Origin of the sequence: Bacillus sp. JCM 19034, from assembly GCF_001310635.1 — a bacterium.
Lineage (GTDB): Bacteria > Bacillota > Bacilli > Bacillales > Bacillaceae_D > Halalkalibacter.
The window spans coordinates 171,722-287,064 of sequence record NZ_BAXR01000001.1 but is presented as its reverse complement, the minus strand read 5'-3'; the positions used below and the strand labels follow the sequence as shown (position 1 = coordinate 287,064).

Below are 115,343 nucleotides of genomic sequence, written 5' to 3'. Positions count from 1 at the left end.
CAGGATTGAATAAATCGTTCTGCTGGTGGATTCGCTAAAACAACTTTTCCGTATTTATTTAGCGTAATGACGCCATCGGCCATACTTCCTAAAATACGGGCAAGCTGTTCTTTTTCTTGGTTAAGTGCATGGATGTTCGTATTTAATTCTCTTCCCATACGGTTAAAGGCCATTGCTAATTGACCGATTTCATCATGGGTTAAAATCGGGATTTTCGTTTCAAAATTGCCCTTCGCAATTCCTAAGGCCATTTCCCTCATCTCTCGTAACGGAGCCGTTACCCTTGAGGAGAGAAAAAAAGCAAATACAGTCGTCATAACAATTGCTATAGCCGCAGACAAATAAATTATGCGTCTCGTTTCAGCAGTTGCCTCATTAATTACTTCTAACGATTGATACAAAAACACTGCCGATTCCTCAAGCTCATCCGATTTTATTGGAACACCGACGATCATAATTTCCGAATTCAAGTTCTCATCGTTGCTTTCAAAAGGAAAATCTCCTTCAGTCTGAACGACATGGTCACCAGAGAAGACATCGTTTAAGATTTGATTATTGTATAATGAATGTAAAGCCAAATAATGTGATCCGCTCGTTTCCGTGCTTAATACTTTTTCTCCCTCTATTATTAATATTAGCTTCGTATCAAACGTTTCAGCATACTCTTCAATAAGATATAACGCCTCTTCACCCTCGTAACGTTCGTACATGGAGGCAATCATCTCTGCATGATTCATTAATTGCGATTCAGCAGTGTTAAGATGTAGACGTTCAAATGACTGTAAAAGAAGGATCATTAAAATCGTCAACACAACAGATACAAGTAAAATAATTGTAAGCCATAGCTTACCAACAACACTACGCCAAAGCATTAGTCTTTCTGTGCCTCAAATTTATAACCAATTCCCCATACTGTTGCAATCATCGCAGCAGCTTCTGGTGAAACTTTATTTAATTTTTCGCGTAATCGTTTGATATGTGTATCGACAGTTCTTAAATCACCAAAGAAATCATAGTTCCAAACGTCTTTTAATAACTGTTCTCTAGAGAATACTTTATCTGGTGATTGAGCTAAATAATGAAGTAATTCATACTCTTTCGGAGTAAGTGCAATTTCTTTTTCCGAAACCATTACACGATGTGCATCGTGATCAATCATTAAGTCTTGAAAAACTAAAACATTTTTTGCGAGCGTATCCGTTTGCATAAATTTCGTTGCAGATGCACGACGGAGCAGTGCTTTTACACGTAGCACGACTTCTCTAGGACTAAACGGCTTAACAATATAATCATCCGTTCCAACTTCAAAGCCTTGTACCCGGTTTGCTTCTTCCCCTTTTGCTGTTAACATAATAACAGGGGTAGCTTTTGATTTTCTTAACTCTTGACATACTTCTATTCCATCTATTCCTGGCATCATTATATCTAATAAAATAACATCAAAATCTTTTTCAAGTGCAAGCTTTAGAGCCTCTTCACCATTTTCAGCCTCTTCAACAATGTAATCTTCTCGTTCTAAATACATTTTTAACAATCGACGAATACGCTCTTCATCATCTACAACCAAAATGTGAGCATGTTGCTCCATATGTCTTCTACCTCCTCAATCTAAAAAGCCGCTCTACTATAACCTTTTGTTAAAAGGGGTGCCCCATTATAAAGGAACACCCCTTTTTTATTATAGGGCATATGAATGTAACCCCGATATGACTAAATTTACAAATACGAGATTAAACATAATAATACCAAATCCAATGACACATAGCCAAGCAGAACGCTCACCATGCCAGCCTTTTGAAAGTCTTAAATGTAAATATGCGGCATAGAATAAAAACGTAATCAATGCCCATACTTCCTTTGGATCCCAACCCCAAAAACGGGACCAAGCAATTTCTGCCCAGATCATAGCAAAGATCAAACCACCAAGTGTAAAAACTGGGAATCCAATCGCAATAGCACGGTAACTAATTTCATCAATAAATTGCGGACTAACTCCTTTTAAAAGTGGCTGGATTGCCGCACTGATTCGCTTTCGTAAAATAAGTCGAAGCAGTATATATAAAATGAGCCCTGTTAAAATTGACCAAATAACCGTATTCAGATCATCAGCACGGATGTTTCCAGGAACATTAAAGAAAGGAGAGAAAGCCCCCTCTGTAATAAGCTCACCTTGATTTGGTCCTATTAGAGCAGGTTTTTTATAGATGATCGTAGCTTCCGTTTCAAACTCGTTAATATATTTAAACTCAGCTTCATAATGTACAGCGTTAAACAGTGAACCAGCAACAATAAAGCCAATTAAGCTTAGCACACAAAAAATAATAAACTCCATTGAACGAGAACGTAAATTCGATTTCGTGAAATCAATCGTTCGTAATAAGTATATTAATCCAGCTGCCATCCCAATTGTTAAAATCCCTTGTCCAAGGGCGACTGTAATAACATGAATCATTAGCCAATGACTTTGTAACGATGGAATTAATGGCGAAATTTCACCTGGAAACATTGATGCATAGGCAATTAATAACATCACAACTGGCATTGTAAATAGACCTAAATAATTTGAACGATAAATCGCATATAGAATGATAAATGCTAGACCAATGGCAATGGAAAAAAAGGTCATATATTCATACATGTTACTAACAGGAGCATGTCCGGCAACATACCAGCGTGTAATAAAATAACCAATAGAAAATATGGAAGCAAAAATAGAAGCAAGGAAACCTAAAATTGCCCAGCGATTTCCGCGCATCTCCCCCTCTTTATTACGCCACTTTCTTCCAGTAACCGAAACAGCAAAAAGAATCGTTGCTGCCAAATAAAGGAAGAATGCGATGTATAGAAGGTAACCACTTAATTGAACCATTTTCTAACCTCCTTAATGCTGTTACTAGTTAATGATTTAATGATTAATTTCTTGGTCTTGTTCTTCCTTCTCAAGTTGGTCTACAGGTGAAGGAATTTCGGTACCATCCAATATTTCATCAATATCCTTTCGTAACGATAAATAGTTTTTATTTGTATGACCTGCAATAACAAACTCCCCGTCGATTTGTTGAAACCAAATACGTCGATGTGCCAATATGAACCTTGAATTAAACCGATCATAAAGATAACCCCACCGATTATTAATAATGGAAACGTATAGTCTTTTCTAATGACTAATGCTGTTACATGATGTGTCTCAACGTCGACGAAAGTCATTTTATACTCATTTTCTCCAAGAGGCTCATGGTTTGTCTGAATTCCGACAATGCTTACTTCTCCTTCAGGTGTTTCTGGTGTAAACATTTCGAAAATAAATACTGGATTATTCGGTACATTTGAACGTGTTGAAGGCACATTATTATTCATATAAAAGTCTTGAAAATATTCGCGAATTCCAACTCGATAACCGTCACCTAGATCATACTCAGCTTGTGGACTTGAAAGATCAATCGTAAATTGTCCAAAATGCTCTCCGGTTTCCTTATGCTCTAATGTAAAACTCATTGATCCTAATTCATGTAGACGATAATCCATTTGATAAAGGGAATATCCACTAAATTTTAAAGGATCGTTAACACGGATCGGAAAGCGCTCTATTTCTACCAATTCTGCATCATCACCGATTACGCCTGTATCTTGTCGCTCATATAATACGGCATTTGTTTGATAATTACTAGCAATTGCTCCTTCAGCTCGATTTAACGCTTCTCTGTACAGTTCATGCTCTTCATCATAAACTTCAATAATAAATTGCTCATTTTCAACATAAAACTGACCATCTGTATGGGGAATTTCAGCAGTTTCCCCCTCACGAATCCACATATGATCATCCACATACATTCCTGGAAAATATCGAAGCATACAACCAATTAAAAAAATAATTAAGCCTATATGATTTACGTAAGGTCCCCATCTAGCAAAACGATTTTTTTCAGCCAAAATGTTGCCATTTTCATACTGAACACGATATTTCTTTTGTTTTAATTTTTGATTAATATCTTTCAACTTACGATCAAGATCTGCAACTTCCGAATAACCGTATATTCTCTGCCTTTTTAAGAAATTTCGGTGTTTTCGTCACTCGTTGATTTTTCAATGCACGGTATAATGGGAAGAATCGATCAATACTAGCAATTAATATAGAAACACCTAATGAAGCTACAAGGAGCATATACCACCAAGAGCCATATAAATTATGAAACCCAAGTTCATAATATATCTTACCAAAGACTCCATATTCTGTTTCATAATGTTCAGCTGGACTTACTCCACCTGGTATGTACATGACCTGCGGAAAAATCGTTCCGATAGATGATGCTAATAATGTAATTACAATGATCCAAATTCCGACTTTAACAGAAGAAAAGAACATCCAAATCTTATCTATGAACGTAGTTGTATAAGTTTGTGAGCGACGAGCAACGCCTTCATACTTCATATCAAGCAGCTTCGTTGATTCTTTCTGCTCTCCTAATGGGTTTCCGCAAGCTTCACATACTAGCGTTCCTACTGGATTCGTATGCCCACACTCACACTTGATTTGTTTCATTCCCCACACCCCAATTTACTGTCCTTCAGGTATTATCCGTTCCATAAAATCTCTTACCATACTTTCTGTCATTCCACCTTCAAAGACCTGTTCGACAAATCCATGCTCGTTAATTAATATTGTTGTCGGTAATGGGTGAACACCATAAGCATTCGTTACCGATCTCCCTTTATCAATTACGATTGGAAACGTCAAATTATACCGACTAGCAAATCGTTCAACCGTTAATTTTGGTTCATTGACATTAACGGCAATGATTTCAACACCTTTTTCTTTATACTCATCGTATAGTTCTTCCATTATCGGCATTTCTTTTTCGCAAGGCGGACAAAATGTTCCCCAAAAGTTAAGAAATACACCTTTTCCTTCAAAATCACTTAATTCGACTCTTTCACCATTTAGGTCCGTTAAAGCAAAATTAATCGACTCATCGCCGACTTTTGCTATGCTTTTATCCATGAAAAATTGAGAATAAAACGTATAAGCAAGAGCAGCCCCTATTATAACGAGTACTATTGTTCGCATAACTAAACGCTTCTGCTTCATTTATTCATCCTCCTCCCATTAATAGAGATAACTCTATGTTATTATAACGTCTCAATATAGGGGGTGATTAGATGTTTTATGACGGTTTCGTGACAGCTAATTCTCTTAAATGCTTTACTTCTATTGGTTTTAATGGACGTACATCACCTGGATTCATTCCTTTTAAATTTAGAAAACTATATTCTTCTCTCTTTAATTTCATGACTGGATGTCCTATTGCTTCAAACATTCTCCGAACTTGACGATTACGGCCTTCATGTATCGTTAACCGTACAATCGCTGTCTGCTTTTTCTTATCAATTGACATCATTTTCACTTTTGCTGGAGCGGTTTTCCCATCTTCTAACATGACACCATATTGCAATTGATTTAACTGATCCCTTGTCGGTATTCCTTTCACCTTCGCAACATAAACCTTATTAATCTTAAACTTAGGGTGCATTAATTGATTAGCAAATTCCCCATCATTTGTCAGTAATAATAAACCCGATGTTTCATAATCAAGACGACCGATTGGGTATACTCGCTCTTTTGTCTCGATAAAATCAGTCACTACTTGCCGACCCTTATCATCACTTACACTTGAGATTACACCACTCGGTTTATACAATAAATAATAAACAGGCTGCTCCCGATCAATTGGCACACCATTCACTTCAATTTTATCTTTATTTGGTGTGACTTTTACACCTAGTTCGCGCACAACCTTCCCATTAACCGTAACTTTCCCTTCGACAATTAACGTTTCAGCTTTTCTTCTAGACGTTACTCCTGCTTGTGCAATGATTTTTTGTAGACGTTCCATATGTTCACCTCATATAACATCATACTCGTACAGCTTTCATTTCACAAGTAAATCAACCGTTGCAATATTGTGAACTAAGAAATACGAACAGCACTTTTCTTAAATAATACTTGAAAAACAAAAAACTGATTACCTTAGTTTCATCATAACCAAAAAGGTAACCAGTTAACATTTTTTATTTTAACTTCCAAATACATAGCTAACAACAATGATTGCAGCAACAATTCCGACTAAATCAGCTAAAAGACCTACTTTGAGGGCATCACCCATTTTCCGTATACCAACTGCACCAAAGTAAACAGTTAATACATAAAACGTTGTATCGGTACTACCTTGCATCGTTGACGCTAATCGCCCAATAAATGAATCAGGGCCATAAGTAGCAATTAAATCTGAGGTCATTCCTAATGCTCCCGTCCCAGAAATTGGTCTAATTAAAGCGAGTGGGACTATTTCAGATGGAACTCCTAACGTTTGCAGTATCGGTTTTATGAGATCGATGATAAAATCCATAGCTCCAGATGCACGAAAAACAGAAATGGCTACTAACATACCGACTAAATACGGAATAATCGAAATAGCCATTCCAAAGCCTTCTTTAGCGCCTTCTACAAATGTTTCATAAGTCGGTACACGTTTATACGTTCCGTAAACGAGTACTAAGGCAATTAAAAAAGGGATTAGCCAAATTGAAATGACTGTCACCCATTCCATTATGAATGCTCCTTTCTAAGACGCCGATAATAAAAGAAGCGATCAATAAGTAGAGCTCCGACTGTTGAACAAAAAGTTGCAATGAGTGTGGTTCCAACAATTTCAGTCGGTGACACAGATTCATAACTCATTCTAATTGAAATAACAGTTGTTGGTATTAACGTAATACTTGCCGTGTTAATTGCTAATAATGTAATCATAGAACGACTTGCTGTATCTTTGTTTCCATTTAGCTCTTTTAACTGTTGCATTGCTTTTATTCCCATAGGAGTGGCAGCATTCCCTAACCCAAAAAGATTAGCAGACATATTGGATAGTATATAGCCCATCGCGGGATGACCTTTTGGAACTTCAGGAAATATTCTTCGAACAATCGGTTCTAATAATCGTGCTAATCCTCTTAACATACCAGCAACCTCAGCGATCCTCATCAACCCTAACCAGAAAACGAGTACACTTATTAGGCCAATACAGATCGTAACAGCATCTTTAGCACCAGCAAAAATGGCTTCGTTAACCTCTGACATCCTACCGTTAATAGCAGCAAAAATGACTCCTATGACGAGCATCGACATCCAGATTTTATTAATCATATTGATTCAACCCCAATAAATAATGAAAACACATTGCGAAAAATCGACCAAAAGCTCTTTTTTTCTTCAACTTCTGCTTCATAATAAATTGGTACGCTACCAATCTCCTCGTTATAAAGAAGAATCGTATATTTACCGACAACTTGCTTATTTAGATGTTGTCCATTTCTATTGTCATCGTTTGGTTTTTCTAGTGAAATCGTTAAATCTACTTCTTTCTTTTCCGCTTCAGTTAGCGGATAGAAAAAAGACCGTTCCACAAATAGCCTTCCATTCTCAAAAGAGTGATCAATATTTTTAACGATACCTTCTTCAATGATTAACTCTGTATCATAATTTTCAAAAGCCCATTCAAATAAATTCATATGATCATGCCAATCGCTAGGGGCATTTAATGTGACAACAACATATTGATCTCCATCTTTCTGTGCAGTTGATACAAGTGTCCGTTTAGCACGTTTCGTAAATCCTGTTTTACCACCAGTTGAATTCGAATAAAGCTCTGTTAGTAAACGATTTTTATTTCTCCAAACTCGCACTTGCTCACCATCAACTCTATGACTTTTCGTTGAGGCAATCGTTTGATACTTCTCACTTTTCATCGCATACTGTGTTAATAACGCCATATCATATGCACTTGAAAAATGATCTTCATGATCATCAAGCCCATGAGGGTTTTGGAACATGGTATTATACATTCCGATTTCTTTTTGCTTTTTCGTTCATTAAAAAAACAAACCCCTCTAGACTACCTCCAACATGCTCAGCTATTGCAACTGCTGCATCATTCCCACTTCTAAGCATTAGGCCATAAACTAGGTCTTCTAGCTTCATTTCTTCCCCAGCTCGTAAGTAAATAGATGACCCTTCCGTTCCTTCAGCACGACTACTTATTGTTACCATTTCATCCATTTTCCCTGATTCAATCGCCAAAATAGCTGTCATAATCTTCGTAATACTTGCTATTCGCATTGGTTTATGAGCATTTTTTTCAAATAAGATTCTTCCTGACTCTATTTCCATTAAAATAGCCGCTTCGGCAGAAACGTGACGATAATCCGCATAGACAGTCGGTACATTAGCCGAAACAATCATAATCATGGTGAGTGCAAGAAATACTATACGTTTTTTCATTCCTTATCCCCGTCCTTGACTTGACTTGTCCTTTCATACTCTTATTAGCCCATTGTATGCAAAAAGGACAAAGTTATGATCATTTACCCGCAAACTCTCATAATTTACTACCTTATTGGAAAAATAAAATTAAGGGAGTGGTAATAATGGAAGAACTTCTACAAATATTTGGCAGAGTTATGACAATTATGCCTTTACTCTTATTTATGACGCTTTACATGGGTCGACGTTCAATTGGACAAATGCCCGTTTTTGATTTTCTCATTATGATGACATTAGCATCTGTTACGGGGGCAGACATTGCAGATCCTAGCATTAAACATACATATACGGCCTTTGCCATTGTCATCATTGCCCTTTTTCAAAAAGCTGTTTCTACTCTGCTCATTAAGAAACGTTTTTTTGCTAAATGGATAACGTTTCAACCAATTGAAGTGATTAGAGATGGGAAATTGTTAATGAAGAACTTAAAGAAAGTAAAATATTCAATCGATAACATTTTGCAACTTCTACGTGAAAAGAATATATTTAATCTTGATGTCGTTCAATCCGCAATCGTTGAAGCTAACGGTTCACTCAGTGTTCAAAAAAAAGACGATCATCTAACTCCAACTAGAGAAGAATTAAATCTCACTGCGAACGTAAATACAATTGCCTATCCACTGATCGTTGACGGTCGCATTGTCTATCAAGTACTTAGACATCTGAACATAACAGAAACATCCCTTCGTCAACATTTAGTTGAAAAAGGGATTCATCGAATTGAAGATATCTTTTTTTGTACAATCACACAAAATGGAGACATTCAATTATCGTATACGAATGATGAACATCCAACCCCATATATTTAATTTCCTTTCGTATATGGGGATACGATTTCATAGACAAGTTCCATTTGCTCTGCACACCAACGATATTGTTTCTTCGTTTGTTGCTTTTCCGTATCTAAAGCAAATAATTCTAAGTTAGCTTGTACTTGTTTAATACTTGCTTCTAGTAAGGGAAGTTCGGTCGGTTGTGGTACAGTTAGTTGATCATCAAATAAATCAATCGTTAGTTGCCCATATTCATCGATTTGCGCTAAGACAACATTCTCTACAAGGGCATTTTGCTTTTTCAATTCAGTTTGAAGCCATTCACGACTAAATCCTCTTGTAGACAATGGCTCATCTAATATTTTCCCATCCATTATAACCGTCTCCGGTTCTTTAATAGCCGGAACCGTTTTATTCAAAACTTTCGCTGTAACTGGTTGCTTATCTTTTTTTAATAAAACGTTTAATTCACCATTTCCTTCTAATAGAGCAAATTCTACATCTGCAAATTGAAAGACATTTTTTGAACGTAGCTTACGTAATAGCTCATCTGTATTTAAATGTTGCTTTTTCATATTATCTTCTAAAATTTTTCCATCTTTGACAATAGGGATTCCTTTTCCATAAAATAGTTTGCGTATTGACTTACTAAAAGTACTTAAATACGTCATACTCATAATGCCTAACACCCAAACAATGATCGAAATCAAAATAAAACCAACTGGAATAGCTAATTGAATAGAACCAACGGCAACAATAATCGAGACAATTGAAATTAGACTAAATTCAAGAGCCGATGATTCTCCAATTGGTTTACGAATAAAGAGTCTTCCAATTGAACATATCAACACAAAGCCAACTACGCTTCGTATGACAACTTCTAGCCATCCTGGCATTTCAAAGACCTCCTACCACTTATTGAAGCTCATATTGCGGCTCTTCAAACTCTATTTCCTGTTTTCTTTTTTGAACTTCCTCCACAACTGTTCTCGTTTTCAGTGCCGCTTGCCTAAATGCTTCACTTGCTTGCTTTTCATTTGTTTTAACTGAAAGAGATAACAAGCTTGCTTCAATCGCTTTTAACGATACGAGTGCACTTTCTATTTTTGTACCTACTGTCATGTATATCACCTATCCTTTTGATCTAAAGACGAGTGACGCTAAAAAGCCGAAAATAATAGCTGCAGATATCCCGGCACTAGTCACTTCAAAGATTCCTGTTAATACCCCGATAATACCATTTCGTTCTGCTTCAGCCATTGCCCCATGAACGAGTGAATTACCAAAGCTTGTAATTGGTACTGTTGCCCCAGCACCTGCAAAATCAATTAGCGGTTCATACAATCCAAGGCCATCTAGAACGGCACCAGTTACTACTAAAATACTCATCGTATGAGCAGGTGTAAATCTTCCTACATCCATTAACAATTGACCGATAACACAAATAAGCCCACCAACGATAAACGCAAATAAAAAGATCATAAATGTCCCCCTCCTGCCTCAATGGAAACAGCATGTGCGATACACGGTATTGTTTCTTTTTGTTGGTAGGATAACGGAGATAATAACGCACCTGTTGCAACGACCAATAGCCGTTTAATGTCTCCTTCTTTTATTCTCTTTAGTAAGTGTCCATATACAACAGCAGCCGAACAGCCTGGTCCACTTGCACCTGCTAGAACCGGTTGATCTTCGCGATAAATCATTAAGCCACAATCTTGAAAAATGTCATCTTTTATATCTAATTGCTTTTCACTTATCAATTCTTTTGCAATAGGCAAACCGATTTTCCCTAAATCACCTGATACAATTAAATCATAATGATCCTCGGGTAAATTAAGATCACGAAAATGGGCAACAATTGTATCCGCAGCTGCTGGTGCCATAGCAGCACCCATATTGAATGGGTCAGATACCCCCATGTCGACTACTTTTCCAATTGTCGCTGATGTTACTACTGGTCCTTCACCTGTTTGTGCAAGTACTGCAGCACCAGAAGCTGTAGCCGTCCATTGAGCCGTTGGTGGCTTCTGCCCACCATACTCTGTCGGATAGCGAAATTGCTTTTCTGTTGCTGCGTTATGACTAGAAGCAGCTGTTACGACATGATTAGCACTTTGCGAATTAATTAATAGTGACCCTAAGGCCAAACCTTCCATTGACGTCGAACAAGCTCCAAATAAGCCTAAATACGGTATCGTTAACGTCCTACTTGCAAAGCTTGACGGTGTCATTTGATTGATTAAATCTCCAGCTATCATAAATTGAATATCTTCTTTTTGTAATGAAGCCTTCTCCAAAGAACGAATGACGGACTCTTCTAACAAGACTTTCTGTGCTTTCTCATATGAATCTTGTCCAATCCAAAGATCATTATGAAGTAGATCAAAATCGTCAGCTAATTTCCCATTTGCCTCAAATGGACCACCTACAGCAGACGTTGATATGATAACTGGCTGTCGTTCAAACACCCATGATTGATGCCCTTTAAGCATTTACATTCCTCCCAACTGCAATAAAATGGTTTTTATTAAGGCAATAACAAAAGCTGCGACTGTCCCAAATACAATAACAGAGCCCGCTAGCTTAAATATATTCCCCCAACACCCAACACATAGCCTTCTGTGCGATGTTCAATCGCAGCAGATGCTACCGAATTAGCAAAACCAGTTACAGGGACTGCAGTACCTGCTCCGGCAAATTGAGCGAATTTATCATACACACCAAAACCAGTTAATAGCACTGAAATGAAAATAAGTGTCGCAATCGTTGGGTCACCCGCAGAACGTTGAGTAAAATCAAAAAACGTATAATAAAAAATGGTAATAAATTGCCCAATCACACAAATGAAGCCGCCAATTAAAAAGGCACGTAGACAATTTTTAAATACAGGCCTTTTTCACTTCATGCTTTTTTGCCAATTTGTTGATAGTGGTCTTTCTTCGGAGTCGTATTTTTCTTTTTACTTTGCGACATATCATAGCTCCTCCTAACCTTTCATCATCTCATCTAATTCTTTTAACCGCTTTGATAATCTTTCCTCACTAATCGCTTGTTTCTTTAATTGCTGTTCTATTTTCTCTAATTCAATAAATATTTTTTCATCTGTTGTCACGTGAACGGTAGCCTCTGGATATCTCTTCTTAACGTTATCATGTGCTTTTTTTCGAATTTCGTTTAAAAAAAAGCGGTCAAAAGGTTTAACATGGGTAGCAATATATATTGAATTATCATAGGAGACGCCTCTTACTTCTGTTACCTCTTCCATTGATAAGACAATTTCCTTCGCTTTATTTGCTTGCGTTTGTTCAACAATCGCATCGTCTAGTTGTAAAACCTTCACATCGTGCTGTGCATTCATTTGGCAACCGACTAAGCCGATCATAATAATTATGATGATGAAGATCTTCTTCATACTTTTCTCTCCTTAGATATGTTTATGTAATGAAAAGAGCAAATTCGATATAATAAAAGAAGGTCTCATTGCGAGAACCAACTTTATTTACTAATTTTTGTATTGAGGCTCCTCTTGTTCAATTTGCTGCATTCTCGGTGTTAAACCATCAATAACGTTTTGTGTATCTATAGCCATTTGTTGATATAATTGCTTTGCTTGCTGATTTTCTGTCTCAAGTGCAAACGTTTCTAAGCTTGCTTGAGCACTTTTTAAACCTGCAATTGTTTGTTTCAATTTTGAACTAACTGTCATTTTTACAACCTCCTTACATATTTAATTTCGTTATTATTTTGTTGAAATCAATAAAGAACTATTAGAGGAAAAATTTAACAAAGGGAGCTAGCTGATGATTTCAATAGAAGTAATCATTATCATTATCTGTACGTTCGTGATAATTTCAGTTTTTTCTACACCTTTTTTTTCATTCATAAAAGAATGAAGAATATTGAACAATTATTGGAAGAATTCAAAACTCCATTGGCAACGATCGATAACCAATTGCAATCAAATTTAGCAGAAGAAAAACGAACGCATATTCTATTGATGGTTTATCGAATGAGAGAAGCAGTAGCCAAACAACAAGAAGAGCTCCGACCTCACTATATTAAAGAGCTACCAACAACCCACGGACTTTCTGCAGATGAGCTAAGTCATTTATTCCCAAAAGAAGCAGCATTGCTAATAGACCAATGTTGGTCTAAATATCAAGATTATATTGATAAGCATTGGCTCACGAAACAAAATCGAATGAAAACGGTATTTCAAGGTACACAGGACAATCCCACAAGCGAGCGTGGACAACTTCATTTCGAATCAAAAAAGCTTGTTTCATACTTTGATCAAATAATTTCAAAGCTAAATTCGCTCACATAAATCTTTCTTTATCGCTCAAACTAGCATTAGTGATGAGAGTTAAAGGAGGGGCATATGGATACAAACTTTCTTGCTCTTACTGTTGAATTGTTTGTTGGATTTTTTGCCTTACTCGTTCTAACAAAATTTCTTGGTAAAAATCAAATTACACAATTGACACCTTTTGATTTTATATCTGCCTTAGTACTTGGAGAATTAGTAGGTAATGCCATTTATGATAAAGAAATTGGGCTACATTACGTTCTTTATGCTGTTTTTTATGGGGTGCGTTAATCTATACAGTCGAAATGATTACTCAAAAGTTCCGTGGCTCTAGACCTTTTCTTGAAGGAAAGCCGTCCTTTATCATTGCAAATGGAAAAATCCAATTTAAAGAATTAAAAAAGAATAAGCTCGACTTTGATCAACTCCTTCACTTATTAAGATCACAAGGAGTTTTTTCAATTAGAGAAGTCGAATATGGTGTATTAGAGACGAACGGATCTGTTAGTGTATTAAAAAAATCACCATACCATTACCCGACTAAAAAGGATTTACATTATCCGGAAAGACCCGTTACATTTCCTATCCTCCTAATACTTGATGGAGAGGTCATCGAAGAAGGCTCAATATGTTAAATAAAGATACTTATTGGCTAAAGGAGGAGTTATTTAAACGCGGAATAGCTGGGCCTAAACAAGTTGTTTATGCAGAATGGTTGGAAAGTGAGGGGTTTGAAATTCAAACTTATTAACTAGAGGTGGGAAGACATCATGAAGAAAATATTGGTCATTTTAGTAATTCTATTATTGGTCAGTTGTCAAAAAGAGCAGCAAGGACAAACCTCCTTTTCAATTCAACAAACCGCTAACAATGAAAAGAAAGTGATCGTGATTATGATTGATTCCATGACAGAAAAAATCCTCGAAAAGGGCTTTCGTGAGGGGCGTCTGCCTGCATTAAGCTATTTAGCGGAACAAGGTACTATCTATCATGATGTAGTTGCACCTTTTCCTTCTATGTCGGTTACAATTGAAAGCTCATTGCTTACCGGGGATTCTCCTCATGAACATCAAATACCTGGACTAACGTGGTATGACGCTCACTCAGACACACTTATCAGTTATGGTGACTCTATACCTTCTGTATGGAAGTTAGGTAGAAAAACGACTCTTATGAATGCTTTAATCAATTTAAATAATGAACATTTAAATAAACAGTCTGAAACAATTTATGAAAGCATTAAACGAAATGAATTATCATCTGGTTCCGTTAATATGCTCGTTTATCGTGGAAATAAAGAACATAAACTAGTCGTCCCAACATTTGTGAAAACGTTGTTTCATCTAGATTCATCTGAATATCAAACAAAAGGGCCAGATGTTTTAACATTTGGAAAAGCGATCCAACCAAAAACGAATAGCTCATTACCTGACAGTGCTTTAGAAAACCTTGGTTTGAACGACCATTACTCATCTGAAGTGATTGCTCATTTAATAAAAGAGAATCAGCAGCCTCATTTTCTTATGGCCTATTTTCCTGACTTCGATAAGCTAGCACACCATCATGGTCCCTACGCAATTGACTATTTTGCTAGCGTGGATCAACATATTCAACGAATACTAAACGCATACGATAGCTGGGAAAAGGCTTTAGAAGATACCACTTTTGTTATCTTAGGAGACCACGGCCAAAGTGCTCTAGTAGATGATAGGGAACGTGCTGGAATTGACGTTGAGACGATTGTAAACCCTTATACAATTGCCCCATTATATGACTCACCAAGCTTGGGTGATGTAGTTGTTGCTAACAACCATCGTATGGCTTATATATATGCAATTAATGAGAGACTGACGTTTTATGAGCTTGGTGAAATGTTTTTAAGTGACGAACGAATTGATCACGTTGCGTGGTTAGACGGTGATGATCTTGTAATACAACAACAAGGCAAAGAGGGATATTTACGAGTAAGCAACGGAGGACCATGGATTGATAAATATGACCAAAAATGGTCTTTTGAAGGAAACCTTGATATTGCTCATATTACTATAGACGATAATGGCGTTATTAAATATGAGGATTATCCAGACATTTTTCATCAGCTTGAATCTGCTTTAAACAGCCATACTGAATCCTTAATTGTTACTGCAAAACCTGGCTACACCCTGCAAAGTGAAGGGGCTCCAGTTCATGCTGGTGGTGGTGAGCACGGTGGGCTTCATAAAGACGATACCATTACATCTATGATTATATCGAACCGTAATAAACTTCCTGAAAAACGTAGAATGAGCGATTTATACGAGTACTTTCACACATTATTTGACTAAAGTTATTTCACTTTCCATAAAAGGGAACGCTTTTATGGAAAGTGAAACATCATTTAATAAGGCTCCCATTTCAACTTAGAGGCATCATGAAATCGCATTTCTACTTCTGGCCAATTGACGACTTTCCACCAGTTATTTATATATTTTTCCCTTTCATTTTGATAACGTAAATAATAGGCATGTTCCCAAACATCGAGAACTAATAGTGGGATAACATCCTGTTGCGTCAAATTTTGATGCTTTTCAGCTTGTAAAATCTCCAATCGATGAGAACGTGGTGACCAAACTAAGAGTGCCATCCCCCTCCTTCTACTTGTTCAGCTGCTTTTGAAAACTGCTCCTTCATCTTATTAAAACTTCCAAAGTCTTCTACTATTTGTCTTCGCAAAGCACCTGAAGGTTGCCCCCCTCCGTTTGGGTTCATTACCTTCCAAAATATCGTGTGCAAATAGTGACCTGCACCGTGAAAGGCTAACTCTCTACTCCAATGCTTCAACAGGTCATAGTTACCACTCTTCCTCGCTTTTGAATTTCTTTCTCTGCTCGGTTTAATCCATCAACATAACTTTGGTGGTGCTTTAAATGATGTAGTTCCATCGTCTTGCGATCGATAGCAGGTTCTAATTCGTCATAACGATAAGATAGAGGCGGTAATTGATGCTTCCCGATTGGTACACGGTTATTCACCGAATCTGACCTCTCTTGATGACGTAGCTGTTGCCATTGTTCATAACATTCCATTGCCAATAAATGTATTTGTTCTTCATTTATCTTTCGTATTCCCTGATTTTCCTCCACTTCTTTTAATAAAGAATTCAATGTGTTTGTAAAAATAGCCAGCTTCTCTTCACTATGTGCAACAAGATCATACTTGGCAATGTCACATGCCTGACTCAAGCTTCTGCCCACTGTTTAACGTGTTTGACATAATTGGTTTGTTCATTAATCGATGACATGGGATCCCCCTTATGATGTAATCTATTCATTTTATGAGTAGGATAGGTTGCCTCATGCTTTCAATCTTCTATATGTTAACAAAATAAAAAGGTACCGAAAAAGGTGAATCGCCTCCCTCAGTACCTATATTGTTTTTTCTATTGTATTTCCTCAAATTGTTGTAAGAACAAATCAGCTTCTTCCTCTAAATTACCTTCATCAATTTCGTCCGGTAATGGAGGTAATTCTCCTAATGACTTAAGACCGAAATGATCAAGAAAAAAAGAGGTCGTTCCGTATAAATCGGTCTACCTGTTCCCTGAGCACGTCCAACTTCTTTTACTAAAAGCTTTGTCATTAATGTATGTAGAGCTTTCTCTGATTTTACTCCCCGTACCTCATCAATTTCAATTCGTGTAATCGGCTGCTTATAAGCAATGATAGCCAATGTCTCTAATGCAGCCTGTGAAAGCTGCGAATGTATAGGCGAAGTAGCTAACTTTTTAAAATATGGAGCATGCTTACTTCGTGTTGTCATTCGAAAGGCTCCTGCAAGTTCAACAATTTGGATTCCCTTTTCATCCTCATCATACCTTATTTGTAGGCTACGAACCGCTTCATGAGCAACTGTCGTATCGACTTCTAACACATCAGCCAATTGTTTTGTTGTAATTCCTTCGTCACCAACAACAAATAATAGTCCTTCAATAGCGGCTTGGAGTTCCCGAAAAATCAATGTAGATTTCCACCTCCTACACGGTAAATCACGATGTCTGTAAAATTGTCGTTTTGAACACAACGTATCGTTTTCGTTTTCATTAGCTCCAAAATTGCCAAAAATGTCATGACAACTTCTCCTTTTTCTCGTTCAACAAACAGCTCTTCAAATTGGCATGGACGATTAAGGTCACTTATTTGTTTTAGCACATATTCGATTTTATCTTCGATCGAATAATCCTGACTTTTCACTGTTTTTGTTCTCGGTGCTAACAAAGCCTTTCGTCTCATTAACTTTTGATACGCACCTAGCATATCAAATAAAGTAATATCACTTATTGCTAGTTTTCTTCTCTCCTCCTCTGTAACATACTGTTCTAAATCATGAGGAGCACGTGTATAAATTAAACTTCTTTCTTTTTCTTTTTCCTTTAAATCAAGAGCTGCTTCCTTATACTTACGATATTCTATTAAACGCTGCATTAGTTCTTCTCGCGGATCCTCTTCTTCATTTAATGTCCATTCTTCCTCAAACAACTCTTCTTGTTTTGGTAGTAGCATTTGACTTTTTATTGCTAGTAAAGTTGCTGCCATCACTAAATATTCACTGGCAATATCTAATTCTAATTCCTGCATCGTTTCAATATACGTAACATATTGATCGGTAATTTGGGTGACAGGAATATCATAAATATCAACCTCTGCTTGATTAATTAAATGAAGCAGCAAATCAAGAGGCCCCTCAAAAGCATCTATTTTTACACTATATGTATTCACAATAACCACCACTAGTTTCTCTAAATCATCCTCGAAATTATACCATATAATTTAATAAAGAAAATGAGTATTCTCGATCTTTTTCTTGTATAACATCTCATATGTTACAATACAATAGAAAAACCGTCTATAATTTAGTCAATTGTTAATGGAGGAACAAAACATCATGTATCCTAATCAATATTTAGACTATTTAATCCACTACCATATTCAACGCGATTATTTTGAATGTCACGAAATTTTAGAAGAATATTGGAAGAAAGTTACACGTCCGCTTGAACATAATCAATGGGTTGCTCTAATTCAATTAGCTGTTGGTAACTATCATCACCGTCGTGGAAACGTTACAGGTGCGAACCGAATGTATCATAAGTCGATTACGTTAATCTCTAAATACAAGGATGAAATAAATGAATTAGGACTTGAAGTTGATCAGCTACTAATTAAAGTGGAGAAATTGCTCAAATCCAATCCTTTTACTGATATACATTTACCGATGTCAGATTCGTTACTTAAGGCATGCCAAAATAGATGCCACGAATTAGGGATTAAGTGGTTATTACCAGACAATACAGCTCCTGTGCCCGATTACATTTTAAATAAACATTGCTTACGTGATCGTAGTGAAGTGATAGTTGAAAGAGAAAAACAGTTAAAAAAGAAACAAACATGAAGAAAAGAGGAGAATCTTAGTTCTCCTCTTCTTGGCAAGCAGCCATAAACGACTCTGTTGATTTTGTTGGAATTAAATCACACGGTAGATTTGTTTTTAGCTGCTCGAGCATTTTCTTTCCGATTCCTTCTTTTCGATGAGAAGGATTTACACATATATGCTGTAAATAGGCACTTCCATTGTCAATGACTACACCGATAACACCGATTATATCCGATTCTTTCCAAACATACAGCTTCCAATCGGGGTTCTTTTCATACATTTCCATCGTTTGTCGCAATTTCACTAAATCCTTTTCAGCTGGCATAAAAGAAAGTAACCCCATTGCAATTTTTTGATGGTTCTTTTTATATGGTATAAGCATTATAAACCTCTCAACGTTATATATTTCGCCTCACCTTGTAATATTTTATCATATTTTACTAGTTTTCACATGTGATTTCTGATAAATATAACGTCTATTCTATAGGCTATGCATTAATGTAATAAAAAGGTACTACCATAAATTACTCAAAGGACTTACCTAAATTCGCCATTTCAATTGCTGCTGTTGCCGCATCCCAGCCCTTATTTCCAGCCTTTGTTCCTGCACGTTCAACAGCTTGCTCAATCGTATCAGTCGTTAAAACACCAAAGATAACCGGCTTTCCTGAAGATAATGTTAATGATGAGACTCCTTTTGCCACCTCACTACATACATAATCAAAGTGTGGTGTTGCTCCTCTAATCACTGTACCTAGCGTAATAACAGCATCATAACGACCACTATCAAGCATTTTTTTTGCCGCAAATGGAATTTCAAACGCACCAGGTACCCATGCAACATCTACATCCTCTTCTTGTACGCCATGTCTTTTTAGAGCATCTTCAGCCCCACCTAATAGTTTACTCGTAATAAACTCATTAAATCTCCCTACAACAATCCCTACTTTTAACCCAGTTCCTACTAAATGTCCTTCAAATGTTTGTCCCATATTCGTTTCCTCCTTAGATTTACTTCTTAAAATGAAGCATATGTCCCAATTTTTCAGATTTCGTCTTTAAATAACGTTCATTGTCTTTATTATGTGGTAATTGTAATGGTACTCGCTCAACCACTTCTAGATCATACCCTTTTAAACCAGTTATTTTACGAGGATTGTTCGTTAAAAGCCGCATTTGCCTTACACCTAAATCTCGCAAAATTTGTGCACCTATACCATAATCTCGCAGATCGGGGGCAAATCCAAGTTTCTCATTTGCCTCAACTGTATCATAACCTTCCTCTTGCAGTTTATAGGCTTTTAATTTATTTATTAGGCCAATTCCTCTTCCTTCTTGACGCATGTAGAGAAGAATTCCTTTTCCTTCTTGTTCAATCTGAGCGAGAGCTGCATGTAGTTGCGGACCACAATCACAACGATGGGAGCCAAACACATCGCCCGTTAAACATTCAGAGTGAACACGAACTAATGATGGCTCACTGTCTGTAATCTCTCCTTTTACAATTGCCACGCTTTCTTTCCCTTCTAAAATATCCGTATAGCCGATTGCTTTAAAATCGCCAAAATCTGTCGGTAATTGAATTTCAATTTCTCGTTTTACAAGTTTATCCTTATTACGACGGTAACGAATCAAATCTTTTATCGTAATCAGCTTTAAATGATGTTCATCCGCCAGCTTACGTAATTCAGGAACACGTGCCATCGTTCCATCCTCATTCATAATTTCACAAATGACTCCGGCTGGTTTTGCACCTGATAAGCGGGCTAAATCAATAGCTGCTTCTGTATGCCCTGCTCTTCTTAACACCCCGCCCTTCTTTCCAACTAAAGGAAATGTATGTCCAGGTCGCTTAAAGTGATGCTTCTCTGCACGTTCATCAACTAATGCTCTGACAGTATCTGCACGTTCTTGAGCAGAAATACCTGTTGTTGATGTATAATGATCAACACTGACGGTGAACGCTGTACCGTGAGGATCTGTATTATGATCAACCATTGATACGAGATCAAGCTCCCTAGCTCGTTCTTCTGTAATCGGTGCACATACTAATCCACGACCATATGTGACCATGAAATTAATTACTTCGTCAGTTGTTTTTTCTGCTATCGCAACAAAATCTCCTTCATTTTCACGATCCTCGTCATCACAGACGATAATAACTTTTCCTTGTTTTAAATCTTCAATTGCGGACTCTATCGTATCAAATCTCAATTGTTCGTCATTTTGATTCATATAATCCTCAACTCCTTGTCTTTATTTATACCCATGCTCTGCTAAAAAGCTTTCAGTCAATGAGGATGTTGTGCCAGTTGAAAAGCGTTGGACAATAAATTGTTCAATATATTTTCCAACCATGTCACATTCAATATTGACAATGCTCCCGACATCTTTCAATCCAATAATTGTTTCATCTAACGTGTGTGGAATAATTGAAATCGTAAAGCTTTCTTTATCAATTGCAAAAATCGTTAAGCTCGTTCCATCAACAGCAACAGAACCTTTTTGAATCATGTATTTTCTTAATGAATCGTCTATACCAATACGGTAGTAAACGGCATTATGCTCTCTTTTTTCGATAGAATCGTTCCAATCCCATCAACATGACCCGATACGAAATGACCACCGAAGCGTCCATTGGCACTCATCGCTCTCTCAAGGTTCACTTTATTTCCTTTTGTTAATCCTCGCAAGCTTGTTGCTCTAACTGTTTCCGGCATAATATCAACAGAAAATGAGTCATCAGTAAATCTCGTTACCGTTAAGCAAACTCCATTCACCGAGATACTATCCCCCAATTGTACATCAGTAATAACCCGCTTTGATGCTACAATCATCTCCATTGCTTCACCACTTTGCCTAACATCACAAATTGTACCAACTTCTTCAATAATCCCTGTAAACATTTAACTTCCCTCCTTTAAGCGTGATATGATTTTAATATCTTCTCCTATTTTCGTTACGTCGACCATTTCGAGTTCTAGTGCTTCCTCGACCTCTAGAAAGCCTTCTCCTCCAATAGACGTTGGTGCAAGTTTCCCTCCAAATAACTTCGGAGCAACATATGTAATCACTTGATTAACCATGCGTTCTTTAAGAAAGCTACCGTTTATCTCAGCACCGCCTTCAACAAAGACTGATAATATCCCGCATTGGCCCAATTCACGCAAAATAGATGTAATCGTAAATTCTTTTAAAGTAATCACTTTTACGTTTAATTGCTGTAGCAAAATTCGTTTATCAGACGGGGCTTGCTCTGTTGTAATCACCCAAGTTGGAGCTGCTTCATCTTGAACGAGCTTTGCGTTAGGAGGAATTCGTAATTGGCGATCTAGAACAATTCGTATTGGATTTATCCCTCCATTTGGAAGCCGGGTTGTTAATGATGGGTCATCTGCTAATACCGTTCCAATTCCAACAAGGATTGCATCATGAGAATGGCGATACGTATGAACATCCAATCGTGCTTCCTCGCTTGTGATCCACTTGCTTTTTCCTGCTACGGTTGCTGTTTTTCCATCTAATGTTATCGCCGATTTTAATGTGACAAAAGGGGTCGCAAACTTCATAAAATGAAAAAATACTTCGTTTAACTCGTTCGCTTCTCTCTGACATACTCCAGTTACAACCTCAATGCCAGCATCTTTTATTCTTTTAATCCCTCTTCCTGAGACTGCAGGATTTGGGTCTACTGTAGCAACGACAACTCTCCTGAGTTTTTTTCAATAATTAAATCGGCACATGGTGGTGTTTTTCCATAATGACTACACGGTTCTAACGTAACATAAATCGTTGCTCCTTCAGCTTTATCACCAGCCATCGCCAAAGCCTGAACTTCCGCATGACCTTCACCAGCTTTTAAATGAGCTCCCATCCCAACGATCGCACCATCATTTACAACGACTGCCCCGACCATTGGATTAGGTGATGTCTGCCCTTTTGTACTTTCTGCTAGTTGTAGAGCTAACTTCATATACTGTTCATCATTCAATTACACAACCTCCTTTCTTATATATGAATTTCAGTGCTTATGGATGGGCACGTATCAGAGAGTTTTGGAAATCAAAGCCAACTATAATCTATCAAGTATTAAAAAAAGCCCAAAGCAATTTGCTCGGGGCTTTTTGAGATTACGAAATAAACGTCAAAGTGATTATTTTTTGACGCGAACAGATTAAAAAAGGGCACACTCCTCCCTGAAATAAAAAAGGGTGTTAAAAAAACAAAAACCTTTTTTACACTGTTTAACTCCTTCTCCCATCCAGACTTTCACTGTCGGTCCCGGATTTTCACCAGGTCCACCGGCTCCATAAATATGAAGACGGGTCACGGACTAAGTAGTTTCAACTACATCACCGCCGGTAGGGATTTTCACCCTGCCCCGAAGGAATACGATATTAGATTTTGAATACTCGAATGTTACCACTTAATTCTAAATAAATCAAGAGATATACTTTGCTCAGTTATAATTTGATTCTAACTGGAGAATTTGCTGAACAATTTGATTAGCTGCATCTGGTTTTTTCAATTTACGGGCTTTACGTTTCATACTTATAACAAGTTCTTTTTCAAATAAGACCTTTCTTAAAATGGAGGCTATTTCATTTCTATGATTAACCTTTAACGCCGCACCTACTTCCATTAACAACTCAGCATTTTGTTCCTCATGACCTGGTACTGGTTTAAAAATGATAATTGGCGTTTCACATGCTAAAGATTCAGCCAATGTTAATCCACCAGCTTTCGTAAAAATAGCATCACTAGCCTTCAAATACAGCATAAAATCATTTGTAAACTCCAATATGTGAATGTGGTGTCGACACGGAATCGCTTTTATTTTTTTTCTCATCCTGTGATTATTTCCAACCATACATATCACTTGAATCGTTTCTTGAAATTGATTGATCGAATGAATAATATCCATGTATTTCGTTAAACCCATTCCTCCACCAGCAATTAATATCATTTTCATCCTTTCACGAAGACCTAATTTTTTGCGTAGCTCTAATTTAGAAAGGTTCAAAGCCAAATCAGTTCTAATTGGAATACCAGTAGAAAAAAAAGTTCTTCAGAAACATTATGATGCTTTGCAAAATCAAAAACATTGTTATCAACTGTAAAGTAACCATCTATTTCAGGACGGACATATGCAGGGTGTAAAATAAAATCAGTAATTACCGTATAAAAAGGTAAATTTAATTGTTTTTTCTTTTTTAAACTTGATAAAACGCTGTTACAAAAGGGTGAGTTGAAATGATAAAAGGACACGAATGATTTTGAATAAGCTGATATAACTGATTTGTAAAAAGCATACCGAATCGATCTAAATTTAAAAAACAGGTGATTTCTCAGCATGAAAATAAATGGCTCTCCATAATTTCGGATAGAACTTCAGCAAATGTAAATAACTTTTCAACATTAATTTATGAAGTAAAGGGTTCAACGTATAAAACGTATCAATAATTTCGGGCTCGTAACCTCGCTTTTGAAACTCAATTTGCAGAGCAGTAGCTGCTTGATTATGGCCATGTCCGATTGATGCAGAAAAAATCAGCGGTTTAGGCTTCATTTAATACCCCTCCTTCAATACTTCTAAGATGTCTAATTATTATGTTTTGAATGTTAGAGAGAATCATTCATCCATTTGTTGTATATTTCCTCTTTTTTTAAAGTACTAACGATACAATAAGGATTGATCTATAGAGCAATGAGGTAATGGTTCTTTTGAGTAATTGGAATTAATACAAAAGAGAATTTATTAATCATAGTTTAAAAAAGGATTATGTTTTAAGCTCCGAAGTTTCTTTTCATAGTAGCATTCCCTAAACAAATAAATAATGTCGGCTATCTTTAAGTATTCATACTTACACAACTTTAAGAGCCCCTTTTTTAATTTCTAGATGGACAGGTCTATCCAAAATAGTTTCTCCATCGCTATGAACTGATACAGGCTCGCTCGTTTGAATAAACACTTCCTTTCCTTTGGCTAAATGGACACTTCTATGGTTTATATGTGTCCCTCTATAAGCACGGACAAATAACAGAAGTAACCTCCATTTGCTAAGGCCATGAACGATACAAATATTTAATTCACCATCATCTTGTACTGCTTGAGGGCAAATTCGCACTCCCCCTGCGTAATTGGGGGAATTTGCAACAGCTACTAGCCAAACATCTGAGAAGGATAATTCCTCTTTATCTACTCTTAGTTTAATACTTGTCGGACGGTAGCTTCGTAATACGTTCAACATGCTGAACACATACGATAAACTTCCTAAGCCAAACTGATTTAACCACCGTTTATAATTGGCCTTATTTGTAGCTTGGGCGACTTCCCCATCAAAACCGAACCCGGTAACCGTTAAGCAATATCTTTTTTCTAATTGAAGAAGGTCTACTCTTTTATACCGCTGATCAAAGATTCGTAACAATGCTTTTTTGTAGTGAAGAGGAATACCTAAACTCCGAGCAAAATCATTACCAGAACCAGCTGGAATCACCTAATGGGATATCACTATCGACGAGACCATTTGCTACTTCGTTAATAGTCCCATCTCCACCTATAACTACAATTGCTTGCATTTGATCATTTACTAGTTCTTGAGCTACTGTGGTGGCGTGCTGGGGACCATTTGTAAAACGAACAATATAATCTTTTTCTTCTTTCTTTAAGAGTTCTTCAACCTTTCTCCAAACTTTATTACCTTTGCCCGAAACACGGTTAACGATAAAACCATACATCAATCAACCCTCCATTATCTCTTCGTATAAAGCACTAGATTTCCTATACTTCATTTTACATTTGTATATTTTTTTCTTTTATTGCAAATATTATCCATAGGATACAAAAACATTATGTTTTTTTACATTTATTTATTGCTGTTCTTTTAGAAAACAACATGGAGGTTATAATTTGAATACGTTTACATTTTTTAATTTACAAGATAACTCAATTTCAAAATGGCTTTACGAAGGAATCAAGCAATCTTTTTCCTCAAAAGGCTATCAATATTACTCTTCAACTGAGAATCCAAAGCTTGTTTTCAACTTTGTCGATGAGAATAAACCGATACCTTATCGAAGAAATTCTCAAGGAACCTTTGTTGTATCGATTGTTACTACAAATCATTTTCCAAAAAATATCCATAAAGAAGCTTATCCTTATTTAATTCGTACATTATCTAATCATTTAATGTATGTTGTTTTCACTACGAACAAATTAACTATTTACTTTTTGACTCCTGAACAAGGCCTTTATACGTTAACCTATCATTCTGGCCAACAAGATAGTACGTTTTTCGAAAAACTATTTGAACGACTAGAACCGTTGGCATCATCTCAATTAATCATTAATAACGATTTTTATGATAATCTTCCAAAGGATTTGTGGCGTGGAGATGAAATTACGAATTCTTTAAGTCAGGCAGGAAAACGTTTGGCTAAGATGAATCTCTTACCCGCTCCCTTCCCGTTAGAAGAGGTCTTATCTGCACGGGATATTCGCCATTTAAAAAAGTTATATGGAATTGGCGGTCTAAGCTACGGAAATTTAAGTGCCAGGAAGGACAACGCAAGCTTTTGGATGAGTGCAAGTGGTATCGATAAATCGAATATGAATGATGTTGGAGTAGACCTTCTCTATATCGCTGGATATGATTCCGAGAAAAAAGCGATGAAAGTGAGCGTACCTCCGAATGTTACTCCTAAAAGAGCATCAGTAGACGCGATTGAACATTGGATGATTTATAAGGAGCATGCAGAAGTCAATGCGATCGTACATATTCATGCATGGATGGACGGTATTAAGGCTACAACGTTTAATTATCCTTGTGGAACACTTGAGCTTGCACAAACAGTGGCTGAATTGATAAGAAACGCACCAGACCCTTCACAAGCAGTTATCGGGCTCAAAAACCATGGGTTAACGATTACAGGTAGGAGCATTGAAGAAATATTTGATCGGATTGAAGGAAAAATCCTCCCTCAAGTACCGATGATCTCAGAATGACTTAAGTAGGTGTAAAAAATGAAGGCATTGCAATTTGACGTAACGATACCGAAATACCTTTTTACAAAAGCGATTGGTACAATGAATCGGTCGCTTTATTACTCATCTCCTTTTTCTTGTTTACAATTAAAAGAAGTCGAAAAGCCTGCCTTACCTAACGAAGAATGGGTTGAAGTTCAAGTGAAATATGGTGGAATTTGCGGCAGTGACCTTAATTTAATATATCTAAAAGATAGTCCTTCAACTTCACCATTCGTTTCGTTCCCTTTTACTGTCGGTCACGAGCTTGTCGGTATGATTTCAAAAGTAGGGAAAAAAGTTGACGATTTAAAGATCGGTCAACGAGTTATCATTGACCCCCTTCTCGCTTGTGAAGCAAGGGGTATTACTCCAAAGTGTAACGAATGCCAAGCTGGACGTTATAACCTTTGTCAACATATGAATAATGGTATTCTTTCACCTGGTCTTCTAACAGGTACATGTACCGATACTGGCGGGAGCTGGAGTCGCTATGTTGTTGCTCATAAAAGTCAAATTATAAGCCTTCCCGATTGTATTGACGATCAAAATGGAGTATTAATTGAACCTTTTAGCTGTGCTTTACATGCCGTACTGCAAAATAAACCGACTCAAAATGATACGGTGCTTGTCATTGGGGCTGGTGTCATTGGATTATGTGTTGTAGCTGCTATTCGTGCTTTAAATATTGACTGCAAAATTATTACCCTAGTTAAACATTCATTTCAAGGTGATTTAGCTACCTATTTTGGCTCAAATGAGGTTATTTTTCTTTCTCGACAAAACGGTTATATACATGAAGCGGCTAAATTGTTTAACGGAGAAGTTTTACATCCGATTATTGGTCAACCAATTGTAAGTGGCGGAGCTGATATCATCTTTGAATGTGTAGGAAATAAACGAAGCCTATATGATTCGCTTCGTTTTGCTCGAAAGGGAGGAAAAGTCGTTTTAATCGGCTTAGCTAGTTTTGTCGATAAATTAGATATGACAATGATATGGCTCAATGAACTTGAGATAAAAGGAAGTTTTGCATATGGCACGAATTATTTTGAAAGCCATATGCAAAAGACGCTACAAATCGCTGTAGAGCTTCTTAAACAAAGCAAAATTGACTTATCTCCACTCATCACGCATCAATTTTCCTTGGATGAATATCGCGAAGCATTGAGTACAGCCGGAAATAAAACGAAACAGCAAGCTTTGAAAGTTGTATTTGAACCATAAAAAGGGCTAAGAAGTGCACGGAACTCTTGGATTTGTGTAACCCGCACTTCTTAGAATATTATTCAACTTCAATATCAACACCAATACTATTTAGTTTCCCCACTTCATTTATGTATGCTGCAACTGCTTTATGTTCAAGGTTTTCACTATATGCAGTTAATGCCGCTTCATCCTTAAAACGAACAGAAAGAATCACTTGATATTCTTGATTTCTAGGTGAAATGTTTCGTCCCGCCTGCAGATCAACAATTCCATCAAGATTTCCTTTTAATGACTTAAAACGTTTAATAACTTCCTCCAATTGTTCCTCTGTCGTATCCTTTGAAAATTGTAATAAAACTGTTCGATCAATCATTTTTGTTTACCCCTTTTCTTTAACATACACCTTAGTTTACACAAACAGAGTTAAAAAAACTAGAAAAATGTGCTGAACTCTGTTCAACACATTCTAAATTACTATCTACCGAGAATAGTAGATCCAACTTGATAATACAACCAAGGCCAATATCCTGGCCCTCCTGGATATGGGTAAGGTGGACGAGTTGGTCGTGGTGGAATTGGTCCGTAATATGGACTTATTCCAATTAGGTCGCTATGGTGTACTTGAATATATTGAGACACATAGCGAGGTGGTGCATACATAAACAGAGAAACCATACCTGTTCGATTGTTATAATTGATTACATAAGCTACTACTTGACCATAAGTTGGAATAGATGTTGTAATCCAGCGATTAATATATCGTGAAATGACCGTCGGTGGAAGATATTGAACGGACGGTTGTTGATAAATTTCGTTCATCAAATTGCCTCCTTTATTAACTTAATCACGTTAGTATATGGAGGCATTGTGACTTAGGTGATTGTCCCATAAAATATTCACGTAAGCAATTTATTTTAAAAGACAATATATTATTGATAAAATAGACAAAATAATAAAGACCTTTAAGAAAGAAGTGATTACATTTGTCAAAACAAGAATCAATCCGTTACTCTGTGCTTGATTTAGCACCTATTGTAGAAGGGAAAAATGCAAGTGATTCATTTAAATATTCAGTTGATTTAGCACAACATACAGAAAAATGGGGATATCACCGCTTTTGGTTAGCTGAACATCATAATATGCCTGGAATCGCCAGTGCAGCAACATCTATATTGATCGCTCACATTGCTCAAGCAACATCACACATTCGAGTTGGCTCAGGTGGTATAATGCTACCAAATCATTCACCACTCGTCATTGCAGAACAATTCGGTACGCTTGAATCATTATTCCCCGGCCGGATTGATCTTGGTTTAGGAAGAGCACCAGGTACGGATCAAATAACAGCACATGCCTTAAGAAGAGGAAATCGGATTGGCGGTCAAGATTTCCCTGAGTTATTAGGAGAACTACGTGCTTATTTTAACCCACCTACTGATCCTAACGTAAAAAAGGTTAGAGCATTTCCTGGAGAAGGGCTTGATATTCCCATTTGGTTACTAGGCTCGAGTGACTTTAGTGCAAGACTAGCCGCTGAATTAGGATTACCATTTGCTTTTGCCAGTCATTTTTCACCTGAAAATACATTACCAGCCATACGTTTATATAATGAGCGTTTCACTTCATCAAAGGAGCTTGATCAACCATATTTAATGGTTGGGGTTAATATTATTGCCGCTGACACTGATGAAGAAGCAAACATTTTAAGCTCTTCTTTAATACAGTCATTTTTACATTTAATTCGTAACACACCAACGAAATTACAGCCACCTGTCAATAACATAGATCAAATGATTGAGCCACATGAGGAAATGATACTAGAACGTCAATTAGGTTCTTCCATTATTGGTAGCCGTGAAACGGTGAAACAGAAACTAAAAGAATTCTTAGATAAAACGGGTACTAATGAAATTATTGTACACTCGCAAGTCTATGATCATGACGCAAGACTTCGTTCATTTGAAATTACCGCAGAAATTATGAATGAAATTAATGAGATGTAGTAGAGGGAACTAGCAGAAACATAATAGTTCAGAGTGAAAGAGCACTGTGCTTCGCTTGTTGTTATTGCAGCGGCAGCACAGTGCCTTATGTTTCTTATTTTATTTCAACATCCCCCACTCATGTAATTCTAGTCTGCGTACTCCAGCTAAGATATAGGGATCTTCACTAGCTATTTGCTTTGCTTCATCTATGCTATCAGCTTCGTAAATCACCATTCCACCTGTTCCATCTACAAACGGGCCCATTGCGAATACTTTTCCTTCATCTTTACGTTTTCCTAAATAGTCTAAATGAGCCTTTCTATATTGCTGATTTAATTCAGGCTTCTCCATATGTAGAATTGCTGCAAAATAAGCCATCTCATGTACACTCCTCTTTCATTTATATAGAAAATTCTTCTTCGCTATTATCATAACATGACAACTACGAAGCTGTTTGTTTTTTCTCCTCGTTCACTTCTTTGTCCTTTGATAGAAACCAGCCACATAAAGCAATTAAAATTAAGACGCTATAAAATGTCACCTTCCATATCGTTGATTCCGCAAACGATTCAGGGAGAACGTCTAGGGCTGGGTGACACAATGTATAAACAGCAAGCTTTACTCCAACCCAACCGACAATGACAAAAGCTGCGATTTCTAATCCGGGTTTGGCATGTAATAAATTCACAAATACTCCAGCAGCAAAACGCATAATGACTAAGCCAATAAATCCTCCTAAAAAGATAACAAGAAACTTTCCACCATCTAGCCCTCCAATTGTCGGAAGCGGTGTATCTGGTAATACCATCGCTAAGGCAACAGCTGCTAAAATAGAGTCAACCGCAAAAGCAATGTCAGCTATTTCTACTTTTAATACAGTTAACCAAAATCCCGTATTTTTGTTTTTTTCTATTTTTAATGAATCTTCCTGTTTTTTATCACAATCTTTCGGAATAGATGGTTAAAGGCAATAAACAACAAGTACAGAGCACCAATCGCTTGAACTTGCCATACACCAACAACAAATGAAATCATAAACAACGAAGCTAACCGAAATACAAACGCTCCCGCTAACCCATAAAACAGGGCTTTTTTACGCTGCTCATCAGGCAAATGTTTAACCATTATTGCCAAGACTAATGCATTATCCGCAGCAAGCAGCCCTTCTAACACAATTAGCACAATCAATACCCAACTATATTCTAATAGAATCGACCATTCCACTAATAAACCACTCCTTTTATAAATATAAAAAAGACCCTCACCTATTAGGTAAAGGTCCAAAAAAAGACAGAAAAAGACCTTTACTGTAACTAGTAAAGGTCTTGCTAACAACGATTGGTTGCCAATACTACCGAGAGCGTACACTCTGTAATGACGATAGTATTGTAAAAGCTACTCCCCTTTAGGAAGATATGTATGTTAATAGACAAATCATAGCTAAAAAATAGAACTTTGTCAATAACTATTTAACAGCTTAAAAAGCTTTCGTTAAAACAGGAACAACTTGCTTCTTGCGAGATACAACGCCCTTCAATAATGCTTGATTATTTTCAAGCGTAACATTAAATGCTCTCTCTACAGCCGACTGCGCTTGGCCTACAGCTAAGCCTACTGAATCATTATTTAAAATATCAGTTACAACAAGTAAGAATAAATCTAAATTCTTATCATTAACCACTTTGTTCATTTCCGCTTCTAATTCAGTTTGTCGAGCAAACACATCATCTGTATCAACTGTATTCACTTGAGCAATTTCAACCTTATTGCCATTCATTTCAAATTCTTTTGCATCAAGTGTAATTAACTCTTTAGCTGATTTATCACTAATATCAGCACCCGCTTTTAACATTTCTAATCCATATGTTTGCGGGTTTACTCCAGCAATTTCAGCTAATTCACGAGCTGCTTCGACATCCTCATCCGTACAAGTAGGAGATTTAAATAGTAATGAATCAGAAATAATAGCTGACAACATTAATCCAGCGATTTCCTTTTTAATTTTTACACCGTTCTCTTTATACAATTTATTTAAGATCGTTGCAGTACAACCGACTGGTTCTGCTCGGTAGTAAAGCGGATCACTCGTTTCAAAATTAGCAATTCGATGATGATCAATTACTTCCAATACACGTACTTGCTCAATATCATTTGCACTTTGTTGCTTTTCATTATGGTCTACAAGTATGACTTCTTCAACCTCATTAGACACTTGTTCTACTAAACGAGGGGGATCAATATTAAATTGCTTTAACGCAAAATTCGTTTCTCCGTTTATTTCCCCTAATCTGATTGCTTCAACATCCAAGCCTAATTCTTTTTTCAAGTCAGCATACGCTAGTGCTGAACAAATCGTATCTGTATCTGGGTTCTTATGCCCAAAAATCAAAACTTTTCCCATATTTACACTCCTCAAAGTTTGTCATTATTTCATTTCGGATACCATCATTATAATATCGTAAAATACCCAATAAGAAAAGTAGGAAATAGACAATTTTAAACGATACCCATCACTATTATAAACTATTCTTGAAATAGATTCTCTACGATATAACCGTATTCTTCTAAATGTTCAATAATATTATCCTCTCCAACTAAGTGAAGGGAATTAATAACAACAAATGTCGTTTCTCCTTCCTCTTCTTCAAGTAATTCGTGTAACTTTTCAGCCATTTTCTGATCACGTTCAGCGACCAAAGCTAAAGAAAAGGGATTTGTTTCAAGATCACGATATTTCTTATTATTTCGCAACGCTGCCAACGATTCTAGTCTGGAATTCGCCCATGAATCTTTTAATTGAGACAATGTACCTTCTGTAGAATGCTGTACTTCTTGTAACGTTTCTTTTAATAGATCTTCTTGCAGTGTAAGATCTAATTTATCACTTAATTCCATTTGATCTTTAAAATTCTCTAAGCTCATAACAGGCTTTTGTGACTCTTCAGCTTTCATCAAGAAATATTGATCCATATTTTTGCGATTTGAATACCCGTAATTTTCTACTATCAATGATTGAAGCATATCGCAACAGCCCATGGTTTAAATCGCAGAATCGCTTCCTGCTCTAAATCATAGTTCCCAATAAATGTGAGTAGCTCATTGTATAATTCCTCTGAGATATGCTCTTCAAGTGACGTACCATCATTATACACACCTAACTCCACCATCGCCTGCATGATAGCAACTTCATCTTTTTCATTAACATTTACAACAAATGCAATTTGATCAGCTTGATCAAACGCATCTTCTATAAATGGATGCAATGGAAATAAATCCTCACTATTAACATAGACCGTCCCAAATAAAAAAATTGAATTTTCGTTATGCTCAACTTGATATAATAACCCTTTTGAAAAAATTTGCTCTTCTTCCTTGTCATAAATAACGTCTATTTGACGTTCCAGTAGTTCTTGTATCACATCTATATCATTTGAATGCTCTTTTGTATCAATTGTTACATTTTCAAAATTAACCATTTGTAGGTTAGGTAAACGAAGTAAAGGTTCTAAGCTATCTAAATCATTTCCAGATAAAATAATCTCTTCTAACCCTTCTAACACGTGAATACCTTCTAGACTAACTACACCAAAGTTTGTTAAATCTAGTTTCTTAATTGTATGTAACTCGTCGATAAAGTCGATCTCATTTTCATTTGCTAACGATTCTATATATGCTTCTAGCCGATCATCTTCGAAAGCTAAATGCGGTTGAATGGTATTTACATTTTGACAAGCACAAACTATGATCAAAATGAATATTACCGTAATTAGTTTGTTGAGATATCTCACATTATCCTCCAATAATTGCTCTAAAATCATCACTTATGATCATACCATTATAATACTTTAGAGAAAAGAGGGAACAAAAAAGATAAAAAGGAACTTTTACCAATTGAAAAGGCTACTAGTAAAGGATAAATCCTACTCTAGTAGCTCTAATCAATTTAAGAATGTTTCATGTGATCAAACATTGAAGTAATTTGTAGGGCCGGGAAGGATTGAGCAGTAAACGTATGCTGATCCAACTGCATAAATGTCACTCTTTTCTTTTTTCCCGGCAGTAAATCAAAATAATTATCAGAAAAGACCCCTTCCTCTTCCGTCTCTAAATAAACATTTTTCGCTAACGATTCCGTTGATAGCTCAAATTCGGTATCATTGATACGGTCAAGCTTTAATTTAGGTTCCTTCAACACTAAATTCTTACTTTGAACAAAATAATGCTCCTTTTCATCAATGATTTTTTCATCAATAAGTAATTGGGCAACGAAAACGATTTCTTCTACATTGTTGTTATTGATAATCTTCTCAATAGAGGTAGAATATTTTATCTCGGCACTATTCCCTACAATTGTAACAGGCTCACTTTCGGAGAGTATCTCGTCACCATTAAATGTCATCACCTTCATTTGTAAAATCCCTTTAGCATCTTCTAGTTGGTCAGAAATGACATGTATATTAATGTTTGAATGTTCAGTACCATCAATTACGATAGCAACATCTTTAAACGCTTTCTTTACATAATAATGAAGAGCTTTCCATCGTCCGTAATAATCGATACTTGACCATGATGCGACAGGCCAACAGTCGTTTATTTGCCAGTAAAGAGTTCCCATACAAAACGGTTTATTGCGACGATGTGCCTCAATTGCACTCTTAATTCCTTCTGCTTGTAATACATGACTCATATAAAGAAAAGATCGGAAATCTTTCGGTTCTGGTAAATACATATCCATATATTGTTTAATTAAGAAGTTTCCATCGCCATTCTTTTGATGATGCAACATTACATCAGATTCCCAAGCTAGTTCCCCATCTGTCGCAAATGATTTAATTGTCTTCAATTCAGGAAACGACTGAAATCCATATTCACTCATATAACGACCGACGTGTGCATTATATTCATGAAACGGCTTCTGCATATGCCATACTTCCCAATAATGAATATCCCCTTTTGTTGAGTTATTTGTTGCATGTTGTTGTTCATTATTTGTTACTCCCTGCATTGGTGAAGACGGCCAATAAAATACATGAGGCGAAAGCTCATTTACAACCTTTGGCAATAATTGATGGAAGATAGCTTCGTAATCTTTCCACATTTTTTCTCGCTGCTTGTCGGTAAAGTCTTTTTTCCAACCCCATCCTCCGTTCTCCACATAGTGTGACCACGCTATATCAATTTCATTGTTGCCACACCAAATAGCTATACATGGGTAATTGCGTAACCGCTTAACTGTATCGATCGCTTCTTCTTTAACATTTTCTAAAAACGCATAATCACCAGGGTACATACTACATGCAAACATAAAATCTTGCCAAACTAATATCCCGTATTCATCACATAATTCATAGAAAGTATCAGATTCGTATATACCTCCTCCCCAAACGCGAAGCATGTTCATGTTAGCTTCAACTGCACTGACAATTTCATGCTTATACCGCTCGTATGTGACTTCTGTAACAAAGCTATCGTTTGGTATATGATTAGCCCCTTTTGTAAAAACAGGAATTCCGTTTAACTCAAAATAAAATGATTGACCATCCTGATCGTTCTCTCGAATGACTTTAATTGTACGTAATCCAGTTTTAACAGTTTTACTCGCAACGATTTCACCCTTTTGTTCAAAAGTGGCTGTAAAATGATATAAATACTGCTCTCCTAAGCCCCTTGACCACCAAAGATTAGGTTTATTTATTTCTAGCTGAATTTCAAGCTCGTTGGTTCCTTTTTTGAGATTGATCTTTTTTTCTACTAAACATTGATCTGCTGCTAATTTTACAGTTCCACTCCAAGTTTGATCAGCTTCTACTTCTATAATAGCTGTAACATTTGCTAAGCTAGAGCTTATATGATCTTGGCGAATGTACAAATCTTGTACTCGTAGCTCATCCCATGCGTTGATGTTAACATCTTTCCAAATACCACTCGTTACAAAACGAGGGCCCCAATCCCAACCATAATGATATGGTGCTTTTCGTGCAAAAACACTAACTTTCTTAGCACCTAATTGTCCATCTTCAGAATGATCATTAGAAGCTGGTAATTGATAGCCTAGTTGTTCAAGCTTTGGCAAATCTTCATTAATCGGTGAGCGAAAGTATACTCTTAACTCGTTATTTTTTCCTTAACGTAATCTCTCACATTCATGTTCCACTTTCGAAACATATTATTTGCTGACAATATGTGATTATCGTTTAAGTAAACATCTGCATATGTATCTAAGCCCTCAAATTCAATCTCTATGTTGGTTGCTTGTAACATATCTTTTTCTATATCAAAAACTGCCTTGTATTCCCAATCCTTCTTATCAATCCATTGAACATCTAATTCATTTTTTCGATAGAAGGATCATCTATTATTCCATTTTTAATTAAATCTGTATGGACAAAGCCCGGTACAAAAGCTTGTAACCATTTTCCCTCATCACTTTGTTTAAAGGTCCAATTTGATATTTTTTCGTCGTAACCCCAGTATAAATGCTTTTATTCAAGAATATCCGCTCCCTCTCGTAAATTAAAATCTCTGTTATCGGTTATCTTTTGTTAATCTAATTGTTAGTTTATTATAAAACACAAATACTTAACTTGCAAACTATTTGTAAGGTTACATTTTACTATCCATAACTTTATAAAACTATGAATAAGAAACATTTAACATTTATTTTTCAAAATCATAACCACTTTTAAAACAGACTTACATGAAAAAACAGACTTCCTTTTATAGAAAGTCTGTTTGGCTAATGAATTATTTCCTAATTAACTTTTTTAAGAACTCAGAAAAAGAGGCTGCAATTTCAAACTCTTGCCACATCCCAGTCTCTTCTTGAATAAAATATACTACTTTCGGTATCTTTCGATTTCGGTAATCTAGGGCAACCCACGCTTCTAAATCACCTGTTAGTAATACTAATTCATCTGGCAATCCATATTGATCAACAATAATTGGAGACATCCCAACTCCACTGTCTACATCCATTTCAAAGAAAAACGGGATAATGATTGCTTCGCCATCTTCGAATACAATATATCTATATTGAAGTTCTCCACCGTTTTGTTTGTTCATTAATTCAATATACTCATCTGGTAAAGTAACTCCTAATTTTCCTTCAATTATATGTCGTTTTTCTTGATTTAAAGGCATTCCAGGTTTATATGCCGTTCTAACAGACCAAAAGTTTTCTCCCTGATAAATCTCCACTTTATCTAATCCTTTCAAGTTTCTGCTTCTTTTTTTCTATTTTTGCAATCTCATCTAATTCATCATCAATAGAGAGTAACACAAACGTAATTAAATCCTGTTGTGAAAAGAGATGCTTGTCGTTTTTTTTATCTGCCAATCCTTCGTTTCTTTCGTTCCAAAAACGGTGGTCAAACTGCTCAAGTAAAGTGACAGATCCTTCATTTACCGGTTGAGAAGGTTCATGTAACCTGTTGATTAGTAGTCTAACGATTTCATCTAATTCAAATGAGTGCGAATCATTAGGTTGTGCTTCTAACGGATGAATTGTAAATAAATGACCGATATAATAATGGATTTGTTGAATATGCTCAAGTTTATTTCGCTCATGTAAATACACACGCTGTTCACGAATAGAATGGCTATGGTATTTCCACTCATCACATTGATATTGGCACAACATTTCATTTTTAGTTAATTCAGCACTCAATTCTCTATAAGCGGATTTTCTACTAGCTTGGTGCGGCCTCCTTTGTTGTATATCTTTAATTTGCTGCTCTAATAATATCGCGATACGCTTTAACAACTCTTGATTTCTTCTACTAATATCCTTTAAAAAGTGAGCCGGTAATATCGTTAAATTAACTAATGTCGAAACGCATAATCCAATTGTCGTTGTCCCAGCTCGTTCAACGAAAGATAGAAAATAGTGATCATTTGTAATAGGAATCATTGCAACTGCCGTAATCGTCGCAATAAGTGCTCCTGCTTCTAATCTCAATTTATGACAAACATAAATCGTCAAAAAGGCAGACAACGTATACGTTAACGCGGTATGCCCGAAAAAATAAGTGAACGTCATTGCCAGTGCAGCCCCGATTAAGGCTGCCGGAAAACGAATGATTCCTTTTCTTATCGAGGCAGCTGCTGTCGGTTCAATAGTCACAATGGCAATAATTACTGCAAATACAGCAGGTAATTCAAAAAACTGACAAACGGTAGCTGTTACAAAAACAGCTACCGCAGTTTTGATCATACGTTCTCCTACTATTTTCTGCTTTTGTATCAATTGTTTCATCTTCTAAGATCCATTCATATTACTTTTATTTTACCAACTAGTATAACATAGTTTCCCATGTTAGGTTATGGGGTTCGGTTCAAATAATTCATAACTTCTTGTTGTTGACGTGCTTCCCCGAATGCTTGTGTTACACCCCAAACTCGATCAACATCTGCTCCATTAATTGCCGCGTCTAAGTCATGGAATATTCGATGAATATAACGAACAGACATCCGATCACCGTTTTCTGCTACGTGGATAAATTGTTCTGCGTTTAACATATCATTTATAACTAATGATGGGGCGAATCCGTCCTCATATAACCACTTAATATCTTCTTTTAGTTGTTGCCACCCCGTGCTATCTAAAAGGTCCTCGAACCTTATTATTTCAGCATTTCCCCAACCTGCTAATTCATTCAAATATTCATGGCGCTCAGCAATCACCTTTTTCACTTTCTCTTCTTGTCCCTCATGATAAGCAATATCCAGCTCTGATTCAATGTATTCAATAACTGGTCCCTCTTGAGTTTCTTCGTTCTTTTCGTTTCGCTCATTATTTTCTACTTCTTCTTGCGAAACTCGTTTGCTCACTTCGTCATTCATGATTTCCGTATGTTCTTCTTTGTTATAAACAAAATAATAATAGAGCAATGCCGCAATAATAAATGCAATAAAGATAATTATGTATGGTTTTTTCACCTATTAATCACTCCTGCTTTTCAATAAAAACCTTTTAACAGATACTATTCTCAAGTTCTTTTTCAAACAAAACATCTACTGAATTAGCTCACTTTAAAAAGACACCGATTTACATTAAACCGATTGATACATATTTCGTTTCTAAATAGGCTTCTAACCCTTCTATCCCACCTTCTCTTCCAATCCCACTCTCTTTCATCCCGCCAAATGGAGCTTCCGCTATCGATGGTGCTCCATCGTTCCAACCGATGATTCCATACTCTAACTGTTCTGAGATCAGCACTCCTCTGGACATGCTTTCTGTAAAGAGGTAAGCCGCTAATCCATAGCTACTATTATTAGCTCTTCTGACAGCTTCCTCGTCAGATTGTACTGGGGTGACAGGAATAACAGGCCCAAATGTTTCTTCTTGCATAATCAGCATTTCATCTGTAGCATGAATAATAACTGTTGGGTTAAAATAATATCCTTTATTAACAAAACCTTCTCCACCAATTGTTACCTTCGCACCATGCTGCTGTGCATCTTCTACATGTTGTTTAACTTTTTCATAGGCTTCTTTATTTATTAAAGGTCCTACTTGAACGTCCTCACTTAACCCTTGTCCAACCTTCAACTTTGATACGCTCTCTGTCAGTTTCTTAATAAACGGGGCATAAATAGACTCATGAACATAGACACGATTGACACATATACACGTTTGACCAGCATTTCGAAATTTTGAAGCGACGATAGCCTGAACAACTGAGTCGATATGAACATCTTCACAAACGATAGCAGGAGCATGTCCACCTAATTCTAATGAGACATTTTTCATCGTTTCTGCACTTTGCTTCATTAATAGTTTACCGACCCTCGTTGAACCTGTAAACGTCAATTTTTTAACGATTGAGCTATGAGTTAGCCGCTTGCCGATTTGATCAGCATCACCTGTTAGTAAGTTAATAACCCCATGCGGAATTCCTGCTTGTTCACCGAGTTCTACTAACCGTATTGCCGTGAGTGGACTTTCTTCTGCTGGTTTTATAATAGTTGTACAGCCTGCTGCTAATGCGGGAGCTACTTTACGGGTGAGCATCGCTGCCGGGAAATTCCACGGCGTTATGACCGCAACTACCCCAACAGGTTGCTTGATAACTTGAATTCTCTTATTTTTAGATTGTGCAGGGATCGTTCGTCCATACATCCGTTTCCCTTCTTCAGCATACCAAGAAATAAAAGAAGCTGCATATTCTACTTCACCCAAAGCTTCCTGTATTGGCTTACCCATCTCTTCTGTAATTGTTTCAGCTATCACTTGTTTATGTTCTAACACTAAATTATGCCATTTCATTAGCACTAGTGCTCGCTTGTGAGCAGACGTCTTTGACCATGCATAAAAAGCATCATTTGCAGCATAAATTGCCTCCCTAATATGCCCCTCACCTGCTTTTCGAATTGTGCCGATACATTCTCCAGTTGCTGGATTCATAACCTCTATTTCGGGTAAGTTTTGACCAATCCACTTCCCGTTTATATATAACTTACCTTCCACGCTCAACATTCCTTCCTCATCCTTACTACCATATTATTGCAATCTTTAGTATGCTCATTTTAAATTAATCAGTTACACTACTTACATCCTTTAAATATTTCATACGAATGGAAATAACTCCTTCTCCATCCTTACAAGTCAATAGCTTTTTCTCATAGTTCAATTGCATGATTACCGTTTTCATTTTATGTAAATAACCATTGTGCCAATAAACCAGTTCGATCGAGCTGTGATGATACAATGAATGAAGTAGCAGTCGTTCGATCTCTATTCGTGCCTGTTCATCTAATTGTGGACACGGAACTTTCTCTTGCTCTTTTTTCCAATCGGTTAATTCTTGCTTATGCTCTGGAAGAACAAACTTCATTTCCCATAATTTATTGCCTCTTGACAATCGTTCGTTATGCTTTATATCCACGGTACCACTTCCTCCTTATGCCGATACATGTTCTAATTATAAACGAACATACATTCGATAACAAGGGAGGAACTAGCTAAAGTAAACGCAAATTTCCTTGTGGGGTCATACTCGCCAACGATCGTACATAGTATAGGACAAAGACTTACAATGAGGTGATGAAATGAAAATAATATCATGGTATGCCCGGCAAAAAAACCGTTCTTCTCAAAATCAAGACAAGACAGAAACAAACCTTGAACAAAAGCAACCAATTACAAATAAAAAAAGACCCATTGCTAAGAAGAAGTATTCGAACGATAAATAAAATCAACCTCAACATTTGCTTGAACTATTAAATCGCCCGCTTGAATGGGGGATTCTCACTATAAGCAGATAAAACCATTGGGTAGCCGCTTCTCTCTAATGGAGTGACACTAAAATGCTCTATAACTTTAGTTGGAAGCGGCTGTAGTATAGCTCCAATTGTCCCTGCAATTACTTCTGCTTTTTGTTTAGCATTTTCAATAGCCTGCGTTAATGCTTGTTCATAGACGAACGATTCATCACTTATCATAAAGGAAATGGAGACAATCGAATTTGCACCTGCTTCCACAACGGCATCAATAATTGTTCCAACAAGATCCATTCGTGCCACATCCACTTTTAATAAATGAGTAACACGATAGCCCCGAAGTATTTGCTGTCCCTCAATGTAGTCATATTCAGGTGAGACACGATACGACTCTGTTTGAATACTTTCACCGCTAACCCCAAACGTTTCTAATTGTTGGACGACATTTGTGATTCTTGCACTATTTTCTGCTTGAGCAACACTTATTTGCTGATTCTCTGTTACTGTTCCAAGAATAAGCAGAGCTTTATTAGGTGCACTAGATTCACTCGCTTGCCCAAAAACAGTTAATCGTTGATCATAAGAGTTCATTTTCTACCTCCTTAAGCAATAGTAACCATTATTACATATGCCAAAGGCAAACTCCTTATTCATTAATCATTAGTAAAACATTAGCCTAGAAAAGAATCCTTTAAAAAATGATATAATCCATCGTCCTCATTCGTAAAACGTGTCACTTCTTTTGCCGCACTTCGAACTATCGGAGTGCCATTTTTCATTGCAACTGGATAACCAATATAGTTGAATAAAGGCAAGTCATTTTCTCCATCTCCTACAGCCATCACTTCATTAGGAAGAATTTCCATATGTTCAAGAAGTTTTTTAACTCCGGTAGCCTTTGATAAATTCGCTACAGTCACTTCAACATTATGAGCAGTTGAAGAAAACATCGAAAACTCATATGTACTTTGTAAACTTGCAAGCTCTTTTTTCCATTCATCAATTTGCTTTCGATCTCGGCTGAAAAAATACATTTTGGTGACATTTGAATATATCAGTTCTTCAACCCAATGTATTTCCTTATCAAAATCGTCATGGAGATATAACCATTCATTTTCATCAACTGTATGAGGTTTTGGTTCAACCAAATGATTCTTAACCATTTGATAATCATCCTTTAACAAATATCTAGATCCCTTTATCGGGTGTACTTCATAATATACGTTGACTTTTTTAGCTCCATCTATCACTGCCCGCACTACCTTTTCAGGAAGAGCATGCTCCACTAATACTTCATCACCAATTGAAACGCTCATCCCATTCGCTGTAACAAAACCATCTACTTTAAAATCATTAGGCATTACACCTTGAGCTTCCTTCATTGTCCGACCAGTCGCAATAAAAACATATACACCTTGCTGGCGAATTTCTTCAATAACTCCTTTTATCGGCTCGCAAATTTCATTCTGATTATTCAACAGCGTTCCATCCATATCCAATACAATTGCTCTGTACTTTTCCATTATCCCACTCCTAGATTTGTCTTTCTTTACATCATACACTGAATTCAATCTTCTTGAAATTATAAAGGACGTCTAGTACACTTATCACCGTTAAGAATTTCCAGGTAATAATGAAAAAAAGGAGTGTTTATCCATGAATGAAGTCATAAAAACGTTAACCAATCACCGCTCTTTTCGGCAATATTCAAACGAGAAAATAAAAGAAGAGGAACTAAAAACGATTATTAAAGCAGCACAATCAGCACCATCATGGATTCACGGGCAACAAGTTTCGATTATCTCTGTTGTAGATGACAAACGAAAAAATCAATTAGCGGACCTTTGCGGAAATCAAGATCATATTCGTCAAGCTCCCGTCTTTCTCGTATTTTGTGCAGACTTTTATCGTGCAAAAATCGCAAGTGATTTAGAAGGTGTCTCATTTAACGCGATAGAAGACATTGATAGTGTTATTGTAGGAGCGACAGATGTAGGTATTGCATTAGGAAACGCCATTGCAGCAGCAGAATCATACGGTTTAGGAACTGTGAGTATTGGTGGAATTCGAAAAAGCCACTTGAGGTGATTAATCTACTTCAGTTACCGAAATATGTCATTCCTATCGTTGGTTTATGTATTGGTTATGGAAAAAATGATCCTGGGAAAAATTTACGATTACCACTTCAAGCATTTTATCATCAAGAATTTTATCATGCAGATCAAACAGCAAACGTTAAACAATATAACAAAAACTATGCAGAATTCACAAAAGAACGTACGAACGGGAAAAAGCAAACAACTTGGACAAAACGAGTAGCTAGCTTTTATGAAAACCAGCATTACAATGGAAATTACCCTGACATTGCCAAAATGTTGAAACAACAAGGATTCACTTGCAAAGATGTCTGAAACGATTCTGTTTAACTCCCTCTTCTTACTGCAATAAATGATTAAGCGACTATGGTAAGCTCGGCCCTTAAAGGTGTTAATCCTTTAAGGGCCAAGATTTCGAACAAGCTCACATCATTAATGAGTTACTGCATTGGCCTGTTCTGCATAATTGGTTGATTCATAACAGGAGCATAGCTTTGCATCATCGCACTCATGTCTTGAGGTGATAATTGTGGTACTTGATATTGCTGTAGCTTATTTTGATATAAGAAAATCTCATAAGCCATTTCAATATAATTCGGTACCGTATCAGCTAACACACGACGAACGACCGGGTTGGTAGCCTCTAATGAAGACATGGTTATTTTTGTTGCCATTGATTTAATTAAACCTAACATATGAACAGCGATTCTTTGATCACTAACTTCATGCATTGATTGCATTGGTTTTTTAGGCTGAGACGGATTGATGCCATACGTAATTTGATTACTTTGCTTCATCATATATTTTTTCGTAGGATGAGATGGATCTTGTCCAGTCTGAAAACATTCACATGTAATATTATACTGATCAAGAATAAAAGAATATTGGCGTTCTAATATATCCATTAATTCCTGATCCTTAACATGTGTCCGAACAAGTATATAAGAATCAAGCACGTTAATCATTCCGTCTAATACTTCATGCAAATCAAAAACTTCATGTCCCCCATGGTTCATTTGAGACTGCATTTGTTGTGATTGCATCATTTTATTTTGTGAAGCATTGATCATATTTTGATTCATGTTCATTTGATTTGCTTGCCCACCCATTTGCTGCATATGCATAAAGATCATTCCCCCGTATGAAATTGATATGGTACAAAATTTATTATCGACACAAATCACTCTAGTATGAGTGGTAATAAAATGAATAGTTCCTTTGTATCTTCACACCTCAACCAAATTTTTGTAGCTTCTCCCTTTATTTAAACTAAAAAAAGCTGTTAAAAGTAACACTTTTAACAGCTTTTATGAATCAACCTGTATTAACTAAGCCAGCAGCAATACCAGAAATCGTCAATAATACTTCTGTTAATAACTCGTCTGTTTCAGGATCATCAGACTGACGTAATTGTTTAATCAATTCTACTTGTAAGAAGTTGAGCGGATCAACGTATGGATTACGACGCTGAACCGATTCCTTAATCGCTGGTGTATGATCCAATAACTCCTTATTACCTGTAATATCGAGTAATACTTGACGCGTACGCTCATACTCATCAGCAATGTCACCGAAAATTCGGTCAGCGACCTCTTTATTTTCCACTAACTGTAAGTACTCTTTCGCAGCTGATAAATCTGCTTTGACAAGAGCCATTTGCAAATTGTTAATAGTTGATTGGAAAAACGGCCATTTCTTATACATTGTTTGTAAAAGCTCAAGATTTTCTTGACTGCTCGATGCAAAAGACTCCAATCCAGTACCTGCAGCATACCATGCAGGAATCATTTGGCGGGATTGTGTCCAAGCAAAAACCCACGGAATCGCACGCAAATCTTCAAAGCGTTGACTATTTTTACGGCTCATCGGTCGAGAACCTATGTTAAGTGCACCAAGTTCTTTTAATGGAGTAGCCTGATTAAAGTATGTTAAAAAGTCTTTATCACCAAAAACAAGCGACTGATATTTAACTAATGACATTTTGGAGATTTCTTCAAGTGCTTCTTCCCATACTTTTTCGCGGAAATGCCCTTGCTCAGAGTTCTTAGAAACTTTAGCTGAAGCTTCTAATAGAGCAGACGCTGCTTGTTCTAAATTGCGATAAGCAATATCCCTAAGTAAGTAACGTGACGAAAGTACTTCACCTTGCTCTGTAATTTTCACTCCATCATTTAACGTTTCTGCAGGTTGTGATAAAATACTGCGATTCAAAGGACCGCCACCACGACCTAGTGAACCACCACGACCATGGAAGAATTTCAAGCCAATCTTAAATTCTTTCGCCATATCATGGATTTCTTGCTGTGCCTTAAATAATTTCCAATTCGCAGTTAACGTACCACCATCTTTACTACCATCAGAGTAACCTAACATAATTTCTTGATGATCGCCACGTTCTTTAATGTGGTTACGGTAAACATCCATCTCAAATAGAGTTTTCATGATTTGTGGTCCTGCGATTAAATCATCAACCGTTTCTAGTAATGGAGCTACATTTAGGCCACTTTCAACTTTCCCGTCAGCATATAAACGATAAATACCTGCTTCTTTAGCAAGCACTAGCACTTCTAGTAAATCACTTGAAGCTTGCGTCATACTAATGAGATAAACTTGAATAGAACGAGGACCGAACTCTTTATGTGCTTGTTTAATCATATTAAATACTTTAAGTACTTCTTTTGTTTCTTTAGAGTAATCCTCTTCTAGTAATAAAACGGGACGTGGCTCAGTTAAAACATTTTCAAGAACCTTTAACTTTTCTTCTTCTGGCAAGTTTTTATAATCATCAGCGATATTAACAACTTTTAAAAGCTCAGCTATTGCTGCTTCGTGCTCACCACTATGATTTCGAATATCCAATGTCGCCAAATGGAAACCGAAAAGTTCAACTTGCTTAATTAACTTACGGATTAGACGTAACTTGCGACCAGACGGCTGATGCTTTTCAACACTTGCTTTAATAATAAGCAAATCAGCTAAGAGCTCCTCTGCATTCGCATATCCAATCTCTGACTTCCCAACTTCTCGAATTCTTTTTAAAATAATAGCGAATTTACGGCGATATAGTTCAGATTCAACAGGCCATAGCTCATCTTCATTTAAATATTTTGATTCTTCTTCCACTACTGAATTCGTTAATTCTTCACTAATGGCTACGCGATTAGTAGAATGGCTAAATCGCTTCATTATCTCAATAACGGATTCTTCATATTTTTCAGTACGAGTTCTCTTTGGAGTGTTAATGTTTCCCATGTAATCTCTGGCGTTACATTTGGGTTACCATCACGATCTCCTCCGATCCATGAACCAAATTGCAAGAAATTAGGTACAGTCCATTTCGCGTTCGGATAATATTCTTCAAGCTGATCCTCTAATTCCTGGTGAATATCAGGTAATGCATCAAATAAAGTTTGATCAAAGTAATACAATCCATTTTTCACTTCATCAATAACTGTTGGTTTACGGTGACGTAATTCGTCTGTTTGCCATAAGGTAGTTACTTCATTAAATAATTCTTCATCTAAAGCTTGCTTTTCTATTTGTGTTAAATTCGGATTATCAAATTGTTGTAAAATATACGAAATTCTCTTTTGGATTTCTAAACCGTTCTTTTTGTCGCTTCCGTAGGGTGTGCAGTAATAATTAGTTCAATTGATAAATCATCTATGACATTTTGTACATATTCTTCTGAAAAGCCATGCTCTTTAATCGCTGCAACAGCACTTTCAATTGATACTGGTTGTACCACACCATTTTCTTTCAATTGATATTGTCTGCGTCGACGAATTCGGTGATTTTGCTCAGCAATATTAACTAAATGAAAATATACAGAAAATGCCCTTATTACATTTTGTCGAACCGGTGGCTTTAAAGATTGGATTTCTTCTTTTAATTTATTATATAATTCCTCATTATTATTTTGACGTAGTTTTTTGTTGTTTCTCTTATTAATTCCACCTTATTAAATAAATCTAATCCACCATGATGTACTAAAATTTCGCCAAGAATGTTACCAAGTTTTTTTACATCATTCCTAAGTTGTGAATGACTATTTTTCACATCAATCATGTAATCATCTCCTTATCCAAAAACTAAAACACATTACGAACTTTATCACCGTTACTTAATAAGTAAGGGACTTCCATCATCCCACCCGGACACATTTAGTCCCATCGGCATATACACTAACAATACACACACTACTATTGATAGTATCATATTCTAAAGAAAACAGGCAAATATTTTCTGACAATTCGACGCAAATGTATACGCTTTACCGTGATTTTGATGATTACGTACATTAAAAAAATCTAGAGTCGTATACGTTATCATACTCCTCTAGATTATATCACCTTATCCATTTTTCTTACGAGGCTTAAAAAATAAACCAAGCTCCTTTTTTTCTTTCGTTAACGAACGATATAATGAAATGAGCATGAATAGCATGATAATCGAAAACGGTAGTGCGGCAATAATAAGTGCATTTTGTAACGCTTGTAAACCCCCGCTATATAATAGTATTGCCGCTACGGAGGATTGGGCAACTCCCCATATCGATTTAATAGAGTTGGACGGAGTGAGCGAACCATAGGTTGTTTGCATTCCAAGTACAAATGTAGCAGAATCAGCAGATGTTATGAAAAAGGTTGTAATTAACCCTATCGCAAGAATCGATAATATCGTCGAGAATGGAATTTCATTTAATACTGCAAACAATACCTCTTCTGTAGCAAATTGTGCTAAATCGACACTTGAAATTTGCACATCAATTGCAGTCGTTCCAAACACTGAGAACCATAAAAAGCTAACGAGTGCAGGTAGTAATAGTACTCCTATTATAAATTCTCTAATAGTTCTGCCTCGAGAAACTCGTGCAATAAAGATTCCTACAAATGGCGACCAAGATATCCACCAAGCCCAATAAAAAATAGTCCAACCGTTAATCCATGCTCGATGCTCTTCATTTAAAGGGGCAATCCGAAAACTCATGCGAACTATATTTTGGAGGTATGTTCCAAGTGTATCTGTAAACATATTCAAATCCAAAATCGATGGCCCTAAAATGAAAACACATAAAAATAATAGGACGGCTAATACCATATTCGTATTACTTAAATACCGCATTCCTTTACTTAAACCGGTCGACGCAGAAACCATAAATAGCACTGTAACAATGGCAATAATCAAAAATTGAATCATAACATTATTTGGAATACCAAGTAAATACGATAATCCCCCGTTAATTTGGGCAGCACCAAATCCAAGCGTTGTAGCTACCCCGACTACTGTTGCAAATACGGCTAGAACGTCAACTAGAACGCCTAAAGGGCCTTCCATTGATTTACCTAACACTGGCTTTACTGTTGCGGAAATTAACCCTGGCTCATCTTTTCTAAATTTATAATAAGCCAAGGCAAGTGCTACAATTGCATAGATGCCCCAAGCATGTATCCCCCAATGGAAGAATGTATACCTCATTCCTTCTTTAAAAGCCTCATCTGTAGCTCCATCTGCTATTGGTGGGACAAGATAATGAGATAACGGCTCAGCTGTGCCCCAAAATACAAGGCCAATGCCCATCCCCGCACTAAAAAGCATGGCAAACCACGTTCGTTTTGAGTATTCCGGCTGTTCATCGGGCTTTCCTAGCTTGATTGCACCAACGGGACTAAATATAAGAAAAAGACAAAAAATAACAATGATTGAGACAAGGATTAAGTAATACCAGCCAAAAGTAGACGTAATAAATGCTTGTACATTTTCCGTGAGCTGCTCAAATAGATTAGGTGCCACAACACCGAAGATCACAGAAACTAATACAATCGTAATGGTAATCCAAAAAACACTTGATATTTTATTCATATACATCCCCCTAGTGGGCCATTTAAAGAACACTTATTATCTAACTTGCCCATTTTTAATAAGTGTTACTTATCAATATGTTAAAAATAAATTTACTTTTTCCATAATCACTGTAAAATAAGATAACCCCGTTCTAAAATTTAGGACGGGGTTAATAGATAGTTAATTAAATTTCGATAATAAAAAAACAGCATGAAAATGATTATAGCTGATTGCTAAACCACAAAAAAGTGAGCATTACACTAGTCGTGCAATACTCACTTTTAAAATTATAATATTTTATCTTTCATCTGGTACAGGGATGCCAAATTGTGGGAAACCATTTTCATCATAACTAAATATTTGTGCACGTGTATGACGATTTGGGTCGTACAAAGGATCTCCTTCAATTTCTTTATAATTTCGAGCATGATAAATTAGTACATCATGCTTGCCATCCTCAGAGACAGTAAAACTATTATGACCTGGTCCGTATTGTCCAGATTCTTCATTCGTTTTAAATACAGGTTCAGGATGCTTATGCCAAGAATTCGGATCAAGCAAGTTACTATCCTCATCAGCAACTAATATGCCCATGCAATAGTTATAATCAGTCGCACTACCAGAGAATGCAATGAAAATCTTGCCGTTTCTCTTAAGAACTGCTGCACCTTCATTAACAAGGAATCCTATTTTCTCCCAATCATATTCCGGAGTTGAAATCATTACTTGTTCTCCCTTTAAAGTCCAAGGGTTCTCCATTTCAGAAATATATAAGTTAGAATTACCTTCAATATTTGGGTCTTTTTGAGCCCAAACATAATAACGAATGCCTTTATGTTCAAATGAAGTAGCATCTAGTGCAAAGCTTTCCCATTTCGTCTTCACTTGTCCCTTTTCAACCCATTCACCCTCAAGTGGGTTTGCTGATTCATTTTCAAGTGCGTACATGCGGTGATCAAATAAACCTTCATTCGTTTCCGAAGTGTGTGCGGCCGCAAAATAAATATACCACTTACCATCAATGTAATGTATTTCAGGAGCCCAAATATTGGCACTCAACATACCTGTCTCATGCTTTCTCCAAGCCACCACTGGATTCGCTTCACGAAGACCATCAATCGTTTTTGAACGACGTAGTTCAATGAGATCATATTCAGGTACAGAAGCTGTAAAATAATAATATCCATCTTCATGTTTATACACCCAAGGATCTGCTCGTTGCTCAATTAATGGATTTTTGTAAGGTTGTGTTGTCATTAATTCTCATCTCCTCATCATTTATCTTTGTTAATCAAATCATATATATGTTAATGATTTGACCAAAAAAAGAAACGTTTAACGATTAACGTTGTACGTACAATATTATTGTAAACGTTATTCATTCTAATTACAAGATATTACTTCCATTATTAGCTACTCGTTTTCTAAAAAAAGAAGCGGTCTATCAAAATGAATAGCGAACAGCAGTGACAATCATTTTTTGGTGTCGCACTTATTATTACAATTCGTCATATGAAAAACGAGCGTTTTTTAAATTAAGTCAAACCTTAAAAACGCTCACCCCTCAGCTCTATCATTATTCCTGCTCAACAGTTGATTGTCTTACTATGAGTTCCGGTTCATACACAATTGAGTCTAATTGTAGATTACCTTTTTTCCGATTCGGGTCGTTTTCAATCATTTGAATAATCATTTCAGCTGCCTGTTCACCCATTTTACTTTTAGGGTGATTAATGGAGGTCAATTTCACTTCTGAAATCTCCGCTAAAAAGGAATCGTCATAACCTACCAATGATATGTCTTTTGGTACTTGTAACCGCTTGGCTCGCAACAAATCCATTAATATAAGAGCTAATTCATCATTGTAACAAACAAGAGCAGTTGGTCTTTCTGCCTGTGACAATAACCTCTCGAGCTCTTTTGCTGGTTTATCGAGCTTTTCTTCGGAATAATACGTAACAATATTCGTTGGAATTATCGGTACTTGATGTTTACGGTGTGCCTTTACATATCCTTTCATACGCTTTATTCCTTGATTATCGTCTGTCTTAAATAAGCCTACGATGTTTGTATGCCCTTGTTTAATCAAATGTTCCGTTTGTAAATAGCCTCCCTTTTCATCATCGACTAATAAACAAACTGGTTCAAGTTCATCATAATAAGCATTAATCATAATGTAAGGGATATCCATTCTTTCTAAATTAAAGTAATAATTAATATTAGGGTTGGCGAAGGAGCTTTTTGTAGGTTCTACAATAATACCATCAAAAGATTGGGATAAAATCGTTTCAAGTATACGTCGTTCATTTTCAATATTATTATTAGTGCTAAATAGACTAACTTGGTAACCTCGCTCACTTAAATATGATTCTGCACCGCGAATAATGCTAGGGAAAATGTAATCTGAGATATAGGTTGTAATAATTGCAATGTTTTTAGTATCGTAATTACTAGGTTTATCTTGTTTTGTTCGATCAGCACAAAAAGTACCCGAACCTTGCTCACGATACAACCAACCTTCTGTAACTAATTCTCCTATTGCGATTCGAATCGTATGTCGACTAACTCCAAATTCCTTCATTAGTTCATTTTCTGAATTTATCTTTTGATTAGGCACATACGTCCCATCTAATATCCTAGATTTTATGACTTGTTTTACTTTACCGTATTTTGTCACAGTCGTAACCTCAATTCTTTACGTACTAATAAATATACGTACATGTTACCACAACTTCTTCCAATAAGGCAAAATTCATTCGATTGGTTAAGAAAGTGCCTTAAATGGGTTCACCATCTAAGACACTTATTAATAAAGGTTATTTATCTAAACGATACGCAATATCATTCCATTTTAATTCATTTCGGAACTGCATAACTTCTGTCTTATCATTAATAAAGACACATTCAATGTTGACCATTGTTGCCCAATCGTATAATTGTTCTGGTGTAACTTTAAATGAAAAGACTGTATGGTGAGCTCCACCAGCATAAATCCACGCTTCAGCTGATTCACTTAAAGATGGCTTCGGTTTCCAAAGAACTTTAGCAACTGGTAAATTAGGCATTTCGATTTCCGACTTAACAGCTTCTACTTCGTTAACAATAAGTCGGAAACGATTTCCTAAATCAATAATTGAAGCATTTACAGCTTCACCCGCATCTCCATCAAAGACCATACGTGCAGGATCGTCCTTACCACCAATACCAAGTGGATGAACTTCCAATGTCGGTTTTGTAGCAGCCACAGTTGGACAAACCTCTAACATATGTGAACCAAGAATTAGTTCGTTTCCTTCTTCTAAATGATAAGTATAGTCCTCCATAAATGAAGTTCCTTCATTATTAGCAATAATCTTCATTAAACGAACTAGTGCTGCTGTTTTCCAATCCCCTTCACCAGCAAATCCATATCCTTGTTCCATTAAACGTTGTACAGCTAACCCTGGAAGTTGCTCCATACCGTGTAAATCTTCAAAGTTTGTCGTAAATGCCGTAAATCCACCCTCTTTAAGGAAAGCTTTAAGCCTAATTCAATTTTTGCTTGATATTTAATAGAATCAATATTTTCATCTTCAGCAATATCATATTTTTCCTTATATTCTTCAAAAAGCTTTTCAACATCTTCATTAGTAAATTCATTCATTTTTGCAACTAAATCACCAATACCAAAATATGATGTTGACCAACCAAATTGAATTTGTGCTTCAACCTTATCTCCTTCCGTAACAGCAACTTCACGCATATTATCACCGAACCGGGCAATCTTTAACGTTTTACTTTCTTCGTAAGCTACAGCTGTTCGGACCCAACTACCAATTCGATTGATTACTTTTTTATCCTGCCAGTGACCAACTACAACTTTACGGCCAATTTTCATTCTTGTTCCGATAAAGCCATACTCTCTGTCACCATGTGCAGCCTGATTTAAATTCATGAAATCCATATCAATCTTATCCCATGGAATATCACGATTATATTGTGTGTGCAAATGTAACAACGACTTACGTAATTCTGTTAAACCAGAAATCCACATTTTCGCTGGTGAAAACGTATGCATCCACGTAATAATCCCCGCACAATTTGGATCTGAATTAGCATCAATACAAAGCTGTCTAATTTCATCTGGTGTTTTGACAACAGGCTTAAATACTATGTTGTAATCAAAGTCATTTTCATTTAACCCTGCTACAATTTCCTTAGAATGTTTAGCAACTTGTTCTAATGTTTCAGGGCCATATAAATTTTGACTACCAGTTACAAACCAAAACTCGTACTCTTTTACTTTTAACATTTCTTCATCCTCCTAATTGACCATTCATATTTACAATCAATATTAATTTTGCCCGTAGTAAGCATTTGCACCATGTTTACGTAAAAAGTGCTTGTCAAGTAAATCTTGATCCATTGCTGTTGTATGTGGGTTTAATTGTAATGTTCTAGATGCCATTTTTGCAACTTCCTCTAAGACAACAGCATTATGAACTGCATTATCTGGATCCTTTCCCCAAACAAACGGAGCATGAGACTTAACTAGCACAGCAGGAATTTGCATTGGATCAATTTTATCAAACGTTTCAACTATGACATTTCCTGTTTCCATTTCATAAGCACCGCGAATTTCAGCTTGTGTCATATCACGCGTGCATGGAATCTCTCCATAAAAATAATCAGCTTGAGTTGTTCCAAACGCCGGAATAGCTTTTCCTGCCTGTGCCCAACTTGTTGCCCATGGAGAGTGAGTGTGAACAATCCCACCTATTTCTGAAAATGCCTTATATAGAGTAACGTGAGTAGCTGTATCAGATGAAGGCTTAAGATCTCCTTCGACCACTTCTCCATCTAAATTCACTACAACCATATCATCACGTTTTAAGTCGGAATATTCAACTCCGCTTGGCTTGATAACTACAAGGTTTGACTCTCGATCAATACCACTTACATTTCCCCACGTAAACGTAACAAGTCCATGTTTAGGTAAGGCGAGATTTGCTTCTAATACTGCTTCTTTTAAGCTTTCTAACAAAACCATTCCACTCCTCTCACTACTATCTATAAGTTCATTATACACTTGTACGTACAATAAATAAATAGTTTTATAATAAATTTGTTGGAATTCTTTAAAGTGAAACATGATCGTAATGCTAATTTCATTACAAGTTACTCATAAATATCCACGATTAAACCTAGTGCATACATAATAGACCTTACTTATTGATTGCATTTGCTTTATTAAAGCCAACGGCTACTTATTTAAACAGTTCATTTTGTCAAAAAGCTATACGTCGTTCTGCGCTTATAAGTAGAACCTTTCTTGGTTACAACAGATGGAAAGTGTTCGTGATGAATAGCATCAGGCAACCCTTGTGTCTCAAGACATAAGCCTAAATATTTCTCCGCCTGAACACCTCTAACTGAAAAATTATCACTTATCATATTGCCGGTATACAATACGACACTCGGCTCATTTGTCTCAATGACTAGTACTCGTCCACTTTGCTCATCCTCGAGGCGAATTTCTTCATCGTGATTCTTCTCTAATAAAAATGGATGGTCATAACCTTTTCCAGCTAAAAGGTTTTGCTTATCATTCGATTGAATTCCTTCGATAATCTTTCTACCGTTTCTAAAGTCAAATACTGTACCTTCACTATCAACGAATTCACCTGTTGGCATTAAATCATCTGTTAAACTTAAGAATTGCTTACTTTTCATCGTTAACGTATGCTCTTTTATCGTTGATTTTAAATTACCGCTTAAATTAAAGTATGTATGGTTCGTCATATTAATCAATGTATCCTGATCAGGGACAGCTTTATAATCAATTGAGAATTGGTTATCATTTGACAATGAATAAGTTACCTCAATCGACACATTACCTGGGTAGCCCTCTTCACCATCTTGACTATAATACGAATACACGACGCCTACTTTGTCTGTTTCTTTAAAATGTTCTGACTTCCAAACAACTTTATCGTAACCTTTAACTCCACCGTGTAAATGGTTATTGCCGTCATTTTGTGCCAACTTGTATGATTTATTATTTAAACTAAATTGACCAGCTTTAATACGGCCAGCTACTCGTCCGCAAATAGCCCCAAAATAAGGCGAGTGCTCTTGATACTCTTTTAATGAATCAAACCCTAATACAACACTTTCGTAGTTCCCATTTCGATCTGGTGCTAAAATATTCGTAATAATACAGCCATAATCAATGCATGCAACTTCCATGCCATTATCATTTTTCAACGTATATTCATGTACATCTTGATTATCAACTTGTCCGAATAAAGTTTAACAACTTCCACTTCTCTTTCCTCCTCTTGTATGGATCAATTTATTCAAGAATTCATCCACTATCATACACTAGTCCACTTCTTAAAAACAATCTATGGTAAAGAAGCTTAATCACTCGAAAATAGTTATTTTTGATTAAAAAGCCTAATGGGAAGGAGATTCTCCTCCTACATTAGGCACGTTTCAACCCATTATTTCTTTAAACGAATAACATTCCAAGAAGCATTCGATAAAACAGCTTGAACAACGCCATTGTCTAATTTAGCATTTCCTTTATTATGAGGTTTAACAACTTGCTCATTTACAGTATTAACTGCTTTTAAGTCATCATGCTCTAACACGATGTGTTCAACTAAACGATAACCTTCAAAACTACGTACATCGATTGAAAATTCTAGAGATTCCTCAACGTGTCGATTAAGAGCAAAAATTGTTACTTCATCGTTTTCCTCATTATAAACAGCTGCACTGTCCACATATGGTACATCGGTGAAATCCTTCGTATCATATACAGGAGAAGAAATTACTGGACTTAACGATACACCTCTCCCGTAGACAGACGCATGCATGTACGGATAATAAATGGTTTGCTTCCATGAACGCCCTTCATTTTCAGTCATAATTGGTGCAATAACATTTACTAATTGAGCCATACAAGCCATTTTAATACGGTCAGCATTCTTCAAAAATGTTATTAATAAACTTCCCACTAGTAGAGCATCTTCAAAATTATAATGATCCTCAAGCTGAGGGGGGGCAATCGTCCATGGATCGATTTGTTTATCGGCATCATTTGAATGGTACCAGACATTCCATTCATCAAAGCTTAAATACATTTGCTTTTTACTACGCTTTTTAGCCTTAATGTAATCACAAGTTGCGATAACAGTTTTGATGAAACGATCCATTTCCAAACCATTAGCTAAATAATTTGCTGAATCATTATCACGGTTACCGAAATATTGATGTAATGAAATATAATCTACCTCTTCGTACGTATGCTCTAACGTAGTTGCCTCCCATTGCGGGAATGTCGGCATATTAGAATTTGAACTACCACAAGCTACAAGCTCAATAGAAGGATCAACTAATTTCATTGCCTTAGCAGTTTCTTGAGCTAATCTTCCGTATTCGTCAGCTGTTTTATGCCCAACTTGCCATGGGCCATCCATTTCATTTCCTAAACACCACGTTTTAATATTATGAGGCTGTTCATACCCATGTTCTTTTCTTAAATCACTCCAATATGTTCCTCCAGGATGATTACAATATTCAATAAAGTTTCTAGCTGCGTCAATACCTCGAGTACCTAAGTTAATGGCCATCATTACTTCGGAATTTACCTTTTTTGCCCAATCAACAAATTCATTCGTACCTACTTCATTTGTTTCGATTGTTCTCCAAGCTAGCTCTAATCGACGAGGGCGCTCTTCTTTAGGTCCAACTCCATCCTCCCAATTATAAGCGGACACCATATTTCCTCCTGGATAGCGGACAATTGGTACTTGAAGTTCCTTAACTAAATCAATAACATCTTGGCGAAAACCATGCTCATCTGCATTAGGATGATTTGGTTCATAAATTCCTCCATAAACCGCTCTTCCCAAATGTTCAATAAACGATCCGTATATTCTTTGGTCGATTTCTGCAATCTTAAACTCTTTGTCTACTACCATTTTAGCCTTTTTCATCGTATTCCCTCCTACAATTAAAACGTTTTCAATATACTAAATAATATTTGAACATATATTAACTAATTTACTAATTAGTTAATGTTTCTATAATTATAATAAACTATTTTCCGGTTGTAAAGTTCAAAACAAACAAATTTTAACTCTCAGTATAAAAACAGCAAAATTAACATAATAACGTTATTTGTTTGCTTCCATTTACGACTTCATTTATATAGCTACCTAAAAAAGTGCTCATAAGAAAAACTCTTATGAGCACTTCAATTATGAAGAAGGTCTCTCTTTTGCTTTATCAGCTTCGGAAGCATTTTTCATTGCTTCATGACGATTTTGCTGCATTTCCTCGACTGTTTTTGGTTTAATTCTAGCCGCCCCTTTATATTGACGTGTTGGAATAAACGGTTCTGTTGAAAGTTTCTTCTTCGCCTCTTTAATTGCTAGTTTATATTGTGGTAGCCATTGTTCTTGGGCAACGAGCATTTCATCAACTAGTTGCCAAATTTCAGGAGGGTTACAAACCGCCCCAACTAAGGGATCCACCATAAACGCTTGTCGCAGCAATTTATCATTTCCATTAATTGCAGCCTCAACTGAAAGTCTTTGAACAGAAATGCTTGCTTGACAAACTGCTGCACATCCATGAGGTAAATCACCAATATGTGGCATATTAATACCGTTACGATCAACATAACCGGGTGCCTCAATAATTGCATCGTCTGGCAAATTAGAAATCACTCCATTATTGACAACATTAAAATGACCACGATACACTCTTCCCGTTTCTAATCCTTCAATAATGTACGAACCGTGCTCTTCACCACGCTCCCGAGAAGAATAAGATAACGCCGGTTCCTTTAACCAATTTGGAAAATCAGTCTCAAACCATGTTCGACCTTCTGTACATACACGTAAATATCCTCCTGTTTCACCATTAATCCATGTTCCTAAATCAATCCAGTCATGAATTTCATCATGTCTCTTTCTATACCATGGTACATATTCACTCAAGTGCCCATTAGATTCTGTACTATAATAACCAAAACGTTTGAGCATATCGATTCGAACCTTTTCAGTCTTTCGAAATTCTGGATGGTTTTCAAACGCTTCTAACACCTTATCGGTCAAGTCTATTTCTTTATGTTTCACTTGTATATACCACGTTTGATGATTTATACCTGCACAAATGATATCGATGTCTTCTTTTTCTAAACCAAACGCTTCTGCAATTTGCCGATGCCCGCCTTGCACACCATGACATAAGCCTATTGTTCGTACCCCACCGTACTGATTACAAGCCCATGTTAACATTGCCATCGGATTCGCATAATTTAAGTGCAGACAATTAGGTTCACAAACCTCACGTATGTCCTTACATATGTTCATCATCTCTGCAATCCCTCGTTGACCATACATAATGCCGCCAGCACAAAGTGTGTCACCAACACATTGATCAATTCCGTACTTTAAAGGAATTTCTATATCTGTTGTAAATGCTTCTAATCCACCTATTCTTACAACAGTAAATATATATCTTGCATTTCGCAATGCTTTGCGTCGGTCTAACGATGACTGAATTTGGATATTTAATCCATTTTCATCAATATCACGCTGACATAATTCCGTTACCATTTCCAAGTTACGTTCATTAATGTCCGTAAATGCAATTTCAATATTATGAAATTCTGGAACCGTTAACAAATCTCGTAATAGTCCTCTAGTAAACCCAATACTACCTGCACCGATAAATGCTACTTTAAATGACATAATTTCCTCCTTAATAGGCATGATAATATAATTTAATTATGATGAAAATTGTAACATCAAAGTAGATTAAACGCTTTCAATTTACTAACTTATCTCATTGATAATAGTAAAATATATTAACTTCAATAGCCATTTTTTATTCCAAAACAAAAAAAGCACTGTATGCCAGTACTCTTTTCTGATTTTCTATTATCACGTTCCCATTTTCATATACTTTATGAATTCTCACTTGCTAATTTAGTTAATAACTGATTAAAACTATTGACCAGCTCTTCAAGCTCCAAAGGTCTTAACGGTTTACTAAATAAATATCCTTGTGCTTCATCACATTCATTTAAACGTAATATTTTTAGTTGCTTATATGTTTCAACACCTTCCGCAATCACTTTTAGCCCTAGATTATGAGCCATCAAAAGAATAATATTGGCGATATTTTCATCATCCTTTGATTTCGTAATATCCTTTGTGAAAGATTGGTCAATTTTTAAATAGTCTATTGGAAATGTCTTTAAATAATTTAATGAACTATAGCCTGTCCCAAAATCATCTACAGAAATATTAACACCTAAACGTTTTAGATCCTTTAAAATTAAGGTAGCTGTCTCTACATTCATCGTCATACTTTCAGTAATTTCAATTGTTAACCTGCTCGGTTCAATATTGGTCACCTTCAAGTACTCAGCAATTTTATTAATGAGATCAGGCTGATAAAACTGCCTTATCGATAAGTTAACTGATAATGTGAAGTTCGAAAGACCCTTTTGATCCCATTCTTTTAATTGCTGACAAGCTGATCTTAAAACCCAGTCACCAATAGGATAATCATCCCAGTTTCTTCTGCGACTGGAATAAATTTTTGAGGTGATACTGAACCAAGTCGTTTATTTTTCCAACGTAATAATGCTTCAACGCTCACCATTTCATTTGACGTTAAATTAATAATCGGTTGATACACAAGGTGAAATTCTTCTCGATTAAGGGCTTTTCTTAACTCATTTTCGAGCTCTAGTCTGGCATAATTCCGTTTGTCCAATTGCGGATCATAAAATTGATAATGACTTCTTCCTTGGTTTTTGCTTGATACATCGCAACATCTGCTTTTCGAATAAGCTCTGCCACTTCATCTCCATCATCAGGATATAAGCTAATTCCTATACTCGGTGTGACAAAGATTTCATGTCCTTCAATATAAAATGGGGTATCTAGCTTATGTAAAATGACTTTTGCTAAATTTTCCAAACGTTCTTTATTTACATTATTTACAAGGATTGTAAATTCATCTCCGCCTTGCCTTGAAGCTGTATCTTGATCCGTTATACAAGCATTTAACCGTTTAGCTACTTCAACTAATAATAGGTCACCGATTTTATGTCCTAATGAATCATTAATTAATTTAAAACGATCTAAATCTAAATACAGTAGTCCGATTTTTATATCTTTCGTCGCTTCAGTTATCGTCTTTCTCACTCTTTTATCAAATAGACGTCGATTAGCGAGACCTGTTAAGTCATCGTGAAAGGCCATAAAATTAATTCGTTCTTCTGCTCGATAATGTTTGATTATTAAATGGGCTAAATATGTTGCTTTTTTAATAATTTCTAAATCATCTTCCTTTGGTACACATGAACCTTGATTATAGATAGCAAATACGCCAAAGACATTATTTTTATTATCAAGAATAGGTATTGACCAACAAGAACGATAATCATAATCTAACAAAACGTTTCGGAAGTCTTTAAAAAGAGGGCTAACTTCTATATCCGTAACAATGATAGGTTTTTTTAAATAGGCAGCTGTACCACATGAACCGTTACCATAACCAACTGGGATATTATTTATAACCTTCGGAAGTTTCGCTGGCAAATTAGGCGAAGAAGCTTGAATTAGGCGATTTTCACTAGGATCTAATAGTAGAATCGAAGTAACTCCTCCGTCCAATACACTTTCAACTAAGTAACAAACGTGATTTAAAACAACGGAAATCGGAGCGTCCTTTGTTATCATTTCTAAAATTTTATTCTGACTGCTTAAAAGAATTTCTTGCTTTTTTTCGAGTGTAATATCTTTTGCCATCACAACTACCGCTGCTATTTGTCCGTCTTTATAAATAGGGGCAGCAGTTAAAGCTAATTCATAACGTTGTTGATGTTTCGTTTGAACTATTGTTTCAAAATGATCTTTATAACCATGGTAAATACGCTTAATATGCTTCTCTGTTTGTGCTAGTCTTGACTCATCTATTAATTCAATAAAAGGTTTTTTTATAAATTCTTCGTTTGTGTAATCAAATAGCTTTAATGTTGCTTCATTACATAAAATAAATTCACCATCATGTTTAAAATAAAACATGGATTGTTATTTAATTTAAACAATGACTGATAATACTGATATACATCACTATTAGTCATATCTTCCATATTGTCACCTTCTCTTAGTCTAGCAAAAGTTTCTATCATTATCATACTAAAGCTTTAGGCAATATACACTATATTTTTTTATTATGAGTTAAACTTTCGACTATAGGTCATACTAATTTATATGTAATTGTTTACATGGAGGTTTGCTCATTATGGATAAAGAACACTTATATGAAGACATCTTAAAAACAAAGGAAGAGCTTGTAACCTTAACGACTGAGTTTTGGACGCGTTATGCCGGTTTTGACACATGGTATTTTTGGGTAAACGTAGCCACAATCACTTTACCTTTAATCATTTTATACATATTAATTGAAAAAAAGAGGCTATTTGAAATATGTTTTTTTGGATATACAACTCATGTCTTGTGGGCTAATATTGATAATATTATGTCGATGAATAACTTAATTATCCATCCTCATAGTTTAACTCATATGCTACCAGTCGGCATTACCGTAACGACTGTGTTATTCCCCGTAACATTTATGCTTCTTTATCAATTTTGTACGGACTATAAACGTAACATGTATATTTATACTATCATTGCTTCATTTATTTTTGCCTATGGTTTTGGTGGTCTTTCTCTAATCCTGGACCTCCTTCGGCTTGAAAATGGAATGAATTTATTTTATTTATTTCTAATTAACATTGTGATAACATTGATTTCTTATTGGTTTACAAAATTCTTTCTAAAAATTAAGGGAACGTACGTCTAAACTACTGTCCCTTAATCTTACTTATTGAATTTTTAAAGACCGTAAACGATTCAGGGCAGCAGCTATTTCAAATCGTCTAGGTCTAGCTACTTCTCCTGGATGACCATAAAATGTCGATGCAAACGATATTCCTTTCTCTTCTAACTGCTTCTCAACTAGTTCTAAAAGCTCGTTTATCGTTTTTTTATGTTTCATTATTCCATTTCGCTCCAAATAATACAAAACGTCTGCTATCATCCTAGTCTGACTTTCTTCAACTAATTGTTCTACATATTGGAGGTCAATGATTTCTACTCCATACTGAATCTTTGTTAAGCCGCGAGCACTAGCTTGAACCTTCTTACCATTTCTACTGTTTAAACTAATTGGTTTCGGTACTCGATGTGAAATTTCTCCAAATGAAGCCCCTCCTTCATGATGACGATTCCCTTTTATTTGCTTCGATATCCGTTTTGCTTCAGTTGTCACATTGATAGGGCGGAAATGCTCCATTTTTATCACGAGATCAGCTACATCAAAGTAATCACCGGATCCTCCCATCACAATAATAGTTGAAACATCCTTTTCATCTTTTAATTGTTCAACTTTATCAACGAAGGTGTAATCGGTTCTAACTCTTTTGCAATCAACAGCTGCATTCTCGCATCACGTATCATAAAGTTAGTGGCTGTTGTATCTTCATCAAGTAATAACGCTTTTGCACCTACCTCTAACATTTCTACTAAATTCGCTGCTTGTGACGTACTTCCACTTGCATTATCTGTTGAAAATTTCATTGTATTTTTCATTAATGGCAGTGTAGTAATAAAAGGAGAGATATTTACTTCGTTTACACTACGTCCATCTTCTGCACGAATTTTCACAACATGATCATCTGTAATGACAAATTCACGACCATCCTTTTCGCAGTGATCATATATTCCATTTTCAATAGCCTTTAACAGCGTTGATTTCCCGTGATAACCTCCACCTACTATTAGAGTTATTCCTTTCTTTATTGCCATTCCTTTTACCGGCTCTGTTTGATGTGGTACTTTTATAGAAATTTCCAAACTTTCTGGTGACTTAAAAGGAATGACTCCGTCTTTAAGCGGTAAATCGCTCACTCCACTTTCACGAGGTAAAATAGATCCATTTGCAATAAAGGCAATATAGTCATGCTCCTTTATAAATTGACGAATGGTAAACTGCTGGTCTGCTAACTTAATCGCACTCGAAATCTCATTATTTGGTAATTTTAAAATTGCACGTTCAATAATTTCAGGAATATAAGAACAAAATAACGCTTCTGCATCCCTTGCAGCAATGCGTCTCCCATTTGCGGGTAAGACAACGCTTAAACAAACGATGAGCTCTTCCTCATCGATCATCACCGCTGAACGCTCGATAATTTTTTGTTTAGGTGCATCAAACAAAATATGTCCACTTTTTCCAGCACCTCTTACATTACTTCGTTTCTTATTTAAATGGCTTCCAATCCTTCTTGCAACAGTATCCTCACATCGAACTCGTCGATAACGTTTTTTGCACCATTCTTTTTTAATAGCCACTTCTGTTAAGGGAATCGAAATTCTAACTTTGGATGGACTAGCAAAGGGATCACCTTGGACATAGTCTATATGTAATAAATAAGTTGGAAATAAGTAAGTTCCTTTTATTTCTTTATAAGCTTTATACCCTTTTTGGTCTATTTTCTGTAAAATGTTCATTAGATCATTCACAAACCAATACCTCCACCACGTTCAAATTTAGAATTACCATTTGAATGCAAAATATCATTTTAAGGGATCAAAATTGGGATAAATTCTATATTTCAACATCATCTAAAAATCATTGATACGTCAATATCAATAACTCTCCACATAGGAAAAAGCCGTTTGTATTAAACGATAACGGCTTCCTACCCTATATATTATGATAGTGATGTAATCGCATCAAGAGCGACCTTCACTTCTTGGGAAATCGCTTCTTTCACTTTCTCCGTATCAGGATGATAATTTTCTCTTAAATTATCATCTGCATAACCATCAATTGCTAAAATTGCTCCAGCACGAACTCCTCTTAAATTTGCAATCGTAAATAAAGCGGCATTTTCCATTTCAACTGCTAATACATTCGATTTTTTATAAATATCATGAGGAAAAGTAATACTTCCTAAATAGAATGCATCTAGCGTTAATGTAATTCCTTCGTATGTTAAAACCGATTGCTTTTTAGACGCTTTTACTAACGATTCAACAATTTCACGATTAGCTACAGCTGGAAACTCAACAGGGACTAACTGTTTAGATAAACCATCACATCGGACAGCAGCGGTACTAATAACTATGCTCCCAGCTGGAATCTCTTTACGATAAGAACCAGCTGTACCAATACGAATGATCGTTTCAACGCCGCCCATGATTAATTCCTCAAAACAAACTGCTGCCCCAGGCCCACCTACCCCATGGCTAATAACAGCAATTTCTTCGCCATTATATTTACCTACGTACGAATGATACTCTCGATTTCGTGCTAGTTTTTCAGCATTTTTTAAATATGTTGAGATAGATTTGGCTCTTTCTGGATCACCACAAACTACTACTTTTTTTGGCAATTGTTTCGAATCAATTTTGAGGTTCGGTAACAACTTAATCAAACTCCTTTTTCTCCCACTCATCTTCAGGTATATCTAAATCTTCACCAGAAAACCGTTCTTCTTTGAAAGGGTCTCCTCGTAAATGAAACCCATTTTGTTCCCAGAATCCTGGTTCATTTTCATCAATGAATTCAAAGCCACGTAACCATTTCACACTTTTCCAAAAATACAAATGTGGTACGACGAGTCTTAAAGGCCACCCGTGCTTATCTGTTAATGGCTTTCCTTCAAATGAATGTGCTAAAAGAATATCATCTCCCATTAAATCATCTAACTCAATGTTTGATGTGTAGTCGTAATCACCTTTCAGCATCACATAGTTGCTTTTTGGCTGTACACCAATTTCCTTTAAAAAATCACGAAAGCGTACACCTGTAAACGTATTATTAAATCGTGACCACCTAGTAACACAATGAATATCAACCGTGATATCGATTTGCGGCATATTCAAAATATCCTCATATTTTAAACTGACTTCTTTATTCACTTTTCCTGTTATTTTTAAATCCCAATTATCAAGATCGTATGTAGGAACATCGCCTTCATGTAAAATTGGAAATTTTTCTGTTAATACTTGTCCTCTTGGCAAACGACCGTTAAAATCTTCTTGGTTCTTCGGTGTTTTCATACGTTTAATTCGATCGGCTTTTTTCATAATGATCACTTCCTTTAACGAGAACTTTGTTGATTCGTTTCATCGGTTTCGACCCCACGTCCTTTTAGTAAAAACATAGCTACTAACGTTAACACATATGGAATCATACTTGTAAATTGTGTTGGTATTGAAAAGCTTTGCATCCGTGTACTTAATGCATCTGTTAAACCGAACAATAAGCTTGCTCCTAATACACCAAATGGATGAGATTGACCTAACATTGTGGCAACAAGGGCGATGAAGCCACGGCCAGCAGTCATACCTTCAGAGAACATCGTTACTAACCCTAATGATAACTGGGCTCCAGCTAACCCGCAGAGTATACCACTTAATGCAATAGCTAAGTATTGTAATCCTTCTACATGAATACCTAAGCTACGAGCAGCTACTTGATTGTAGCCTACAGATAACATTCGAAAGCCAGTCACTGTTCGATACATGAAGACAAATAAAATAAACGGGACAACTAAAGCAACATAAACAAGAATCGTATGCCCTGAAAAGATCGCCCCTAGTACTGGGATGTTTTCTAAAATAGGAATATTAATATTAGGTAATCCAGTCATTGTGTTATCGTAAAAGGCACCTTTCACATCGAAGATCGCACGCAGTAAGAAGGTCGTTAAGCCTAAAGCTAAGAAGTTAATGGCGATTCCAACAACGATCATATTCGCTTTAAATTGAATCGCCATAACTGCTAAAATAAGAGAAAATAATAAGCTAATGAATGCAGCAAATATGACTGAAACTATCAAATTTCCGGTAAAATAATTCGCAACAATTGCACTAAACGCTCCGACTAATATTAATCCCTCTAGACCTACATTAAAGATACCAACCCGAGAACAAAGCATACCTCCAAGAGCAGCTAATAAAATCGGTGTAACCATTCGTAATGTTGAATTTAAAAGAGAAAGATCAAATAACTCCATTGTTTTTCCTCTCTTTCTTATAGGCCCTAATCCACGCGAATGTTATGTTCGCAGATATAAATAAAATTAGAACTGCTTGTATTATACTGCCAACTTCTAATGGAACATCGGTATTTCGTTCTACTCCTAAAGATCCTGTATGTAAAGCAGCTAAGAAAATGGAGCTGAAAATAACCGCAAGTGGATTAGATTTAGCCAATAGTGCTGCCATTATACCTGTCCAAGCATAATCTGGAACTGTGAGGGCATTATCGACAAATCGATAATGAGATCCTAACACTTCAAAGACACCAGCTAATCCCGCTATTCCACCACTAACAAACATACTAATTAACATTACTTTTGATCGATTTACTCCTCCATATGAAGTGAAAAATGGGTTTTTCCCAAGCATGTTCACTTCATACCCGATTGCTGTATAACGAAAAGCAATAAATAATCCAATCGCAATCACAATTGCTATTACAAAACCGTAATGAACACTCATACCAGCAATTAATTTTGGAATATAAGCTGCTTGATCGAGTAATTTCGTCTGTGCTAACGCTGCGGAACCGTCACGGTCTTGAAATGGATGACTAACTAAATAACTTGCAAATAACACAGCTATATAGTTCATTAGCAATGTTGAGATAATGAGTTGGACTTTAAATTTTGCTTCCATCATACCAGCTAATGCAGACCAAATTCCGCCAATCGAAAAACCAATTAAAATTGCTGCGATTAATTTAACAAAACCAGGTCCAGGTATATAAAGAGCAACCAGAGCTGAACTAACGGCGGCTAATACCATCTGTCCTTCTCCACCTAAGTTAAACGCTCCAGCACGAAAAGCAATACTTACACCTAATGCAATTAATAAAATCGGTGTTGCTCTAGCAAGAGTTGACATAACAAAATATAAATTACCAAAAGCACCTTTCCACATTTCACCATACGTTTGTAGTATTGGTTCTCCTAATGCTCTCATTGCAATAGCTCCCACTATCAAACCTATTAAAATAGCAAAAAGAGGTTGGATAAGTGCATTAATTTTTACGAACCGCATCTCCCAGTTTACCTCCTGCCATTAATATACTAAGCTTTTCTTCAGTCGCTTCCGATCGGCTTAATTCTCCTACGATTTCACCTTCAAACATAACTAATATGCGATCAGATAACTTTAAAATTTCAGTAAGCTCTGAAGAAACTAGTAACACCGATCCATTTTCATTTCGTTTTTTTACGATTGCATCATGGATGACTTCCATTGCACCTATATCGACCCCTCTAGTGGGTTCGGCCGCAATCAAAAAAGGAGTATTTTGTCCTAACTCACGAGCGACAATCAGCTTCTGTAAGTTTCCACCTGATAGATTTGCTGCCTGTTCTGTTAAAGAATTCGGTTTAATAGAAAATTGCTCAATCCATTCTTGAATGATAGGACGTAGTGACGATCTCTTCATCCATCCACTTTTCACATAATTCTTTTTACGATGAAAACCAATGATTGCATTTTCTTCAACGGTCGCGTCTTTCGCAACTCCCCATTTATATCGATCCTCTGGTATATGAGCTAGCCCAATATCCCTTCTTTCTTTAACAGAAAGTTCGTTAATTGGTTGACCATTCAACTTAATAGAGCCATTTTGAACTTTAATTAATCCGGCAATCGCCTGAATTAGTTCAGACTGTCCATTCCCCGATACTCCTGCAACTCCTACAATTTCACCACGACTCACTTGAAAAGAAACGTCTTTCAACACTGGTTTAGCATTATTTTCTTGCACTCGAACATCCGCAAGCTCTAGAAAACGTTCTCCACTTATTGATCTTCTTTTTTCGACGTTCTTCAACTCACGACCAACCATTAATGTTGCCAATTTATGAGAGGTCGCTTCATTAATTGCCATGGTGCCTGTCACTTTTCCATTTCGTAAAACGGTCACATTATCCGCTACATCCATTACTTCTTGCAATTTATGGGTAATAATAATAATGCTTTTACCTTGGGATGCCAAAAATCGAATCGTTTTAAGCAGTTCTTGAACTTCTAATGGTGTTAAAACGGCTGTTGGCTCATCCAAAACGATAATATCTGCCCCTTGATACAATACTTTGATAATTTCGACTCTTTGCTGTTCACCAAGGGAACATTTCATTATTTTTTTCGTAGGGTGTATGGGAATCCGATATTGTTCAGACAAAGCAGCAACTGCTTTTATTGCTTCGTTACGTTGAAAAAAACCTATTTTTTTTGGTTCACGTCCAATAACTATGTTCTCCGCAGCAGTTAAATATGGAAATAACATAAAATGCTGATGAACCATACCAATCCCTTGATTAATCGCATCTGCTGGACTTGAGAAATTCACTTTATTATTATGGAGTATCATTTCCCCTGCCGTTGGTGTTTCCATTCCATATAACATCCTCATTAATGTTGTTTTCCCGGCACCGTTTTCACCGATAATTGCATGGATTTCTCCTTTCTTTAATGAGAATGAAATATCTTTATTCGCATAAAACTCACCATATCTTTTTGACATATGTTTCATTTCAAGTACAGTGGACATGAAGTTCCCCCTCCTTAACAATTTCAATTCAATTGCTTTAACAAACAAGGAAAAGGTGACTTGAAAACTATTAATCTTCCACAAGATTAAAAAGTTTTTAGTCACCTTACTGTAAAAAAAGGAAGCTCTCTCCTTACAAAATTAATGTAAGCATTATTCACCTTGTAAAGGGTTGGGAATTACTAATTCACCAGAAACAATACTATCCTTAATCTCGGTAACCTGCTTTATAACCTCTTCGTCGACTTTATCACTAAGAGGCGTTTCACTTTCATGTGTCACATATGTTAGGCCAACCCCACCATCTGCTAGACCATAACTAATGACACCAGAATCATAGGTTCCTTCTACAAAGGCCTTAATTGTTTCGTAAGCTGCAGCATCGGTTCCTTTCAATTGAGACAGCACAACATGCTCTGGATATTGAACCGTATAATCTATATCTTGTCCAGCTGTTAAAAAGCCCTTCTCTTCTGCTGCTTCAAAGACACCTAAATCACCAACTGCAGCAGCTCCAGCAATAAAATCAGCTCCTTGTGATTCTTGCATAAAGGCTAATTCTTTTGCACGAGCTGGATCAGCAAAATCATTCACGAAATTTAGAAGAAATGTAGCATCCGCATTAGTAGCTTTTAAACCATTCTCAAAGCCTTCCGTCCACTTTGATAGAAGTGGAATATCCATTGCTGCTACCATTCCAACAACGTTTGATTCAGTTAATAAGCCTGCTGCTGCACCTAATAAATAAGCAGCTTCATGCTCATCAAAATTGACACTACTTACATTTGGTAGGTCAACTACCGTATCGATGATTGCAAATGCTTGTTCAGGATTATCTGTTGCAACATTTTTTAATGGGTCTTCTGCTTCGAATGCGGCAGAAATTATTAAATCATAGCCTTCAGCAACTGCAACCCGTAAATTCTCCTCAATGACTGAATAATCAGTCGATTCAACAGAAGTTACAGCAACGCCAAAATCTTCAGCTGCCTGCTTTGCTCCATCCTGCATCTGTTGAAAAAAAGGATTTTGTCCAATAGGTTCTGGTAAGATAAGAGCAATTTTCAGATCAGTTGCTCCCTCAACAGCACCTTCATTTTCTGCCACATCATCGTTATCATCATTGGCATTACATGCAGCAAGTAACAAAATAAAAATAATAAGTACACTAAATAGCCTTTTCACGTATGATCCCCCACTCAATTTCTTTATTCTAGTATAAGTCAGCCTAATATATTCTCCATTACCCGAAATCAAAATGTATAAAAAATTCGAAGAATTTTGTCGACTAAGCTTATCTTATTCAGAAAGGAGAGGGATGTCAATATTCCAAAAGTTAATCTTCGCGAAGTCTATAGAAGAGGGAGAGCGCTTACATTGCTTTATTTATAGGCCTAAAAGTACTATCGAACTTTTTCAAAAAATCTCTTATTTAAACCAACCGTTATTTTTAATTTTCGTAATTGCTTCAATTCGATTACTTACATCAAGCTTATCTAAAATAATGGAAATATAATTTCGTACCGTTCCATTAGTCAAAAATAACTCCCCTGCAATTTCTTTAGTGCTTTTTCCAGTCGCCATTAACTCTATGACTTGTCTTTCTCGTTCCGTTAAAGGATTATCTTCTTCAAATGCTAAATCTATTAATTCAGGTGAATACATTTTTTGGCCTTGTATAATTTTTCTAATTGCACTTGCTAACTCTTCACTTGGACTATCCTTTAATAAATAACCACTAACATTCGCTTTTCTTGCTCGTTCAAAATAACCCGAACGGGCAAATGTTGTTAATATAATGACTTTACATTCGTCATCCATTAATAATTCAGCAGCATCTAGCCCACTCATTATCGGCATTTCAATGTCCATAATACAAATTTCTGGTTTCTTCTCTCGAACTAACTGGATAGCTTCTTCACCATTACGTGCCTTCCCAACAACTTCCATATCATCTTCTAAATCTAACAGTGCTCCTAGTGCACCTAACAGCATACCTTGGTCCTCTGCAATGACAATCCGAATCATGTCATGATCCCCCCATTTCTTGTTTTATAATTTTCGGTACGCGAATTGTAAGTATCGTCCCTTTATTATTGGAAACTTGTAAACTTCCATTAAGAAAATCCAAACGTTCTTCAATCCCTCTTAATCCATTACCTTTTGTTTCTTTATCAAATTGAAATCCAGTACCATTATCACATATTAGAATACATAATTCCTCAGACGTTTCTTCAATGCTAATTTGGCATAACGTGGCCTGACTATGCTTAACAACATTCGTAACTGCTTCTTTTATACACATACTTACTACGTTTTCAACAAGTAATGGAGTGTACTTTAAGCTTGTTGTACCTTTTAATGAAAAATCAATTTCAGCTGCTCGTAATAATTGCTGAACACGTTCTATTTCTTCCTCCAGCTTGATGCCGCGCATGTTCGATACCATCTCACGTACTTCTTTTAGTGCTGTTCTAGCTGTTTGTTGAATATCAGTAAGCTCTTCTCTTGCTCTATCAGGTTGAACATAAACTAGCCTTCTTGCTAAGTCACTTTTCAATCCGATTAGAGACAATTTTTGGCCAAGTGTATCATGAAGGTCCCTGGCAATCCGTTGTCTTTCCTCGATAACCATTAGCTTTGAAATACGATTATTGGCATCCTCAAGCTGACTTTCCAATTGCTCTTGCTTATTGCGGTTATACGTATTAAATGGCAATAAGATCACACCAATGACGGACATTACAATAAACGGAAATTGAGACATAAATAATTCTCTTTCTATAAAAAACAAATGCAAATTGATATGATCGTCGTTATTAAGTGAATAATATAAAGTGTAAAGAAACCAATCTTGCTTCTTATATTTCCAATAAAAAAGGCAAGGAATAAAGAAAAATAGACATATCCGTACAACAGGGTCATCGTCACGCTAATCACCATTTCCATCGCAACCCAAAGGTATATAAATTTCCCCTTTGAAATAAAGGAAAGGCGGTATGCCATAAAAAAGAGAATAATCATGATACAGCCAAAAATAATCTCAAAGGCAGACGTCGTTCTAAATATAAAGTAAAAGGGTAACAAACAAAAAATGATCCAAACATAAATACTTAAACCTGTATTTTTCGGAAATATATTATACCATTTCTGCATATGAACCTCTCTTCTATATAGTAAAGCTTCTCTGTTTAGTATACTTTATTTCATCCATTATTAGTAAAGAAAAGGGTTTGTTCCCAAAGATTATTAGTACCTTTGAAAACAAACCCAACATTGCAGCATATTTAATAAAAGCAGCAAATCTATATTATTTCCCTAATAAGCTAAGCCTTCTTTTTTCTAATCGATTTGTTCGCTTTGCTTGTTGGAGCTGCGGTTTTATATCCTTAAATGTAAGAAACGTTTTCGATTCTTCATCATATAAACGAAATCGCAGTGCTGCTAAGCTTGACTTTATCGTTACAGTAGTTGCCTTTTGTAAGGGAACAACAGATTCATGTACTTTTTCTAAATGATAATTAGGTACACGAGGACTTAAATGATGAACATGATGATAACCAATATTCCTGTAATCCATTGCAGTACTTTTGGAAGCTGATAATACGAACTACCGTCAATTGCCGCTTTTACGTAATCCCATTCAGTTTCATCTTCAAAATATGAATCCTCAAATTGATGTTGAATGTAAAACAACCATATTCCTAACATCCCTGATACGAACATAATCGTCCCTTGTATAATGAGGAATGGTAGCCACCCAACAAGCCAAATCATTGCAGCATATATAAGTACAATCGCTAGGTTTGTGAAATATAAATTTATCCGTTCCTTTTTTCTTGCACCTTTACGATTAAGGCGATTTGTTACAAAAAACAAGTAAACAGGACCTAAACCAAACATTACGATCGGATTACGGTAAATACGATAAGCGATTCTTTCTTTCAAAGAAGCTTTAATATACTCATCTACTGTCATAACCCACATATCACCAATGCCACGCTTATCTAAATTCCCACTTGATGCATGATGCATCGAATGCTCCCACTTCCACTTTTCAAAAGGAAACATAGTGATGATACCGGTTATCGTACCTAACCATGTATTCATTTTTTTGTTTTTCAGAAAAGAACCATGACAGCAATCATGAAAAATAATAAAAATTCGAACTGCAAATCCTGCAGCAATAACCGCTAAACCAATTGAAATAAATACAGATACGTCTAAACTTACATAGGCTAAATACCATAGAATAAAGAATGGCGGTATTGTATTTATTATTTGTTTCAAGCTTGTACGTTGATCCGATTTTTCAAAAGGTATGACCATTTTTCTTAATTGTGCTAATTTTTGTTTACTCATTTCGTTCCCCCTGAAATGTTTATTGAATCGTTTAACCTTATTTTAGGTGAGAACGTTAAATATTATAAGTCATGAACGTCAAATATTTAAGATGACAAATGTCATGTTCCTTAGTGACAAATAACAATATGAATTATTTTAAATATTTGGTTTATCTTTAGTGTCAGAGGCTTTCAAATGAAAAGCAGGATGATTAACTTTAACTAATCATAAGATAATTTTAATTATCATTCGTAGATGAGAGACAGGACAGTCCGCGTTACACAAAAGCTCTTACACTTCATGAGGATACTTTCAACTATGATGAACACAGAAGGCAATATCATTATTTTTTAATTTTACATATAAATCTTTAGGATACTTCTTTCTGATTTGATTTGGTGTGGTAACTGAATTTTATCAGAAGTGGTCCGGCCCTTACTTTATTGTTGAAGATCATCAAAGCCGGTGAAGTTTTACTGATCGTAAAATTCACCGGCTTTTCACTTGTGAGGAGGGCTTTGTCCCAACCTCTAATTTGTTTTTTATTTTAAATTTTCACCATTCTAACTTCATAAATCCGTCCTGAAGCATGATCCTCTTTTGTTACAAATTTCACTTCAACGGATTGCTTCCCTTCTGTTAAAGCTAGAGGAATTGGGTATTCTTCAATATACGTCTCCTCGTCTTCTATCCCTTTTGTAAATTCTGGCTCAACAATAACTTCCCCATCAACTTCAATAGAGAATTGGCGCTTGTACCAACTACCATCAACATGTACGCCTGTTCCCCCTTCAAAATACATCACTCTTAGTGCCATAGGTTCATTTTCCAACACTTTTAATTGATAGCTAAAATAACCACCATTATAGCAATCTCTCCACCCTCTTTGGATCACATTTAAATATCCGGAATTCGAGTTGCTTTTTAGCAGGTTATGTTCAACTTCCGGCTGTTGTTCGTTCGGTTGAACCTCATCGACTGTACGTTCTCGTAGTTTTTGTAAGGCTATATTTTCTTCATCAACAAAATGTTCATACGTATGCTCGTCCATGACATCCCAATAAAGTGTATATCGTTCGTGATGAAGCTGATAAAACGGAATTAGCTTGACAGATTGATTACCAGGCTGACCTATTTTTTCGGCTTCAAAAGTTAACGTATTATGATCAACGAGTGAAATTTTGTTTAATAAATCCTTGGGATCAGTAACAAGGGTTGGAACATCAATGAGCGGATGATTATTTAATGACAAGTGATTATCTAATATATCGGAATCAGGAAATTGTTCTCTCCCTAATGCTCCAGCTAATACGAGCGGGCCATACATGATGCCGATTTTCCTTTGATCATCTTTAGCAACATACGAATGCAAGCCCATTGGTAAGTGTAGCGTGATTTTGTCCCCTTTTTTCCACTTCCGTTTTAAACTTATAAAACCTGGAGTAGCACTTCTAGCCTCTTCTTCTTGATTATTTACATACACACGCATTTCTTCCTTTATCCAATAAGGTACACGAATGTGTAAATTCCATTCTTCATTACTTGTTTCTTCAATTGTTAGCACAGATTGAGATGACTTTGGGAATTCTGTTTCTTGCTTAATCGCTATTGGCAAATGACTGGCCTTGAACGTTGATGCAATAAACAAATTAACAAATAGGTTATTGTCATGATGATAGTAAATTCCTCTCGTATAGCGAGCTGGGTTTTCCATCCCTGTACCAGTACAACACCAAAAAGAATTCTCCGCAGAACAATACACTTTAAAGTGACCAGGCTGTGTAGAAACAAAATACGTTTTCATCCCCGTATCAGGATCTTGTGAAGCTAATATATGGTTATATAATGCCCTTTCATAAAAATCTATATATTCATTTTTTGTTCCCAAGCAAATAAAACTCCGTTAACTTTAACATATTATACGTATTACACGTTTCCGCTGTCTGTACTCCAAGCCGTTCGCTATTCGTTGGTCCAAAATGCTCATTTATACTATTTCCACCTATTGAATAGGACCGATGCTTCGTTACGACATTCCAAAAGAACAGGGCCATATCTTTGTATTTTCTCTCACCTGTAATGTTAAATAGTTTTGCGGCTCCAATTACTTTTGGTATCTGTGTATTAGCATGTTTCCCTTCTAACTCATCAATTCCTTTTGCCAAAGGTTCTAAAACTTCTTGATGACAGAAGCGAATCGCTAAACGTAAGTAAGCATCGTTACCAGTTATTAAAAATAAATCAGCCATTGCTTCATTCATGCCACCATGCTCGCAAATAAGCATTCGTTGAAATTGTTCATCCGTTAACTGATCCGTTCCTTTTGCAGCCCAGTCTGCTAATGTTGTAACTACCTCTAACGCTTGTTTTAATCCAACTAATTGATAGACATCAATGCAACCAGCAAATACCTTATGCAAACTATACCAAGGTACCCATTGACCAGCTAAATTAAAATGCTCTACCTCAAAGTCTCCGGAAAAGGCTATATCAAAGCACTTTCTGGGAAATCCACCAACATAGCCTTTTTCGTCTAAAGACTGTAAATAAGCCAGTTCGCTAATTGCATAAGTAATTTTTTCTTTTTATAATTTCTTCTCCTGTTACCGCATACATTTGTGCCATCGCTGATAACCAATGACCTATCGAGTGACCACTAATCCCTGTTGATTCCCATCCGCCATATCGAGGCTTTTTTGCTTCCTGACCGATAGCTTCATAACAGGGAGCACTTAGTCGATCGACATCTAAATTAAGTAAGTATTCTTTTCCTTTTAATTCGGACTGTTTGAAAATACCCTCTAATAATTGGACTTGGTGCATGAAACATCCTCCTAGCTCCTAATAAAACAGGATGATTTTGTTGTATCTTATCATGATGATGTCATATTGTCGGTAGTAGGATGCACATAATAGGTAGACAGATCCGACTATATTGGGAAAATCCTTTTCTTTATTCAAACTCGAAAAATAATTTATATACGTACTTAAATGCTTATAATTTCAATAAAAAACTTAAAGGCAAACCCTCCTTTACACATTTATTTCTTGTATCTCAAACGAACGAACACGATTCATCTCAGACTAAATGTCACAGCTACTTGAACACCCATTCTCTCTTGTGCAGACTGTAATTGTAATTCATACATTCTTCTTACAAGAGCAAATGTTTCTATCTGTTCATGTAAAAACTTATCACCAATTAGCTGATAATTGGGATAAGCAGTTTGTATCATTCGTCTAACATATGAACTCCATCGATCCTCTTCTGGAACATAACTAGTCATCTCTATCGGGATCAAGCCTTCCTCTAAATTTGCACCTAGAGCAAGAAATGCTTGTTGGTGTAAATTTAGCCTATTTTCTGGGGAATTAGAAACTGTATCGACGATGGTTACCGTAATTTCTCTATGTGTATTTCGATTCTAATCCTCAACTTCTCACCACAACGAAATCTTGACTGCTCACTAACAGCAACTGTCATCGATTGATTCATAGTCCAAGGCAAACCACATTTCGTAACTGCTCCACCATTCGTCCATGTGGCGTCACCAGAGATCAATTGTTCTCGCCAATAAGAGCTATTTACGCCATTGTAAGAGTGTTGTTGACGATTATGTTGATACCCGAATGGTTGATGATGTCCGTGTGGTTTTATATGAGGATAATAGCCATTTACATACACATTATATTCCTCCCATTCATATTCTCTTTTCCACCATAGCCTATGCAAGAGAATGGCTGGCCTGTGACAGTTTAATAATGGAACAGCTACCTAGATGCAAACTCTGTTTTTCACTTATACTTAAGACACTTAAAATGTGTAGCTGAGCCGTTTCAATGTTTTTAAGTTTGTCTGAAAGTGGGAGAACTTTTTAGACAAACGCATACTCTTCTCTTCATTGATTTTATCATTTCTTATTCTAAAAAAAGAAAAAGCAGCAAACAGCTGCTTTTCCTTTTATAAGAGATTATACCATCACTTTACACATGTCATTCGTAAATTCTACTGGATCTTGAATTGGTAAGCCTTCAATTAGCAACGCCTGATTGTATAATAAATTTGTATAAAGATTTAGCTTTTCTTCATCTTGCTCAAACGCCTTTTGAAGTGATTGGAATACATCATGTTTGACATTAATCTCTAAAATCTTATCGGCTTCAATGTTTTGATTGTCAGGCATTGCTTTTAACACTTTTTCCATCTCAATTGACACTTCACCTTCAGTTGCAAAGCATACAGGATGAGTACGTAAACGTTTTGAGATGCGAACATCTTTCACTTTACCAGATAGTAGTGATTTCATTTTATCGAATAATTCCTTATAGCTTTCTTCTTTTTCCTCAGACTTGTTTTCTTCATCATCTTCTATTCCGAGGTCCCCACTAGCAACAGATTTAAATTCTTTTTCTTTATAGCTTGCTAACATTTTAATTGCAAATTCATCAACATCTTCAGTAAAATACAATACCTCATAGTCTTTATCTTTCACTGCTTCAATTTGCGGTAACTTTTCAATACGCTCATACGATTCACCTGTTGCATAATAAATGAATTTTTGCTCTTCAGGCATACGTGATACATATTCTTCTAATGTTACTAGTTTCTTTTCTGTTGAAGAATAGAACATTAATAAGTCTTGGAGAACATCTTTATGGCTACCATACTCAGAATACACACCGTATTTTAATTGACGTCCAAACGATTGATAAAACGTTTCGTATTTCTCTCGTTCATTTTTTAATAATGATTGTAGCTGACTTTTAATTTTGTTTTTTAATATTTTTGGCAATCAGCTTTAATTGACGGTCATGCTGCAATATTTCACGAGAAATGTTAAGAGATAAATCTTCTGAATCAACCATTCCTTTTACGAAGCTAAAATAATCAGGTAATAGATCCGCACATTTATCCATGATTAGAACACCACTTGAATATAATTCTAGCCCTTTTTCAAATTCTTTGAGTAATAATCAAATGGAATCGTTTCAGGAATATATAATATAGAATTGTAACGAACAGCACCATCTACACTTATATGAATGTGTGTAAGTGGTTTATCAAAGCCATAATGTTTTTCTTTATAAAAATTCTCGTAATCCTCATCCGTTAGTTCATTTTTATTCTTTCGCCAAATCGGTACCATACTATTAATCGTTTTTTCCTCGGTGTACTCTTCCCACTCATCCTCGCTACCTTCTTTTTTATGTCTTTCTAGTACATCCATTTTAATTGGGTAGCGAATGAAATCGGAATATTTCTTCACAATAGATTTCAGACGATATTCTTCAAGAAATTCATCATAGTTTTCCTCGTCTGTATTTTCTTTAATGGTTAATGTAATAACGGTACCAACGGAATCCTTTTCAGCTGGTTCAATCGTATAACCATCTACACCATCTGATTCCCATTTATATGCTTGGTCACTATCAACAGATTTACTTACGACAGTTAATTTATCTGCAACCATAAAAGCCGAGTAAAAACCTACTCCAAACTGACCGATAATATCATGGCCATCTTTAATTTCATTTTCATTCTTAAAAGCTAATGAACCACTTTTCGCAATTGTTCCTAAATGAGTTTCTAACTCCTCTTCGGTCATCCCGATTCCTGTGTCTTCAACCGTTAAGGTACGTTTATCTTTATTGAATTCAATTTTTATGTAATAATCATCTTTCTCAAAACGAATTGAATCATCTGTTAATGCTTTATAATACATCTTATCAATTGCATCGCTTGCATTCGAAATTAACTCACGTAAGAAGATTTCTTTTTGCGTATAAATTGAATTAATCATCATTTCCAATAGACGCTTTGATTCAGCTTGAAATTGCTTTTTTGTCATCGTTTTTGACCCCTTTCATTTCCATATAGAGATTTTAGCACTCATTACGATCGAGTGCTAACACTATAGTTTTTTTATCATATTTTCAATTATTCGTCAACGCCCACCCCTTTTTAATTGCTTAGCTGCATAATGATCATGTCATTATCCCACATGTTTGAAGAAGGAGATTTTTTCACCGTAATGACCATTGGTGCAATAAAATCAAATGAATGATCACTGCTATAGATTAACCCTCTTCCGTCTAACCATTGCATATGGCCTAGCAAATACGTTTGATCTGCTATCGTAATCCATGCATGATATTGCTCTTCTTTCGTTAAGGAATGCAGACCGTCAACATATATATACAACTCATTTGTTTGTTCATTAAAAAAAACTTGCCCATCTAATTCTTGTTCTGAATTAGAAACTAGTTGAAATTGCTTTGCATTTTCTAAATCAATATTCTGATAATGATCATTAATTGTTGTACGTTCATATTGCAGCATGCTATATGTTATAAGACTAACGATTATACATGAGGCATTGTATAAACAACGGGTTTCCATTTCCTTACAACTGTAGCTCTTTTTTTAGAACTCTTTTCTTTCTTAAATGAGGACATCACTCTTTTTTTCAAATGATGGGAAGGTTCTATTTCTTCTTGGTTAGTTAATAGGTTTGACCAATAGGAAAAATGTTCATAGCAATCCTCACAGTAATCAATCTCCTCAGCCATTTTTTTCGTCTCTGAAAAAGATAAATTCCCTACGATATAGTCGATCATTTCTTCATCGGATCGATGTCTACATGTCATATTTATCTTCTCCCTTCATAGATTGAAACCTTTTTGATTCAGACAGATATTTTCGTAGATTATTCAATCCATAACGAATAGCTGATTTAACTGAACCAAGAGGGGCTTGAAGCTTATCTGCTATCTCGCGATGTGAAAGCTCCTTAAAATAACTGTGATAAATAGCCTGCCTTTGCGGGTATGGCAATCGACTCATTGCAGTAGTTAATGCTTCGCGATCCAATTTTCTTAATACATTCTCTTCTAGCTGCACTTGATGCTTTTTTTCTTGAAATTCGTTAATATTTTCATAAGCATATTCTTTCTTACGTTTCAGCCAATCAATCGAACGACTTCTCGTTTTAATCGCTATCCATGCTTCCACACTCCCTCGTGAACTCTCGTATTGACCTGCCTTTCTAGCTACTTCAATAAATACTTCATGACTGACATCCTCAGCCTCTTGTTGATTTTGCAAGTGTTTGAATGCAATTGAAAAGACGAATCGATGATATTGTTCATAAAAAAGCTCAAATGCTTCAATAGAACCAGCTTCAATCTGTTTTAATAACTCATCCGCCCGATTCAATTTTTATCACCCTCAACAACTTTTTTTATCTTAATTTTTATCAAAACTGATCATTTTGGCAAGTACTTTATTTCTGCTTCAGTTTAAGGGATACCAAATTTCAAAAAAAATAGTCATTTTATAAATCCAATTCCATCATTTTGATCGTAATAACCACAGATTAAACATTTTAAGGGGGATGAATATGAAAAAAATTGTACTAATGCTTTTTGTTATGTTGATGAGCATAAGCTTGCCTAAGTCGATGACAGCAGCGGAAGGTATCGAACTTTACACACCTTACACAGGAATTTCCGTTACTCCTGGGGAATCAATTCGTTATACGTTTGAAATATTAAATCATACTTCAAACGTCCAACAAGTGACTGTCGAGTTAGAGGAGAAAACTAATGATTGGGAGTATACACTTTCTTCCGATGGTTGGCATGTCCAATCTTTATCCATAAAGCCAAATGATATACAAGAGTTTGATATAGAAGTAGTTGTACCACTTGAAGTAGAAAAAGGATTGTATCAAATGAAAGCAGTTGCCCAAACAGAAAATGGCTTAACTGCTGAAAGAGAATTAACGGTTAATGTAACAGAAGAAGGAACATTTGCATCTGAATTCACTTCGGATCAACTCAATTTAGAAGGTCATTCTGATTCAACATTCTCTTATAATACAACGATTACAAATCGCACTGCAGATGAGCAACACTATGCATTGCTTGCTCAACCACCAAATGGCTGGCATGTAGATTTCACTGTAGATGGACAGACGGTTACTGCTGTTACCGTTGAATCGAATTCATCACAAAACGTTACAGTTAACGTAACACCTGCTACAACAGTGTCAGAAGAAAGCTATGAAATTCCAATTGTAGCTAGAAATGAAAATACTTCAGCTGAATTAACTTTAGAAGCGGTGATCACTGGCTCATATGATATCGAATTAACGACACCATCTGGACGGTTAAGTGATTCTTTAACGGCAGGAAGATCAAAAACAATTGAATTAATTGTTGAAAATACTGGGTCAGCAACGTTAACAGATATCTCATTATCAGCAAGTCAGCCACACAATTGGGACATTACATTCGATAAAGAGACGATAACCGTATTAGAGGCTGGTGAAAGCGAGCTGGTGAAAGCAACAATTACTGCAAGTCGCCAAGCAATTGCCGGTGATTATGTTGTAGACATAACAGCAAATGCACCAGAAGTCAATGCAAATACGTCATTCCGTATGTCTGTAAAAACGTCGTTACTTTGGGGCTGGGTTAGTATTTTAACAATAGCCATTGTCATAGGTGGGATTTATTTTCTGATCCGTAAATATGGGAGGAGATAAATCGTGTGTTCCATGATTCGAATTGAAAATTTAACTAAAGTATATGGTGATAAAGTCGCTGTCGATCAATTAAATCTATCTATTAAAAAAGGCGAGGTTTTTGGTTTACTAGGTCCAAATGGAGCCGGTAAGTCTACCACCATATTGATGATCTTAGGATTATCTGAACCGACCTCGGGCTCAGTCCATGTTGGTGAACATAATTCTACAACTTCACCAATAGAAGTAAAGAAAAGGGTCGGTTATCTCCCGATCAAGTGGGCTTTTACGATAACCGTACTGGTTTAGATAATATTATCATAACGGGAATGTTAAATGGACTAACCTTTCAAGAGGCTAAAGAACGTGCAAAAAAACATTAATCGAAGTTGGTCTAAAGTACGCAATTAATCAGAAAGCAGGCACGTATTCCCGTGGAATGAAACAAAGATTAGGGTTAGCAGATGTTTTAATGAAAAAGCCTGAGGTGATTATTTTAGATGAGCCTACTCTTGGAATTGATCCTATGGGGGTACAAGAATTACTTAAACTTATACGCCATTTAAGTAAAGAGCTCGGCATCACTGTATTATTGTCTTCGCATCAACTTCAGCAAGTTCAACAAATTTGTGATCGAGTTGGTTTATTCGTACAAGGGCAATTATTAGCAGAAGGCAACATTGAATCTTTGGCTAAACAATTAATGAATCAAGAAGGGCATCGTGTACACATGGTTACTTCTGGTTTACATGATCGTTTAATGAAAACTTTTAACAATCGTGAAGGAATCAAGAACATTCAGAAGATTAGTGACACTGAAGTAACATTTACAATTGCAGATAAACGACAAATACAAACAATTATCGAGCTCGTCTCAAAAAGTGATGTAACGATTGAGTCGTTTCATCAACAGCAAGTCGGTCTTGATGAAATTTACCAAAGCTACTTCAAAGAAGGTGAAGAGGTATGAGTAAATTCGTACAATACGGTCAACGTTTCCTCCACAAATTTACTCATCAAGAAACAAATTCGATGCCTCCGTTTTGGGTATTAGTACAAAAGGAGATTGCTGATCATATACGGAGTTGGCGTGTAATCCTTTTAGTCATTCTTCTTACCCTTACGTGTTTTGCTTCGTTATATACTGCATTAAGTGCTATTTATGATGTTGCTAGTGAATTAACAGATGATGATCACTATTTATTTTTAAAATTGTTTACAGTTTCCGATCAATCGCTACCACCGTTCTTTATATTTATTAGCTTTATCGGACCGTTGCTTGGGATCGCTTTAGGCTTCGATGCAATCAATGCTGAATGGTCAAAACGGACATTAAGCCGACTAGTTTCTCAGCCTATACCACGAGATTACATCATAAATGCTAAATTTGTTGCAGCACTTTTAATTATAAGCACACTAATTTTCGGATTAGGTTTTCTTGTTATGGGTTTAGGGCTTATCATCATTGGTATTCCTCCTACTCCCGAAGAGTTTTTAAGAGTCATTAGCTTTTTGCTTCTAAGTATTTGTTATATTGCGTTTTGGCTAAACCTCGCGATATTATTCTCTATTCAATTTTCACAAGCAGCTACATCAGCATTATCAAGTCTTTCTGTTTGGCTATATTTTACCGTATTTCATTCTTTAATTGTTAATATGCTTCATTCTGTATTTAATTTAAGTGAACGGACCTTACAATCACTTATGCGTATTGCACCTAGTCAGCTTTTTAGTGAGGCAACGACGACGTTGTTAACTCCGACTGTAAGAGCTCTTGGGCCATTATCAATGGAACAAATTGTTGGAGCGATCCCAAGTTCGTTACCATTAACGCAAAGTCTCTTTTTAATCACTCCTCACTTAATTGGTCTAGCAGCAGCTACACTTGTCTGCTTTGCTCTATCATATGTATTGTTTATGCGTAAAGAAATACGTAACTAACATTCATGTATTTCCTTGCCTTAAAGGAGTAATTTCTCCTTTAAGGCATTAACGATTGCTAAAAGCATATTGCTACTTGTCGTTTAGACAGTGTGAACTAATCGACCACCACAAACCTAATTATAATAAGGTTATGTCGCCTAGTAATCGCAATACGGGATAATCACTGTCTATAAATTAGGATAATAGTCGACCTACCTTTCGATAGAAGTCTAACGATTTCCGTTGTTAGTCCGAATATAAGACAGTTAGCTTAGAACGATTACACATCTTCAAAACTCTCCTGCCAAAAGCGTGCCCCCCATCCCGGTGGCGTGGTCGGAGGACGATTTCCTGGCAATAAAAAAGCCTGTCGACTGTCTCGCTTTTGTGAGACTTTGTCGACAGGCTGCACTTTCGTTATAAAAACGAAAATGCCTTTCATCCTCTTACCCAAATAAATTATGAAAAAACAAACGAACAACATCAGCACCACCAATAATGGTACCTAACGTACTTCCTAAATTTGTTAAGACAACCATAAGCAGAATACGGGTAACATTATTTCGCCAAAAGCCTTTCACTGTGAAAACATCCTCAGTTAACGATTCAAAATCAGCGACTTTGGCTTACGTCTCATTGCCTCTACTAATCCAGAAAACCACCCTGCTGCTAATAAAGGATAAAGGGAACTTATTGGTGCAACTAAAAATGCTGTTAGAATTGATAAAGGATGTCCAAATGCAATAGCTGCTCCAATAGCAGCAAACGCTCCGTTCCACAAAATCCAACTCCACGTTAAATTCATGCCTACTTCAGGATTCGAGAAAAAGGCGTAGCAATTAAACTTAAAATAACAATTGGAATCATCCATGCTATCACTTTAGGTACAATTGATTTTGGTGGCCTTTTCGTTAATTCCTTTAAATCATGTTCATTATTAATCTCTTTTTTTATACCGGGAACATGAGCTGCTCCTAATACAGCTACAACTTTTTCTCCAGGTGCTTGTTTAATTTTTTGTGCTAAATATTGATCACGCTCATCAATGAGGGGTGCTTTCAGACGTGGAAATGTCTCTGTAAACTCCGTCAGCATTGAATTAAGCATGTCCTTAGATTTCATCTTTTCGAGTTCCTGTTCTGAAATCTCATCGTTACTAAATATACTATATACAAGTTGACTAAGTAGCTTCGCTCTTCCCCAAAATCCAACCCCGTGCCAAATACGAGCAAACGTAATTTGAATATTGCGATCTGCTAATACAAGCTTTGCGCCTACGTCCTTCGCTGATTCAATTCCCTGTATCATTTCCTGCCCAGGTTTAATCCCAAATTGTTTCGCCATTCTACGCTGAAATGAGGAAACAATTAAATTCATTAGTAGTAAGGTTGACTTCTTTTCTTTAATCACCTTAAATATATCCATATCCTTCCACGAGTTACCTTTCATGATAGAGTGATAGCGCTGATCATCGAGTTCAACACAAACCGAATCTGGCTGCTCATGCTCAATGACTTCTCGTACTTGCTCCACACTTTGTTTTGAGATATGGGCCGTTCCGACTAAAATGATCTCTTTATCATTAACCGTTAACCTTGTAATATATTCCTCTGACAATTTTTGTCCTCCTCATCCGATCCATAGGATAATCCGATATAAAATGATATTATATTTACTTTAGTCATGAAATATAATTATATCATATAAGCGATTAATCATACTAAAGGCAAAAAGCACTAGCCCTTTTCAATTGTCATGAAACAATTGACTCCTCAACAATAACTGCCCATCCCTTTCCTTTATAAGCATTATATCCTTTCGTTAAACAATATGCATAAATGTTAGTCCCTTCAATTGTATACCCTTGTACATCAGTACGAGAAACTACCTTTTGAACTGCTTTTATATGTTCTAAATTTGTTTGAAAAACATCATTGCGATCTTTTGAAGCAATCACTTCGCCTTTATCATTGATTACGTATAATTTACTTGCCTCATCAATTTTTACCGAATCAATAATATCATAAATATATTCCCAATTAAATCTAGTTGAAAAAACACCAATTACATTACCATCGTCATCAAAAACGGGACTAGAATAATTCATTGTATATCCGTTTGCGACCTTTGAGTAGTACATATCAGTTACATAAACATCCTGTTTATCAACTGTTTGTTTAAACCACTCACGATCAGCCATATTCTCTCCTACTTGACTTTTATTCCGAGCTACTGCGACAATATTCCCTTTTAAATCTAACACAAATAAATCGTAATAAACTTCATAGATACGATGAATCTTCTGCAAGAGGTCCTCAGCCAACTTTTTTGTTTCATAAGAAGGTTGACTCAAACAATCTTTTACTACGTTAAAGCTTGCCCATGCTTGTACATCACAATTCCGTTCAAAAAGATTTCGGTCTATTTTATCGATCGTGTCAAAAGCCACATCTACCGTACGAACGGCAATAATTTCATTCGCTTTTTGTTGGATTCGTTTAATTAATTCCTCACTTTTCTTACTAGCATTCAAACTGTCTTCCGAAAACTTTTTAATTTCCGATGCAACAACAGAAAAGCCTCGACCAGCTTCACCTGCTCTAGCTGCTTCTATTCCTGAATTTAATGCGAGAATGTTTGATTTTATAGAAATATCTTGTATTTCCTTCATTACATATTCCATTTGTTGATTGTCATTTTTTAATTCATTCATTAATTCTGATACATTTAAACTTCTTTCTGTTATATTTTCCATTGATCCTTCCCCTTCTACCTTTTCTTTCTTAACATTTCATCATTATATCATGTAATTGCTTTAAATTTTTCCATTTTAGACAAGTATTCTGACAGGACATGCATATAGATAAATAAAGTTTAGAAGGAGGGATTCTATTTTGAAATTCATTTTCATTAAGAAAAGCTGGCTTTACCTAACGATTGTGTTTGTCTGTACACTTATAGGAGCATTCTTATACTTTAATGGTGATCACAAAAGCGTGACAACGGTTAATCCATTTGACGAGGAATTAGAATTTCACATGATTACAACAGAATTTAAAACGACAACTCCTGATGGTGAAGAAATTGAATCTTATCGTTGGGACCCCGGAACCATCTATCTCCCTAAAGGAGAAGACATTATGTTAAGGATATATGGAATAAATGGTCACGAGCACCCATTCCATATTGATGGCACCGATATTAATGGCATGATCAGAAAAGGAGAAGAGACTATCGTACAAGTAAATTTTGAAGAAGAAGGAATTTATCGATTAATTTGTAGTACTCATTCCTCTCATGAACACCACGTTCCAATGATCGCTTATCTAGTCGTTAAATGAGTAAAGAGATTTAAAATATGAGTTACGTCCAACTAAAAGAACGCTTTTAATTGGACGTAACAAAATTCGCACTCTTCTATTGTCCACGTTTCAATCTCCTATCTCAAATAAATTACTTATTCGCATATCGTGAAAAAGACTCTTGACCTTTTCCGGTATCTAAAACTTCTCCTTTTTTTACTTTGGATGAGAGTTTATCAAACCATTCTCGGTCTCTCGTACTTAATGCTAAATCAATTAAATTAGCCATTTCTTCTTTTGTCCACTGTTTTGTTGTCGCGTAAACTTGTATGTCTTTCTCATCAATACGTACTATTTTACCTATTAGTTTTTTATTATCAGATAATAGAACTCTTACTTTAATAAACGTATGATAAACTTCTTCAAGCTCAACATAGCCATGAACTAACTCACCGATCATCGTTCTCCCTTTTACCCAATCGCCTACTTGAGGACGTCCGTACCTTCCACCCATGTACGCTCACCAGCCTTTCCCATTATAACCTTACAGATAGTTTCTCCTAAATGTCTCATACTGCATAGTATTCATTAATATTTAGGATTTCTTGTGCATTTACCTATGCAATGAAAGAAGATTACATTGAATTGTGGCAATGTGATCGGTTACATTAACTTTATATAAAAATTAACCTTCTGAACGTGAAATCTCCCAAAATTATCGTTATGATGGAGAGGAACCGCTACAGTTAATTTCTAAATAGTTAGGAGATCAATAAAATGAAAATCATTGCAACCGATTTAGATGGAACTCTTTTAAACGACAAACATAAGATTAGTGAAAAAAATGCTCAAGCTATCCGGCAGGCTCAAAAAGAAGGAATGGAAGTAGTTGTTGCAACAGGCAGATCTTACTCAGCAGCTCACAAACCTCTGAATGAGGCAGGACTTGACTGTCCGATTATTTGCCTTAATGGTGCACGAATATACACGATAAATGGCGAGAATATTTATGATGCACCTTTAGAGCGTTCTTCTTGTTTCCGAATTCAACAGGCATGTAATGAAGAGGGGTTGTACTTTGAAGTTTTTACAAACAAAGGTGGATTCTCAGATAGTCGTGACAAATTTGTTCAAGTAATGGTTGATATTACATTATCTGCTAATCCTAATATGAATAGAGAAAATGTTGAAGCTTTAGCCAAACAACGCTTTCAGGATGAGGAAATCGAAGTGATTGAAAACTTTGAAGCACTCTTCAATAATCCAGATATTATTCCTTATAAAATACTTGCCTTTTCAATACTCGATCAAGAGCTTGAAGCTGTACATAATCGTTTGAAGGATGATAAAGACCTAGCTATTTCTTCTTCAGGATTTTCTAATTTAGAATTCAATCACCCGAAAGCTCAAAAAGGGATCGCTTTATCCTTTTATGCAAATGAAAAAGGCATTGATATGAAAGACGTTATGGCAATTGGAGATAATTTCAATGACGAATCAATGCTGAGAATGGCTGGTTTTGGTGTAGCAATGGGCAATGCAGAGGAGGGCATAAAAGAAATTTGTGATTTTGTTACAAAAACGAATCTTGAAGATGGGGTCGCACACGCAATAGCGAAAGTTCTATCTTAAAACAAAAATGAAACTCCCGAATATCATTACGGGAGTTTCTCTATGTTGATTGGCTTCATTACACAATTATCTAATAGGTTTTTTTCTAGCACTATTCGCCTTGACTTGTACTATCTCCATGTTTAATCGTTGATGCAGGCTGATCATATTTAATAAAAAAGGCAATAATGAACGCACCTAATGTGATAAAGGATAAAACGAGAAATGACACATTTGCCCCATAAATATTTGGATAATCAATACTTGCGTCTAGAGAAGCTGTAGCTTCTGTTGTTGTCATGATAGAAACTAATAGGGCTGTACCAACAGAAGATGCAATCATTCTCATCGTATTATCCATAGCTGCTCCGTGAGGTATTAGCTTTTTAGGAATCTGGTTTAGAGCTGCTGTAGCTACAGGCATCATCACCATTGATAAACCAAACATTCGTATCGCAAACATTGCAGTAAGATATGCAAAGGATGTATTGGGACCTAAGATTGTAAAGGCAAACGTCGATAATGTTAAGATTGTTAAACCAATGAATACTAACCATTTAGCCCCATATTTATCAAAAATCCTTCCGGTAATTGGTGACATTATGCCCATAATCAGTGCTCCTGGTAGAAGTGCTAATCCTGACTCAAACGCCGAAAATCCCCTCATTTCTTGCATATATAATGGAATTAATGTTTCCGTTCCAATCAAACCCATAAACCCAATCATCCCAATCAAAACCGCGAATGGAAAAATGGAATACGTAAATACTCGAAATTCTAACATTGGATTCGCCAAATTTAATTGTCTTGCCACAAATAAAAGAATTGAAATAATACCTATTGCTAAAATGATAATAGTCATCGGTTCTAACCAACCAATATCGCCTGCAGTTGTAAAGCCATATAACAATCCACCGAATCCAAACGACGATAATATAATCGAAATGACATCCACCTTTGATTTCTTTTGCTCAGTTACGTTTTTCAAGGCGAAAGCTGCGATGATAATGTCAATAATCGCAATTGGTAAAATAATATAAAACAACACACGCCATGAATAGTGACTAGTTACCCATCCCGATAAGGCTGGACCGATAGCAGGAGCAAATGAAATAACCAACCCAATTAACCCCATGACGGCTCCACGTCGTTGGATAGGGAAAATTAAGAGAAAAACAGTTGTCATAAGTGGCAACATAATACCTGCACCAGCTGACTGTATCATTCTTCCTATTAATAGCAATTGAAAATTAGGTGCAACAGCGGCAAAAAGAGTTCCGACAGCAAAAATACTCATTGCACTAATAAACAATTGCCTCGTTGTAAATCGTTCAATTAAAAAAGCACTAATCGGTATCATAATTCCATTTACTAGCATAAAAACAGTTGTTAACCATTGTGCACTATTTGCCGTAACTCCCATTTCCTGCATAATTGGTGGAATTGCTGTTATCATTAACGTTTGATTTAAAATCGCAATAAACGAACCCGCCAACAATAACGTAACAATTGTTTTTCTATTATAACTAGGTATACTCATAAGTTCTTCTCTCTCCTATCGAACACAATCATTATATATTTTTAACTTGTTTAGCTTACATGATTCAATTAAATTTTTCTAATAATTAGCTTATAAATATTTCGACGCTTAAATTAACATTTACAATAAATTACCATATTTTTTAATACATTTTTTATTCATACTACTATTAGAACAATAAATAAAGAAAAAGGAGTTATAAAAATGAAAAAGCTAAGCATGTTATTCATAAGTTTTGCATTGCTTTTAGTGGCCTGTAACAACCAAGCAGATGAAGCACGTAATGAGGGGTTCGGTCAATTGTCAAGTGACTATACATCCCAATCAAGCGAAGAATTTCCTCACACGTCTCCGATTCAAATTCAACATGCAAAATATGACTATACTGTTCAAAATTCTGTAGAAATCAACCGCAATGATATAGAAAGATTATTACCTGATGAGGTTATGCAACGGCTACCACAAAATATTCATCATATAACCGTTGATGATTTACACAGACTAATACCTGAAGGTGCTACACAGTTAACACCCGAGCAAATAATGGAACGTATCAACCAAGGAAAAGGTCAACATCAACAGCCAGCACAACCAGCACAGCCAGAACAACCAGCACAGCCACAGCAAGGCAATGAGTCAGGTGGTCAACCTGAAGCTCCAAGTGGACAACAACCTCCGCAACAAGAAACAGAGCAGCCTGATCGAACAGAAGCTCCGCAACAAACAGAGGGAATTAGTACAATTGAACAGCAAGTCATCGATTTAACGAACCAAGAAAGACGCAACCAAGGCTTATCGGAGCTTCAAGCAGATTCATCACTTAGTCAAGTTGCTCGTGAAAAATCTAAAGACATGCAGCAAAATAGTTATTTCTCTCATACGAGCCCAACTTACGGCTCTCCATTTGATATGATGCGAGATTTTGGTATTTCTTATCGTTCTGCTGGCGAAAATATTGCTCAAGGACAACGCTCTGCCCAAGAAGTTGTTCAAGCATGGATGGATAGTCAAGGTCATCGAGAAAACATTATGAATCCTGATTACACTCATATTGGTGTCGGATATGTTGAACAAGGGAACTACTGGACACAGATGTTTATTAGTCGCTAACTGTGTAGGTTTTAATAAAAAGGATGCTGAACTTTTTCAGCACCCTTTTTCCATCTATCTTTCATTACCCATTCTCTATTGCCGATTCGACTCTTTTTTGGACGACCAGTAGTCGAATAAGAAAACCTAATGCTGCACAACTTAAACCGATCGTAATCCCAATCCACAATCCAAATGGCCCTAAATTTGTATAAGCAGCCAAACTATATCCAACTGGCATACCAATTACCCAATACGATATAAAGGCTATAATAAATGGAACTTGTACATCCTTATAACCACGTAAGACACCTTGTAACCCTGACTGAGCTGCATCTGATATTTGATAAAAGATAGCAATAATAAAAAATTGTCCAGCTAAAATGACAACATCATAATCCCTTGTATACAAATACGCAATCGGCTCACGGAATATAAAGAGGAAAATAGCCCCAATAGCCAATATAAAGATGCCTCCATATACGCCTAGATAACCATATTGTTTTGCATTCGGTAGTTTCCCACCACCGACTGAAAAACCAACGACAATTGTTAGAGCCATAGAAATACTTAGTGGTATCATGAAAATAAGGGACGTAAAGCTAAGTGCAATTTGATGAGCTGCAACGGTTACTGTCGTAAACATCATCCCCATTAAAAGCGTTACTACAGCAAAAATACTTGATTCAAAAAATATCGACAAGCCAATTGGAACCCCTATTGATAACTGTTCTTTCCATGCTGCTAAGGATGGTTTAGCCCATTTAACAAATAGTCGAAAATGCCGTAGTGCATCAACTTTAAAGGTTGTCCAAATTGTAAAAATGAAGATCAGCCAATATGTAACAGCTGTTGCATACCCTGCTCCAATTCCCCCTAGCGCAGGTAATCCAAATTCCCCAAAAATAAAACCATAATTAAGCAAGACATTAAACGGAACCGCCATTACTGTAATGATCATTGTAAGTCGTGTATAACCTTGTGCATCAAAAAATATCGCAGTACGTTCGATGCAAAAAGTGGTACTATCCCGAATGCTAAACCAATTAAATAATGGTATGAGATATGGTAAACATTAGCATCCAAATTCATTATGTTGAGGATTGGTTTTAATAGACATGCACCTAATATAACCACACTAATTGCCAACAATCCTGATACATATAATGATTGTGTAACCGATTCACCAATTTCATCTTTTTTTCCTTTTCCAATCAAATACGCAACAATTGGTGTAACGGCTAGCAAAATCCCATTTATGCCCGTGAATACGGGAAGCCAAATACTTGAACCGATGGCTACCCCAGCTAAATCATCCGTTCCGACACGCCCAGACATCATCGTATCGACTAAATTCATGGCGTGTAGACTAAGCTGTGTTACCATGATTGGCCACAGTATTTGTAAGAACAAAACCAACTTTTCTTTCCACGTCTCGGCATGATACATATCCTCTTCTACCCCCAAAAAGCTAATGATCCATTATGATATTGTCCACTTTTCTGTCAAAAAAGTCTAGTCTTTAACATATAGAAAGAATCTTTTGTCAATTCAACGTAAAAAAATCTAATAAGACCGCGATGATCTTACTAGATTATTATAGCTTCTGTAATTGTAGTTCTGAGTATAGATCTAATTGTACTTGTTCTTGATTTCTTTGGATACTTTCAAGCTCTCGTATTTTTTGAATAAGACCGTTTAGTTGTTCCTCGAGCACCCTTTGATTTGTTTTATATTCTAGAAGCTCTATTTTCAAATCACTATAATCTATTTCACCCAAATCCATTTGCCTAATTTTACGCAATAACGTTTGCTCTACTACATGAAAACGTGATTGAACTAACTCGAGTTTTTCTGTGTATGAATATAATGTATTTGAAATTGCTCCAATTTTTATAGAAATTTGTTCCATCTTCTCATTTAAATAACGTTGATTTTGCATGATAGAATCAATCAAATCTTCTTTCAATCTAAAGTCATGATTTATCATGAGCAACAACTGATTTATACTTTCTTCATGGTGATGCAATTTAGTAACGAGCTGATTAAACACACTTTTTGAAAGATGATGATTACCTGTTGCAGAATAATAAAATGATTGACCGTTTACGGGATATTGATTGAAGAGCTTCAAGAATGATTGTCCTTTAACCTTATTCACATCAATCCTCCTGACATTATTATAGTTTAAAAAAGAACATTCTTTAAAATTTTTATGAGCATTCTCCCCTTTTAAGCACTAGAAAGAATTTGATTTTTTTATTGACAACGCTTTCACGATTCGCTTTAATGAAACTGTTAAGGTTAAAATATTCAATCATTTTGTACCTTTTAAAAAAAAGGGAATTCAATCAACCTTAACTATAATATACTTAAAATAGAATGAAAAAGGAGAGTGACGAATAATGCGTGTCAAAGTACTTAAACCAATCTTTGCTGAAACGGCTACTACATTAGTTAATACTGCTAGTACATTTCCAGAAACCATCTTAATTAAAAAGGACCATTGGGTAATTGATGCTAAAAGTTTACTAGGGCTATTAGCTGTTTCTTTGCAACCTGATCATGAGGTAGAAATTGAAATACGTGAAGGGCAGAATGATGAGATCTATCAAGCATTATTAAATACGGGACTTTTTGAGAAACTATAATTCAAATACTTGCCCTTAAAGGACACAACTCACTCCTTTAAGGCTTTTATTCATATGACAATTGTTCGATAAGTCCATTTACATCATAATCACTTGCTTGAAGAATCGTTTCTTCCTCAAGTACTAGAGCAGCGAGTTCAGCACCAAGAAATGGCCCCGCAGTTAAACCTGTTGCACCTAAACCATTTCCTATATATAGCCTTCATACTGTTCAACCTCACCAAAAACTGGTAGGAAATTGGGCACGACTGGGCGAAAGCCGACCTTAGCCTCGATTAAATTGCTTTCTAAAAGCTGCGGTGCAGTGTCGCCTACTACATTTAATATTTCATGTAAGCCTCGTACTGAAGTAGTTGGTTCAAAGTTTGTTGCCTCCTCATACGTACTACCAGCTATAATATAACCATTCTCAAAACCTAATATATATTTACTTGTAGGTGTAATAACGACAGGCCAATTTTCCATGTTCGTCTTTAGTTTCATATGTATGATTTGTGCTCGTTGTGGCTCTACCTGAAAGGATATTTGAATTGGTCGTAGCAGCTTTTGTGCCCATGCACCAGCAGTCACGACAACTTTATCACAAAGCACCTCTTCATGATCAACCTTAAACCCCTTTGCATGCTGCTCCTTTGTCAAAATAGATGCATCTCCATGGATATAGTTAGCACCATAGTGAATGGCTCCATCTATAAGTGCTTGACACACTTTTTTTCCATCTACTCGTGCACCACCACTAACAAATAAACCATGATACGTATCAGCTAATAATGGAAATTTTCTGCTAGCTTCATCGTGATCATATAAATGTATATCGCCAATTTCAGGTGCATCAATTTTTCTCTTTAATGCTCTTTCCCGCATCTTTTCTAATTTAGTAAGATCCGAATGTACACTTAACACACCTACTTGATCGTAACCCGTCTGATCAATCCCTAACCATTTTAACTCGTTAATAATTTCTTGATAAAAGCGTGCACCATTTTTTACAAGCTCATACCACTTTTTATTACGCCGTTGGGAAAGCCAAGGACAAATTATTCCAGCACTAGCACTTGTCGCCTTTCCCTTATCATTACGGTCTACAATGACAACGTCAACTCCTGATTTCGCTAAATGGTATGCGACAGATGCACCTAAAATCCCAGCTCCAATAATTCCTACCCTCATTCCTTCACCTTCTTTACTGTCATACAAAAAGAGTGTAACATTGTTACGGTTTCTAAAAAAGTACCGCTATATGTTACACCCTTACTATTAATCTACCTTATTTGAAGCCATTCATAAATTCATCTGGGTTTGGTCCAACACGTTCATCTTTATTCAATTGATTGATCAATTCCATATCCTCTGCTGATAGTTCAAAATCAAAAATATCTGCATTCGAAATAATTCGCGATTCTTTAACTGATTTAGGAATTGTTACCACTTCATTTTGAAGATCCCATCTTAATATCACTTGAGCAACTGATTTTTGGTAATTATCGGCGATTTCCTTTAATGTTGGATCATCCAACAACTGACCCTGTTTTAACGGTGACCAAGCTTCGAGCTGTATACCTTCCTTCTTACAATAGTCATGCAATTCTAATTGGGCTAAATGTGGATGGTATTCAACTTGATTGACCATTGGTTTAATTTCAGCATCACTAATTAAATCTTCTAAGTGATGTATCTGAAAATTACTCACTCCAATCGCACGAACTTTTCCATCCTTATAAAGCTTTTCTAACGCCTTCCACGTTTCTTTATATTTATCTTTACCTGGCCAATGAATTAAATATAAGTCAATATATTCCAATTGTAAATTCGCTATAGATTGTTCAAAAGCACGCAATGTCTCATTATAGCCTTGATCTGAATTCCACACCTTTGTCGTTATAAATAGTTCCTCACGATTTACACCCGAAGCTTTAATTCCCTCTCCGACTCCTTCTTCATTCTTGTAAACAGCAGCCGTATCAATACTTCGGTAACCGTGGCGAATAGCCATTTTAACTGATTCAATTACTTCCTTACCATTCTCCGCTTTAAATACTCCTAGTCCAAACCAGGGCATTTTTACACCGTTATGTAATGTTGTCGCATCTTTTATGTTTGTAGGCATGGTGATTCCTCCTTGTCAAAGTAATTTTAAAGTGCTTACCCTATTATCTAAACATATTTTTATTGTGTTATTCAAATAAATTGCATTATAAATTGTTACTCTAAATATATAAAAAGGGCTAGGAAAAACGTGTAAAAGTCTTTCCTAGTCCCTTTTTTATAGAAATGACCGAGCTTAATCATCCCACTCTACATTTATAATTTCACCAGTTTTGGCATCTATGTCCATCTCAACTTCTCGATCATTTGAAAGCTCTATTTCAATCTCATAAACAAAGCGGCTTTCATCTCTCTCCAATTCTAGTTCATCCACTTCACCTTTTTCACCGATATGGCAAACGCGATCTCCAATGCATCCTGTGCAGAAATGAATTCACCTATTCTTTCATTCGAAATTCGATGTTCTTCGCTTGTATCTTTCAATAGGTCGTCATCGATATAAATGATCTCTCCGTTCATCGCATCAACGTACACATCACCATCTTTACCATCAACCTTTATTTCAATTTCATATACATAACGACCGTTATCCTTTTCTAGCTCTAATTCTTTAAAATGACTATTTTCAAACTGTGCTAACACCAGCTCTTTTGCATCTTTTACAGTAACTAGCGGGCCTTCTTCCATTTCATTTCCGAACTCCGTTGAAACATCGATATCTTCTGAAGCTGAAACGGGGATAACACGTTCTATCGTATCCAAAGACGTAGCGGCACTTACAGCAATACCCGTTCCTCCAATTAATGCGAGCCCTACAATTATCATCATTGTTTTTCTCATGTTTTCTTCCTCCCTAATTTGAATCTATCTGTATATTACTTGGAGAAAATGAAAACACTCTGAGTAAAAAATGAGAAATTGATGAGAAAAAACTATACTATGCCGATCAATCTTCCCAAATAATTGTAATCACATCACCTGTTATCGCATCAATAATCACTTCTGCCTCTATTTCTCCTTCTTCGATCTCCACTTCATAAACGTAACGACCATTGCTTTCTTCAAGATCAATATCATCAACGACACCCGAAACTTCCGTTAATGCGATTCGTTTAGCTTCTTCTACACTGATAAATGTCGCATTCGACTTATCATCGTTTTGATTATCAGTGCGGTTCTCAGAGAACGTATATGATAAGACTTCTCCTGACATTGCATCTAACGTTAAGTGACCATTTCCACTCTGCTGGACTATCTCCACTTCATAAACAGCTTGATTCCTCACATTTTCCAATTCTATTGCCTGTATTTGAATGTCATCACCAACAAATTGTTTCACAATTTCGAAAACCGCATTTATTGTTAAAACATTTTCTTGATCAACAAATAATTCTCCTGTGTCAATGTCCGAACCACCATCAGTTTGTAAATCGTAAATTTCGCCTTTATACGCATCAACATATACGTGATAAATTCCATGCTCTGTTAGCCATTTTGCCTTATATATTCCGTCCTCTTCAATTAATTCTTGTAGCTCCCCTTCATACAAATTAGCTATTATTTGCTCTACCTCATTTTCGGACAATTTATCTTGTGGCAGATAGAAGCGGGAAATGACGAGAACAACTACTATGATAAAAATCAGAGAAAAACTGAACAAAAATAAAAATTTTCTATTAATCAATTTGCTCTCCTTTCACGCGACTCTTAATTAATGGTAATTCAACGATAAACGTTGCACCTTCCCCTTCTTCGCTATCAACCTTTATGGTCCCATCATGTCGCAATACAATCGCTTTTGCAATCGCCAATCCTAATCCACTCCCACCAGTTTGTCTGCTTCTTGCTTTATCAACACGAACAAAACGTTCAAATATCGATTCTTGATCCTCTTTAGCAATCCCTATACCAAAATCACGAATTAGAATCTTGACATGTTTTTCTGTGACAGATTTTTCAAACCTTACATCAATTTGCTCCTCACTGTACTTCAAACCATTTTCAATTAATATAAACATAAGCTGTTTGATATCATCTTCCGAGCTATTGACATAGAATTCATCTTCACTATTAACCGAAATCGTACGCTGATAAACCATTCTTAGCTTTTGAGCTACTGTCTCGGTTATATCAATAATTGGCACTGATTCTCTTTGTTTAAACGTTGCTTCTTGTTCACCTTTAGCTAATAGAAGCATCTGTTCGGTTAAGCTTTTCATTCGCTGGGACTCTTCATAAATAGCGTCAAGTCCTTCTTTTAACCGGTCAGGATCTGACATCCCCCAACGTTTTAGTAGTCGAGCATAACTTTCAATAACAGTAAGTGGCGTCTTTAACTCATGTGAAGCATCAGAAACGAATTGCTCTTGTTTCTGATAGTTTTCTTCTAATAAATTTATCATTTGATTAAAGGTTTGCCCCATTTGATCAAGCTCATCTTGAGGATGATCAGTTCCCTTTATCCGAACGAAAGAGCCTTTCATTCTTATTTTTTCCATTGTTTGAATCAATGATTGAATAGGCTTTATTAAAAATTGACTAAGTAGTCGGCTCGCTATTATCGCAGGTATAATGACGATTATTGAAGCAATGAGTAATACGATCCTTAATGTCGCTAACGTCGATTCGAATGTATGCATATATTCACTATATTCAATTGTAACAACTGAACCGTCATTCCAAATAATCGGTAACGTAGCCACAGCAATTCTATGTCCAGAAAAACGAACTTGACTAACTGATTGAATCGTAGTGTATTCTACAGGTAATTGACTAAGTTCACGATGTTTTGTTGTCGTTAAGGCAACACGGTTATCATTGCGAATAATCCGGATCATCCCGCTACTCGGTAAATACGAAGTTAATAGCTCCGCCTGATCAATTGATTCACTACGAGTATGTTGAACAACTTCAGCTATTAATTGTATTTGTTGTGATACACGAACTAATTCTGCTTCTTTTGTTCGATACTCAAACAAAAAGTAAATACCAGTATTGACAAACAAAAGCAGAATGATCAACCATCCACTTGTAAACCAACTAATCCGAGTTGAAAGTCTCATTGTTCAATACCTTTGAGAACATACCCAACTCCTCGTACTGTATGAAGATACGGTTCGTTAAAAGGACGGTCTATTTTTTGACGTAGATAACGAATATAAACATCAACAACATTTGTATCACCGTAATAATTGAACCCCCATACATGTTCTAAAATTTGTTCACGGGTTAACACTTGTTTTGGATGACGCATGAGAAAAATAAGTAAATCAAATTCTCTTGGCGTAAGTTCAATTGCCTTTTGCTCTCTAATCACTTCACGTGTTTGTTCATTAACTGACAATTTTTGAAATGTTATCTGTCCTTGACTTCCAACTTTATTTGTACCATTCACTCGTAAGCAAGCACGAATTCGAGCCAACAGCTCTTCAATTTCAAACGGTTTTGTTACATAATCGTTTGCTCCTTGATCAAGTCCCACTACCTTATCAATCACTGTATCTCTAGCAGTCAATAAAATGACAGGCGTGTCTATTTTCATCGCTCGTATTCTTCTTAAAACCTCCATACCACTTAAAGATGGCAACATAACATCAAGTAAAATCAATGAATAGGACCCTTCCTTAATTTCTTCTAATGCACATATACCATCCTTTACAATTGCGGTACGATAACCTTCATGTTCTAACTCCAATTGAAGGACTCTAGCAATATTTTTTCATCTTCGACAATTAAGATTTGCTCTTCTGTCATATGACAACACCCCATCATAACTACTTTCATTGATATACATTCATCGCACTCTCATTTGTTCCTATAATTATTACGTGAATCATCTGTATGGGCAAGAGAAACCTTACTCAGAATCAAAAAAGGAGCACGTTTTTCCATTATCATAGTATGGAGGATAGTAATTTTCTCGGGATATTTCCTTAAAATAAAAAATCTAAAAAGAAAATTACTCCTTTTTAGATTTCAACGAGAATTATAATAGAGATTCTGCACCATCGATATGAATAACACTTCCTGTAATATGACTTGATTGTTCTGATGCTAAAAATGATACAAGGTCTGCTACTTGTTCTGGAGATCCTGGTTGATGCTCTAATGGTTGTGACCCTTCTGGGTATTCTATAGGTATCCTAATTTTTTCAAGTTCCTCATCTTCTTTAAATGTATTCTCACCAATATTCGTCTTAATAGCACCAGGACATACGATATTTACCCTTATTTTATAACGAGCTAATTCAAGTGCAGCCATCTTTCCAAAAGCGACTTGGCCGGCTTTTGATGCACTATAAGCGGACATTCCAAACCCTCTAAATTTCCTCGTACCATTTATCGAACTCGTTATAATGATACTGCCACCTTGTTGTTTCATATAAGGGATTGCACATTTGGTCGCAAGAAACGTACTTCTTAAATTCGTTGCTAGTGTTTTGTCCCAGTCATCTCCTGACAAATCTTCTATCGGCTCTACTTTTCCATTTATCCCCGCGTTCGCATAAACGATATCAAGTCTACCCCATTGATCAATAACGTTTTTAAAACTATTTTTCATTCGTTCTTCATTTGACACATCTGTATCAAGGACTAATGCCTCGCCACCTAAACGTTCAATCTCATGCTTAACTACATCAGCTTTCTTCTCCTTAATATCAACAAGAGCGACTTTTGTTCCTTGTTCAGCTAACTTTATTGCACTAGCACGACCAATCCCTGAAGAAGCCCCAGTTATGATCGCTACCTTATTCGTTTCTACTTGAGTAGCCATGTTAACCTCCTCTTTCATTGGTTAACCTTATTGTACCCAGTTTATTCTACAAAAATTTGTTTAGCGACCATTTTAACGATCATCGTTGAACGTGATAAGCACCTGATTTAAATAAATTTTCAATCTCTTCAACTGTTGCTTTCAAAGAGTCCCCAAATATTGTATGCTTTAGTGCACCAGCGGCTGTAGCAAATTCTACTTTGTACGTATCGACTTGGTTAGTTAAATAGGAATATAGGAAGCCTGCTGTAAATGAATCTCCTGCACCGACACGATCGATGATGTCAACATTATATTTCTTCGATAAGCTAATTTTAGAATTTCCTCCATTAAAAACGAGACCTTGATAGTTGTTATTTGAAGCTGATACAACATCGCGAAACGATGAAACAATATATTGAAATCCAAATTGATTATTAACGGATTCATAAATCCTTTGGTAATCATTCATCTCATCAACATTTTCAACCACTTTTTTATCAATGCCAAGGAACGTCGTAAAATCTAGTAGCCCTGCAAAAGCAATATTAACGTGAGGAAGTACTTGTAAGAATTTCTCTTTAGCTTCTTCTGTTTTCCATAATTTGCTTCGATAATTAAAATCAAAGCTTACTGGTACATGACGGCGTCGAGATTCTTGCATAAATACTTGTGCTAATTGAAAGGCTTTTTCACTAATCCCAAGTGTAATACCCGATACATGAAAAAGATCAGCATCAGCAAAAATGGCATCCAAATCAAACTCATCTATGTTTGCTTCCGTAATGGATGAGTATTTGCGATCGTAAACTACTTTACTTGGGCGAATAGAGTAACCATTTTCAAGATAATAGGTTCCAAGTCGTTCTCCGCCGCGAATAATTTGTGATGTATCTACACCATAAGCTTGAAATGAATGAATGGCAGCATCACCAATCGCATTATCAGGTATTTTCGTGACTAGTGATGTTTGCATCCCAAAGGCTTTCAATGCAACAGCCACATTTCCCTCACTTCCACCATAAATAGCTTCAAATGACTGACTGCCAATGATACGATCATGCCCTGGCGGCGATAATCTCATTAAGACTTCACCAAGCGTTACAACCTTTTTCATTATGAATCACTCCTAACTATGAACGTGCTTCTTTTATTTTATTGACAAATTGTTCAGCCGTCTGAGCAATTTCTTCTGAACTACCTTTCGTTAATTGACCACCAACCCCAACAGCATAAACTCCTGCTTGAATCCATTCTTGAACGTTGTCTAAACTCACTCCCCCTGTTGGCATAATATCTACTTGTGGTAATGGAGCTTTAATATCTTTCACAATCGCTGGTTGGGCCATTCTTCCTGGGAAAAGCTTAATTACATCTACACCCGATGCTAATGCTGTCGTTATTTCCGTAATCGTCATACAACCTGGCATATATGGGATTTTGTAAAGATGGCAAAGTTTTGCTGTTTCAGCATCAAATGCTGGTGAAACGATGAAAGTTGCTCCCGCTAAAATAGCAAGTCTAGCTGTTGTAGCATCTAAAACAGTTCCAGCACCAACAATACAATCCTTTTCTTTCGTTAACGCTTCTATGACACTAGATGCGTTTGGAGTTGTATACGTTAACTCAATAATATTTACCCCACCATCAACACATGCTGTAGAAATACGTAACGCTTCTTCAGAAGAATCACCTCGTATTACAGCTACAATTCCTGCTTGTTCAATTGCTTGTAAAACTTGATATTTTTTCATCTTCATTTCCCCTTTCAATTTATACGCCCGAATAGGCTAAAAATCCACCATCAACAGGAACTGTGATACCTGTTACAAAGCCTGACATGTTATCATCAACTAACCATAATAATGTACCTAACAAATCTTCTGGTTTACCAAATCTCCTCATCGGAGTTTGACTAATAATTTTGTTGGAGCGTGGCGTTAAAGAACCATCATCATTCGTTAATAACTTTCGATTTTGCTCCGTTAAAAAGAAACCTGGTGCTATGGCATTTACTCTAATTCCTACATCTGCCATATGTACAGCTAGCCATTGTGTGAAATTTTCTATTCCTGCTTTTGCTGCACTATAGGCTGGTACTTTCGTCATCGGTGATGGGGCACTCATTGATGACATATTAATAATCGTCGCACCAGGTCGATTTAACATTTTTTTTGCAAACACCTGCGTTGGTATAATCGTTCCAGTTAAATTTAATTGAAAAACATGTTGAAAGCCTTCAGTCGTCATATCAAAGAACGTCTTCAAATGAGAATTATGTAAATCCTCTTGCTTTAACGTCTCATTTGTAGTCGTTCCATCAGGTGATTACCACCAGCACCATTTATTAAAACATCACAAATTCCTAATTCCCTGGAAATAATTTCTTCCGCCTTTATAACGCTTTCAATATTTAATACATCACAAGCAATCGCTAAAGCCGTTCCACCTGCTCGAACAATTTCCTCTTCGACTTGTTTACCTTTCTCAATTGTTCGATTTAAAATAGCAACTTTCACACCTTGTCTCCCTAGTTCTCTAGCCATTGCTCCACATAAGACACCGCTCCCACCTGTAATAACAGCAACCTTGCCTTTTAAATTCCCATTCAGTGCTAGCATGACTTTACCTCCTTTTCTTTATTAAAAGCATCCCAAATTCCCCATAAATACATAATTCCTAATGCTCGGTCATATAAGCCATACCCCGGACGGCATTTTTCATCCCAAATATGTCGACCGTGATCTGGTCGTGCATACCCTGTGAATCCCACATCATGATACGCCTTCATAATGTTTATTAACCCTACAGTTCCATCCTTTGAACGATGGGAGGTTTCAATAAAATCTCCATTGTCATATGTTTTCACATTACGAATATGTGCAAAATGAATCCGTTCAGCGAAATCATATACCATGTTCGAAACGTCATTTTCAAGATTTGCTCCTAATGAACCGCTACATAAAGTCAATCCATTGTATGGATCATCAACTAGCTTTAATAAGCGTTTAATGTTTTCTTTATTCGTTATAATTCTAGGCAAACCAAAAACAGAGAATGGAGGATCATCAGGATGAATCGCCATTTTAATGTCGTTTTTGCGTGCGATTGGAATTACTTTTTCTAAAAAGTATTGCAGATTGTTCCATAAATCTTCTTCTGTTACACCTTCATACTGCTTAAATATGTTAGTTAGATGCTTTAAACGCTCTGGCTCCCAGCCCGGCATAGTTAACTGAGAATTCTCAGCAATTTCATTTACAAGCTCCAGCGGATCGATATTAGCAATTTTTCATTCTCGAAAAAAAGGGCTGTTGATCCATCGTCCATTTCTTTAAATAAATTCGTTCTAGTCCAATCGAAGACAGGCATAAAGTTATAACAAATGACTTTAACCCCCACTTCAGCTAACCGTTCTATTGTCTTAATATAATTATCAATATAATGTTCTCTTGTTGGAAGTCCTAGCTTAATATCTTCATGAACATTAACACTTTCTACTACGTCGATATGAAACCCATACTTATCCGCTTGATCTTTCACTTGTTTTATTCGTTCAAGTGGCCAGGCCTCGCCAACTGGAATGTCATGTAATGCCCAAACTAACCCTTCCACTCCAGGAACTTGTTTAATGTGCTGCAACGGAATAAAATCATTATCTTCCCCGAACCAACGAAAAACCATTTTCATTTCAATCATCTCCTATTTGTAGTTTCATAGATTCTCGAAAATGTGAAAGTAGTTTCTATTAAACTTATGGCAGTTACACTGTAACAACGTTTGTTTTTTCTAGTTAACGATCTTATTTAAAATAGTGTGGATACGCATTATATAAATGAATCTGTTCTTTTTTCACAATTGAGAGATGCTCTTTGATTACGTTTCGAACAAAATCTTTATCCCCTCGTTTTATTCCTATCCATAATTGTTCATGCTGCTCTAAAATAGGTGCCCAATCATATTTTCCAACTAAACTTAAAAGCCTAACGCGATTCAAATGAACATTCATATGCTGAATAATGTTCCAAACTCTTTTTTTATTGCAGCCTTCAGCGATCGTTTCGTGGAACTGCTCATCTAAAGCAAAAAATTGTTGGTAGTCTTTTAATTCTACACATTTTTTTTGCATATGGATATTCACTTCTAATTTAGTTAGTGCCTCGGTGTCAAACGATTCACAGGCTGTCTCTAAAATAGCACATTCTAAATGTTCACGAATAAACCTAGCTTCTTCTACATGATCGAGATCAATGAGAGTGACAATCGATCCTCTTTGGGGATAAACTTCTAACAATTCATCTTGAACAAGCTTTAAAAAGGCTTCTCTTACAGGGGTTCGACTTACATCTAACCGTTCGGAAATTTCTTTTTCTGAAATATTCGTGCCCGGTTCAAGCTTTAACGTAATGATGTTGTCACGAAGAACATGATACACATAATCTCTCGTAGATGAAAACGCTTTCCGTAATTGTTTGTCAATTATCATCATTCTTCCCCCTTTTTCAATTACCATACTACCATACCAGTTTGTAAAAATAAAGGCTTTCTTTTAAGATATCTATATTTTCTAAACGATTCTCTTTAATTTTCCTAGTTTATACTTTACATTCAATTGTTATAATTCATGAATAATTGATAAAAAGGGGGATTGAAAATTTTTATAAGTATTATATTTCGTGGTTATGTAAGCGTATCCACGGTCATAATCAATACCTCAAAAACCTATGAAAAGGAGAAAAAATGGTTACACATAAAGGAGCGTTTTACAATCGTAATTATAGAAATCTATTTGCATATTACGGTTACACTAGTACAGAAATCAATCAAAAAGTAGAGGATACTTGGAACAAATTATTTTATGGCGATGATGAGACAAAAATTTACTTTGACGTTGATGATGCTTATGCTTACATACTTGATACAGGTAATCAAGATGTCAGGACAGAAGGAATGTCCTATGGAATGATGATGGCTGTACAAATGAACGATCAAACAATATTTAATAAGCTATGGAATTGGGCCAAGACATACATGTATATGGATTACGGTGAAAATGCAGGCTACTTTGCCTGGTCTTGTAAACGGGATGGAACAAAATTAGCTCACGGACCTGCTCCTGATGGAGAAGAGTTTTTCGCAATGGCATTATTTTTTGCTTCTCATCGATGGGGGATGACTCTGAACCATTTAATTACGGAGAACAAGCTAAAAGCATCCTTCACTCTTGCATTCATAAAGGGGAGAATCATGATGGCTTTCCAATGTGGAATCCAGAAAACTATCTCATTAAATTCATCCCAAATTGTGAATTTACTGATCCTTCATATCATTTACCACACTTTTATGAGCTCTTTGGTTTGTGGGCTAATCAAGAGGATCGTTCATTTTGGAAAAAAGCAGCATATGCTAGTCGGGAATACCTTCCAAAAGCTTGTCATCCTAAAACAGGATTAGCACCTGAATACGCATTTTTCGATGGAAAACCAAATAATATTCGTGGTTTTGGGCATTTCTTTAGTGACTCCTACCGTGTTGCAGCGAATATAGGACTCGATAGTGAATGGTTTGGAGAAAACGATTGGGAACGAGAAATAGCAGAAAAAATCCAAGCATTCTTCGCTCAAATAGAGCCAAACGATTATAGGCGTTACACGATTGAGGGAGACCCTTTTGAAGAAAAGTCTCTTCATCCTGTTGGCTTGATTGCAACAAATGCAATGGCTTCACTCGCCTCGCCAGATGGTCCGTACGCAAAACAAATGGTTGAGTTATTTTGGAATACTCCCGTTCGAAAGGGAGTTCGACGGTATTACGATAATTGTTTGTACTTATTTGCTATGCTAGCTTTAAGTGGGCAATTTCAAATTTTTCATCCGAACGTATAAATGACAAAGAAATCGACCACCATAATCCTGGTCGATTTCTTTTTTTAATTAGGATGCATTTTCTGCTGATTTTTCTAGCAATGCTTCCTTCTTTTGTTCGAGCCGTTTGAAGGCGATAAATGCATTTCCCATAATCGAAAATCCGACAACACTAAAGAAGAATAGCGGAATTAACCCAGGAATAAAATCAAACAGCAAATATAATAAAAACAAGCTTAGTACCATTGATATTGTCATCAGTGGGCTAATAAAACCTATTAATAACGCTTGTTTAATGTATTGGAAAAATGTCATATTATAATGGACATAAACGGGCACTAAGTATAATACTAACAATAAATAGAAAAGGGCTGCTATAAAAAACACACCTGTTAAAAACAGATTAGCCAATCCATTTACCGTTGAAAGAAACACAAAATCGATATATAACACATATCCTATTACTAAGAGGATGACTCCGTATAAGTTGGATTTAATAAATTCCTTCTTATACGTTTGTACAAACAACTTAAAAATTTTACATCGGATTCCCCCATCAAAAATTTACGAAACACAGCATACATGGCCACCGTTGCCGGCATAAACCCTAATATCCCTAACCCAAGAATCGTAAATAAAATCCATAAAAAGTTAATATAACAGGCATACATAATTTTTTCTGAAATCCGGTAAAAACTTCCCCACATACCTTCTTGATTGTTCATATCATAGCACCCCCTTATGTATACCCTTTCATTATATCATAGATTCAATGAGTTCACTATCCATCTTCTTACTCTACTGTGTCAAAAAAATTCCACTCTTTAATAAATTATTCGATTTTTTTCATCATTTATCCCTGATTTTCGGTAGAAATACGTATTTATAACATCACGCCACTCTTTCGCATGTTCCACTTGTTCATTTAATCGCTTTAGCACCTTTTGAAAACGTTCATCATCGATTTTCCCTTCTAGTTGCAGCCAGCTTTCTCTATAGAACTCGACGTCTTTTACACCTTCAAAATGTGTATTATAAATATGCTGGATAACTGTTTCCCCTGATTTTAAGCGGTGTGTATATGGGACATGATGAAAGAATAATAATAGCTCATCTGGACAGCTTTCGATTGATTCGTACATATTCATATTTTCCGTAAAGTACTGAGAAGTATAGCCAGTACCGGTTCCAACCGTTCGATCAACCCCAATGCCTTTCCAATCTGCAAAATGATACGTTCCCCAACGAGAATATTCATATCCATCTACATTTGGACCATAATGATGATTTGGATTAACCATCCAGCCAACACCAAGTGGAGCTGTATATTTTTCATATGTACGCCATGATTGCAGCAAAATCGTAGTTGTTTTCACTACAACCTCTTGATCATTGCCAAATGTGATACGTGTCCATTCATCAGCTATATCTTCACTTTTTAGATCCGGATTCCAAGCTAATCTTCCAAATCCGTATAAATTCGCTTGGGCTAATTGATGTCCACACCAATTATCATCATTACCGATATTCGAAACAGCGGTCATTCCGCTTAACGTCGGATGATACAAGGAGCCATCGATCACTTTTTTTACTTCCGATCCCTTTCCTTTTGCATACGTATCAAATTCCAATACTTCCTTCCACTGAGGAACTAAAAAGCAAACATGTCGCTGCTGTCCCGTATATTCTTGTGCAATTTGAAATTCCATCATCTGGTTCGTTTTTTCCATCGCTCCAAATAAAGGAGACACAGGTTCTCTTACTTGGAAATCCATTGGACCATTTTTAATTTGCAATATAACATTAGGATGGAAATCGCCATCTAAAGGCTTAAAATGGTCATATGCCGCTCTCGCCCGATCTGTTGAGCGATCACGCCAATCTTGCATGCAATTATAGACAAAGCATCGCCAAATCACAATTCCACCAAATGGCTCAAAAGCTTGCGCTAGCATATTCGAACCATCTGCATGATTTCGGCCATATGTAAATGGACCAGGTCGATGCTCCGAATCAGCTTTAACAACAACTCCACCAAAATCAGGGATAGCTTGATAGATTGCAGCCACTTTCTGTTTCCACCATTCTTTCACCTCTTTATCTAAAGGGTCTGCTGTCGTTAGTTCCCCTAATTCAACCGGACTTGCGAAATTAATACTAAGAAATGTTTTAATCCCATACTTCCGAAATATATCGGCAACCTTTGCGACATCTGGTAAAAAGTCGGTCATCAATTTTGTTTCTACTGTGTGCACATTCACGTTATTAATTGCTATTCCGTTAATACCTACAGAGGAAAGGAGTCGTGCATAATCTTCTATTCGTTTGTAATCTCGAATAAAATCATGATCTTTATAAAAATCGATTGACCTGCGTATCCCCGCTCAACGCTGCCATCCATATCATCCCATTGGTTAATCATCCGTAAATCGTTTTTTGGTGCTTCGTCGATATCAATCGTTTCAAGCGGAAGTTCCATTTGAATCAATCTTATTAAATGAAAAATGGCATATAAAACACCTTTATCTGTCTTGCTCGTAATGCATAAGCCTTGCTTAGTCGTATCCTGAAATTGTATTTTATATCCTTCAGTTTCAGTTACACGTTCATCCGTTATTCTTATTCGTACACACGGCTCTTCAGTTGAATCGTATACTGCTACCTCCTTACCTGTCATAGACAATATCGCTTTAGACCATTCTTGTATCGCTGTTTGAATGACTTCGGTTTTGGCACGACACTCGATAACCGATACGATTTTCAATAACCTTTCTTTGTACGCTATATTTTTAATTGGAGCATATGTTAACCATGCTTTATAACCGTTCATCTCATTAACGTTCATTTAACCCACCTCTATCCTTACTTTTTATAACTTGCCAAAATGCTCGCTTTGGCATGTGACGTTCATCAAATAGTAAAGGCCAATTCTTTCTACCTGAAACAGGAAAATCCGATAGCCAAGTATAATCATCAGCCACACCCCAAAACGTAACGGAACTTATCACATTCTTATATTCACTAAATAAACGAAAAAGCTGCTCATAGCGTTGCTGTTGTAAATTAAGCATTTCCTTTGTTGGAACTAGTAAATCCGTTCGTTTATCATCAAATGAAAAGACTGACACATCTAATTCTGTTATTTGTATTTCTAAACCGAGTGATGCATATAATTCAATCGCTTCACGGATTTTATCTAGTGAAGGGTCAAATATATTCCAATGGGCTTGCATTCCTATCCCATGTATTGGCACACCTTTTTCTAGAAGCTTTTGCAAGCTTATAAATTTTATCACGCTTCATGGGATCTGACTCATTGTAATCATTGTAGATAAGTGTGGCTTTCGGATCAGCTTCATGTGTTACATGAAATGCACGTTCAATAAAATTCTCACCTGCAAGTTCAAGCCACTGTGAGTTACGCAAAAAAACGTCCTCATCATCTGCTATTGCTTCATTGACAACATCCCAACTATCAATTTGACCTGCGTAACGACTAACGACTGTTTCAATATGCTTATCCATTCTATTAAGTAATGTTGTTCGATCAATTAAAGTTCCTTGATTATTTTTAAACATCCAATCAGGACATTGATTATGCCAAACGAGAGTATGACCTCTGACGGAAATATCGTTATGATTAGCAAAATCTATTAAATGATCACTAAATGTAAAATCAAATTCTCCCTCATTCGGTTGTAACAATGCTGGCTTCATCTCATTTTCTGCTGTTAAACTATTAAATTGATTTGTAATGAGTTTGCGAGCAGAATGAAGGGTTCGCTTATTTACTGCTGCTCCTACTTTAAAATCACCTTGAAACACTTTTTGTAATTGCGGTATTGTATTGTTCATCTTATGCCTCCTTTTCAATAAAACATAAGGATGTCTCTAAAAGACCAAGACACCCTTTTTAACTTCCTTCTTATTCTTTTACCCCACCCAATGTTAGTCCTTTAACAAAGTATTTTTGTAAAAATGGGTAAACCATAATAATCGGAACACTTGCGACAATCGTCATCGTTGCACGAATAGAAGTTGGTGTTACACGTTCAGATTGCCCAGATTGAGAATCAACAAAGGCACTAGCAGCAGAACCTCCCCCCATCGACATTGATGATGTTTGTAAAATCTTCATTAATTCATACTGTAATGTACTCAATGACTGAATGCTTGAATTGTATAAAAACACATCAAACCATTGGTTCCATTGAAAAACGGCTACAAATAGGGCAACGGTCGCTAAAACAGGTAATGATAAAGGAAGAAACAATTCGGAAAAAGACGGTAAAATCCCCGGCACCATCTATCTTCGCCGATTCAAACAAGCTTTCAGGTAGACCCTCAATAAAGGACCGCATAACAATTAAATTAAATGCACTAATTAAACCAGGTAAAATATATACCCAAAAGCTCCCAATCAATTGTAAATCGCGCATTAATAGAAACGTCGGAATTAATCCACCATTAAAATACATTGTTAAGACAAAGATGATCGTAAATGATTTTCGAAAAACAAATTCTCGACGGCTAATCGCATAAGCTACCATAGCTGTAAACAATAACGATAAAGCAGTACCAACTAACGTTCTTACTACACTAATGAAAGTGGCTTGGTATATCGTTGATTGTCCAAAGATATGCTCATAGCTTTTTATGGAAAATTCCCTCGGCCATAAATAAATTCCACCGCGAATCGAATCAGATGCATCATTTAATGAAATCGCTAATGTATTTAAAAATGGATAGAGCATGACAATACAAAGGAATATCATAAAAATCGTATTTAATGAATCAAAGATGTAATCCTCACGTGTTCTACGAATATTTCTTTTCTTTTTATTAAACAGACCCATGGCACACCACCTCCTCTAGAATAATCTCGCCTGACCGAATTTTTTCGCTAAACCATTTGCGGCAAACAAGAAAACAAAAGCAACAACTGTTTTAAAAATTCCTGCTGCTGTTGCAAGCGAGAAATTCCCCATTGAAATCCCGTACTTTAATACAAAAATATCGATATTCTCCGAATAATGATAGTTCATCGGATTTCCTAATAAATATTGTGGTTCAAATCCAGATTCTAAAATATAACCAAGGTTCATAATCACTAAAATGATAATGACAGGTTTCATTGCTGGAATTGTAATATGGAATATCCGTTGGAGGCGTGAAGCACCGTCAATTTCAGCAGCTTCATATTGTGCTTGGTCGATCATCGCAATTGCCGCTAAATAAATGATTGTATTCCAACCTACGTTTTTCCACGTTTCCGCCGCACCGATAATTCCCCAGAAATACTCCCCTACACCTAGCCATAAAATTGGTTCATCAATAATCCGTAAATTTGTTAAAATGATATTTATGATACCGTTTTCTAAGGACAACGTGTAAGAAACAATACTTGCCGCAACAACCCATGATAAGAAGTGAGGCATATAACTAATCGTTTGTACAATTCGTCTAAAGCCAACGTTACGGATTTCATTTAATAGAACGGCCAAACCAATTGCTGTAACAAAACCAAGGACCATATTAATAAAGCTCATGGCAAACGTGTTTCGTAAAACGATTAAAAAGGCATTATCTTGAAAAAGAAATAAAAAATGCTCAAATCCTACCCATTCCTGCTCAAAAAAGCTGCGTGCTGGCCGGTAATCCTGGAACGCCATCGTCCATCCCCAAACAGGTAAATAACGAAAAACTATAACCCAAATAATAAACGGGACAGTCATAGCTAAAAGTGCTTTTTGCTTTGAACATAAACGAATTATTTCTTTTATTTTCGATTCTTTCTTTGTAATTGTCGTAACATCAGTAGATGGCTGACTGTTTAGGCTCAATGGTATCCCTCCCTATTAATCCTTCATACGTTCATTTCATGCTTTAAGCTAAACAATTACTTTCCCCCTTTTGAAAAAGAACCTGTAAGCGATTTCAACTATTTAAAATCATTTTAACGTTTACATTCTAATTAAACGACCTACAAAACTATAGATCTTACTTTGAAAATTTAATTTAGTATTCAATTCGACAAGTTTTTTTCAATGCCATTTAACTACTAGATTTATTAAATTAATATACTTTTGCTAGTTAACACTTTAATCCCTATAGAATAAGAGGTAAATTGAACAGCCCACATGCTCCCAATCATTATCCAATCAAATAAAAGCACTAAAAAAGGACGTGTTCGACCTTCTTCAGTGCTTTTAAGCTAGCTAATTAATTTCATGTTACTGTTTCATTTCATGACTCGCTGGACAAACTATTTCAACCGTAGTCCCTTTACCAAGTTTACTTTTCATCGTAAGGGTAAACTGATCACCATAAAGCAATTTCATACGATAGTAAACATTTCGAATTCCGACTCGGTCTCCCATCGATTCATCCTCTTCTAATGAATGTAAGTAACTTTGTAAAAAGGCTTCTTCCATTCCTACCCCATTATCTTCAACCTTACAAATAATATAATTTCCTTTCATTTTGATCGTCACTGTAATAAAGCCGATATCAAGCATTGGCTCGACACCGTGAATACTAGCATTTTCTACAAAAGGGGTAAATGCCATGTTTGGTACCATACAGTCCATCACATCTTCATCCATGATGATATCGTATTCTAATTTGTGACCAAACCGGTATTTTTGTATTTCTAAAAAATACTCAAGCATTTTCACTTCTTCTTCAACACGAACCCATTCCCTTCCCCATGAGATGGAATTTCGTAATATTTTTGCCATATTTTTAATAATATGTGCAGTTTCTTTTTCCCCTTTTAATAAACTACGCATTCGAATCGTTTCTAAGGAGTTGAATAGGAAATGTGGATTAATTTGACTTTGCAATGCACTTAATTGAGCTTGCTTACTTTTAAGTTCTAAATCTTTCTTTTGAAGATTGGCAATATAGACATCGTTTATCAGATCCTTTATTTTTTTTGACATTCTATTAAACTCAGAGGTTAGCTGTCCGATTTCGTCTTTATATTCAACACCTTCGATAATATCGAATTGCTGATTTTTTACCTTTTTCATTTTTCTTAGAATCCGCAATAATCGTACGTGCAGTGAACTTGTGATATAAATGATGACAAATGATGGAACAATGAAGTTAATTGATGCAAATAAGAAAATAAGTAATCTTGAATTTTGTGCTTCTTCTAGGGCGACGCTTTCTGACACAACACCAATGACACGCCAATTCTCCATATAATTGTCATGATAAGTCTCTGAAAAAATTAAAGAATCCGTTGAAACATACTCATCTGAAAAATAACGATTGTCATATTCAATTTCATTATATTCAGTACTATAAAGAATTTCATTTTGATTATTAACTAAATAAATATCACCTTGAAAGGTTGCATTTTCAAAAGATTTCTTAATTAATTCTGTATTTATATCAATTTGATCACTTTTCCTTCGTATTACTATGGAAGTGGTTAAGAATTCTAATAACACTAAAAACATACGATTCTGGATTACTTTCTTCTTTAGTGCGAATGACTTTAGGAATATATGTATCTGATTCTAACACCTCTTTAATCCATTCTTTTGTCTCAGCACTTTCTGTCAAATTTCGAACACCACCTGCATATAAAACAGTTTGGTTGTCCGTATATAACAATATATTTTGTATCGAAGAATATAGTGTACTATATTTATAATTTCTCCAAACGTTATCGTAATCTTGAACGTATTCAACAATGGAATGATAGTCCTTTTCAAGAAAATCATGTAACATTTTGTCCGTATATAAGGTAGAAGAGATTCCTATCGCATCATTAACTACCCTTTCAAAACTGTCAGCCATATGCTCGATAGCTAACGTTAAATCAGCCTCTTTTTGCTTTTTGACATTACTAATCGTCACATGATAAAAAATAATATTTGTTAGTAAGATTGGGATAAAAACAGCAAGAAAATAAACGATGAGTAATTGATTTTTCAAGTTTATATTATTTAGATGGAATTTTTTCATAAGTAACCCCTTATTGTGACTTTGGGTCACTTTCCTTTACTATCTTTTGCCGATATTCAGTTGGTGTCATTTTCTCAGTTTTCTCAAATTGAGTGACAAAATAATCTGGACTTTGAAAACCTACTTTTTCGGCAATTTCATAGACCCGTAAATTCGTTTGTCTTAATAACTTTTTCGCCTCTTCAATTCTCACTTCAAGTAAATATTCTTTAAAATACATCCCATACGCTTTCTTAAACAGCTGGCCCATGTAAACCGGATTCATATAATACTGACTTGAAATACTTTTTAAACTAATATTTTTATAATAGTTAGCTTCAATATACTTTTTAACTTTTTGAATATCACCTTTACCATTTTGCTTTCGTAATTCCATAAGATAATTAGACGCTTCCTCAACGAATAAACGGAACATATTTTTTAATTGTTCAAATGTCAGCGTATAATGATGCCAATTTAAAATTTGGTGTAATTTTGTTAATTCAGTTTCATTGCCGTCCATATTTCTTATCGTTTTAATAACACTATGAATACAACGATTAATGGATGTTTTTATCGCTTCTGGTGCAAATAGCTTTAATTGAAAATCGTTAAACATTTTCTCAACAATCTCTTTTGCTTCACTTTGATTATTTTCCTCAATGGCAGCTAATAATGTATGGTAAATAGCAGACTCCAACTCAGTATGATTGATCTTTCTACCAATTACATCATCGTAAAAAAGAGGACGGTGCTCTGCAATTGTGTATTTAAACTGCATCGTGGTATTAGCTGTTTCAAATGAGCAACTTATATCTTC

The 115,343-nt window shown here is 36.0% G+C and carries 98 protein-coding genes, 27 pseudogenes and 1 riboswitch (2 of these 126 running past the window's edge); of the genes and pseudogenes, 20 read left to right on the top strand and 105 right to left on the bottom strand.

Features of this window, described 5'->3' with window-relative positions; all coding sequences use genetic code 11:
• The 10 genes and pseudogenes from JCM19034_RS01535 to JCM19034_RS24450 form a co-directional block, all read right to left on the bottom strand.
• A protein-coding gene (locus JCM19034_RS01535; RefSeq protein ID WP_062046722.1) for an ATP-binding protein crosses the window boundary here: on the bottom strand, positions 1 to 872 show its start. It extends 916 nt beyond the left edge of the window; only the first 872 of its 1,788 coding nucleotides appear in the window; it begins with the start codon at positions 870 to 872; its stop codon lies off the left edge, out of view.
• On the bottom strand, positions 872 to 1,588 hold the full coding sequence (locus JCM19034_RS01530; RefSeq protein WP_062046721.1) for a response regulator transcription factor: 717 nt from the start codon (positions 1,586 to 1,588) through the stop codon (positions 872 to 874). The genes JCM19034_RS01535 and JCM19034_RS01530 overlap by 1 nt, the downstream gene beginning before the upstream one ends.
• Positions 1,589 to 1,678: 90 nt before the next feature.
• Entirely contained in the window at positions 1,679 to 2,869 is a 1,191-nt protein-coding gene (ccsB, locus tag JCM19034_RS01525; RefSeq protein WP_062046719.1) for a c-type cytochrome biogenesis protein CcsB, read from the bottom strand.
• 36 nt (positions 2,870 to 2,905) lie between these two features.
• Positions 2,906 to 4,540: pseudogene (locus JCM19034_RS01520) on the bottom strand (cytochrome c biogenesis protein ResB).
• 15 nt (positions 4,541 to 4,555) lie between these two features.
• Positions 4,556 to 5,086, bottom strand: coding sequence for a thiol-disulfide oxidoreductase ResA (gene resA / locus JCM19034_RS01515; protein WP_062046716.1), 531 nt, complete (start codon positions 5,084 to 5,086; stop codon positions 4,556 to 4,558).
• 76 nt (positions 5,087 to 5,162) lie between these two features.
• Complete coding sequence (locus JCM19034_RS01510; RefSeq protein ID WP_062046714.1) at positions 5,163 to 5,891, bottom strand: pseudouridine synthase; 729 nt, start codon at positions 5,889 to 5,891, stop codon at positions 5,163 to 5,165.
• A 180-nt stretch (positions 5,892 to 6,071) separates the two neighbouring features.
• A complete protein-coding gene (locus tag JCM19034_RS01505) occupies positions 6,072 to 6,605 on the bottom strand; it encodes a spore maturation protein (RefSeq protein WP_062046712.1) in 534 nt (177 codons plus the stop codon).
• Complete coding sequence (locus tag JCM19034_RS01500) at positions 6,605 to 7,198, bottom strand: nucleoside recognition domain-containing protein (protein ID WP_062046710.1); 594 nt, start codon at positions 7,196 to 7,198, stop codon at positions 6,605 to 6,607. The genes JCM19034_RS01505 and JCM19034_RS01500 overlap by 1 nt, the downstream gene beginning before the upstream one ends.
• Positions 7,195 to 7,884, bottom strand: a complete 690-nt coding sequence (locus JCM19034_RS24455; RefSeq protein ID WP_370621770.1) for a D-alanyl-D-alanine carboxypeptidase family protein — start codon at positions 7,882 to 7,884, stop codon at positions 7,195 to 7,197. Before JCM19034_RS24455 ends, JCM19034_RS01500 begins: the two co-directional genes overlap by 4 nt.
• A 4-nt stretch (positions 7,885 to 7,888) precedes the next feature.
• The gene (locus JCM19034_RS24450; protein ID WP_370621769.1) at positions 7,889 to 8,332 is read right to left on the bottom strand and encodes a D-alanyl-D-alanine carboxypeptidase family protein; all 444 of its coding nucleotides are present in this window, start codon (positions 8,330 to 8,332) and stop codon (positions 7,889 to 7,891) included.
• A gap of 146 nt (positions 8,333 to 8,478) precedes the next feature.
• Here JCM19034_RS24450 and JCM19034_RS01490 point away from each other — a divergent pair, with 146 nt between their 5' ends.
• The gene (locus JCM19034_RS01490; protein WP_062046708.1) at positions 8,479 to 9,183 is read left to right on the top strand and encodes a DUF421 domain-containing protein; all 705 of its coding nucleotides are present in this window, start codon (positions 8,479 to 8,481) and stop codon (positions 9,181 to 9,183) included.
• Here JCM19034_RS01490 and JCM19034_RS01485 read toward each other — a convergent pair.
• From JCM19034_RS01485 to JCM19034_RS01455, 7 genes and pseudogenes are all read right to left on the bottom strand, one after another.
• Entirely contained in the window at positions 9,180 to 10,043 is an 864-nt protein-coding gene (locus JCM19034_RS01485) for a DUF421 domain-containing protein (RefSeq protein WP_062046705.1), read from the bottom strand. The genes JCM19034_RS01490 and JCM19034_RS01485 overlap by 4 nt on opposite strands.
• A gap of 19 nt (positions 10,044 to 10,062) precedes the next feature.
• Positions 10,063 to 10,269, bottom strand: a complete 207-nt coding sequence (locus JCM19034_RS01480; RefSeq protein WP_062046701.1) for a DUF1657 domain-containing protein — start codon at positions 10,267 to 10,269, stop codon at positions 10,063 to 10,065.
• Between the two features lie 9 nt (positions 10,270 to 10,278).
• Positions 10,279 to 10,629 carry a stage V sporulation protein AE gene (gene spoVAE / locus JCM19034_RS01475; protein WP_062046699.1) on the bottom strand — a complete coding sequence of 117 codons (351 nt, stop codon included), beginning with the start codon at positions 10,627 to 10,629 and terminating at the stop codon, positions 10,279 to 10,281.
• Positions 10,626 to 11,642, bottom strand: coding sequence for a stage V sporulation protein AD (gene spoVAD, locus JCM19034_RS01470; RefSeq protein ID WP_062046697.1), 1,017 nt, complete (start codon positions 11,640 to 11,642; stop codon positions 10,626 to 10,628). The genes spoVAE and spoVAD overlap by 4 nt, the downstream gene beginning before the upstream one ends.
• Positions 11,643 to 12,123, bottom strand: a pseudogene (spoVAC, locus tag JCM19034_RS01465) (stage V sporulation protein AC). It abuts the gene before it with no gap.
• 13 nt (positions 12,124 to 12,136) lie between these two features.
• Positions 12,137 to 12,562 carry a YhcN/YlaJ family sporulation lipoprotein gene (locus JCM19034_RS01460; RefSeq protein ID WP_062046695.1) on the bottom strand — a complete coding sequence of 142 codons (426 nt, stop codon included), beginning with the start codon at positions 12,560 to 12,562 and terminating at the stop codon, positions 12,137 to 12,139.
• A 90-nt stretch (positions 12,563 to 12,652) separates the two neighbouring features.
• Positions 12,653 to 12,856 carry a DUF1657 domain-containing protein gene (locus JCM19034_RS01455; RefSeq protein WP_062046692.1) on the bottom strand — a complete coding sequence of 68 codons (204 nt, stop codon included), beginning with the start codon at positions 12,854 to 12,856 and terminating at the stop codon, positions 12,653 to 12,655.
• Positions 12,857 to 13,060: 204 nt separating this feature from the next.
• On the opposite strand from JCM19034_RS01455, the gene JCM19034_RS01450 reads away from it, so the two are divergent.
• The 3 genes and pseudogenes from JCM19034_RS01450 to JCM19034_RS01440 all read left to right on the top strand — a co-directional run bounded on the left by JCM19034_RS01450 (position 13,061) and on the right by JCM19034_RS01440 (position 15,783).
• Entirely contained in the window at positions 13,061 to 13,477 is a 417-nt protein-coding gene (locus JCM19034_RS01450) for a hypothetical protein (RefSeq protein WP_156323840.1), read from the top strand.
• A gap of 54 nt (positions 13,478 to 13,531) precedes the next feature.
• Positions 13,532 to 14,210: pseudogene (locus tag JCM19034_RS01445) on the top strand (DUF421 domain-containing protein).
• Positions 14,211 to 14,229: 19 nt separating this feature from the next.
• Positions 14,230 to 15,783: an alkaline phosphatase family protein gene (locus JCM19034_RS01440; protein ID WP_062046689.1), complete on the top strand. Its 1,554-nt coding sequence runs from the start codon at positions 14,230 to 14,232 to the stop codon at positions 15,781 to 15,783.
• A gap of 53 nt (positions 15,784 to 15,836) precedes the next feature.
• On the opposite strand, the pseudogene JCM19034_RS01435 reads toward JCM19034_RS01440, so the two are convergent.
• The 3 genes and pseudogenes from JCM19034_RS01435 to JCM19034_RS01425 all read right to left on the bottom strand — a co-directional run.
• Positions 15,837 to 16,467 (bottom strand): annotated as a pseudogene (locus JCM19034_RS01435) (superoxide dismutase); the annotation flags it as partial.
• Between the two features lie 410 nt (positions 16,468 to 16,877).
• Positions 16,878 to 17,455: pseudogene (gene scpB / locus JCM19034_RS01430) on the bottom strand (SMC-Scp complex subunit ScpB).
• Complete coding sequence (locus JCM19034_RS01425) at positions 17,452 to 18,213, bottom strand: segregation/condensation protein A (RefSeq protein WP_062046687.1); 762 nt, start codon at positions 18,211 to 18,213, stop codon at positions 17,452 to 17,454. Before JCM19034_RS01425 ends, scpB begins: the two are co-directional and overlap by 4 nt.
• Before the next feature lie 166 nt (positions 18,214 to 18,379).
• Between JCM19034_RS01425 and JCM19034_RS01420 the strand changes: the two genes are divergently transcribed.
• Entirely contained in the window at positions 18,380 to 18,886 is a 507-nt protein-coding gene (locus tag JCM19034_RS01420; RefSeq protein WP_062046684.1) for a DUF309 domain-containing protein, read from the top strand.
• Positions 18,887 to 18,902: 16 nt separating this feature from the next.
• On the opposite strand, the gene JCM19034_RS01415 is transcribed toward JCM19034_RS01420, so the two are convergent.
• The 10 genes and pseudogenes from JCM19034_RS01415 to JCM19034_RS22655 all read right to left on the bottom strand — a co-directional run.
• Positions 18,903 to 19,250 (bottom strand): GNAT family N-acetyltransferase, encoded by a 348-nt coding sequence (locus JCM19034_RS01415; protein WP_062046682.1) that lies wholly within the window; start codon positions 19,248 to 19,250, stop codon positions 18,903 to 18,905.
• Between the two features lie 142 nt (positions 19,251 to 19,392).
• Positions 19,393 to 19,860 (bottom strand): 6,7-dimethyl-8-ribityllumazine synthase, encoded by a 468-nt coding sequence (ribE, locus tag JCM19034_RS01410; protein ID WP_062046680.1) that lies wholly within the window; start codon positions 19,858 to 19,860, stop codon positions 19,393 to 19,395.
• Positions 19,861 to 19,879: 19 nt separating this feature from the next.
• Positions 19,880 to 21,103, bottom strand: a complete 1,224-nt coding sequence (locus JCM19034_RS01405; protein WP_062046678.1) for a bifunctional 3,4-dihydroxy-2-butanone-4-phosphate synthase/GTP cyclohydrolase II — start codon at positions 21,101 to 21,103, stop codon at positions 19,880 to 19,882.
• 21 nt (positions 21,104 to 21,124) lie between these two features.
• Positions 21,125 to 21,774: pseudogene (gene ribE, locus JCM19034_RS01400) on the bottom strand (riboflavin synthase).
• A pseudogene (gene ribD, locus JCM19034_RS01395) lies at positions 21,702 to 22,859 on the bottom strand (bifunctional diaminohydroxyphosphoribosylaminopyrimidine deaminase/5-amino-6-(5-phosphoribosylamino)uracil reductase RibD). The pseudogenes ribE (JCM19034_RS01400) and ribD overlap by 73 nt, the downstream one beginning before the upstream one ends.
• A 254-nt stretch (positions 22,860 to 23,113) precedes the next feature.
• Positions 23,114 to 23,261: riboswitch (FMN riboswitch) on the bottom strand.
• A 66-nt stretch (positions 23,262 to 23,327) separates the two neighbouring features.
• A complete protein-coding gene (locus JCM19034_RS01390) occupies positions 23,328 to 23,891 on the bottom strand; it encodes a glycosyltransferase (RefSeq protein WP_062046676.1) in 564 nt (187 codons plus the stop codon).
• Positions 23,888 to 24,223 carry a hypothetical protein gene (locus tag JCM19034_RS24445; protein WP_062046674.1) on the bottom strand — a complete coding sequence of 112 codons (336 nt, stop codon included), beginning with the start codon at positions 24,221 to 24,223 and terminating at the stop codon, positions 23,888 to 23,890. The genes JCM19034_RS01390 and JCM19034_RS24445 overlap by 4 nt, the downstream gene beginning before the upstream one ends.
• Entirely contained in the window at positions 24,198 to 24,437 is a 240-nt protein-coding gene (locus tag JCM19034_RS23850; RefSeq protein ID WP_062046672.1) for a hypothetical protein, read from the bottom strand. The genes JCM19034_RS24445 and JCM19034_RS23850 overlap by 26 nt, the downstream gene beginning before the upstream one ends.
• A 295-nt stretch (positions 24,438 to 24,732) precedes the next feature.
• Entirely contained in the window at positions 24,733 to 25,323 is a 591-nt protein-coding gene (locus JCM19034_RS01375) for a diacylglycerol kinase family protein (RefSeq protein ID WP_231686789.1), read from the bottom strand.
• Positions 25,312 to 25,609: pseudogene (locus tag JCM19034_RS22655) on the bottom strand (acylglycerol kinase family protein); the annotation flags it as partial. The pseudogene JCM19034_RS22655 and the gene JCM19034_RS01375, both read right to left, overlap by 12 nt.
• A gap of 172 nt (positions 25,610 to 25,781) precedes the next feature.
• On the opposite strand from JCM19034_RS22655, the gene JCM19034_RS01370 reads away from it, so the two are divergent.
• A complete protein-coding gene (locus JCM19034_RS01370) occupies positions 25,782 to 26,876 on the top strand; it encodes a class II aldolase/adducin family protein (protein ID WP_062046670.1) in 1,095 nt (364 codons plus the stop codon).
• Positions 26,877 to 26,894: 18 nt separating this feature from the next.
• Entirely contained in the window at positions 26,895 to 28,121 is a 1,227-nt protein-coding gene (locus JCM19034_RS01365; protein WP_062046668.1) for a zinc-binding dehydrogenase, read from the top strand.
• A gap of 58 nt (positions 28,122 to 28,179) precedes the next feature.
• Here JCM19034_RS01365 and JCM19034_RS01360 read toward each other — a convergent pair whose 3' ends face one another.
• Both JCM19034_RS01360 and JCM19034_RS01355 read right to left on the bottom strand, forming a co-directional pair.
• Complete coding sequence (locus JCM19034_RS01360) at positions 28,180 to 28,476, bottom strand: Dabb family protein (RefSeq protein WP_062046666.1); 297 nt, start codon at positions 28,474 to 28,476, stop codon at positions 28,180 to 28,182.
• Between the two features lie 101 nt (positions 28,477 to 28,577).
• On the bottom strand, positions 28,578 to 28,922 hold the full coding sequence (locus tag JCM19034_RS01355) for a hypothetical protein (RefSeq protein ID WP_062046664.1): 345 nt from the start codon (positions 28,920 to 28,922) through the stop codon (positions 28,578 to 28,580).
• Between the two features lie 164 nt (positions 28,923 to 29,086).
• Here JCM19034_RS01355 and JCM19034_RS01350 point away from each other — a divergent pair, with 164 nt between their 5' ends.
• Positions 29,087 to 30,106, top strand: a complete 1,020-nt coding sequence (locus JCM19034_RS01350) for an LLM class flavin-dependent oxidoreductase (RefSeq protein ID WP_062046661.1) — start codon at positions 29,087 to 29,089, stop codon at positions 30,104 to 30,106.
• A 99-nt stretch (positions 30,107 to 30,205) separates the two neighbouring features.
• On the opposite strand, the gene JCM19034_RS01345 is transcribed toward JCM19034_RS01350, so the two are convergent.
• The 11 genes and pseudogenes from JCM19034_RS01345 to JCM19034_RS01295 form a co-directional block, all read right to left on the bottom strand.
• Positions 30,206 to 30,466, bottom strand: coding sequence for a YciI family protein (locus tag JCM19034_RS01345; RefSeq protein ID WP_062046659.1), 261 nt, complete (start codon positions 30,464 to 30,466; stop codon positions 30,206 to 30,208).
• 64 nt (positions 30,467 to 30,530) lie between these two features.
• Positions 30,531 to 31,312, bottom strand: a pseudogene (locus tag JCM19034_RS01340) (TerC family protein).
• A 253-nt stretch (positions 31,313 to 31,565) separates the two neighbouring features.
• Positions 31,566 to 32,489, bottom strand: a complete 924-nt coding sequence (locus JCM19034_RS01335; protein WP_062046657.1) for a manganese-dependent inorganic pyrophosphatase — start codon at positions 32,487 to 32,489, stop codon at positions 31,566 to 31,568.
• 122 nt (positions 32,490 to 32,611) lie between these two features.
• Positions 32,612 to 33,109, bottom strand: a complete 498-nt coding sequence (locus tag JCM19034_RS23845) for a TraB/GumN family protein (protein ID WP_062046655.1) — start codon at positions 33,107 to 33,109, stop codon at positions 32,612 to 32,614.
• Positions 33,094 to 33,876 carry a TraB/GumN family protein gene (locus JCM19034_RS23840; RefSeq protein ID WP_062046653.1) on the bottom strand — a complete coding sequence of 261 codons (783 nt, stop codon included), beginning with the start codon at positions 33,874 to 33,876 and terminating at the stop codon, positions 33,094 to 33,096. Before JCM19034_RS23840 ends, JCM19034_RS23845 begins: the two co-directional genes overlap by 16 nt.
• Before the next feature lie 155 nt (positions 33,877 to 34,031).
• Entirely contained in the window at positions 34,032 to 36,161 is a 2,130-nt protein-coding gene (locus JCM19034_RS01320; RefSeq protein WP_231686751.1) for a glycoside hydrolase family 2 protein, read from the bottom strand.
• Positions 36,162 to 36,832: 671 nt separating this feature from the next.
• On the bottom strand, positions 36,833 to 37,285 hold the full coding sequence (locus JCM19034_RS01315; RefSeq protein WP_156323837.1) for an SMI1/KNR4 family protein: 453 nt from the start codon (positions 37,283 to 37,285) through the stop codon (positions 36,833 to 36,835).
• 1 nt (position 37,286) lies between these two features.
• A complete protein-coding gene (locus tag JCM19034_RS01310; protein WP_062046650.1) occupies positions 37,287 to 38,342 on the bottom strand; it encodes an aromatic acid exporter family protein in 1,056 nt (351 codons plus the stop codon).
• A gap of 65 nt (positions 38,343 to 38,407) precedes the next feature.
• On the bottom strand, positions 38,408 to 39,025 hold the full coding sequence (locus JCM19034_RS01305; RefSeq protein WP_062046648.1) for a hypothetical protein: 618 nt from the start codon (positions 39,023 to 39,025) through the stop codon (positions 38,408 to 38,410).
• A gap of 109 nt (positions 39,026 to 39,134) precedes the next feature.
• Positions 39,135 to 40,568, bottom strand: coding sequence for an NAD-dependent succinate-semialdehyde dehydrogenase (locus tag JCM19034_RS01300; RefSeq protein ID WP_197276320.1), 1,434 nt, complete (start codon positions 40,566 to 40,568; stop codon positions 39,135 to 39,137).
• A gap of 55 nt (positions 40,569 to 40,623) precedes the next feature.
• On the bottom strand, positions 40,624 to 40,977 hold the full coding sequence (locus JCM19034_RS01295; RefSeq protein ID WP_062046646.1) for a YolD-like family protein: 354 nt from the start codon (positions 40,975 to 40,977) through the stop codon (positions 40,624 to 40,626).
• A 163-nt stretch (positions 40,978 to 41,140) separates the two neighbouring features.
• Here JCM19034_RS01295 and JCM19034_RS21460 point away from each other — a divergent pair, with 163 nt between their 5' ends.
• Complete coding sequence (locus tag JCM19034_RS21460) at positions 41,141 to 41,284, top strand: hypothetical protein (protein ID WP_156323836.1); 144 nt, start codon at positions 41,141 to 41,143, stop codon at positions 41,282 to 41,284.
• A gap of 27 nt (positions 41,285 to 41,311) precedes the next feature.
• Here the strand turns inward: JCM19034_RS21460 and JCM19034_RS01290 are convergent, their stop codons facing one another.
• Together JCM19034_RS01290 and JCM19034_RS01285 are read right to left on the bottom strand one after the other, a co-directional pair.
• Positions 41,312 to 41,902 (bottom strand): SIMPL domain-containing protein, encoded by a 591-nt coding sequence (locus JCM19034_RS01290; protein WP_062046644.1) that lies wholly within the window; start codon positions 41,900 to 41,902, stop codon positions 41,312 to 41,314.
• A gap of 80 nt (positions 41,903 to 41,982) precedes the next feature.
• The gene (locus tag JCM19034_RS01285; protein WP_062046642.1) at positions 41,983 to 42,834 is read right to left on the bottom strand and encodes an HAD family hydrolase; all 852 of its coding nucleotides are present in this window, start codon (positions 42,832 to 42,834) and stop codon (positions 41,983 to 41,985) included.
• A gap of 133 nt (positions 42,835 to 42,967) precedes the next feature.
• Here JCM19034_RS01285 and JCM19034_RS01280 point away from each other — a divergent pair.
• Positions 42,968 to 43,722: pseudogene (locus tag JCM19034_RS01280) on the top strand (NADPH-dependent oxidoreductase).
• 125 nt (positions 43,723 to 43,847) lie between these two features.
• On the opposite strand, the gene JCM19034_RS01275 reads toward JCM19034_RS01280, so the two are convergent.
• From JCM19034_RS01275 to JCM19034_RS01215, 12 genes and pseudogenes are all read right to left on the bottom strand, one after another.
• A complete protein-coding gene (locus JCM19034_RS01275; protein ID WP_370621799.1) occupies positions 43,848 to 44,489 on the bottom strand; it encodes a spore coat protein in 642 nt (213 codons plus the stop codon).
• A 232-nt stretch (positions 44,490 to 44,721) separates the two neighbouring features.
• Positions 44,722 to 47,475, bottom strand: a pseudogene (gene ppc, locus JCM19034_RS01270) (phosphoenolpyruvate carboxylase).
• A 285-nt stretch (positions 47,476 to 47,760) separates the two neighbouring features.
• Positions 47,761 to 49,269 (bottom strand): BCCT family transporter, encoded by a 1,509-nt coding sequence (locus JCM19034_RS01265; RefSeq protein ID WP_062046640.1) that lies wholly within the window; start codon positions 49,267 to 49,269, stop codon positions 47,761 to 47,763.
• A 279-nt stretch (positions 49,270 to 49,548) separates the two neighbouring features.
• Positions 49,549 to 50,508 (bottom strand): family 43 glycosylhydrolase, encoded by a 960-nt coding sequence (locus tag JCM19034_RS01260; RefSeq protein ID WP_062046638.1) that lies wholly within the window; start codon positions 50,506 to 50,508, stop codon positions 49,549 to 49,551.
• Positions 50,509 to 50,827: 319 nt separating this feature from the next.
• Positions 50,828 to 51,928 (bottom strand): GntR family transcriptional regulator, encoded by a 1,101-nt coding sequence (locus tag JCM19034_RS01255; protein WP_062046636.1) that lies wholly within the window; start codon positions 51,926 to 51,928, stop codon positions 50,828 to 50,830.
• A gap of 139 nt (positions 51,929 to 52,067) precedes the next feature.
• Positions 52,068 to 53,542 (bottom strand): annotated as a pseudogene (gene araA, locus JCM19034_RS01250) (L-arabinose isomerase).
• A 42-nt stretch (positions 53,543 to 53,584) separates the two neighbouring features.
• A complete protein-coding gene (araD, locus tag JCM19034_RS01245) occupies positions 53,585 to 54,274 on the bottom strand; it encodes an L-ribulose-5-phosphate 4-epimerase (protein ID WP_062046634.1) in 690 nt (229 codons plus the stop codon).
• Positions 54,275 to 54,510: 236 nt separating this feature from the next.
• Positions 54,511 to 55,536 (bottom strand): annotated as a pseudogene (locus tag JCM19034_RS01240) (aldose epimerase family protein); the annotation flags it as partial.
• Between the two features lie 200 nt (positions 55,537 to 55,736).
• Entirely contained in the window at positions 55,737 to 57,236 is a 1,500-nt protein-coding gene (locus JCM19034_RS01235; protein WP_062046629.1) for an alpha-N-arabinofuranosidase, read from the bottom strand.
• A 264-nt stretch (positions 57,237 to 57,500) separates the two neighbouring features.
• Positions 57,501 to 59,000, bottom strand: a complete 1,500-nt coding sequence (locus JCM19034_RS01230) for an alpha-glucosidase/alpha-galactosidase (RefSeq protein ID WP_062046627.1) — start codon at positions 58,998 to 59,000, stop codon at positions 57,501 to 57,503.
• Between the two features lie 215 nt (positions 59,001 to 59,215).
• Positions 59,216 to 59,955 (bottom strand): annotated as a pseudogene (locus JCM19034_RS20740) (putative bifunctional diguanylate cyclase/phosphodiesterase).
• Between the two features lie 50 nt (positions 59,956 to 60,005).
• Entirely contained in the window at positions 60,006 to 61,349 is a 1,344-nt protein-coding gene (locus JCM19034_RS01215; protein ID WP_062046622.1) for a diguanylate cyclase domain-containing protein, read from the bottom strand.
• A gap of 220 nt (positions 61,350 to 61,569) precedes the next feature.
• On the opposite strand from JCM19034_RS01215, the gene JCM19034_RS01210 reads away from it, so the two are divergent.
• Complete coding sequence (locus JCM19034_RS01210; protein ID WP_062046620.1) at positions 61,570 to 62,133, top strand: hypothetical protein; 564 nt, start codon at positions 61,570 to 61,572, stop codon at positions 62,131 to 62,133.
• 21 nt (positions 62,134 to 62,154) lie between these two features.
• Here JCM19034_RS01210 and JCM19034_RS01205 read toward each other — a convergent pair.
• From JCM19034_RS01205 to JCM19034_RS01125, 19 genes and pseudogenes are all read right to left on the bottom strand, one after another.
• Positions 62,155 to 63,854, bottom strand: a pseudogene (locus tag JCM19034_RS01205) (ABC-ATPase domain-containing protein).
• Positions 63,855 to 64,045: 191 nt separating this feature from the next.
• Positions 64,046 to 64,762, bottom strand: a complete 717-nt coding sequence (locus tag JCM19034_RS01200; protein WP_197276334.1) for a nucleoside phosphorylase — start codon at positions 64,760 to 64,762, stop codon at positions 64,046 to 64,048.
• Position 64,763: 1 nt separating this feature from the next.
• Complete coding sequence (locus JCM19034_RS01195; protein WP_062046616.1) at positions 64,764 to 65,426, bottom strand: sulfite oxidase-like oxidoreductase; 663 nt, start codon at positions 65,424 to 65,426, stop codon at positions 64,764 to 64,766.
• Positions 65,427 to 65,440: 14 nt separating this feature from the next.
• Positions 65,441 to 66,358, bottom strand: a complete 918-nt coding sequence (locus tag JCM19034_RS01190) for an ABC transporter permease (RefSeq protein WP_062046614.1) — start codon at positions 66,356 to 66,358, stop codon at positions 65,441 to 65,443.
• The gene (locus JCM19034_RS01185; RefSeq protein ID WP_062046612.1) at positions 66,345 to 67,406 is read right to left on the bottom strand and encodes an ABC transporter permease; all 1,062 of its coding nucleotides are present in this window, start codon (positions 67,404 to 67,406) and stop codon (positions 66,345 to 66,347) included. Before JCM19034_RS01185 ends, JCM19034_RS01190 begins: the two co-directional genes overlap by 14 nt.
• Entirely contained in the window at positions 67,387 to 68,913 is a 1,527-nt protein-coding gene (locus JCM19034_RS01180) for an ABC transporter ATP-binding protein (RefSeq protein WP_062046610.1), read from the bottom strand. Before JCM19034_RS01180 ends, JCM19034_RS01185 begins: the two co-directional genes overlap by 20 nt.
• A gap of 153 nt (positions 68,914 to 69,066) precedes the next feature.
• Positions 69,067 to 70,098: a BMP family protein gene (locus JCM19034_RS01175; RefSeq protein ID WP_062046609.1), complete on the bottom strand. Its 1,032-nt coding sequence runs from the start codon at positions 70,096 to 70,098 to the stop codon at positions 69,067 to 69,069.
• Positions 70,099 to 70,341: 243 nt separating this feature from the next.
• Entirely contained in the window at positions 70,342 to 70,941 is a 600-nt protein-coding gene (locus JCM19034_RS01170) for a response regulator transcription factor (protein WP_062046606.1), read from the bottom strand.
• 1 nt (position 70,942) lies between these two features.
• Positions 70,943 to 72,069 (bottom strand): annotated as a pseudogene (locus JCM19034_RS01165) (sensor histidine kinase).
• Between the two features lie 154 nt (positions 72,070 to 72,223).
• Positions 72,224 to 73,275 (bottom strand): annotated as a pseudogene (locus JCM19034_RS01160) (fatty acid desaturase).
• Between the two features lie 529 nt (positions 73,276 to 73,804).
• Entirely contained in the window at positions 73,805 to 75,145 is a 1,341-nt protein-coding gene (locus JCM19034_RS24440; RefSeq protein WP_370621768.1) for a DUF6805 domain-containing protein, read from the bottom strand.
• Positions 75,129 to 75,812, bottom strand: a complete 684-nt coding sequence (locus JCM19034_RS24435; RefSeq protein ID WP_370621798.1) for a beta-L-arabinofuranosidase domain-containing protein — start codon at positions 75,810 to 75,812, stop codon at positions 75,129 to 75,131. Before JCM19034_RS24435 ends, JCM19034_RS24440 begins: the two co-directional genes overlap by 17 nt.
• A 4-nt stretch (positions 75,813 to 75,816) precedes the next feature.
• Positions 75,817 to 76,080, bottom strand: a complete 264-nt coding sequence (locus JCM19034_RS24430; RefSeq protein WP_370621767.1) for a beta-L-arabinofuranosidase domain-containing protein — start codon at positions 76,078 to 76,080, stop codon at positions 75,817 to 75,819.
• A gap of 251 nt (positions 76,081 to 76,331) precedes the next feature.
• Positions 76,332 to 76,559 carry a hypothetical protein gene (locus tag JCM19034_RS01150; RefSeq protein ID WP_062046605.1) on the bottom strand — a complete coding sequence of 76 codons (228 nt, stop codon included), beginning with the start codon at positions 76,557 to 76,559 and terminating at the stop codon, positions 76,332 to 76,334.
• Positions 76,560 to 76,651: 92 nt separating this feature from the next.
• Positions 76,652 to 76,942 carry a hypothetical protein gene (locus tag JCM19034_RS01145; protein WP_062046603.1) on the bottom strand — a complete coding sequence of 97 codons (291 nt, stop codon included), beginning with the start codon at positions 76,940 to 76,942 and terminating at the stop codon, positions 76,652 to 76,654.
• Between the two features lie 286 nt (positions 76,943 to 77,228).
• A pseudogene (gene htpG, locus JCM19034_RS01140) lies at positions 77,229 to 79,106 on the bottom strand (molecular chaperone HtpG).
• A 113-nt stretch (positions 79,107 to 79,219) separates the two neighbouring features.
• Positions 79,220 to 79,597: a hypothetical protein gene (locus tag JCM19034_RS01135; protein WP_062046601.1), complete on the bottom strand. Its 378-nt coding sequence runs from the start codon at positions 79,595 to 79,597 to the stop codon at positions 79,220 to 79,222.
• 23 nt (positions 79,598 to 79,620) lie between these two features.
• Positions 79,621 to 79,905, bottom strand: a complete 285-nt coding sequence (locus JCM19034_RS01130) for a hypothetical protein (RefSeq protein WP_062046598.1) — start codon at positions 79,903 to 79,905, stop codon at positions 79,621 to 79,623.
• Entirely contained in the window at positions 79,895 to 80,473 is a 579-nt protein-coding gene (locus JCM19034_RS01125) for an RNA polymerase sigma factor (RefSeq protein WP_062046596.1), read from the bottom strand. Before JCM19034_RS01125 ends, JCM19034_RS01130 begins: the two co-directional genes overlap by 11 nt.
• A 184-nt stretch (positions 80,474 to 80,657) precedes the next feature.
• Between JCM19034_RS01125 and JCM19034_RS01120 the strand changes: the two genes are divergently transcribed.
• The 3 genes and pseudogenes from JCM19034_RS01120 (at position 80,658) to JCM19034_RS01110 (ending at position 83,726) form a co-directional block, all read left to right on the top strand.
• On the top strand, positions 80,658 to 81,806 hold the full coding sequence (locus JCM19034_RS01120) for an NEW3 domain-containing protein (protein WP_231686749.1): 1,149 nt from the start codon (positions 80,658 to 80,660) through the stop codon (positions 81,804 to 81,806).
• Positions 81,807 to 81,818: 12 nt separating this feature from the next.
• Positions 81,819 to 82,755, top strand: a pseudogene (locus JCM19034_RS21455) (ABC transporter ATP-binding protein).
• Positions 82,752 to 83,726: an ABC transporter permease gene (locus JCM19034_RS01110; RefSeq protein WP_082393668.1), complete on the top strand. Its 975-nt coding sequence runs from the start codon at positions 82,752 to 82,754 to the stop codon at positions 83,724 to 83,726. Before JCM19034_RS21455 ends, JCM19034_RS01110 begins: the two are co-directional and overlap by 4 nt.
• A 428-nt stretch (positions 83,727 to 84,154) precedes the next feature.
• On the opposite strand, the pseudogene JCM19034_RS01100 reads toward JCM19034_RS01110, so the two are convergent.
• A pseudogene (locus JCM19034_RS01100) lies at positions 84,155 to 85,325 on the bottom strand (TraB/GumN family protein).
• Between the two features lie 136 nt (positions 85,326 to 85,461).
• The gene (locus JCM19034_RS01095; protein ID WP_062046589.1) at positions 85,462 to 86,463 is read right to left on the bottom strand and encodes a methyl-accepting chemotaxis protein; all 1,002 of its coding nucleotides are present in this window, start codon (positions 86,461 to 86,463) and stop codon (positions 85,462 to 85,464) included.
• 139 nt (positions 86,464 to 86,602) lie between these two features.
• Here JCM19034_RS01095 and JCM19034_RS01090 point away from each other — a divergent pair, with 139 nt between their 5' ends.
• The gene (locus JCM19034_RS01090) at positions 86,603 to 87,049 is read left to right on the top strand and encodes a hypothetical protein (protein WP_062046587.1); all 447 of its coding nucleotides are present in this window, start codon (positions 86,603 to 86,605) and stop codon (positions 87,047 to 87,049) included.
• A 112-nt stretch (positions 87,050 to 87,161) separates the two neighbouring features.
• Here the strand turns inward: JCM19034_RS01090 and JCM19034_RS01085 are convergent, their stop codons facing one another.
• Entirely contained in the window at positions 87,162 to 87,524 is a 363-nt protein-coding gene (locus JCM19034_RS01085) for an IDEAL domain-containing protein (protein ID WP_062046585.1), read from the bottom strand.
• Positions 87,525 to 87,787: 263 nt separating this feature from the next.
• Here JCM19034_RS01085 and JCM19034_RS01080 point away from each other — a divergent pair, with 263 nt between their 5' ends.
• Positions 87,788 to 88,642: a Cof-type HAD-IIB family hydrolase gene (locus JCM19034_RS01080; RefSeq protein ID WP_062046583.1), complete on the top strand. Its 855-nt coding sequence runs from the start codon at positions 87,788 to 87,790 to the stop codon at positions 88,640 to 88,642.
• A 91-nt stretch (positions 88,643 to 88,733) separates the two neighbouring features.
• Here JCM19034_RS01080 and JCM19034_RS01075 read toward each other — a convergent pair whose 3' ends face one another.
• Entirely contained in the window at positions 88,734 to 90,161 is a 1,428-nt protein-coding gene (locus JCM19034_RS01075) for an MDR family MFS transporter (RefSeq protein ID WP_062046580.1), read from the bottom strand.
• Between the two features lie 204 nt (positions 90,162 to 90,365).
• Between JCM19034_RS01075 and JCM19034_RS01070 the strand changes: the two genes are divergently transcribed.
• The gene (locus tag JCM19034_RS01070) at positions 90,366 to 91,271 is read left to right on the top strand and encodes a CAP domain-containing protein (protein ID WP_062046579.1); all 906 of its coding nucleotides are present in this window, start codon (positions 90,366 to 90,368) and stop codon (positions 91,269 to 91,271) included.
• Positions 91,272 to 91,335: 64 nt separating this feature from the next.
• Here JCM19034_RS01070 and JCM19034_RS24425 read toward each other — a convergent pair whose 3' ends face one another.
• The 3 genes from JCM19034_RS24425 to JCM19034_RS01060 form a co-directional block, all read right to left on the bottom strand.
• Positions 91,336 to 92,211, bottom strand: coding sequence for an MATE family efflux transporter (locus JCM19034_RS24425; RefSeq protein ID WP_370621766.1), 876 nt, complete (start codon positions 92,209 to 92,211; stop codon positions 91,336 to 91,338).
• Positions 92,208 to 92,699 carry an MATE family efflux transporter gene (locus JCM19034_RS24420; RefSeq protein WP_370621765.1) on the bottom strand — a complete coding sequence of 164 codons (492 nt, stop codon included), beginning with the start codon at positions 92,697 to 92,699 and terminating at the stop codon, positions 92,208 to 92,210. The genes JCM19034_RS24425 and JCM19034_RS24420 overlap by 4 nt, the downstream gene beginning before the upstream one ends.
• A 148-nt stretch (positions 92,700 to 92,847) precedes the next feature.
• The gene (locus tag JCM19034_RS01060) at positions 92,848 to 93,411 is read right to left on the bottom strand and encodes a hypothetical protein (RefSeq protein ID WP_062046576.1); all 564 of its coding nucleotides are present in this window, start codon (positions 93,409 to 93,411) and stop codon (positions 92,848 to 92,850) included.
• Between the two features lie 244 nt (positions 93,412 to 93,655).
• Between JCM19034_RS01060 and JCM19034_RS01055 the strand changes: the two genes are divergently transcribed.
• Positions 93,656 to 93,901 (top strand): HPr family phosphocarrier protein, encoded by a 246-nt coding sequence (locus tag JCM19034_RS01055; protein ID WP_062046574.1) that lies wholly within the window; start codon positions 93,656 to 93,658, stop codon positions 93,899 to 93,901.
• A 189-nt stretch (positions 93,902 to 94,090) separates the two neighbouring features.
• Here the strand turns inward: JCM19034_RS01055 and JCM19034_RS01050 are convergent, their stop codons facing one another.
• From JCM19034_RS01050 to JCM19034_RS00995, 13 genes and pseudogenes are all read right to left on the bottom strand, one after another.
• A complete protein-coding gene (locus JCM19034_RS01050) occupies positions 94,091 to 95,071 on the bottom strand; it encodes an FAD-binding oxidoreductase (protein ID WP_231686748.1) in 981 nt (326 codons plus the stop codon).
• 97 nt (positions 95,072 to 95,168) lie between these two features.
• Positions 95,169 to 96,008 carry an aldo/keto reductase gene (locus tag JCM19034_RS01045; protein WP_062046571.1) on the bottom strand — a complete coding sequence of 280 codons (840 nt, stop codon included), beginning with the start codon at positions 96,006 to 96,008 and terminating at the stop codon, positions 95,169 to 95,171.
• Between the two features lie 174 nt (positions 96,009 to 96,182).
• Complete coding sequence (locus tag JCM19034_RS22130; protein ID WP_197276318.1) at positions 96,183 to 96,305, bottom strand: PepSY domain-containing protein; 123 nt, start codon at positions 96,303 to 96,305, stop codon at positions 96,183 to 96,185.
• A gap of 2 nt (positions 96,306 to 96,307) precedes the next feature.
• Positions 96,308 to 96,787, bottom strand: a complete 480-nt coding sequence (locus tag JCM19034_RS01040) for a PepSY domain-containing protein (protein ID WP_062046570.1) — start codon at positions 96,785 to 96,787, stop codon at positions 96,308 to 96,310.
• A 106-nt stretch (positions 96,788 to 96,893) separates the two neighbouring features.
• Positions 96,894 to 97,631 (bottom strand): PepSY domain-containing protein, encoded by a 738-nt coding sequence (locus JCM19034_RS01035; protein WP_062046568.1) that lies wholly within the window; start codon positions 97,629 to 97,631, stop codon positions 96,894 to 96,896.
• Entirely contained in the window at positions 97,624 to 99,009 is a 1,386-nt protein-coding gene (locus JCM19034_RS01030; protein WP_062046566.1) for a cell wall metabolism sensor histidine kinase WalK, read from the bottom strand. The genes JCM19034_RS01035 and JCM19034_RS01030 overlap by 8 nt, the downstream gene beginning before the upstream one ends.
• Positions 99,006 to 99,700, bottom strand: a pseudogene (locus JCM19034_RS01025) (response regulator transcription factor). The gene JCM19034_RS01030 and the pseudogene JCM19034_RS01025 overlap by 4 nt, the downstream one beginning before the upstream one ends.
• A 232-nt stretch (positions 99,701 to 99,932) precedes the next feature.
• The gene (locus tag JCM19034_RS01020; protein WP_062046564.1) at positions 99,933 to 100,721 is read right to left on the bottom strand and encodes an SDR family NAD(P)-dependent oxidoreductase; all 789 of its coding nucleotides are present in this window, start codon (positions 100,719 to 100,721) and stop codon (positions 99,933 to 99,935) included.
• Positions 100,722 to 100,800: 79 nt separating this feature from the next.
• Positions 100,801 to 101,817 carry a sugar kinase gene (locus JCM19034_RS01015; RefSeq protein ID WP_062046563.1) on the bottom strand — a complete coding sequence of 339 codons (1,017 nt, stop codon included), beginning with the start codon at positions 101,815 to 101,817 and terminating at the stop codon, positions 100,801 to 100,803.
• A gap of 16 nt (positions 101,818 to 101,833) precedes the next feature.
• Positions 101,834 to 102,454, bottom strand: a complete 621-nt coding sequence (locus tag JCM19034_RS01010) for a bifunctional 2-keto-4-hydroxyglutarate aldolase/2-keto-3-deoxy-6-phosphogluconate aldolase (RefSeq protein ID WP_062046561.1) — start codon at positions 102,452 to 102,454, stop codon at positions 101,834 to 101,836.
• A gap of 19 nt (positions 102,455 to 102,473) precedes the next feature.
• Positions 102,474 to 103,321: pseudogene (locus JCM19034_RS01005) on the bottom strand (SDR family oxidoreductase).
• Positions 103,315 to 104,390, bottom strand: a pseudogene (gene uxuA / locus JCM19034_RS01000) (mannonate dehydratase). Before uxuA ends, JCM19034_RS01005 begins: the two co-directional pseudogenes overlap by 7 nt.
• Positions 104,391 to 104,502: 112 nt before the next feature.
• A complete protein-coding gene (locus tag JCM19034_RS00995) occupies positions 104,503 to 105,186 on the bottom strand; it encodes a GntR family transcriptional regulator (RefSeq protein WP_062046559.1) in 684 nt (227 codons plus the stop codon).
• Between the two features lie 254 nt (positions 105,187 to 105,440).
• Here JCM19034_RS00995 and JCM19034_RS22645 point away from each other — a divergent pair, with 254 nt between their 5' ends.
• Positions 105,441 to 106,154, top strand: coding sequence for a glycosyl hydrolase family 8 (locus JCM19034_RS22645; protein WP_082393665.1), 714 nt, complete (start codon positions 105,441 to 105,443; stop codon positions 106,152 to 106,154).
• A complete protein-coding gene (locus tag JCM19034_RS22640) occupies positions 106,058 to 106,585 on the top strand; it encodes a hypothetical protein (RefSeq protein ID WP_082393664.1) in 528 nt (175 codons plus the stop codon). Before JCM19034_RS22645 ends, JCM19034_RS22640 begins: the two co-directional genes overlap by 97 nt.
• 48 nt (positions 106,586 to 106,633) lie before the next feature.
• Here the strand turns inward: JCM19034_RS22640 and JCM19034_RS22635 are convergent, their stop codons facing one another.
• The 9 genes and pseudogenes from JCM19034_RS22635 to JCM19034_RS00950 form a co-directional block, all read right to left on the bottom strand.
• Positions 106,634 to 107,017, bottom strand: a complete 384-nt coding sequence (locus JCM19034_RS22635; protein WP_231686794.1) for a hypothetical protein — start codon at positions 107,015 to 107,017, stop codon at positions 106,634 to 106,636.
• Positions 107,018 to 107,059: 42 nt separating this feature from the next.
• A pseudogene (locus tag JCM19034_RS22630) lies at positions 107,060 to 107,166 on the bottom strand (YesL family protein); the annotation flags it as partial.
• Positions 107,167 to 107,388: 222 nt separating this feature from the next.
• Positions 107,389 to 109,394 (bottom strand): annotated as a pseudogene (locus JCM19034_RS00980) (alpha-glucuronidase family glycosyl hydrolase).
• 4 nt (positions 109,395 to 109,398) lie between these two features.
• A pseudogene (locus JCM19034_RS00975) lies at positions 109,399 to 110,419 on the bottom strand (endo-1,4-beta-xylanase).
• 70 nt (positions 110,420 to 110,489) lie between these two features.
• Positions 110,490 to 111,420, bottom strand: a pseudogene (locus JCM19034_RS00970) (carbohydrate ABC transporter permease).
• 15 nt (positions 111,421 to 111,435) lie between these two features.
• A complete protein-coding gene (locus JCM19034_RS00965; protein ID WP_082393710.1) occupies positions 111,436 to 112,299 on the bottom strand; it encodes a sugar ABC transporter permease in 864 nt (287 codons plus the stop codon).
• 498 nt (positions 112,300 to 112,797) lie between these two features.
• Positions 112,798 to 114,024 carry a sensor histidine kinase gene (locus JCM19034_RS00960; protein ID WP_197276317.1) on the bottom strand — a complete coding sequence of 409 codons (1,227 nt, stop codon included), beginning with the start codon at positions 114,022 to 114,024 and terminating at the stop codon, positions 112,798 to 112,800.
• Positions 113,975 to 114,544, bottom strand: a complete 570-nt coding sequence (locus JCM19034_RS00955; protein WP_062046553.1) for a hypothetical protein — start codon at positions 114,542 to 114,544, stop codon at positions 113,975 to 113,977. Before JCM19034_RS00955 ends, JCM19034_RS00960 begins: the two co-directional genes overlap by 50 nt.
• A gap of 10 nt (positions 114,545 to 114,554) precedes the next feature.
• A protein-coding gene (locus tag JCM19034_RS00950) for a response regulator transcription factor (RefSeq protein WP_062046551.1) crosses the window boundary here: on the bottom strand, positions 114,555 to 115,343 show its end. The gene runs 792 nt beyond the window's last position; the window shows 789 of its 1,581 coding nt (coding positions 793–1,581); its start codon lies beyond the right edge, outside the window; it ends in the stop codon at positions 114,555 to 114,557.

Bases quoted from the DNA above. Each gene is read 5' to 3' on its own strand.
- JCM19034_RS01530 (WP_062046721.1), bottom strand. From the start codon at position 1,588: ATGGAGCAACATGCTCACATTTTGGTTGTAGATGATGAAGAGCGTATT.
- ccsB (WP_062046719.1), bottom strand. From the start codon at position 2,869: ATGGTTCAATTAAGTGGTTACCTTCTATACATCGCATTCTTCCTTTAT.
- resA (WP_062046716.1), bottom strand. From the start codon at position 5,086: ATGAAGCAGAAGCGTTTAGTTATGCGAACAATAGTACTCGTTATAATA.
- JCM19034_RS01510 (WP_062046714.1), bottom strand. From the start codon at position 5,891: ATGGAACGTCTACAAAAAATCATTGCACAAGCAGGAGTAACGTCTAGA.
- JCM19034_RS01505 (WP_062046712.1), bottom strand. From the start codon at position 6,605: ATGGAATGGGTGACAGTCATTTCAATTTGGCTAATCCCTTTTTTAATT.
- JCM19034_RS01500 (WP_062046710.1), bottom strand. From the start codon at position 7,198: ATGATTAATAAAATCTGGATGTCGATGCTCGTCATAGGAGTCATTTTT.
- JCM19034_RS24455 (WP_370621770.1), bottom strand. From the start codon at position 7,884: ATGTTCCAAAACCCTCATGGGCTTGATGATCATGAAGATCATTTTTCA.
- JCM19034_RS24450 (WP_370621769.1), bottom strand. From the start codon at position 8,332: ATGAAAAAACGTATAGTATTTCTTGCACTCACCATGATTATGATTGTT.
- JCM19034_RS01490 (WP_062046708.1), top strand. From the start codon at position 8,479: ATGGAAGAACTTCTACAAATATTTGGCAGAGTTATGACAATTATGCCT.
- JCM19034_RS01485 (WP_062046705.1), bottom strand. From the start codon at position 10,043: ATGCCAGGATGGCTAGAAGTTGTCATACGAAGCGTAGTTGGCTTTGTG.
- JCM19034_RS01480 (WP_062046701.1), bottom strand. From the start codon at position 10,269: ATGACAGTAGGTACAAAAATAGAAAGTGCACTCGTATCGTTAAAAGCG.
- spoVAE (WP_062046699.1), bottom strand. From the start codon at position 10,629: ATGATCTTTTTATTTGCGTTTATCGTTGGTGGGCTTATTTGTGTTATC.
- spoVAD (WP_062046697.1), bottom strand. From the start codon at position 11,642: ATGCTTAAAGGGCATCAATCATGGGTGTTTGAACGACAGCCAGTTATC.
- JCM19034_RS01460 (WP_062046695.1), bottom strand. From the start codon at position 12,562: ATGAAGAAGATCTTCATCATCATAATTATTATGATCGGCTTAGTCGGT.
- JCM19034_RS01455 (WP_062046692.1), bottom strand. From the start codon at position 12,856: ATGACAGTTAGTTCAAAATTGAAACAAACAATTGCAGGTTTAAAAAGT.
- JCM19034_RS01440 (WP_062046689.1), top strand. From the start codon at position 14,230: ATGAAGAAAATATTGGTCATTTTAGTAATTCTATTATTGGTCAGTTGT.
- JCM19034_RS01420 (WP_062046684.1), top strand. From the start codon at position 18,380: ATGTATCCTAATCAATATTTAGACTATTTAATCCACTACCATATTCAA.
- JCM19034_RS01415 (WP_062046682.1), bottom strand. From the start codon at position 19,250: ATGCTTATACCATATAAAAAGAACCATCAAAAAATTGCAATGGGGTTA.
- ribE (WP_062046680.1), bottom strand. From the start codon at position 19,860: ATGGGACAAACATTTGAAGGACATTTAGTAGGAACTGGGTTAAAAGTA.
- JCM19034_RS01405 (WP_062046678.1), bottom strand. From the start codon at position 21,103: ATGAATCAAAATGACGAACAATTGAGATTTGATACGATAGAGTCCGCA.
- JCM19034_RS24445 (WP_062046674.1), bottom strand. From the start codon at position 24,223: ATGCTGAGAAATCACCTGTTTTTTAAATTTAGATCGATTCGGTATGCT.
- JCM19034_RS23850 (WP_062046672.1), bottom strand. From the start codon at position 24,437: ATGAAGCCTAAACCGCTGATTTTTTCTGCATCAATCGGACATGGCCAT.
- JCM19034_RS01365 (WP_062046668.1), top strand. From the start codon at position 26,895: ATGAAGGCATTGCAATTTGACGTAACGATACCGAAATACCTTTTTACA.
- JCM19034_RS01360 (WP_062046666.1), bottom strand. From the start codon at position 28,476: ATGATTGATCGAACAGTTTTATTACAATTTTCAAAGGATACGACAGAG.
- JCM19034_RS01355 (WP_062046664.1), bottom strand. From the start codon at position 28,922: ATGAACGAAATTTATCAACAACCGTCCGTTCAATATCTTCCACCGACG.
- JCM19034_RS01345 (WP_062046659.1), bottom strand. From the start codon at position 30,466: ATGGCTTATTTTGCAGCAATTCTACATATGGAGAAGCCTGAATTAAAT.
- JCM19034_RS01335 (WP_062046657.1), bottom strand. From the start codon at position 32,489: ATGGGAAAAGTTTTGATTTTTGGGCATAAGAACCCAGATACAGATACG.
- JCM19034_RS23845 (WP_062046655.1), bottom strand. From the start codon at position 33,109: ATGCTTCAATCATTGATAGTAGAAAATTACGGGTATTCAAATCGCAAA.
- JCM19034_RS01310 (WP_062046650.1), bottom strand. From the start codon at position 38,342: ATGAAACAATTGATACAAAAGCAGAAAATAGTAGGAGAACGTATGATC.
- JCM19034_RS01300 (WP_197276320.1), bottom strand. From the start codon at position 40,568: ATGTTGAGCGTGGAAGGTAAGTTATATATAAACGGGAAGTGGATTGGT.
- JCM19034_RS21460 (WP_156323836.1), top strand. From the start codon at position 41,141: ATGAAAATAATATCATGGTATGCCCGGCAAAAAAACCGTTCTTCTCAA.
- JCM19034_RS01290 (WP_062046644.1), bottom strand. From the start codon at position 41,902: ATGAACTCTTATGATCAACGATTAACTGTTTTTGGGCAAGCGAGTGAA.
- JCM19034_RS01285 (WP_062046642.1), bottom strand. From the start codon at position 42,834: ATGGAAAAGTACAGAGCAATTGTATTGGATATGGATGGAACGCTGTTG.
- JCM19034_RS01275 (WP_370621799.1), bottom strand. From the start codon at position 44,489: ATGAATCAAAATATGATCAATGCTTCACAAAATAAAATGATGCAATCA.
- JCM19034_RS01265 (WP_062046640.1), bottom strand. From the start codon at position 49,269: ATGAATAAAATATCAAGTGTTTTTTGGATTACCATTACGATTGTATTA.
- JCM19034_RS01260 (WP_062046638.1), bottom strand. From the start codon at position 50,508: ATGACAACACAACCTTACAAAAATCCATTAATTGAGCAACGAGCAGAT.
- JCM19034_RS01235 (WP_062046629.1), bottom strand. From the start codon at position 57,236: ATGAAAAAGGCTAAAATGGTAGTAGACAAAGAGTTTAAGATTGCAGAA.
- JCM19034_RS01230 (WP_062046627.1), bottom strand. From the start codon at position 59,000: ATGTCATTTAAAGTAGCATTTATCGGTGCAGGTAGTATTGGGTTTACT.
- JCM19034_RS01215 (WP_062046622.1), bottom strand. From the start codon at position 61,349: ATGTTTTATTTTAAACATGATGGTGAATTTATTTTATGTAATGAAGCA.
- JCM19034_RS01210 (WP_062046620.1), top strand. From the start codon at position 61,570: ATGGATAAAGAACACTTATATGAAGACATCTTAAAAACAAAGGAAGAG.
- JCM19034_RS01195 (WP_062046616.1), bottom strand. From the start codon at position 65,426: ATGAAAAAAGCCGATCGAATTAAACGTATGAAAACACCGAAGAACCAA.
- JCM19034_RS01190 (WP_062046614.1), bottom strand. From the start codon at position 66,358: ATGGAGTTATTTGATCTTTCTCTTTTAAATTCAACATTACGAATGGTT.
- JCM19034_RS01185 (WP_062046612.1), bottom strand. From the start codon at position 67,406: ATGCGGTTCGTAAAAATTAATGCACTTATCCAACCTCTTTTTGCTATT.
- JCM19034_RS01180 (WP_062046610.1), bottom strand. From the start codon at position 68,913: ATGTCCACTGTACTTGAAATGAAACATATGTCAAAAAGATATGGTGAG.
- JCM19034_RS01170 (WP_062046606.1), bottom strand. From the start codon at position 70,941: ATGATTCGGATTGTCATTGCAGAGGACCAAGGTATGCTGTTAGGTGCA.
- JCM19034_RS24430 (WP_370621767.1), bottom strand. From the start codon at position 76,080: ATGCACCAAGTCCAATTATTAGAGGGTATTTTCAAACAGTCCGAATTA.
- JCM19034_RS01135 (WP_062046601.1), bottom strand. From the start codon at position 79,597: ATGCTGCAATATGAACGTACAACAATTAATGATCATTATCAGAATATT.
- JCM19034_RS01130 (WP_062046598.1), bottom strand. From the start codon at position 79,905: ATGACATGTAGACATCGATCCGATGAAGAAATGATCGACTATATCGTA.
- JCM19034_RS01120 (WP_231686749.1), top strand. From the start codon at position 80,658: ATGAAAAAAATTGTACTAATGCTTTTTGTTATGTTGATGAGCATAAGC.
- JCM19034_RS01110 (WP_082393668.1), top strand. From the start codon at position 82,752: ATGAGTAAATTCGTACAATACGGTCAACGTTTCCTCCACAAATTTACT.
- JCM19034_RS01095 (WP_062046589.1), bottom strand. From the start codon at position 86,463: ATGGAAAATATAACAGAAAGAAGTTTAAATGTATCAGAATTAATGAAT.
- JCM19034_RS01085 (WP_062046585.1), bottom strand. From the start codon at position 87,524: ATGGGTGGAAGGTACGGACGTCCTCAAGTAGGCGATTGGGTAAAAGGG.
- JCM19034_RS01080 (WP_062046583.1), top strand. From the start codon at position 87,788: ATGAAAATCATTGCAACCGATTTAGATGGAACTCTTTTAAACGACAAA.
- JCM19034_RS01075 (WP_062046580.1), bottom strand. From the start codon at position 90,161: ATGAGTATACCTAGTTATAATAGAAAAACAATTGTTACGTTATTGTTG.
- JCM19034_RS01070 (WP_062046579.1), top strand. From the start codon at position 90,366: ATGAAAAAGCTAAGCATGTTATTCATAAGTTTTGCATTGCTTTTAGTG.
- JCM19034_RS24425 (WP_370621766.1), bottom strand. From the start codon at position 92,211: ATGATCATTACAGTAATGGCGGTTCCGTTTAATGTCTTGCTTAATTAT.
- JCM19034_RS24420 (WP_370621765.1), bottom strand. From the start codon at position 92,699: ATGTATCATGCCGAGACGTGGAAAGAAAAGTTGGTTTTGTTCTTACAA.
- JCM19034_RS01055 (WP_062046574.1), top strand. From the start codon at position 93,656: ATGCGTGTCAAAGTACTTAAACCAATCTTTGCTGAAACGGCTACTACA.
- JCM19034_RS01050 (WP_231686748.1), bottom strand. From the start codon at position 95,071: ATGAGGGTAGGAATTATTGGAGCTGGGATTTTAGGTGCATCTGTCGCA.
- JCM19034_RS01045 (WP_062046571.1), bottom strand. From the start codon at position 96,008: ATGCCTACAAACATAAAAGATGCGACAACATTACATAACGGTGTAAAA.
- JCM19034_RS01040 (WP_062046570.1), bottom strand. From the start codon at position 96,787: ATGAGAAAAACAATGATGATAATTGTAGGGCTCGCATTAATTGGAGGA.
- JCM19034_RS01030 (WP_062046566.1), bottom strand. From the start codon at position 99,009: ATGAGACTTTCAACTCGGATTAGTTGGTTTACAAGTGGATGGTTGATC.
- JCM19034_RS01020 (WP_062046564.1), bottom strand. From the start codon at position 100,721: ATGGCTACTCAAGTAGAAACGAATAAGGTAGCGATCATAACTGGGGCT.
- JCM19034_RS01015 (WP_062046563.1), bottom strand. From the start codon at position 101,817: ATGAAAAAGGTTGTAACGCTTGGTGAAGTCTTAATGAGATTATCGCCG.
- JCM19034_RS01010 (WP_062046561.1), bottom strand. From the start codon at position 102,454: ATGAAAAAATATCAAGTTTTACAAGCAATTGAACAAGCAGGAATTGTA.
- JCM19034_RS00995 (WP_062046559.1), bottom strand. From the start codon at position 105,186: ATGATAATTGACAAACAATTACGGAAAGCGTTTTCATCTACGAGAGAT.
- JCM19034_RS22645 (WP_082393665.1), top strand. From the start codon at position 105,441: ATGGTTACACATAAAGGAGCGTTTTACAATCGTAATTATAGAAATCTA.
- JCM19034_RS00965 (WP_082393710.1), bottom strand. From the start codon at position 112,299: ATGACTGTCCCGTTTATTATTTGGGTTATAGTTTTTCGTTATTTACCT.
- JCM19034_RS00955 (WP_062046553.1), bottom strand. From the start codon at position 114,544: ATGAAAAAATTCCATCTAAATAATATAAACTTGAAAAATCAATTACTC.